Consider the following 115,343-nt stretch of genomic DNA (forward strand, 5'->3'; position numbering starts at 1 on the left):
TGTCGATATAGATTCCTTTTTGATTGGCATTTTTTTAAGGATGAAAGAATACGTTTAATATTTACCATATTGTGGCATACATATAGAAAAAGGATGCTTGGAAAGGGGAATAAAGAGAAATGGAACTCCAGTTTCAAAATGTATATCAACAGGTGGAGAATTGGTATGTGTTGGATTCGGAGCTTCCTTGGGATGTCAAAAGGCTTAGAGACGATTTATTTTCACTGATTGAAGTATGTAAAACGCCAGTTATTTTTTGTGATACGTGTGATGCGAATCATGTCCTTTTATCACTAGGAGAAGAAGAAGAGGAATTTTTATTCCCGGTAGGTGGTTTTTATCATAAAGAAAAACAATTAATTTTTGTTTGTATGTGGGAAGAGTATGAGCAAGTGCTTAAAACACTACTGCATGAATTTCGTCATGCAATGCAACATAAGAGCGAAGTATTGCATGTTGGAAGTGAATTGTACGAAGATAGATGGATTGAGAAAGATGCGAGAAAGTTCGCGGAGAGGAAGTTAGATGAATATAAAAATAGAAAGTTAATGTAAAGCATAGTGGAGAAATGACGCTGTGCTTTCTTTGGTTCTTACTAAAAATAAGTAATTGACTTTTATAAAGTTTAGTTCTAAACTAATGGTATAAAACGAGCGAGGTGATGAAATGAAAACAGAAGATAGACTAGGTTTACTCCTATGGTTTCGTTTATCACGTTTTTATAACAAAAGTATTCGTGAGACGAATCAGCATTTGAAAGAATGGAATGTATCTGCCGCTCAGTTTGATGTACTAGCTCAAGTTGGAGGGCATGATCGTTTAACGCAGCAAGAGCTTGGAAATAAGCTATTTGTTACGAAGGGAAATATTACGCAGCTTTTAAATAAAATGGAGCAGCTCGAGTGGATTCGTCGTGAACAAGAAGGTACTACAAAATATATTTCGTTAACAGAAAAGGGAAGAGCTTTATATGAAGAAATCGTCCCGCCTCAAGAAACATTCCAAGCGGAGCAGTTTCAAAATTTAAACGTAGAAGAACAACATCAATTACTACAATTACTAAAAAAGTTATAGTGAGAAAAATTTTAAAATAAATCTCGAATTCGAGATAATATGAGGTGAAGGATATGTTTAGAAAAGTTGATCATAAAAATATGGGGAGAGCAAATCACGGTTGGTTAAATACACATTTTCATTTTTCATTTGCAAATTATTATAATCCTAATAACATGAACTTTGGTGCATTACGTGTAATTAATGATGACTTAGTAGCACCGCAAACTGGTTTTGATATGCATCCCCACCGCGATATGGAAATCATTTCGTACGTTGTAGACGGTGCTTTAACACATGAAGATAGCATGGGGAACCGCGGAACAATTGAGTGTGGACATGTTCAATATATGAGTGCGGGTACGGGTGTATTTCATAGTGAGCATAATTTAGGAAATGAAACATTACGTTTACTACAAATTTGGATTTTACCAGATCGTGCGGACCATAAACCAAACTATGGTGAGTTTAAATTTGATTGGAGCAAGCGTGAAAATGAATGGTTTCATATGGTATCTCAAGTAGAAGGCGGGGCACCAATTCAAATTCACCAAGATGCGAATTTATATGCTTTATCGTTACATGCTGGAAAAGAAATTCATTTTCCAGTGAAAGAAGGCCGTCAATTGTATGTTGTACAAATTGAAGGTAGTAGTGTAATCAATGGTGAGACACTTGTTATGCGTGATGCAGCAGAAGCGATTGAAGAAGATATTCATATTGAAGCGAAAGAGCAATCACACTATTTAGCAATTGAATTGAAAAAGCAATAAAATGTTTATAAAAAAGAGGACGTCCGATAGGATGTCCTCTTTTTTTGAGTGGAATTGTCAGAAAAAACTTTCTCAAATTTTAGGTAAAGGTATCCACTTGAAAACCAAGAACTGTATAAAAGTGTCAAAAATCTTTAGGGAATGGGGAATGTTATAGTGAAAAAGCAAGTCATTTCATCAGCATTAGCGTTAACTGTTATCGCCGGGGGATTTGGAACATTTGGAGCAACGACAACGAAAGCGGAAGAACAAAAAATTCAATACCATCAAGAATTTAAAACGCCTGCATACATAGGTGAAGAATGGAAAGCACCGGAAGGACTAGATAAAAAAGAAACGGTCTTTCAATATTTAGAGAGTAAGAAAGATATGTTCAAATTAGCAGGAAATATTGATAAACACTTTAATGTCGTTGGGGAAGAAAAAGATGCTGAATCCGGTACAACACACGTGAAGCTAGTTGAGAAACATAATAACATTCCTGTGTACGGTTCAGATCAAACAGTTACACTAGATAAAGAGAATAATGTAAAAGCATTCTTCGGACAAGTTATTCCGAATTTAGAGGATAAAAATATTCCTGCATTTGCAAAGATTAGTGCAGAGCAAGCAGAAACAATTGCAAAGGCAGATATTGAAAAAGAAGTTGGTAAAGTAAAGAATTATGACGGTGTGAAAAAAGATTTATATGTGTATGAAAAAGATGGGAATTACTATCTTGCATACTTAGTGAAAGCATCGATTTCAAAGCCAGCTCCAGGGTATTGGCATTATTTTGTTGATGCGACAAATGGAAATGTGATTGAGAAATATAACGCTGTAGATCACATTACTGGATTTGGTTACGGCGTATTAGGTGCTAGACAATCATTTGAAATTGCTCAAGATACGAAAACAGGACAATTCAACTTGTTTGATGGTAAACGAGGACAAGGTATCCATACGTTTGATGCAGAAAATATGGATGAAAACTTGTTTAATTTATTCTCACAATGGCTTGGATATACAGGAGAAGAAGTTGAAAGTAAATCTAAGTTCTTCGAAGATAAAGCGGCAGTTGATGCGCATGTAAATGCAGGGAAAGTATATGATTACTACAAAAAGACATTTAATCGTAACTCTTTCGATGATAAAGGTGCGAAGCTAATTTCTACTGTTCACGTTGGAGAAAGCTGGAATAACGCAGCTTGGAACGGTGTGCAAATGATGTATGGTGATGGCGATGGTAAAACATTCATTCCATTATCTGCTGGACTAGATGTTATCGGTCACGAATTAACGCATGCTGTCACTGAGCATACAGCAAATCTTGTTTATAAAAATGAGTCAGGTGCGTTAAATGAATCGTTATCTGATATTATGGGTGTCATGGTTGAGAAGAAGAGCTGGGATTTAGGTGCTGACATTTATACACCTGGAAAACCTGGTGATGCACTTCGTTCTCTGAAAGATCCAGCATCTATTCCAAATCCATTAAAACCAGGTGAAGGTTACCCAGATCATTACAATAAGCGCTACACTGGAACAGCTGATAATGGCGGCGTTCATATTAACAGCAGTATTAACAATAAAGCTGCATACTTAGTATCTGAAGGTGGAGATCATTACGGCGTGAAAGTAACAGGGGTAGGCCGTGAAGCGACAGAGAAAATTTATTACCGTGCTCTTACGAAATATTTAACTGCAAACTCTGACTTTAAGATGATGCGTCAAGCAGCACTTCAGTCAGCTGAAGATTTATATGGTAAAAACTCTAAAGCTGTACAAGCTGTAACGAAAGCTTACGATGCAGTAGGCGTAAAATAATAAGAGAAAAAGACCTGACTAGGATGTCAGGTCTTTCTGTATTTAGTCGCGAATACCTAATGCAATTTTCGCCATACGTGACATGCGTTCTTTCGACCATGGTGGATTCCAAACGACATTTACTTCTATTTCATTGACTTCAGGTACGTTCGTTGATAATACTTTTTTTACGTCTGATACAATTTGTCCAGCCATTGGACAGCCGATAGAAGTCATCGTCATCGTAATGACAGCATTATTATTTTCATCTGCTGTAACGTCATAAACTAATCCAAGATTAATAATATCAACACCTAGTTCAGGGTCAATAACAGCTTCTAAATTGGCATATAATTTATTTTCAAATGCTTCTTGTGACATAAGTAGCACCCCCTGCATTTTAATGATATCGATTCTCATTATAACGGAAATGTGTATAATGTGCAGGAAATGAGCTCAAAAAAATATCCCTTTTGGAAGAGGGATATTTTTTAAAGGCTATTCAGTTTTGAAATGAGATACGAGTTGATCTAATTCTTCAACTGTTTGTTTCATTTGTTTAGCTGTTTGTGTCATCTCATTCATCGTAATGACTTTTTGCTCAGCAGATTGTGCTGTTGCTGCTGTTTCACTAGATACTTCAGTCGAAATAGAAGCGATGTTATTCAGTGAAGCGTTCATTTCTTCAGCACTTGCAGCCATTTCTTCAGCAGTTGCTGAGATGTCTTGCATTTGAGTAGATACTTTATTTACTTGCTCCACAATCGTTGTGAAAGAATTACCAGCTTCACGAATAACATGAATGCCTTCAAATGCCTCAGAACGACCTTGTGACATCATAGAGCTCGCAGTTTCAGTGTCTTGTTGAATTTGATGTAGTAATTGGTTAATATCTGTTGCAGCAGTTTTAGATTGTTCAGCAAGTTTTCGAACTTCGTCAGCCACGACAGCGAAACCTTTTCCTTGTTCGCCAGCACGAGCTGCTTCAATAGAGGCGTTTAAAGCAAGTAAGTTTGTTTGTTTGTTCCGCGATATTAGAAATAGATTGTACAGCTGTATCAATATATTTCGTGTGAGTGATTAGACGTTCGACCACTTCTGACGTAGCATTTACAGCGTCGTGTATTGTTGTCATTTGTGAAACGGATTTTTGAATAACCGAACTTCCGTCGTTAGCTTGTTCAGATGTAGCTACAGCAAGTTCAGTTACAGATGTGGCAGATTCAGCAATGCGCTGAACACTTACTGCCATATCGTCCATTGCAGTTGAGCTTTCTTCCATGCTAGAAGCTTGCGATTGAATACTCTCATTTAAGTTGGACATCGAGCTTTGTACTTTTAGCGTTGCCTCGCGTGATATATTCGTCTTTTCTAGCATATTTTCAGAAGCGTTTTGTACTTCCACAGATGTTTTTTGAACACGATTAATGATATGTTGTAGGTTTTCTAACATTGTATTAAATGATGTTGCAATCGTACCAATTTCATCATTACTATTTACTTGTAGGCGGGCTGTTAAGTCACCTTCTTGAGATGATAATTCTTTTAGTTTGCTATCAATTTGTTGAATTGGTTTAACAAGTTTACCAGAGAACCACCATGCAAGTGTGATAGCTACGATAATACAAATAACAAGTGATAAGAAGACAACATATTCAATTTGTAGTGAAGATTGATCAATTTTTTTAATAGATTGATCACGTAATTTAGCTTGTTCATTACTATAATTTGTGAAGTCACCAATTACTTTATAAACAGTACCATTTTCTGCATAAGCTACTTGTAAAGCTTCTTCCCACTTTTGTTCTTTTGCAAGAGGGAAAACTTTTTCTTCAATAAATTTTCTCCAAGTGGATCCTGATTCCATTGTATTTTTCATAGATTCAGAAACATTTGGATTAGAAAGAAGCTTATCTTTTGTATTCTCAAGCTCTTTACTCATCGAATTAAACTTATCAAATTCAACTTGATCGTGTTGTAATAAATACCCTCTTAAAGCAGAGAGCTGTACTTGATAAGCATCCCCGCGCTCTTTTAATTGTGTTGCAAGGGGGGAAATCTCTTTTTGTAATGCTTCAGCTTGACGAGATTGATCAATAGCAAAAAATAAAATAAAAGCTAAAGCGATTCCAAATAAAGCGCAAATCGTTCCCATCATGAACATTAGTTTTTTTCGAATGCTAATAAAACTCATATAATAAAATCCTCCTTTGTGAAATCATAGTATTAGAATTAATTAATGTAAAAAGTTGAAAGAAAGCTTTACTCCGTCTGGAATAAAGCTTTCTTCTTTCCTTTAGGAATTATAGCAGACGGAATGAGAGATAGAAAGAGATATTTTAAGGTGAAAAAAGAGAGATTGTAAATCTCTCTTTTTTCACCTTAAGCATTTGTTTTAAAATGAGAAACGAGAACTTCAAGTTCTTGTACGGTCGTTTTCATTTCAGATGCTTTTTTAGCAACGCCACTCATTTTGTTTACTTGGTCACCAGCTGAAGTTGCTGTTTGTGATGTTTCGGCGGCAACTTCATTTGAAATAGAAGCGATGTTATTTAAAGCTGCATTCATTTCTTCAGAACTTGCGGCCATTTCTTCAGCAGTTGCAGACACCTCCTGCATTTGTGTAGAAACTTTGTTAATGTGGTTAACAATTTCTGAGAATGAAGATCCAGCAGTACGAATGACTGTAATGCCTTCAGAAGCCTCTGACTGACCTTGCGTCATCATTTCATTTGCTATTTTTGTATCTGCTTGAATTTGATGAAGTAAATGGTTAATATCAGTTGCTGCTAGCTGAGATTGTTCAGCAAGCTTTCGTACTTCATCGGCAACAACAGCGAAGCCTTTTCCATGTTCACCAGCACGAGCCGCTTCAATGGAAGCATTTAAAGCGAGTAAATTCGTTTGTTCCGCGATATTAGAAATAGATTGAAGTGCAGTATCAATATGATTCGTATGTGTAATGAGTCGTTCTACTACTTGTGATGTAGCGTTCACAGCTTCATTAATGGTATGCATTTGTGTAATAGATTTCTCAATGACTTTATTCCCACTATCAGCTTTTTCTGAAGTAGTAACAGCTAGGCTAGCAACAGAAGAGGCGGATTCTGCAATACGTTGAACACTCGTTGCCATATCGTCCATTGCAGTTGAACTTTCTTCGATGCTGGAGACTTGTGAACGAATATTATGCTCAAGAGCATTCATAGTTTCCTCAGTTTTTGCTGTATTTTCCATAGAAGCAGTTGTTTCGATAAACACATTTTCAGATGCTTCTTTTACACTTGTTGATGTTTGTTGCACTTGTTTTATTATACGTTGTAAATTAGCGAGCATTTGATTAAAGGAATTGGCGATATCACCAATTTCATCTTTACTCGTTACATGCAATCTAGCAGTTAAATCACCATCTTGCGAAGCTAATTCTTTTAATTTCTCATCAATTTGTCGTATTGGTTTAACGAGCTTACCAGAGAACCACCATGCTAATAAAATAGACGTTACTGTACATGTAATGAGTGAGAAGAAGATAATATATTGAATAAGGGATGAAGAAGATTCCACGTCAGCAATTAATGCGTCACGCTTATCATTTTCTTCATTTGCATATTTCGTAAAACGACTTAAAAGGTCATTTACATAATCAGTTTGAGCTAAAGCGATTTTGGATGCTTCGTCCCATTTTCCTTCTCGAGCGAGAGGGAGGACTTCATTATCTATGATGCTTCGCCATTTTCCTCCCATTAAAATGGCTTCTTTCATTCCTTCTGAAAGTTTTTTATCACTTGTTACTTTTTCTCTCGTATCAGCTAGTTTTTTTCCTTCTCGGTTGAATTTATCCAATCCTTTTTGATCATGTGATAGTAAATATTCTTGTAGACCAGCAACTTGTGCTTGGAACCAATCACCGCGTTCTTTTAAAATCGTTGCTCTTTTGGATACGTCATTTTTTAACATTTCAATTTCGCTCGCTTGGCTCATAGCGAATGAAAGAATAACAATAAGAGCAATGCTAAATAAAGAAGAAATGCTTAAGAGTGTGAACAGTAGTTTTTTTCGAATACTAACATATTTCATCGTTACCCCTACCTTTAAAAACTATTTATTATAATTTATAAATATTAAGAACGAAATTAATAAAAACATTATTATGAAGTTATTAATCTGTTCAATGAAAATTATAGCAGATAATGGAATATGGCAGATTGATATGAGTAAATGTTCTTAAAATGTATACATTTGTATATCAAAAAATTCATCAATAAAAATGAGAAATGCTATTGTAATTTGAAATAACATCATGTATACTTCTAATTAGTTGATAACGATTATCAGTATCAACTAAAGACATTACTCTTCGTTATGTTGGTCATACCCCTTTTTGACGACGTAAGTCAGAGACGAAATGTTGAAATATCTTGTGTCCTATTCTACAGAATTATGGTAATCTCCAACCTCAACTTATATGCGTGAGCATGCAAAAAGGATCCTATCCGTGAAGGGATCCTTTTTTGCATGCTGTTGCAATTAATGTATATAGACCTGGCACACGCTCTTCAATTCTTTCCGGTGCAGTAGAAGGGAAGACCCATCTTTGATGTGACCCGTGTTCTTCAACTAGTTTTTCAATTTTAAAATGTTCTTCCGCAAGTGTTGTAATGATTTCTCCTAGCGTCCAGCGACGGATCGTTGTTTTAGGTAACAATTCTTTCTGTGCTTCTGTAAGAAGAGTACTATAAGCAACATCATCTTCAATCAATTCTTTATCGAAATAATTTCCATTGGCCTGAAATGATGGATGGTCGACTCCTAATAATTTCGTGTAAACAGGATGATAGTCACGAAGGATAAGCATTCCATCTCGCTTAAGTAAAGTAGCAATTTTTTGAAAGAGCGGTTTTAAATCTAAAAAGTAATGGAGTACACCAAGTTCCAGCAATACGATATCAAATGATTGTGAGAGCTGTACATGTAATACATCAGAAACGACATACTGGATAGAGACACCGGCTGCGTCCGCAAGTTCATTTGCATATTTTGCATTACTTGCTGAAATATCAACAACTGTTACGTCAGCTCCTAAAAGAGCGAGAGCAACAGCTTTATTTCCTTTTGACCCGAGTAAATTAATAATACGTTTTCCTTTCGGAGATTGTATGTAAGGTAAATAGTGATCTACCTCGCGCATAGGGTCTTCCATGATTTTTTTCGCATAATCAGCTGGTGCACCGTGGCGATTCGTCCAAGCTTCATAAGCAGCTGCATTCCAGCTTTTTTCATTACGTGTGCTTAGTTGTTTTTGATTCAATTATATCACTCCTTTTGTGAACGTATAGGTATTCGGCGAGAGGGTGGGATTTCCTTTTCTTTTTGGATAAAAGTTTGATTTTTCTGTTATTAAGTCGTAAAATACGTGTTATATACAAAAGCGTTGAAAAGGAAAAGTAGGATGAACACTTTCTTTCCAGAGAGCTTCGGTAGCTGAGAAGAAGCAAGAATATTCATTTGAACAATGGCCTTTGAGCTTCGTCCTGAACTTATGAAATGATAATAGTAGGCGGCGACGAGAGTTGGTACTCGTTATCAAAATCACAGTATAAGAGCATATAGCTCCGTACTTGTTAAGGCTAATTATGTGAGTAATTGGCGAAATAAGGTGGTACCGCGACTGTTTATACAGCCCCGCCCTTATCTTTTTTTAGATAAGGGCGGGGCTTTTTATATTTTAAAGGAGGAATGTAAGATGAGTATTTTTATTGGGGGCGCTTGGCCGTATGCAAATGGTTCGTTACATCTTGGACATATTGCGAGTTTGTTACCTGGAGATATTTTAGCACGTTATTACCGGGCAAAAGGTGAGAATGTGTTGTATGTTTCGGGAAGTGATTGTAATGGAACACCAATTGCAATTCGGGCAAAACAAGAAGGTGTGACGGCGAAGGAAATTGCTGATCAGTATCATGAAGAGTTCCAGCGATGTTTCCGTAGCCTTGGTTTTACGTATGATTGCTATACACGTACAGATAGTGAGCACCATCATGAAACGGTTCAAAATGTTTTTTTACGTTTATTAGAAGAGGGACATATTTATAAAAAAACAGTGGAACAAGCATATTGCGAAACGTGTACGCAATTTTTACCTGATCGTTATGTAGAAGGGATATGTCCGCATTGCCATGAAGCAGCAAGAGGAGATCAATGCGATGCGTGTTCAGCTATTTTAGATCCACTCGATTTGTTAGAAAAGAAATGTAAGTTATGTGATAGTACACCATCCGTACAGGAAACAGAGCATTTCTATTTTGCATTGCATACATTTCAGGAGCAAATCAAAACGGCTGTAGAAAACGCCAAACAAACAGGAACATGGCGCGACAATGCGATTCAGCTAACAGAAAGATATGTAAAGGAAGGGTTACAAGATAGGGCGGTTTCACGAGATTTACCAATCGGGGTACCAATTCCAGTAGAAGGGTATGAAGATAAGAAAATTTACGTATGGATTGAAGCAGTGACAGGCTATTATTCAGCGAGTAAACATTGGGCTGAAAAAACAGGGGAAGGTGATCAAGAGTTTTGGGATAACGAAGCGAAAACATATTATGTACACGGAAAGGATAATATTCCGTTTCATTCCGTCATTTGGCCAGCGGTATTGCTTGGAATAGGAGAAGGGGCAATTCCTAGTCATATCGTTTCAAATGAATATTTAACAGTGGAAAAAAGAAAATTATCTACAAGTAAAAACTGGGCGGTATGGGTGCCTGACATATTAGAACGCTATGATCCAGATTCTATTCGTTACTTTTTAACCATCAACGCACCAGAAAATCGTGACACTGACTTTTCATGGCGGGAATTTATTTACAGTCATAATAGTGAATTGTTAGGGGCATACGGAAACTTTGTAAACCGGACATTAAAATTTATTGAAAAGTATTATGGTGGTATCGTGCCGAAGGGAAGTATTGATGTAGAGCTGAAAGATAAAGTAGAAGGATTATATAAACATGTAGGAGAGGCGATTGAGCAAACTAAATTTAAGGTAGCGCTAGAATCAATATTTGATGCAGTACGTTTTGCAAATAAATACTTTGATGAGAGGCAGCCTTGGAAACAAAGGGAGGATGATCCAGTTTCATGCGAAGAAACGATTTATAATTGTGTGTATCTCATCGCTAATTTTGCAAATCTCCTGGAACCATTTTTACCATTTTCAAGTGAAAGAATTAGAAACACATTATCGATTGTGAACCGAAATTGGGAGCCTCAACATACGGTGCCAACTAGAATTGATAGCGTGCAGCCACTATTTGAACGGATTGATGTGAAACAAATTGAGCATGAGGTAGAGAAATTATATGGAGCGGTAAAGTGAGATAGAGAAAAAGACCTTTCAAATAAATGAAAGGTCTTTTGTTATGCAGTAGGATTCTCTTTCTTATCCTTTAAGAAGAACAGCACAGCAAGGATTACGAGAATAATAGCTGCAATATCATATGTTATTTTGAATGTGGTATTAAAGTTTAAGTACTCCACCAAAGGGGTTTTGACTGCTCCAGCATATATGCAAATAGGAATGATGAGCACATCGTAAAATTTCTTTTCTTTCATATATCTTATTAGGAAGAAGATACACATAATGGCAAAAAAGGCTACGCTTAAAATAGTCATTTATACCTCCAAATAGATTTGAAATTATACCACATTGTAACTTTATTTCCATATTATACGCAAGTTAATATTTTTAAGCACTATACACGCGATTACGTTTTTTTTCTTTCCTAGCTGTAAGAAGTTGAGGAGTGAAAATCCCAAGTAATATAACGATAATCCCAATCCACTGCATGAACGTTACGACTTCATGTACAAGTGTAATAGAAGCGATAATGGCTGTTGGTAATTCAGCTGCACCTAGTATTGTACCAAGTCCTGTTCCTACTTTCGGTACGCCAATCGAAAAACAAATGACAGGTACGACAACGCCGAATAATCCGAGGAAGAAAGCATATTTCCATAGGCTAGCTTGCAAAGCACCGTCTGTTAAAAAGGTTGGTGGGAAGAATAGGCATACGATAAGCGTAGCGCTTGTTGTCATAAGAAAGCTTTTCGTATAAGGCGGAACTTCTGTAGCAACACGCCCACTTGCGAAAACATAGAATGAAAAAGAGACAGCGGCTAATAGTCCAAAGATAATCCCTTTTGTAGAAAAACTTTGTCCGAGGCCTTCAAATACACCGCCTGCAAACAATGTTCCAGTAAATAAAATAATGATAGATATGACCTTTTCACGGCTTGGAAATGTTCGGTTTGCAATTGCTTCAATAACGACACCAATCCATGTGAACTGGAAAAGTAGGACGACAGCGATAGATGCTGGTAGTTCTTCTACAGAAATAGCGTAGAAGATACCGGTCATACTCATCGTTGTGCCAACTGTTAGTAAGGAAAAGAATTGCTTTTTTGTTACTTTATGACGTGAAACGAAAAGAACGAGCAGAAGAAGACCAATCCATCCGAAGACATATTGTCCTCCTAATAGTTGATGTGCTGAAAATCCATTAATGAATCCGAGTTTGAAAATAGTTGAAAGTACGCCGTAGCTACAAGCTCCGAATAAAACGAGTAATGAATACTTAAATTTCTCCATGAAAATCCTCCTTTTACATAATAAAAAACGCCCGCTATCCAAATAAGGATAACGGGCGAACGAAACAGAGTCATATACTCTACAAAATTCCGCCACTCATACGAAGTATGAATTTGGGATATGAAATTGTAGTAGGTTTTTACATTGCTTTTGGGAATACAATAGAACATTTTACACCTTGAGGCGTGTTTTGTATACCATAAGGAAATTGATGTTTATCTAGTATTTGTTTTACAATGTATAACCCAAGACCACTACCTTGTACTAAGCCGTGTTTGTCAGGGTTTGCGCGATAGAATGGCTCAAATAAATGGGCAAGTTTATCCTCATCTATTTGTGAACCTGTATTTAATACTTCTAATGCGTAACCGTTTGGCTTTTCATAAAGCTTTATATATACATGCTGATGGTCAATTGTATAATGAATTGCATTTGAAATAATGTTAAAAATGGCAGTTTGAATAAATTTAGGATCAGCTAAAACTTGTACATCTTGTTTAATGTTAGATTGAACATTTAACTGCTTTACAGATACGAAATAATCTACTTTCTTCATAACATCCTCAATAATATTAGTTAATGAGATAACTTTTAAATCAGGTTTAAATTGAGGGTTTTGTATTTTGGATAATTCCGACATTTTTTCCGTTAATATGTTAATGTCTTGCATCATTTCATAGGAACGTTTTAAATATTTATCTCTATCTTTATAAGCTCCAATTCCGTGAATCATGCCATCTAGTTGTCCCATAACGGCTGCGATTGGTGTTTTTAATTCATGGGAAACCATAGACATAAATTCTTTACGAGATTGTTCTAATTGTTGTTCCTTTTTGAGTTCATTTCTTAAATCTTGATTGCTTGCATGTAAATTCTTCACTATATTTGGTATTTGTGAAGCAGCTACTTGTAAATTAAAATCTGTTTGATCCGTATTTTTGTTGAGTAGCTTTTTATCTGAGAAATCAAGATTCATAATATCTTTTAAAGCATCACTCATATATTGAAAAGGTTTAGCAATTAGTTTTGCATAAATTAAAGATCCAAGCAGAGAGAGTGCAAGCATTGTTGCGCCAATATGTGGAGCTAATTGCTGCAGTACATCTGTTAATTTTGGATTATCTTGTGCATCATTTGCTTTACTTGCTGCATTTTGTTTATGTAAGGCATCATTAGTAGCGACTTGCTTTTCCGTTTCTGTAAGTGGAGCAGAAGCGCTATTTTTCCCCGAAATATTTTGAGTATGTTCTTTTGCTTTTGCAGTTTGGCTAGGCTGCAAAAGGTGATTGATAGCTGTAGAGAGAGAATTATAATCTATAATAGAAGATTGGAAATTAAAAATATTCCCCTGTGATACAGCTTTATTTTGATTCGTTTTACTTTGGTCGTTTTGTTTATCTGAATCCGCTTGTTCTGTAGTATGCGTTCCATTTTCTTTCGCAAAACGTTCTTTATCGTAGTTTGAAGCTAAGAAGTAAATAACTTGATAAAGACAAAGTGATAAAAGAATACAAAATAATAAGGTTTTGATGAAAATATTTTTGGTGATGTTGTCTTTGCTACGATTCGATTTTGTAGCCAATGCCTTTCACCGTTTTAATATAAGGAATTCCTAATTTTTTTCGTAAGTTTTTAATATGTGTATCTATAACTCTTACATCACCATAATGTTCATAGCCCCATACCTTATTCAACAAATCACTTCTTGATAATACTTTTCCTCGATTTTGCAGTAAAGTATAAATAATTTCAAATTCTTTTGTTGTCAATTCAATTTGATTACCATGAACATAAGCGGCGTATGCTGTAGAATTTAACATCAATTCATGGAATTGTAGTATAGTCGCAGCTTCGGCTTCCTTCGTTGCTGCCCTTCTTAATACAGCTTCTACACGTTTAATAAATACGGTGTAATGGAACGGTTTCGTAATATAGTCATCAATACCTAATTCAAATCCTTTAATTTCACTTTCTTCATTATGTAGGCCTGTTAACATAATGATTGGTACATCAGATTGTCCTCGCATAATTTTACAAATACTATAGCCATCTATATCTGGTAACATCACATCAAGGAGGACAAGATCGTATGAATTCTTTTGGAAAAGAAGTATACCTTCTGTTCCAGCACCAACGACATCAACAGTAAAGTTTTGTGCCATTAGAAATTCACGAATTAGTTCTTGTATATCTGGGTTGTCTTCAATCACCAGTATATGCGTCATAGTAACACCTCCTAAATAACGCTTTTAACTGCAATATTCGAATTCATCATTTTTTCGATGACTCAGATTGTTTATACATATAATAAGCCCCCGCCATAAAATAATCATGAAAGTAGCAAGGGGAGTTGTTTAGTGAAACTGAATATTTAAGAATTACAGTAATTCTATTATAGTATGTATTGTAAAATTTATAAAATATTATAACTGTATAATTTTAATATCCATGTTTATCAATGTTTGGATGTTACCTAACACAATCTATTCCTATTATATATGTAAATACAGTTGTTTTGCTACTGTAAATGAAGAAATAAAATAAGCCAAGACATAAAATTCTTGGCTACATGTAAATCGCGCTTTGAGGTTATTTTACAGTGACAGTAGCTTGCTGGGGAATACGCTCAAATAACCAGTGTATATCATTGTTATACATACGAATACAACCTAGTGTTGTCCACTTACCAATTGCCTGATTATTGTTCGTACCATGAATCGCATAAGTTGTTCCATAAGTTCCTGCCATGTTTAGTCCGAGCCAACGGTCACCAAGCGGATTACGTGGATCGCCGCCTTTAATTTTGCCTGTGTAATAAGGACGATTTTTAATTTTATTTACGATTTGAAAAGTACCTTTAGGTGTAGGCGTAGCTGCTTTTCCAGTAGCGACAGTAAAACTTTTTATGAATTTTCCGTTTTGATAATAATCCATTTTATTTAACTGCGTGTTTACAATCAGTTGATCTTTCGTTGTAGCTGCCTCAGCATTTGTGAATGGAATAGTTAAAACTCCTAATGATAATAGTGCGCTTAATAATAGTTTTTTCATTTTATTCTCCTTTTTACTATTGTAATAGTCTTACATACAATGAATTTGCAATCCTCGTAATACTTTATTTACATTTTCATCTAATGTTTCAAAGAAGGTAGTAATTTTGGCATTGTGTTTGTTGTTTTTATCAATAAGTAATCTTTCATTTAATAAAAGTTCGCCATGTAGTCCAAAACTTTGAACTTGAATATTTAATTCATCTTCCGTTTCAGAAATAATTGGTAAGAAGTAGTGAAAAGCTTTCGTTGGAATGATGTAGCTTTTGCCAATCATGCTTTCTTGATTTGAATTAATCCATTTTTTTGTAACAATCTTAATGTTCTTTTTTGAAACGATAAAAGACAGTGTTGTAGACTTTGTTAAACTTACGTCAAATTCATTTGTTTCACATATGTGTAAATTAAAAACGGTTTCATTTTGGTGAGATTCAACATTTGTATTAATAAAATCGTGCATTTTATAAGCTTCCATTTTTTATTCACCCTTTTTTCAATTTCGAAAAGCGATTAATATTTATTCAAATTAATGTTTAGTCATATATTGGTTAAATTTTTCAACAAATTCCGATATAATCTTACAATACTTATATGAAGCTAATATGAAGTTAGTATGAGTTTGTAGTGGTTTTTTATTAAGAACAAAATATAACGATTTTTAAGTGTTAAAAAATGGATAAAAAGTGCATATTAAGGCCCTAGTTTCTCACGTTATATACTTGTTAAGTTGTCTGAAAATGAAAGTAAATAAAGAACGTAAAAGTTTAGTGAGAGCCTTACAAAAATGTAATAAAAATGTAAGCTATTGTGATAGTTATTTCGACAATTTTTTTATACAATATTAGTAAGAAGTTGCACGTGATTGAAAGGAGAGATGACATGGAATGGATTCATGAATTATTTCAGCAATACGGGTACTATGTTGTACTTGTTGGTTTGCTGTTAGAATATATTGCACTTCCGTTTCCGGGAGAGCCAACGTTAGCATATGCGGGATTTTTAGCACATAAAGGTGATTTAAGTTTACCGATTTTAATTATCCTATCCTTCATTGGGACAAGTGTAGGAATGACGATCCAATACTTTTTAGGAAATAAATTAGGAATGCCCTTTGTTCAAAAGTATGGGAAATACGTATTTTTAACACAAAGAAAAATCGACTTAACAAGAATGTGGTTTGATAAGTATGGATATTTCCTAATCTTTATCGGTTTCTTTATTCCTGGTGTACGTCACTTTACAGGATACTTTGCAGGAATTATTAACTTACCATTCCGCCGTTTTGCAATTACAATTTACTCAGGTGCTCTATTTTGGGTATCATTCTTCTTAATTGGTGGTTACTGGTTAGGTGGAAACTTGCATGATATTTTTGGAGCGTTAGAAGGTCACATCGGTAAAATTATTTTTGGAGTGATTGCGATTGTAGCAATTACGTTAGGAGTTCGTTTCCGTAAACAGTTAAAACGAGCATTCTTACAAAACGCAAGTTAATATGGAATCCATTCTATGTCAGAATTTAGGAAGGCAGTGCAGATGCACTGCCTTTTTTATTTTATGTTCCAATCGATTTTTAACTTTCCTTTTAATTGATTTCCGCTAACTATAATGTAATAAGTGCCTGTCTTAATTGCTGCGAAATGGTACGTATTAGGGCCAGCTGGAGCTAAAAAATTTTCTTCCTCTTGAAACTCACTAGCCATTTTTATGTCCCCTATGTAGCCATTCGAATTTTCAGCTTGTGATTCAATAGTGAATTCTAATATTTCACCTCGTTTTAGTTCAATTGGGACTTTATGTTCACCACTAAAATGTTGAAAAGATGCTTCGAAAGAGTTATCGGTTTTTGTTTCGACCCATTGTTCTTTTGATGTTCCAACCCTTGCTATATCTACTAAGTGAATTGTGATAAATATAATAAACATAATGCTTGGTACGAAATACTGTATCCACTTAAATTTTGTTGCTATGACTGTGCATAAATAGAAAGAAAGAGAACATACTGCTCCGATTGATCCGAGGAACAAGAACTGTATTAGATCAGCTTCTTTAAATATTAAGAAGGGAAGAAAAAATAAATAGCCGCAAAAAATGTAAAGTAATAATGTCTTCAGTCTTGTATATGTTTTTAATTTCAATTTATCTATGCAAATAGAACAAAAAATTGCATATACCGCAAGGAAAGGAACGAAGGGAAAATATAGTAGTTCTCGTAATCCAGCTAAGAAACTATATAATGTTGGTTGACTAGTTGTTAAGAGAAGCGTGCTAATAAGTAATAATAAAAAGAAAGTCGCTGTAAGTTTAGTAAGAATATAGGAAAAAGTAGATGTTTTATTCATAGGTCACTTCCTTTGTTTAATATTTCACATTCATTATATAGGTTATTTTTATCATAATATATCTTTATTTTTGTCAATTATTAACGTCAAAATGACAATTATAATTGACAAAAATAAGGATATTATTTACAATTTTAATTAAATAAATGAAAAAGAGGGAAGATATGAAGCTTCAAAATCGGGTGAGGGAACTAAGAGCAAAGCATCGTTTATCACAAGGGGATTTAGGGAAAGCGATTGGATCATCGCGGCAAACGATTAGTTTAATTGAGCGCGGAGATTATGCACCATCTATCGTATTGTCGTTAAAAATCGCACAAATTTTCAATGTACCGGTGGAGGAAATATTTACGTTAGTGGAGGGGGAAGATGATGGTGAAGGGTAAAATGGGAGAACAATTTATTAGTTTTTGCAAACTCATATTAAGTATGGTAGGTGGCTTTTTTGCATCCTATATAGCTTTAGACTTACTCTCGGATGAACCGAGAAAATTATCACCCAATATATTAATAGGTGTATGTACTCTTTTTGGAATGATAATGATGTATTACACTTGGAAGAATACACGTATGTTAGCGGAGGCACGTGATGAAGAAGAGAGTGTACAAGGTAGAAAATTAGGGATTGTAATTATGTATTTACGTATAGGAGATATAGTTACGCAGGCCTGGTTTGTATATGCAGTTATTACATGTAGACGTGCATTCATGCAAGATGCAAATGTTTCCTTCGCAATTTGGAACATGGTAGCTGCTACTGCTTTTACGATTATTATAGTGATCATTGGGATCATGGCGAGGAATCGTTATAACAAGCTTTACCCTGAACAAGGTGTAACGTATATGGAATCGATGGAGATGTGGAAGAAAAACGCTGATGAAGGATTAAAGCATATTGTGCATGAAGCTGGATATAAAGCTTACGAATTTACGAATAAAGTATTGGCATATGTGTGGTGGGCTGCCGTTATATATACAGCTGTTAGTGATATCAATTTCGTGTTGCTTGGTTTAATCTCATTTATTTGGATATTACATATCGGAAAATTCATGTACGAAATGCATAGAAAAATGATTTATTAAGGGGAGGAAAAGGTGGATATTTTAAGAAGGCCAGCTGGTACTATGACGGTGGCGTTAGTTTTGTCCATTTTATACGGAGTAATCCGAACTGAGAAATTAGAAATAATGTTGGATATATGGGCATTATTTGGAATTTTTTTATTGGTGCTAGCTATTCATGAGCTAGGACATGTAGTGTTTGGTTTAATAGGTGGTTTAAATTTAAAATTTATGACAGTAGGGCCGATTACTTTTCAAAAAGAGAAGGGGAAAGTACGCATTCGAGAAAATAAATTGTGGATGTACTTTGGAGGCGTGGCGATGTTAGTGCCTCCTTCCATAGAGACACCAAATCTTTCGAAAAAATGGGCGTGGCTCACTTTAGGTGGACCGATTGTGAGTTTACTATTTGGTATTACTTCTGGTTACATATACATGGTGAGTTACTATCAATATCTTTTATATTTTTCTGTTTTACACTTTGTCATTTTTGCAGCTACAATCGTACCGATAAAAGGAACGTTTTTGAGTGATGGTATGCAATTTCTCATTTTAATTAAAGATGATGAAAAAGCGAGGCAGCATTTATATAACATTCAAGTATCGAGTGAGTTATTTAGTTATAAGAGGCCGAAAGTTTGGGATAAGAGATTAATAGAACTTAGTGAGGAAAAATTAAAGGAAGATAAAAGTATAAGAGATATAATGAGCGGACTTATGCTCGTTTTTTATACCAGAGCCGATCAAGAAGGAATGGAAAGAGCGATACCATATATAGAACCAATTGTTCAACTACCTGTAACGAAAGAAAATAAATATTTCGTTAGTAGTTTTCATAGTTGGTATCTTTTATATAAAGCTCTTTATCAGATGGATAGTCTTTCTCTGCAAGAAGCGAAAGAACATGGGAAGGCTATTACAAAAATAGACTTACATGGGTATTATCGTACACAAGGAATTGTGAAATATGTAGAGGGCGATATGGAAGCTTCCAACGTTTATATGAGGAAAGCGGATAAAGAATTGAAGAGCGCCGAGAAGAGTGAAATGGGATATTTACAATTAGAAAGAGAATGGTTTGAGCAGCTGAAAGAGAGGGTATCTTACGATGGGTGAGGTATCCTCTTTTTTCTATGTCGTCTTATGCCGTTCCATAAAAAGTGTGGGGCGAGTAAAATAAGATGTGAGGAGCAAAGCTTGGAGGAATTCTAGATGGAAATTTTAACGATTATTTTAATCGTCTTACTCATTTATGCTGTTTTTAAAGTAGCGTATGTAGCATTAAAAATACTCGCGATCTTATTAATTATCTTTTTAATCGTAGAGTTCGGCAGTAAATTGCTTGGGGGATAGGGTATGTTGAGCGTCTTGATTGTCGAAGAATGTCGGTAAGTCGATATCCTGTGTCGAACCGTCGATATAATGAAAAAATCGTTGATATAATCCGGTAAATACCAATCAGGGTATGCAAATCAATATAAAAAAAGCTGGAAGAATCTCTTCCAGCTTACGAGTTACTTTCAATTTGGCGACCGTTTTCTTCTTCGTTGTCTTGTAATAGGTTGAATACATCTGCTAGACAGAATGCAATGAACCAAGTCCATAGACCGTGGAAGAAAGCTGAGCTTAATTGAAGTGGTAATGTATAGTTAGTCATTGAGTAGGAAATACATCCGCCGACAATTCCGATCATTGTTAATAACATTGTTTTTTGCGCATTTTCTTCTGGATTAAAGAGGAAGAAAATGTATCCACCTAAAATTGAAGCGCTTACAAGTGTCTCGATTCCATTAAAAATGATATTCTCTCCAAGCTGAGTGTTTGTCCAGAAGCAGATTGTTCCGCCGATAATAGCAAACAGGACAGCTATTGTATATCGTATATATTGATTCATATGTTCATCTCCTTATGTAATAAGATGATTTGGAAGTCAAAAAGGTAGGTATAGTATATTGAAGTGAGTTTTAATTGTACGTATCTTTTTATAAAAAGATCATTGAAGAGTAACTAAGATGATCGGTTTTTTAAACCGTTACGTGTATGGTGTCTGAAATATACCCGACTGCTCGTTTCTTTTTGCTTGTAAAATAAGAGAAACTTCCAAGTCTATATACTCTTTTTTTGTGAGTCTGTTTTCATTATAACATATTTAGAGGCATAATAATAGAATTATCTGATTTTGTAATAAGTGTAAAAAATAAAAAACGCAAGGAAATACCGTTAACGGTGCGGTTTAGTGGAAGAAGGAGTTTCATTTATTTTGATGAAATATGTAATCAAGGTGAGATCTAAGAAGGCTTAAATACGATAAAAAGTGTTTTATGGCATGCATGTAATGTAAGGGAGGAGAGTTAACTTGGAGTTCACAACAGAAAGATTAATAATTAGACCTTTTAAGAGTACTGATTTGCAGGATGTATTTGCTATTTATAATAGTGATGATACATGTAAGTTCCTATTACATAATAAGTGGACTCATGAAGACATGCAGGAAAGATTTAATAAGAAGCTAGCAAACAATGCACTTACTAAAGACTCAATATTAAGTTTGGCGGTTATATACAAAACTAAGGTAGTTGGTGATTTATCCGTATGGTACACAAATATGAAAGACACTGTCGAGATTGGTTATAGTTTTTCAAATGAAGTAACTGGAAGAGGTTTGGCAACAGAAGCTGTAAGTCGTTTGGTATTTAAATTATTTAATGAATGTAATGTACACCGTATACAAGCTAATCTTGATGCACGAAATACAGCTTCACAAAAATTGTGTGAACGAATAGGCATGAGAAAGGAAGCACATTTCATACAAGATTTCTGGAATAAAGATGAATGGACAGATAGTATTGTATATGGAATGCTACCCTCCGATTTGTAGTAATAAACTTAATGCTTGTATTATGCTAAAGGGTACGTGAGTTGAATAACAAAGGGCATAACATATTATATGTTATGCCCTTTCATGTATTGACCTTTTTATATGCGTTTGAAACGGCCGACAATTTCAACTGTTTCAGTAATGTTCATAAATGCTTTATTATCCACTTGACGGATAATACGTTTCATTTCGCCTAACTCATAGCGAGTCACGACAGTGTAAATCATTTTTTTCTTATGGTTTGTATAGCCGCCGACAGCATCTACCATTGTCACGCCACGTATGCCGTGATGTAGTAGGGCGCTTTTTATTTCCTCGCCTTTTTCTGTAATTGTCATTATCGTTAATTTAATATGTTTCGTATGCACAGCATCGATCACTTTGCTGACTACAAATCGACTAATTAACGTATAAAGTGTAATATCCCATCCGAAAATAAATCCTGCTACAACAAGTAAGATTAAGTTGAATACAAATATGATTGCTCCAATTGAAACATCTCGATATTTCGCTACAATCAATCCAACAACATCAAAACCACCTGTTGAAGAAGCAAATCGGAATATGATTCCTGAAGCTGCTCCGCAGATTACACCGCCGAATACAGAAGATAGTAAAATATCGTCTGAAACTTGGTGTACAGGGATAATGTTCATCGCTAACGATGATACAGCTACAAAGTACGCTGTTAAAAAGGTTGTCTTCTTGCCTAAGTAAAAGTGACTTAAAATAAGAAGAGGAATGTTTAGTAAAAAGATAAGTGCACCGATATTGTAGTGCATTAAATAACCGATAATCATCCCTACTCCAGCGAATCCACCGCTAATCATGTTATGCGGGATAAAGAACATATTCATAGAAATTGCATACAAAATAGAAGCTACGAAAATAACAACCAACTGTATGATAAATTCTAAGTGAAATGTTTTAGCTGCTGGGAAGGATAAAAAGGCGGTGTCGGGAACGTAATCGGCGTCTCCTAGTTGACCCATAGTATGTTTCATCTCCATATTCATTTTTGATTACAAGAAGAGAATAAAGGTTTTTTCAAAAACTGGCAATAGTTTTATTATAATGCAAAAATTTTATAAATTTCTAATAAATCAAGCCTATTCATTGATGTGTGTGAATATACTAAAGAAAGCGAATACAATGTTTCTCAATTATTATTTTCTTGAGAAAATATGCAAAATACTTTTTTTGACGATAAAAGGAAATAGAGAATGTTTGCCGAATGTGCTAAAATGACCTTATTAAGGATGTGAAGCGATGGAATTTTTATTGCAGGATGCAATTCTATATATATCGTTTGTAACGACAGCACTTTGTTTATTAGAAGTTTTCTTCCTTGCCAACGTTTCTCGCTTTGTGCGTCAGCAAGCATCGAGCGGTAGACAAAGAGCATTTGCGTTAGTTGATACATGTGAAGATAGTGCTGGGAATGTACCGCTATTTTCTATTTTTTATAAATATGGAATGATTCGTTCTGTACGCAGACAAGAATCAAGTGAAGAGAATGACGAGGTCGGTCCGTATACACCAATGTTTCGCTAAATAATTACGAAACATTGGAGGAATGAACATGTTAAAATCATACCGAGCTGTGCTCGTTAGTTTATCATTATTACTTGTTTTTGTTTTATCTGGTTGCAGTAATGCAGCCCCAATTGATGCACATAGTACGGGAATTTGGGATCATTACTTTGTATATCCAATCTCGTTTATGATTCAATTTGTTGCTCATCATATACCGGGAGCTAGCTTCGGGATTGCTATCATTATTATGACGCTCGTTATTCGTTCAGCGATGATTCCATTAGCTGTTTCGCAATATCGTAGCCAAGCGAAAATGAAGAAAATGCAACCTGAATTGCAGAAGCTAAAGAAAAAATACGGTGATGTAAGTAAAGATCTTGAAAAACAAAAACAGTATCAAAAAGAAATGTCAGAACTAATGAAATCAGGCGGTTGGAATCCACTTGCTGGTTGTTGGCCAATCTTTATACAAATGCCGATTTTCTCTGCTTTGTATTATGCGATTAGCCGAACAGAAGAGATTCGCACATCTTCGTTTTTATGGGTGAACTTAGGACATGCAGATCCTTATCATATATTACCGATTATTGCAGCATTAACGACATTTATTCAAATGAAGGTTTTCCAATCGAATATTACACCTGGAGAACAAGTACAGATGCTAAAGATGCAGCAAATTATGATGCCGGCAATGATTTTATTTATGGGATTTGCGGCACCATCAGGTCTTGTGTTGTACTGGATAACAGGTAACTTATTTACAATGACACAAACAATTGTATTAAGAAGAATAATGGAACGTGAAGAATTACAATTACAAAAAGCATAGAATAACGCCGCTCATCATGAGCGGTGTTTTTTTGTTAAGTCGTTAAGGAAATGTTAAGAAACCAACATTACTATAGGCATTGTATACGAGAGTGTACATGCATTAGAAATATGAAGGAGGAAATTTCCTATGAAGAAGAAAACAGTTGGGTATTTAGCAATTGCAGGTGCTTTATCATTCGGAATTATTGGAGGAGTCGGTATTCCGGCATTCGCGGCAACGAATACTCCAGCAGCTGAGCAATCTACAAAAACGGCGAAAAAAGATTTAGATGACGCTACAAAACAAAAAGTAAAAACGATTATGAATGATACAAAGAAACAGTTAGAGGAGCTAGGTGTAAAGCTTCCAGAGAAAGAAAAACGTAAAGAAATGTTTGCGGGATTAGATGAACAGGCGAAGGAAAAAGCGAAATCAATTTTAGAGCAAGAAAAGTCTGGGAAATTAACACGAGAACAAGCACGAGAGGAGTTAACAAAATTAGGCGTGAAGTTGCCGGAAAAGGGTAAACACAAAGAAATGTTTGCGGGATTAGATGAAGCGACAAAAGAAAAAGCGAAATCAATTTTAGAGCAAGAGAAATCTGGAAAATTAACACGTGAACAAGCAAAAGAGGAATTAGCGAAGTTAGGCGTGAAAATGCCAGAGAAGGGTAAGCATAAAGACATACTTGCTAACTTAGATGAAGCAACAAAGGAAAAAGCAAAGTCTATTTTTGAACAGGAAAAGTCCGGGAAATTAACGCATGAGCAAGCAAAAGAAGAATTAACAAAACTAGGTGTGAAACTTCCAGAGAAAGAGAAGCATGAAGACATCTTTGCGGGATTAGATGAGGCAACAAAAACAAAAGTAAAAGCGATTTTAGACAATGAAAAGAAACAATTAGAGGCATTGAATGTGGATCTTCCGCATCACAAGTTTTTTATGAAAAAAGAAGATAAATAATCGAATTATGTATCTTTCGTGTGGGCAACCGGAAGGTATGTATGTGGGGAGACTTTCTTTTAGAAAGTCTCCCCTTACTTATTGTCGTTTTTTGTTGATAAATCGATATATCTGAAAAATCGCTGATATAATTTTTTATCGCTACACTGTTCCAAAGATACTAGGAAATTAGAGAAGTGTCGTAACTTCTGTTATAATATAAGAAGAGAAATATTTCGTATGTTATATAAAAAAATATATTGATTTTTTCTAACAATTCAATATAATGAACAATAACTACAAAATTCGACATCGAGAAGTAATGATGAGGACATGATTAATTTTTTACGATTCTCAGAGAGGGAAGCCTTTGGCTGTGAGCTTCCTAATACGAAAAAATGGATTACCACCTCTGAACTGCAGCAGTGAACGAACATCTAGTAATTGCTTGCCGGCAAAAACCGTTATTTTAGACTTGAGAAATTGGTGAAGTGTGTTACTTTGCGAATTGAAACAAGGGTGGAACCACGAATATAACACTCGTCCCTTTTTTAGGGAGGAGTGTTTTTTTATTTCATTTTTGCATCACACTAGGATTGGAAGGAGGATACGCAGCATGCATCATGATGAGAAGAACAAAATTGGTTTAACGGTAGCACTTTCTATCGTAGTAGGAACGATTATTGGGTCTGGTGTGTTTATGAAACCAGGCAGCGTATTAGATTACTCAGGGAGTTCTAATATGGCGATTCTTGCTTGGGTAATTGGTGGTCTGTTGACGCTAGCAAGTGGTTTAACAGTAGCTGAAATTGGAGCGCAAATCCCGAAAAATGGTGGGTTGTATACGTATTTAGAGGAGATTTACGGAAGTTTTTGGGGATATTTATCAGGCTGGATGCAAACGATTGTGTATGGGCCAGCTATTATTGGAACGTTAGGGTTATACTTTAGTTCTTTAATGATTAATTTTTTCTATTTAGATAAAGTATGGAATTTACTAATCGCAATTGGAACAGTTGTGTTCCTTGGCGTTGTAAATAGTATGGGAACAAAATATGGAGGTATCGTCCAAACAATCACGACAATCGGGAAGATGATTCCAATCGTATTAATTGTTGTGTTAGGTTTCTCGAAAGGGAATAGCGATATCTTTAACGTAGTTGTGCCAATATCAGAAAATCAAAGTATCGGGATGGCAATTTTAGCAACATTATTTGCTTATGACGGCTGGATTTTACTTGCTTCAATTGGCGGAGAAATGAAGAATCCCACAAAGCTATTACCTAAAGCAATGACAGTTGGGATTTTAATTGTAACAGCTGCTTACGTATTAATTAATTTGGCGTTATTGAATGTATTACCAGCAACGCAAATTGTAGACCTTGGAGAAAATGCAACAGCGACAGCTGCAGGAATGCTACTTGGAGAATATGGCGGGAAAATTATTAGTATCGGTATTATCGTTTCTATTTTCGGTTGTTTAAATGGAAAGATTTTAACGTTCCCACGTATCCCGATGTCGATGGCAGAACGTGGACAACTTCCATTTGCTAAGTTTATTGCGAAGGAAAGCCCAAGATTTAAAACACCAGCAAATGCGATTACTGTTGAAATCATTTTAGGAATTATTTTAATGATTATTAGTGATCCGAATAAGCTATCTGAGATTTCCGTATTCATTATTTATATTTTCTATGTAATGACGTTTATTGGCGTCTTCATTTTAAGAAAGCGCAATAAGAATAAAGAGCGTGCATACAGTGTACCGTTATTCCCAATCGTACCAATCGTTGCGATTTTCGGCTCGCTCTTTGTAATTGGTAGTGCCATTATCAATGATCCGGTAAGTTGTTTCTTATCAATTGGAATTGTGTTTACGGGGCTGCCGGTATATTGGTATTTAAATAAGAAGAATAAAAATGAAGTGTCATGACTGAAGGGTAGGCGTATAATGCGCCTACCTTTTTTACTGTAAAAAAATTGTACTTGTGTTCAACTTCTATTTTGGTTACTATAATCGTAGTAACCAAAATAGAAAGCGTGGGGAAAGACTTGAATTTTCGTGTGTATATTTTAGCTATCGCGGCTTTCGTAGTCGGAACGGTTGAGCTAATTATAGGAGGAACGCTCGATTTAGTTGCCAATGATTTAGGTGTATCTATTAGTGCAGCTGGTCAGCTTATCACAATATTTTCAGTAGTATTTGCTTTATCAGGTCCTGTTTTATTAGCTTTAACAGGGAAATTTGAAAGAAAAACATTGTATGTTGGGGCATTATCAATTTTCTTAATCGGAAATATTATTTCAGCATGTAGTGTGAATTACGGGATGTTAATGTTCTCAAGGGTGATTTGTGCGGCGAGTGGTTCGCTTATTATTGCACTGTCAGTAACACTTGCTTCTAGCGTTGTAGAGCCGCATTTTCGTGCGCGTGCAATTGGAATCATTTTCATGGGGATTAGTGGATCGCTCGTACTTGGAGTACCGCTTGGCCTTGTACTCGGAAATGCATACGGATGGCGTGCACCATTTGTACTCATTTCGATCTTAACAGTTATGGCAATCGCTTGTATTTCATTATTTTTAACGAAAGTACCACCGACATCGGTATTATCAATAAGAGAGCAAATTGCTACGTTAAAAAATAAAAAAATCGTCAGTGCACAGTTAACGTCATTCTTATTTTTAACGGGTCATTTAACACTATATGCATATTTAACACCATTTTTAAAAGATGTTATGCATGTGGAAGCGAATTGGATTAGTGTATTTTACTTCATCTTCGGAATCGCAGCAGTAATTGGGGGCGGCTTCGGAGGCTGGCTTGCTGATAAATGGGGATCGAAGAAAAGTATTATTTCAATTATTATCGTATTTGCGTGTGCGATTTTCCTATTGCCGATGATGACATTCTCATTCCCACTGTTCATTATTATGATGGGAATTTGGAGTATGCTGAGCTGGGCTATTTCACCAGCACAACAAAATTATTTAATTGAAATTGCACCGGAATCAGCTGGTATTCAGCAAAGTTTAAATAACTCTGCTCTTCACTTAGGGATTGCGCTCGGTTCAACAGTAGGCGGAGTTGTTATTGAGAAATCGTCTGTTATATATAATGCTTGGGTAGGAGGCGGCTTTATTATATTAGCGCTGCTTTGTGCAATTTTCTCGATTACGAGAGGACGTTCTACTCAGTTTGCAAAAGAAGAATCTATCGTTTGATAGGTTCTTTTTATTTGTGAAAAATGGAAGGGTTTGGTGGGTGGATGGAGAAATGTGTATATAGCGAGGTGACGGAAAATGATGTCTAATTTCTCGGTATTCGGCATGATAATTGCGCTACTACCGATATTGATAGTTGTTTTTGTATTAAGATGGGTTCGTTTCATCTATCAAAATTCAGAGAAACAAGTGGAGCAAAATGAGAAAATGATTGAGCTGTTGATGGAGATAAAGGAAAAAGATAAGTAATATGTATTCGTTTGAAATTTGTTTCTCGTAAGATATGAAGGCACTTATAAAGTGCCTTTTTTATTATGTTTGAAAATTGGAAACATGTAATGTTTATTTGTCAATAGCAGCATGACAACCAAACGTTTTAAAATGGCTTATTACTGTGAAACTTTCTCAACAATTCGACAAGATACTACAAAAAAACCACCTATTCTCTTTTTTTCACTATAAGTACAATGAAACAGTAAGATTGCTTCATGTAGAAATTTATATATGGTGGTGGAGAGAATGAAACGAAAGATGGTAGGAAAATGGTTTAGTTTTTTAAGTGCTCTTATTATTTTATTAGGAATTGCAATGCCACAAGTAAAGGCAGAAGTAATGAACAGAGAAACATATAAAATGGATTGGAGCTATAGTAATTCGAAACAGCGTGAAATAAAGACAGAAATAATTAAAACGGCTTCGGGTAGTATTGCGTATTGTTTAACGCCTGATTTACGTTCGCCCAATGGGGATGATTTGCCTGAGATGGGGAAAACATCCGATGCTGTATATCGTATTTTATTAAATGGATATCCTCAAAAAAGCCCATCTGAATTAGGTGTAGCGACAACGGAAGAAGCGCATTATGCTACACAATTAGCAGTATGGATTGCAGCAAATGAATTAACGGAAGAAGATTTAGTTGCAAAAAATGAACGTGTACATAATCTTATGAAGCGTTTAGTAGAGGCTTCAAAGAAAGAAACTGGATCACAAAATGTATTTTTTAAAGTTAATCCTGTAGATTCACAAACTGCTACACAAAAAGGTGATTATTTAGAAACAGGATTTTATGCAGTGCAAACAAATGCGGTTTCTGGCTCTTATACAATTCTTCCTGAAAATGCTCCTAAAGGGCTTCGAATTGTAAATGAAAATGGTGAAGAGAAAAGTACGTTATTAATTAACGAAAAATTCAAAATATTAATACCGAAAAATACGAGTAGTGGTAACTTTAAAATGAAAGTGAAGTCTACTTTAACAAATTTACAAGCAGTAGCTTTTAAAGGATCGGAAAAAGTTCAAAATACAACGGTATTGTTACAAAGAAATAGTGAGAAAATCAGTACAGATTTAGTTGTAAATTGGGAATCAGTAGGATCTTTAAAGATTATGAAATTAGGAGAAAAAAAGGAAGTATTAAAAGGAGCGGTGTTTGAAGTTTCTAATGAAAACTTTAAACAAAATGTTACGACTAATGATAAGGGGATTGCGGAGTTAGGTAATCTTCCAATCGGTATATATAGCGTCAAAGAAATTCAAGCGCCAGCTGGATATGTGTTAGACGGAAGCGTTAAAAAAATTGAAGTGAAAACTGGTGAAACAGCTGTATTAGAGCTTAAAAATGAAAATGTAAAAGGTGAATTAGAAATAACGAAAGTAGATGTAGCGGATGGGAATACGAAACTGCCGAACGCAGAATTTACAATCTACAACGAACAAGGGAAAGAAGTAGTAAAAGGAAAAACGGATGAAAAAGGTGTAGCGAAATTCAAACTACCATACGGAAAGTACACGTATAAAGAAACAATAGCGCCAAATGGATATGTAATAAATGAAGAGACATTCGCATTTGAAATAAAAGAGAATGGACAAATTATTAAACATATTGTTCAAGATAAGAAAGTAGAAGGTGAATTAGAAATAACGAAAGTAGATATAGCGGATGGGAATACAAAACTACCAAATGCAGAGTTTACAATCTACAACGAACAAGGGAAAGAAGTAGTAAAAGGGAAAACGGATGAAAAAGGTGTAGCGAAATTTAAACTACCATACGGAAAGTACATGTATAAAGAAACAATAGCGCCAAATGGATATGTAATAAATGAAGAGACATTCGCATTTGAAATAAAAGAGAATGGACAAATTATTAAACATATTGTTCAAGATAAGAAAGTAGAAGGTGAATTAGAAATAACGAAAGTAGATATAGCGGATGGGAATACAAAACTACCAAATGCAGAGTTTACAATCTACAACGAACAAGGGAAAGAAGTAGTAAAAGGAAAAACGGATGAAAAAGGTGTAGCGAAATTCAAACTACCATACGGAAAGTACACGTATAAAGAAACAATAGCGCCAAATGGATATGTAATAAATGAAGAGACATTCGCATTTGAAATAAAAGAGAATGGACAAATTATTAAACATATTGTTCAAGATAAGAAAGTAGAAGGTGAATTAGAAATAACGAAAGTAGATATAGCGGATGGGAATACAAAACTACCAAATGCAGAGTTTACAATCTACAACGAACAAGGGAAAGAAGTAGTAAAAGGGAAAACGGATGAAAAAGGTGTAGCGAAATTTAAACTACCATACGGAAAGTACATGTATAAAGAAACAATAGCGCCAAATGGATATGTAATAAATGAAGAGACATTCGCATTTGAAATAAAAGAGAATGGACAAATTATTAAACATATTGTTCAAGATAAGAAAGTAGAAGGTGAATTAGAAATAACGAAAGTAGATATAGCGGATGGGAATACAAAACTACCAAATGCAGAGTTTACAATCTACAACGAACAAGGGAAAGAAGTAGTAAAAGGGAAAACGGATGAAAAAGGTGTAGCGAAATTTAAACTACCATACGGAAAGTACATGTATAAAGAAACAATAGCGCCAAATGGATATGTAATAAATGAAGAGACATTCGCATTTGAAATAAAAGAGAATGGACAAATTATTAAACATATTGTTCAAGATAAGAAAGTAGAAGGTGAGTTAGAAATAACGAAAGTAGATATAGCGGATGGGAATACGAAATTACCAAATGCAGAATTTACAATCTACAACGAACAAGGAAAAGAAGTAGTAAAAGGAAAAACAAATGAGCAAGGTGTAGCGAAATTCAAACTACCATACGGAAAGTACAAGTATAAAGAAACGATAGCGCCAAATGGATATGTAATAAATGAAGAGACATTTACATTTGAGATAAAAGAGGATGGAGAAATTCTTAAACATATTGTGGGAAATAAGAAAGAAGAAAAGGCATCGATTCCTTCTAAGCCAAATAAGCCAACACCGAATGGAGAAGTGAAACCTTCCGCTGATGTGAAGCAGGTTCAACAACATAATACTCATAATGAAGTGCGTTTGCCAGCTACTGGCGGCATCGGCAATGAATTTACGTCTTTATTCGTTTTAGGAATTAGTTTTATTATTGCTGGTGCTTATGTGTTAAGAATGAAAAATAGAAAAGAAATGTAGAAAAAAACGCCTTGTAATAGAGGCGTTTTTTTAGTATCTCAACTTCATCAATAAACTTTTAATTTCCTCATCTTCCATAAAGAGGTCATGGTGTTTTTGGGTAATCTTTGCAAGTGCAACGTCGTGATAGAAAAATTCTGTAAAGAACTTTACGAAAGGTTGTGACATTGTTTTCATCGCTTGCCATGACTCTTGCTCTACACCAGCAAATAAAATTTCACGGTCGTCAACGATGAGCAGTAAGTATCGCTCTAGCGCGTTAGGCTCTTCGGCTGGGATTAGAAAATGCATGTTTTCTAAGTCTGTTTTTACTTTTCCAACTATAAGGGATTCGGTTTTGACGCCTTGTTTTGCTTTTTCTTCTAATAAAGGAAGATATTCTAAAAGAGTATCATTCCAAGCTGAAATGCGAATTGATTCTTTTGCACTTTCGATGAGCTCTTTACTTTGAACGCGAATAGAAGATTGCATTTTTAAGCTCCACACACGGTCATCTGTAAATGATTTTTTCGATATAGTTGTCTCTAATTCTTTAATATTGGATTGAAATTCTGTTGTTAATTTTTCAATTGCTAGCTTGAGTGGTAATGCTGTATACATCTTTTTCTTCTCCGAAACAGAATCCATTACCATTCCTTTATCGATTAGACGTGCAAGCACTTCATATATTTTTGCTTTTGGCACGCCAGAATGCTTCACAATCGTTGTAGCATCTAATGGCTCGTTGCTTGATACGACAACTTCGTAAGCTTGGCTTTCATATTGTGAGAAACCGAATTTTTGTAACATAGTTACCTCCGAACGAATGAGATTATAGTTTAAGGATAATGAACTATTTGTTTTTGCACAAGTGGTAGTCAGTTTTCTAATTGTATTAAGGTGAGAATTAATTTCAATTTTTTAATTTTATCTATTATACTTAATATAATGATTAATAAGATTTGAATTCAATACGAAGGGGATGCTTGGGGGAAGATGTTAAGAAGTTTACGTTTAAAAATTGCGGTAGTATTTTCGGTACTTATTTCTATGATGTTCGTAATATTAGGTACAGCTATGTATCAATTACAGAAAGAGAAGGAAGTGCGCTCCTTAGACCAGTATTCTCAAAATACGATGGATCTTGTGACAGAGCAGTTAACTGCATTTATGCAGCGAATTGAAGAAGATATGGGTCATTATGGGAGTCATGATGATATTCAAAACATGTTACAAGATGGAGTTACTCCAGAAGAAGAGAGCTTTATTTTAAAAGAGTTTTCAAGGTTTAAAAAGAACCATCCTGATATTTTAGACGTATACATTGGAACGAAAGATAAAAAAACGTTGAGTGCAAATCTTGCTGACGGAGGAAAAGTACCAGAAGGGTATGATCCAACGAGTCGTCAGTGGTATAAAGCATCAGAATCTGATACAAAATCGATTATTTGGGGGCAACCACAATATGAAATTGCGACAGGTAAGTTAAGTATTGGGGTTTCAAAAGCTATTGTCGGACAGGATGGCTCTGTTTTAGGGGTAGTAGCAATGGATGTATCATTAGGAACAATTCAAAAGCTACTCCACAATATCCAATATAATAACGGCGGAGAAATGTTTATCGTAAATGATAAAAATATTGCCATTGTATACCCAGAGAAAGTAGGAAAAGATGTTTCAAAGGAACCACTTTTAAAAAGTTTGAATAAAGATGAAACAAAATTTGCGGTGACGACATTAGGCGGGAAAGATGTAGTAGCCTATAGTCAACTGTTTGATAAGATGAAATGGAAAATTAGGATTGTTTACCCGAAAGAAACGATTGATGGGCTATTAAATAGTACTAGAAATACAGTCATTATAATGGCATGTATTAGCTTATTCGTTGGAATCGTAGCTTCATACTTGTTTTCACGAAGATTAGCAAGACCACTGCAATTATTAACGAATCACGTTCAAAAAGTAGCAGAAGGTGATTTAACGTTGCAAATGAAAGTGACAAGTAAGGATGAAGTTGGAGAACTGACGAACCATTTTAATCATATGGTTGAACAAATGAATGAAATGGTAAGCAAAATTAAAAATAGTGTATCAACCGTGCAACAATCAACGAATAATCTACATTATTTAACGAATGAAACTGTAGCAGCTAGTAAAGAAGTGTCAGGTGCAATGGATGACGTGAGCGGAGGAGCTTCTACGCTCGCTAATAGTGTAGATGAAGTTTCAGAGCAGCTCGAGAATATGGCGCAGTCAGTGGAACAAATGAATAACTCTGTTGGTGAAATAAAAGGAGTAGCTGGCAAAGCTGAAGAGGCATCTAAGCAAGGATTAAATACGATGCGTAATTTAGTTCGTACGAGAGAACAATCCTCTTCAATTGTTGTTCATACAGAGGAAGCATCTGGAAAGCTAGAGCAAAGGGTTGGATCGATTCAAAATGTTGTAGAGCTTATAAAAGGTATTTCGGATCAAACGAATTTACTTGCTTTAAATGCTTCAATCGAGGCGGCACGTGCGGGTGAACAAGGTAAGGGCTTTGCTGTTGTTGCGGAAGAGGTTCGGAAATTAGCGGAACAATCAAAAGAAGCAACAGTAGAAATTGCGACGATGATTGGTGATGTACAAGTAGAGGTAAGACGAGTTGTAGAAGTTGTAAGTAAATTAAAAGATATTGCGGATATACAAAATAATGTTACGACAGAAGCAGAGGCGGAATTCCGCACAATTATGTCAGTTGTTAATACCATCAGTACTTCAGTGGAACAAATTGTAGAAGAGGTACATAACATCGGTCATGAGCAAGGAGAAATTACAGCGGTCATGCATACAATTGCTGGTACGAGTCAAGAAAGTGCAGCTGTTTCTGAAGAAGTAAATGCTGCAACTGAATCACAAGTGAATCATCTAGAAAAGGTAGCTCATACGATGGAAAGCTTGACGGAGCATATGAGAGACTTAGAAAGATTAGTTGAGCAGTTTAAAATAGAGGAATAACAAATTAGTAAAATGATGCGTATTTCGGTAAAATAGACAATGGATATATAAGAAGCAAGTATAGGAGGAAGACTACTATGGCAATTGTTGACGTATCGATTATTCCAGTAGGAACAGGTAATCCAAGTGTGAGTGAATATGTAGCAGAAGTACAAAAGGTGCTAGAGAAAAACTCAGATCGTGTGAAGTATCAATTAACACCAATGAATACAATTATTGAAGGAGATCTTCCTGTCATTCTAGAAGTAATTCAACAAATGCATGAAGTTCCATATGCGAAAGGTGCGCAGCGCGTTGCGACAACAATTCGTATCGATGATCGTCGTGATAAAGTAAGCACAATGGAGAAGAAATTAAACTCTGTTCGATCAAAATTATAAAGAAAAGCAGCGATCTTCGCTGCTTTTTTCATATAGGAGGTAATAAGATGAGTGAAAAGTTTAACGAACAATTTGACGGGTTGTTAGAGAAATACACGGAACTATTACTTGGAGAGAGCAATGAAGAGAGAAAAGAACAGGTACAGAAGTGGGCACTGTATTCTTACATAGCGAAGACGATGCCGGCTTTAGTGAAGCATTGGAATGAGACGTATCCCGATGCGAAAGAAGAGATGGTGCAGTTAATTACACATATTAAAAGGCTGAATGAAGAGAAGAGAAATGAGCAATAAAAAAACTTGAGGTAAATATAATCTCAAGTTTTCTGTATTAATATCCTCATATAATTTACATGGAATATAAAGGGTTTTATAGGCATGTCGAATATTTTCGGCATGCCTATTTTGTGCCTATTAAACTCTATTTTTCTAAATGTCGAAAAATATTTCAGACATATTTATAAGCGAGAATATAGGTTTTTAAATGTTTTTATAGTATTTTATAAATTATCTAAATAATTATTTGTATCCAATAATTTTAAACAATGATATAATTTCGAAGAGGGGTAAAAAACAGATAAATTAAGTCATAGGGGTGAATTACATGGAACAATTAATGCGAAATTCGTTTCTTTTCTTATCTAAGAATAAAGCGCTAACAAAACTGGCTAAAAAGTACGGTTTACGCTTTGGCGCAGGTCGCTTTGTCGCAGGGGAGACAATTGAATTAGCGACAGCAGCTATTAAACAATTAAACAAGCAAGGACTTTGCGTAACAATCGATTATTTAGGGGAATTCGTTGATAATGAAGCGGAAGCAAATGAAATGGCTAACCAATCGATTGAAGCAATCCGTGCAATTGGAAGAGAAGGTCTTGATTCGCAACTTTCTTTAAAGATGACTTCTATGGGGCTAGATATCTCTGATGAAATCGTAATGAACAATATGCGCCGCATTTTAGAAGCTGCAAAAGAAAATGGTGTGTTCGTTACAATTGATATGGAAGATTATACACGCTGCGGAAAGACAATTGATATCTTTAAACAGTTAAAGTCTGAGTACGATAATATTGGTACTGTTATTCAAGCTTACCTATATCGTACAGAAAAAGATATTGAAGACTTAAATGCTTATAATCCTAATTTACGTCTTGTAAAAGGGGCTTATAAAGAACCTGAAGAAGTGGCGTTCCCGGACAAGAAAGATGTAGATGACAATTATAAAAAGATTATTAAAATGCACTTATTAAATGGAAATTATACTGCAATTGCTTCACATGACGAAGCGATTATTGAATATACAAAAAAACTTGCCGAAGAACACAACATTCCAAGAGACCAATTTGAATTCCAGATGTTATATGGTATTCGTAATGAGCGTCAACTTGAGCTAGTAAAAGAAGGTTACAAAATGCGTGTTTACGTACCTTATGGAAACGACTGGTATGGTTACTTCATGCGTCGTCTAGCAGAGCGTCCAGCAAACGTTGCGTTCGTATTAAAAGGTATGATTAAAAAATAACCAAGGAGAAAATACTCCTTGGTTATTTTAATTGCTGAAATGCGTAATGTGCCATTTTCTTCGTATCAGGATACAGTTGCTTGCGAGTAGAAGATAATACAACATTAATGACGCGTTTACCGTCTTTCTCATCCACTGTTACGACTGTATATTTTCCGAGTGCTGATAGACCGCTTTTACTTCCAATTGCATATGGATCGTCATATAGTTCTTCTCGTCCATAGTTTGCGATGTTTGGAGAGCGTTCTGAAGTATGTAGAGTTGTACGCGTTGAATTCATATATTCTAAAACAACTGGGTATTTTAATGCTTCTTTCGTAATCATAGCAATGTCATATGGTGATACTTTGTTTCCTAATGCATCAGCACCACTTGCGTTTTTGAAAGTCGCATGCTTTGTACCGAGTTCCTTCGCTCTAGCATTCATCATTTTTACAAATTCATTTTTTGATCCTGCAATATGTTCTGCGATGGATTCAGCTATTGGGTCTGCACTAATGATAAGCATCAGTTTTAATGCCTCATCACGTTTTAACTTTTCCCCAGCACGAAGTTTAATTTTCTTACTTTGACTTTCTGTTTTAATTGCGTTCTCTGTAACTGTAATTTCCTCATCCTCTTTTACATTCTCTAGTAAAAGAAGGGTTGTCATCATTTTGGCTATACTAGCCGGATAAGAGCGTTCGTCTTCTCGTTTGCCATACAAAATTTCACCTGTGTCTGCATCAATTGTAATGCCGTATTGCCCAGTGATACTAGGTTGATCAGCTCTTACAGCTTGTTGTCTTTGTGCGTAAGAGAAGAAAATCATCCCTGTAAATAGTGTGGCAATCATTACAATCATAACTATTGTTCGTTTCATTATAATTCCCTCATTTGTTACAAGTAAATTGGGCAGAAAAAGCAGCCATTACCCATTATGCCACGTTCTCTGCCCAAAAATATAGCGTTATTTTTCGCCCATATTATGCTTCTTATATTGTTGGTTATTACCTTGACGTCCTTTTTCCACGCCTCGATCAGTTGGGCCAGCGTTTCCTGTCACACTTGCTGCGCTAATTCCAGCCTTTGAAGGGTTCTTCTTAAGTTTTGCCATATATATTCCTCCAGTTTCGTCAGATTATAAAAAGGGAAAGTGTATTTTAGTGAAGAAAATACATATATAGCATGGGCAAATAAAAGAAAAATATTTATTTCAGAAAATTTTATCAATAAATATATTGCGAAAATTTAAACAGTATCATATATTTATTAGTAGAGGCTCACTCATTGATTGCGACTTATGTCGAAAAATTGAATGAGCATTCATTCAAGAATAGGGGGAGAATTGGATGTTCCAAATTAAAAAGGCTGCTGTTCTAGGGTCAGGCGTAATGGGTTCAGGAATTGCGGCACACTTAGCTAATATTGGTATTCCGACATTATTGCTTGATATTGTACCACCTGCGCTTACGAAAGAAGAAGAAGCGAAGGGACTTACATTAGAACATAAAAGTGTGAGAAATCGTTTTAGTAATACGGCACTGCAAAAACTATTAAAGCAAAAACCAGCTCCTCTGACAGTGAAAGGAAATTTAGCACTGATTGAAGCAGGTAACTTAGAAGATGATCTTGAGCGTCTAGCTGATGTAGATTGGATTATTGAAGTAGTAGTTGAAAACTTAGATATTAAAAAGAAACTATTTGAAAAAGTAGATGCTGTTCGTAAACCGGGTTCTATCGTAAGCTCGAATACGTCAGGCATTTCAGTTGAAAAAATGGCAGAAGGTCGTTCAGACGACTTCCAGAAACACTTCTTAGGCACACACTTTTTTAACCCACCACGATATTTAAAACTTCTAGAGGTAATACCGACGAAAGAAACTGATCCACAAGTATTAAGCTTCATGAAATTATTTGGCGAAGACGTTCTTGGAAAAGGCGTTGTTATTGCAAAAGACACACCAAACTTTATTGGAAACCGCATCGGTACGTACGGTTTATTAGTAACTCTTCAAGAGATGGTAAAACGCGGCTATAGCATTGGGGAAGTTGATTCAGTAACAGGCCCACTTATTGGTCGTCCGAAGAGTGCAACGTTCCGTACATTAGATGTTGTCGGATTAGATACATTCGTACACGTTGCAAATAACGTATATGAAAACGTACAAGAAGAAGAGCGCGATGTATTTAAAGTACCAGCTTTCATGCATGACATGCTTGATAAAAAATGGCTTGGAAGCAAAACAGGTCAAGGCTTCTTCTTAAAACAAGGAAAAGAAATTTTAGAATTAAATCCAGAAACGATGGAGTACGAAGCTCGTAAAAAATTAAAAGCTGCATCGATCGAGTTAAGTAAACAAGAAAAAGATTTATCGAATAAATTGAAAGCGCTTGTATACGCGAAAGACCGCGCAGGAGAGTTGTTATGGAACATCATTACACCAACTCTTTTATACTCTGCAAAACTTCATAAAGAAATTGCTGACGATATCGTTGCAATTGACCAAGCGATGAAGTGGGGCTTCGGCTGGGAGCAAGGACCGTTTGAAGTTTGGGATGCAATTGGCGTTGAAAAGTCCGTTCAAAAGATGGAAGAAAACGGCGTAGTTGTTCCGACTTGGGTGAAAGAAATGTTAGAGAAAGGTTTCACTACTTTCTACAAACATGATAACGGAGATAGCTACTATTACGATAATGGCGAATATAAGCTAATCGAACGTAATAAAAAGGCAATTTCTCTTAAGCAATTAAAAGCGAAAAATGGTGTATTAAAGAAAAATAGCGGAGCGAGCTTAATTGATTTAGGCGACGGCATCCTTTGCTTAGAATTCCATTCGAAGAGCAATGCAATCGGTATGGATATTACGCAAATGATTAACTACGCTGTTGATGAAGTAGAAAAGAATTATAAAGGTCTTGTTATCGGTAACCAATCGAAGAACTTCTGCGTTGGTGCGAACTTAGCAATGATCTTAATGGAAGCACAAGACGACAACTACTTTGAAATTGAGTTAGTTGTGAAAAACTTCCAAGATGCAATGATGAAAATTAAATACTCTTCTAAGCCAGTTGTAGCAGCGCCATATGGTATGACGCTTGGCGGAGGTACAGAAGTTTGCTTACCAGCAGCGAGCATTCAAGCTTCTAGTGAAACGTATATGGGCTTAGTAGAAGTTGGCGTTGGCTTAATCCCTGGCGGAGGCGGTAATAAAGAGCTATACATTAAACACTTAAATAAAATGGCAAACGGCGTAGAGTTTGACCTACAAAAAGTTGCAAATAAAGTGTTCGAAACAGTCGCAATGGCGAAAGTTTCCACTTCAGGACAAGAAGCAGTTTCTCATAACTTCTTAGGTGATAAAGATGGTATTAGTGTGAATGGTGATCACTTACTATACGATGCGAAACAGAAAGCACTTGCTTTATATGAAGCTGGTTATAAAGCGCCGATTCGTAAGAAGATACCGGTTGTTGGTGAAACAGGATATGCAACTCTTGCACTTGGTGCAGAAGCAATGCATTTATCTGGTTACATTTCAGAGTACGACCTTCATATTGCGAAGAAACTTGCATATGTCATCGCAGGCGGAAAAGTGCCGTACGGAACAGAAGTTGATGAGCAGTATTTATTAGATGTAGAACGTGAAGCATTTATTAGCTTAGTAAGTGAGATGAAATCACAAGCAAGAATGCAGCACATGCTTGTAAAAGGAAAGCCATTACGTAACTAATAACGAGGGGAGATATCGTTCATGAGAGAAGCTGTCATTGTTGCGGGAGCAAGAACACCAATTGGAAAAGCAAAGAGGGGTTCATTAAAAACAGTTCGTCCTGACGATCTAGGGGCGTTAGTAGTAAAGGAAACGTTAAAGCGTGCGAATTATGAAGGACCAATCGATGATTTAATTTTCGGTTGTGCGATGCCAGAAGCAGAGCAAGGTTTAAATATGGCTCGTAATATCGGCGGATTAGCAGGACTTTCTTACGATGTTCCAGCTATTACAATTAACCGTTACTGTTCTTCAGGTTTACAAAGTATCGCTTACGGAGCAGAGCGCATTATGCTTGGTCACTCGGAAGCGGTATTATCAGGCGGAGCGGAATCAATGAGTTTAGTTCCGATGATGGGACACGTTGTTCGTCCGAATAGTCGCCTTGTAGAAGCAGCTCCAGAATATTATATGGGTATGGGACATACAGCAGAGCAAGTTGCTGTGAAATATGGAATTTCTCGTGAAGAGCAAGATGCATTTGCAGTAAGAAGTCATCAACGTGCTGCGAAAGCATTAGCTGCAGGAAACTTTGCTGATGAAACAGTATCTGTAGATGTAACGTTACGTACTGTTGGAGCAAATAACAAACTGCAAGAAGAAACAATTACTTTTGCGCAAGACGAAGGTGTAAGAGCAGAGACGACGCTAGATATTTTAGGTAAATTACGTCCAGCATTTAACGTTCGCGGTTCTGTAACAGCTGGTAACTCTTCACAAATGAGTGACGGCGCAGCATCTGTACTATTAATGGATCGTGAAAAAGCAGTGAGCGATGGCATGAAACCACTTGCGAAATTCCGTTCATTTGCAGTAGCTGGCGTACCACCAGAAGTAATGGGAATTGGCCCAATCGCTGCAATTCCAAAGGCGTTAAAATTAGCTGGCTTAGAGCTATCTGATATTGGCTTATTCGAACTAAATGAAGCATTCGCTTCTCAATCGATCCAAGTTATTCGTGAACTTGGTTTAGATGAAGAAAAAGTAAACGTAAACGGCGGTGCAATCGCACTTGGACATCCACTTGGTTGTACAGGAGCAAAACTAACACTATCTCTTATTCACGAAATGAAACGCCGCAACGAACAATTCGGTATCGTAACAATGTGTATCGGCGGCGGAATGGGAGCAGCGGGAGTGTTTGAATTACTATAAAAAAAGTGCAGGTGGCTTGCTCAGAACAGGAGGAAGAAGCGAAGCCACCGAACATTCTAGCCGCTGGAACTGGATTATAAAAAAATGGAAGTGGCTCGCTCACAACGAGACGCCGACAATGCAAAGAATGGAAGCAACAAAGGTTTATAAAAAATAAACGGGAGAGCCAGCTTCTTTCGAAATGAAAGAAGCGGCTTATGAAAATATGAAGGAGGAAATTTTCATGGAAAAAACAGTAGGAAATGCGGTTAAAGGCGGTAGCTTTTTAGTAGATGAGATTACGATTGATCAAGTGTTTACGCCAGAAGATTTTTCATCTGAGCATAAAATGATTGCAAAAACGACAGAGGACTTTATCGTAAATGAAGTTCTTCCAGAGCTTGAATATTTAGAGCAACATGAGTTTGATCGTTCTGTTCGTCTTTTAAAAGAAGCTGGGGAACTTGGTTTATTAGGCGCTGACGTACCAGAAGAGTACGGCGGAATTGGTCTTGATAAAGTAAGCTCAGCGTTAATCGCAGAGAAATTCTCTCGTGCTGGTGGCTTTGCAATTACTCACGGTGCTCACGTAGGTATCGGATCTTTACCAATCGTGTTATTCGGTAACGAAGAGCAAAAGAAAAAGTATTTACCATTACTTGCAACTGGTGAAAAATTAGCTGCATACGCATTAACAGAGCCGGGTTCAGGATCTGATGCATTAGGCGCAAAAACAACTGCACGTTTAAATGCAGAAGGTACACATTACGTATTAAACGGTGAAAAACAGTGGATTACAAATTCTGCATTCGCTGACGTATTTATTGTATATGCAAAAATCGATGGAGAGCACTTCTCAGCATTTATCGTAGAGAAAGACTACGCTGGCGTATCTACAAGCCCAGAAGAAAAGAAAATGGGTATTAAATGTTCTTCAACTCGTACGTTAATTTTGGAAGATGCGTTAGTACCGAAAGAAAACTTACTTGGTGAAATCGGTAAAGGTCATATTATCGCATTTAACATTTTAAATATCGGTCGTTATAAATTAGGTGTTGGTACAGTTGGATCTGCGAAACGTGCAGTAGAAATTTCAGCACAATATGCAAACCAACGTCAACAGTTCAAACAACCAATTGCTCGCTTCCCATTAATTCAAGAGAAACTTGCGAATATGGCAGCAAAAACATATGCAGCTGAAAGCTCTGTATATCGTACAGTAGGCTTATTCGAAAGCCGCATGAGCACATTATCTGAAGAAGAAGTAAAAGATGGTAAAGCAGTAGCAGCTTCTATCGCTGAATATGCAATCGAGTGTTCTTTAAACAAAGTATTTGGTTCTGAAGTACTAGACTATACAGTAGATGAAGGTGTTCAAATTCACGGTGGTTACGGATTTATGGCAGAGTACGAGATTGAAAGAATGTACCGCGATTCTCGTATTAACCGTATTTTCGAAGGAACGAATGAAATTAACCGTCTAATCGTACCAGGTACGTTCTTACGTAAAGCGATGAAAGGTGAATTACCACTTCTTCAAAAAGCACAAAAATTACAAGAAGAGTTAATGATGATGATGCCAGAAGAAGTAGGCGATGAGCCATTAGCACTTCAAAAATATTTAGTAAATAACGCGAAGAAAATTGGCTTAATGGTAGCTGGATTAGCTGCTCAAAAATACGGTAAAGCATTAGATAAAGAGCAAGAAATTCTTGTGAATATCGCTGACATCGTAAGCAACCTATACGCAATGGAGTCAGCTGTTCTTCGTACAGAAAAAGCAATTAAAACAACTGGTCTTGAAAAGAATAAACAAAAAGTGTTATACACTGAAGTATTCTGCCAAGAAGCATTCAACGAAATCGAAGCACATGCGAAAGAAACACTTATCGCAGTTGAAAACGGCGACATGTTACGCATGATGTTATCATCATTACGTAAATTAACTCGCCACACACCACTTAACGTAATTCCGAAGAAACGTGAAATTGCTGCGAAAATTTTAGAAGATGAGCGTTACACAGTTTAATACCTTTAAAGAACAGTAGTCGTTTATACGGCTACTGTTCTTTTTTTCTGAAAAAATAAAATTTTTAGTGGTATAAAACTAATACCATTAGTATAATAAAACTAATAGTATTAGTTTTCGTGAAAAGGGAGATGGGAATATGAGAATGATGCATGAAAAAACGGTATATCAATTGTCATTTTTACCAAGAGTGTTTCCTGTGAATTGTTACTTTGTGGAGGAAGAAGATGGTTTAACTTTAATTGATGCTGCTTTACCATATAGCGCAAAAGGAATTTTACAGGCGGCTGAGAAAATAGGAAAACCAATTACGAATATTGTATTAACACATGCGCATGATGATCACATCGGTGCATTAGACACATTAAAGGAAGTACTTCCTTATGTTCCAGTCTACATTTCTAAGCGGGACGCAAAGCTGTTAGAAGGAGATACGACGTTACAAAAGGATGAACCAAATACGCCAATAAAAGGCGGTGTACCTAAAAAGATAAAAACGGTACCTGATATTTTATTAGAAGATGGTGACCGAGTTGGATCGCTGCTTGCTATTATGACACCGGGACATACACCGGGCTCCATGTCGTTTCTTGATATAAGAAATAAAGCTCTTATTGTTGGGGATGCATTTCAAACAAGAGGAGGTACGGCTGTTTCAGGACAAATGAAATTTTGGTTTCCGTTTCCTGCGATGGCAACGTGGAGTAAAGAAATGTCATTACAAAGTGCAGAGAAGTTAAGAGAATATGAGCCGTCCTTGCTTGCGGCAGGGCATGGGAAAATGATAAACGATCCAGGGGCTGTCATAGAGCTTGCTATTAAGGAAGCTAAGCGAAATATAGAAAGTAGAAAAGAGGGTTAATTTATGTCACCAAGAATCGGACTTACATTACAGAAAATTGTAGAAACAGCAGCAGAAATTGCAGATACAAATGGAATACAAGAAGTAACGTTAGCTTCATTAGCGCAAACATTAGGGGTACGTTCACCTTCGCTATACAATCATGTGAAAGGCTTACAAGATGTACGGAAACATCTTGGTATTTACGGAATCAAGCAGCTGTATAACAAACTGGAAGAAGCGGCCGAGGGTAAACGGATGGATGAAGCAATTCATGCTTTAGGAGAAGCATATGTAGCATTCGTACGCAAACATCCTGGACTATATGAAGCAACCTTTTTACGAGATGAAGAAGTAAGAAAAGCAGGTGACGGGATTGTAAAGCTTTGTCTTCAAGTTTTACAACAGTACGGCTTAGAAGGGGAAAATGCACTTCATGCGACACGTGGATTCAGAAGTATTTGTCATGGATTTGCGTCGATTGAACAGCAGGGCGGATTTGGTTTGCCGTTAGATTTGGATATAAGTTTACATGTATTGTTGGAAATGTTTATTAAAGGATTACGTGGAATGAGAGAGTGAATAAGAGGAGAAAAACATGAATTTGTCGCTGAGCATGCTTTTTATATAGTAGGCTTTGATTTGCTGGAGGGACAATGACAAAAGGATGTGAAGTGAAATGTTTGCAGGACATTTTGGCTTAGCGGCAGTAGTAAAAGTCAAATCACCTAAACTACCACTTTGGGCTCTTATGGTAAGCTCACAATTGTTGGATATCATTTTTTTGCCGCTGTATATTTTAGAAGTAGAGACAATTGAACCTATTAATAGGAATAGTTATGGTGAGGCAATCATTCATGCGGATTACACACATTCTTTAATAGGAGCACTGTTTATTGCTTTTGTTGCAGGAATAGTGGGGAAAAGGTTTTGGGGAAAGCGGAGTGGTTTTGTTATAGAGGCTGTAGTTTTTAGTCATTGGATTTTAGATTTACTTGTGCACCGTGCTGATTTGCCGTTACTTCCGGGCAATTACGGGGATTTACCTATGCTTGGTTTTGGATTGTGGAGATTACCGGCTATTAGTATCATATTGGAATGTATTCTTATTGCGATAGGAGGTATATTATACTTCCGTTTTATCGTTTCAAGTGCGGGCGCACAAAAGAAGTTTATAGCACGAGTGACCGGCGGATTGGTAGTTATATTATTAATTCTTTCGTTACTTATCAGTATAGTGTCTTGAATATGGATAGCCGGAAACCTTAGAAGTGATTCTAAGGTTTTTTAGTGCATATGAGTCCAAAAGAATGGCAGGTGGGGTTAGTTATCTTTTTAATTGGGAATCTATATTCGTTAACAGGCAAACAGTATAAATTAGCAAATGCATTTTTATTAGCAGGAGTACTTTGTTCTTATGCTTTAACTATCGTAATTTTGAAAAGAAGATATTAGATGAGAAAGAGCCTCTAGTGGTTTAGAGGCTCTTTCTTGTTAAAGGATATTATTTAGCAGGTTTGAAAAAGGTGTATATGGCTAAGAAAAAGCAAACGAAACTGAATGCAATAGGATCTTGATATGGACTAGGCTCAGAGCCCTTCTGGATTTCTGTCAGGAAGTCGTGAGTTTTCATGTTCATTGCTCCTTTAACTAATAAGTTTTATATGATGCGAGGGTTACGGTGGATAGAAAGTGTTTTTGGAAATTTCATATAATAATTATTGCATAGCAATCCTATTCCTAAAACTATAAAATATAAAGTTTTCATAATATGTAAAATTGCATATTATTCTTTTTGTAAATTTTGTTATATTATCTTTATATTTAAATTAAAGGATTTTAATGAGATAAATGAGAATAACTGGAGGGATACTGTGAGTAAAACAGTGTTAGAAGCGTATAGTGTGGAAAGAAAAATCGAGAATATAACATATAAAAATCTATTTGTAATGATAGCGATGATTATAGGGATTTCACTCCTAGGAGGATTATTTCTTGGTTTAGCCTTTGGGATTTATGGAGAAGAAGCATTAAGTACTAAATTAGAAGGATATTATTTACTCTTATTCGATGCAGCTGTTGTTGCTATCGTTTTATTAGCTTATAAACCGGTTCTTCATTTTATTAAATCTATTTGGGATTTATCCGTTTTGAAGAGTGGGAAGACATATTTATATCTATTAATTGGTTTTATTATCATTGCAGTATCACAATATTTAATGTTACATGTATTTAGTTTTGAAAGTGCAGTAGAACAAAAGGAACAATTAGGGAGTTTAGGGCTTCAAAATAGCATACAAAGTATTATATATGTGTTAAGTATTGCTATCATTACACCGGTTAAAGAAGAAATTCTATTTCGAGGTATTTTATATCGATTTTTAGAAAAGAGATATAATTTTTTAGTTAGTATCATGATTTCTTCCTTCGTTTTTGGAATTCTTCATGGAGGTCTTCTAATTACGGCAACGATTATGGGAATGGTATTTGCAATGTTATACAAAAAGACACAATCTATTATACCTAGTATTATTTTACATATTGTATGGAACTTACTTGTGAGTATAAGTATGATTGTATCTCTATAAAAATAAATACATAACCAGTATAAAAGATGAATGGCTTAGCTATTCATCTTTTATTTTGTATGCACGTGAAAAAGTTAATTTATGTATACAATCAAAAAATAGCTAAATACTAACAGTGAACGAATAAAGAAAGGTAGGAGTATTCTATGCAAAATTTAACAGAGCTTGAAGTAGAAAACTTACGTCATTTAATTGGTGGACACGCAACAATTATTAACAAGTTGGAGCAGTATGCACAGACATGTACAGATCCACAACTGAAACAAATGCTACAAAAAGATGCGCAAGATGCACGAAATACGAAACAACAATTAATGACTTTCTTAGGATAGGAGGAAGCGAAAGATGAATGAAAAAGATATGGTAAATGATTATTTAGCAGGATTAAATGCAAGTTTAACAAGTTATGCAAATTATATTGCTCAGTCTGATAATGAACAGTTACACCAAACGTTAATTCAAATTCGTAATCAAGATGAAATGCGCCAACGTAATATGTATGAGTACGCAAAGCAAAAGAGTTATTACAAACCGGCAGCACCTGCAAATCCGATGATTGTACAACAATTAAAAAGCCAATTAAGTGCGGAATAACAGGAAAAAGAAAACGAGCGAATCTATTCGCTCGTTTTCTTTTTGTATATGTCAATAAATACATAATAAATATTTTTCCAGTTGTAACAAATATGACGAAAATGGAATATAACAATTCACAAAAAGGACAAAACTTTGCTCAATATTTCACAAAGTATCCATGGTTTCTATCGTGGGAACCTCTATAATTAGGAGTGTAAGGAACAAAAGAAATAGATTATATGATCAATTAGGAGAGATTGCTATGAAAAGACATACAAGAAAAATTGCAATTATCGGTACTGGATTAGTTGGATCAAGTTGTGCATATTCCATTGTGAATCAAGGCATTTGCGAAGAGCTATTATTAATTGATATAAATCATGAACGTGCAGTTGGGGAAGCAATGGATTTATCACACTGCATTAACTTTACAAATACAAGAACAAAAGTATATGCAGGAAGCTATGAAGACTGCAAAGATATGGACATCGTTATTATTACAGCAGGACCAGCACCAAAACCAGGACAAAGTCGCTTAGATACTTTAGGAGCGAGTGCGAAGATTATGGAAAGTGTTGTTGGCGGCGTAATGGAAAGTGGATTTGATGGTATTTTCTTACTTGCATCAAACCCAGTTGATATTATTACATATCAAGTGTGGAAATTATCTGGATTACCTAGAAATCGTGTGATCGGTACTGGTACATCACTAGATTCTTCTCGCTTACGAACAATTTTATCTGAAATGTTACATGTAGATCCTCGTAGTATTCATGGGTATTCATTAGGAGAACATGGTGATTCTCAAATGGTTGCTTGGTCACACGTAACTGTTGGTGGAAAACCAATTCTGCAAATATTAGAAGAACAAAAAGAACGATTTGGTGAAATAGATTTAGATGAAATCGTTGAGAAGACTGCAAAAGCCGGATGGGAAATTTATAAACGAAAAGGTACTACTTATTACGGAATCGGAAATTCTCTAGCATATATTGCAAACTCAATCTTTAACGATGATCACCGTGTAATTGCTGTATCAGCCATTTTAGATGGTGAGTATGGTGAATATGATATTTGTACAGGAGTACCAGCTATTATTACTAGAGATGGTATAAGAGAAATTGTAGAACTAAATTTAACAGAGGATGAAGAATCTCGATTCGCAAAATCAAACGATATTTTACGTGATTATATGAAGACAATTGGCTACTAACTTATAGGAGAAGGTGAAACAAATGAAGGAATATATAATGTCTCGTGTATTTAAAGCATCAGCTGGAATCGCACAAGGTATTTTCGTATCCCTTGGAATTGGTTTACTAATCGAAAATATAGGAAGAATTGTTGATATTCCGTTGCTTATTACAATCGGAGTTGTTGCAAAATCACTTATGGCACCAGCAATTGGTGCCGGAATTGCTTTTATGCTTGGTGCGAACGGTCTTGTAATCTTCTCAGCTATGGTAGCTGGAGCAATTGGTGCCGGATCCATTTCAATTACTGAAGCAGGTCTAATTATTAAAACAGGTGAGCCAATCGGTGCATTATTAACAGCGACTTTAGCTGTATATATTGGTAAACGTTTAAGTGGAAAAACTGCGTTAGATATGATGCTCGTTCCATTTGCGGCAATATTAGGTTCTGGTTTAGTCGGCATTTGGTTATCTCATAATATTACTCCTGTTTTAAATGCAGTTGGAGCATTCATTAAAGATAGTTCAGCTGGTAGCCCGTTTATCGCTTCTATCGTCATTGCAGTCGTTTGGGGACTATTACTTATCTCACCAGCTTCATCAGCTGCGTTAGCGATCGCACTTAGCTTAGACGGTGTTGCAGGTGGTGCTGCTCTTGCAGGCTGCGTTGCTCAGTTTATCGGATTCTCTGTCATCTCAGCGAAAGAAAATAATTTAGGTGGCATATTAGCTCAAGCACTTTGTACTCCGAAAGTACAGTTGCCAAATATTACTAAAAATCCAATGATTCTCGTCCCAACTGTCGTCGCCAGTGCAATAGTTGGTCCAGTATCCGCATTAATTTTCCAACTGGAAGCAGGAAAAGAAATTGCAGGTCTTGGATTAAGTTCTCTTATCGCACCAATTAATTTAATTTCCAGCGAAGGATGGGAAGTTGTCCCAGCGATGGTAATCACTTATATCGTCATTCCAGTAGCTGTTTCTTATATACTTTACATTGCTCTTAAAAAAGCAGGTCGTATTCACTCTGGTGATATGACTGTACCGCAATCTTAACTTAAAAATCTCCTTTTATATAGAGAAAAGCAGACTGAGAAGCCACAGTCTGCTTTTTACATTTTATGATTTTGTTTTACTGGAACACGTACGGTTTCTTTTGCTAATAAAAGCTGAACGCCGAAGTAGAGTATGCTTGCAAGAGTCATTCCAGAAATGGCGTCTACAAATGCATGTTGCTTCGTAAATAGTGTTGATAAAATAATAAGCGTACCGAAGAAGGTAAGAATGTAATATTCAAAAGCATGCTGTTCTCTACGTTTAAAGGCAGCTAGCATAATGACAAATGTAGTAAGAACATGAATGCTAGGGAAACAATTTACTGGTTGATCGATACTATAAATATAGCGGACTAATTCGGAAAATACGTCTGTTCCAACGACTGTTGGACGTGGTACAGTTGTCTGCCAAAAGTAATAAATGGAAAAACAAGCAAGTTTTCCAAGAATGATACTACTTAAAGTGACATAATATTGTTTTCGATCTGCAAAGCAGTAATAAATAAGTGCGCCGTATAAGTAAGGAAACCAAATTAAATAAGGAATAATAAATGCTTTCACAAATGGAATCCAATCATCTACTACAGTTGTGACATCTACTGCGTGTACAGTCGATTTATTTAATACATCGTAAAGGGGACTTACGAGTACGAGTAGAAGTATATAACTTAACGGAAGAAAAGATGAAAGTTTAAATTTCTTCATGATAATCTCCTATGTTTAGTAATGTAAGTAAATTCAATTGATTATAATATAGAAACGTAATTTGGGCTATCGATTTTGCTTACATTTTCTTGAATGAACCTTACGTTTTTGTCACTTGACTGAAAAGAAGGGGAGGGTGCTGAATGAAGCGTTTATCGTATTTCTTAGTTTTTATATTCATATGCCTAGCGAGTGCTGGGTGTGCAAAGGATAAAGAAGGAGAGAAATTAGAATATAACGGAAGAGCACTCGTAATTGGAGTTGTTGGAGAAAAACCGAAAGATACGTTTAGGAATGTAAAGTTTGAGGAAATAAAGTTAGAGGAACTGGAAAAGAAATCTAAGGAAGTAGATGGTTTTCTAATAATGAAAGATCACTTTCAAGAAGCCTCAACAGAGCAATATAAAAATGTATTTTCATCACTAAAGAAACCAGTATTTTTTATCGGTTTACAAGATAAATCATATTCGATTTTTATTACAAAAGGGATAGAATATAACAGTGCCCGAAAAGATGTAAATGCGATGTATACGCAAGGGTTTGCAAATATCAGAAGTGGTGAAGGACAACAATGGGCAGTTGGTTTATCTAATGGCGGAAATACAGAAGAAAGTATTCATAATATGTATATCGTTGTATTTCAAACAATTGCAGATTATTTAAGTCGATGATGAAGGAGCCTGAAAAAGGCCCTTTTTTATTTTTAATCAAACGTTTGTTTAAGATGTATGTTCGGTAGGAAGAAATTGATGTAGCTAAAGGGTGAACAAGGGAAAATAGGAATTTAATCAAACGTTTGTTTAACATATATGTTCGGTAGAAAGAAAACGATGTAGCTAAAAGAGTGAACAAAGAAAAATAGGGAGTTAATCAAACGTTTGTTTAACATATATGTTCGATACAGAATGAGAGAAAAATCTAAAAAAATATATATTTATTTTTTCTTAACAAATGGCGGAAAAATAAGAAAAATTTGCAGGATTATTAAAAATTATCACGAAATAAGTAAAAGTTTAGCGAATAATCGTTTGAAATAATAAAACGTTTTCTATATGATAAAGGTAAAGGTTAGTAAAAAAGTAGGTGAATTTATGACAGTAACATTTTATTCATATCCAAAGTGTGGCACATGTCAAAAAGCAAAGAAATGGTTTGAGGCAAACGATGTAGCATATGAGATGATTCATATTGTTGAAAATCCACCATCAAAAGAAGATTTACGTAATTTACATGAAAAAAGTGAATTACCATTAAAAAAATTCTTTAATACAAGTGGAATGCGTTACCGTGAACTTGGTCTGAAAGATAAGTTAAAAGATGCAAGTGAAGACGAAATGTACGAGCTTTTAGCATCTGATGGCATGTTGATTAAACGTCCAATTGTAACAGATGGAACGAAGGTAACACTTGGTTTTAACGAAGAGCAGTTTGAAAGTGTGTGGAAAAAGTACCAATAAGGTATTTTTACATAATTAATACATTCACTGGAGGTACAGTCATGAGCATTCCAAATAATTTACGTTACTCTGAAGAACACGAATGGGTAAAAACTGAAGGTAATGAAGTTGTTATCGGTATTACTCACTTTGCACAAAGTGAGCTAGGCGATATCGTATTCGTTGAACTTCCAGAAGTAGGTGCAACAATCGAAGCTGACGAGCCATTCGGAAGCGTAGAATCTGTTAAAACAGTTTCTGAATTATACGCACCTGTAAGCGGTAAAGTTGTAGCAGTAAACGAAGAATTAAGTGACCAACCAGAACTTGTTAACGAATCTCCATACGAGGGTGCATGGATGGTTAAAGTTGAACTTTCTGATGCAAGCCAAGTTGAGAAGTTATTAACTGCTGAAAAATATGCAGAAATGACAAACCAAGACTAATTATAGTCGACTGAAGGACAGCCTTTGTGCTGTCCTTTTTTATTTTATGTAAAATAATGAACGTAGAATCATATACTAATTATCGTGTGGAAGAACGTTTTTTGAAAAAATTTTTTTGTTTTTTTATTGTCTAGCTCCAGTGGCTAGATTGTTCGGTGGCTGCGCTTCTTCCTGCAAGGCAAAAGGCGCCTCTAGTTCAGGAGTTCGGGTGTCCTCCTGTTCTGAACGAGCCGCTTGCGCTTCCTAGCCCTTCATGTCTAAGAACCTTCTGCACGAGAAGACAAAAAGCGTCTTCTGTGCGAAAGAACCTTAGCCAACAGGGCTAAACAGTCGGTTCCGCTTTTCTTTATTGTCTAGCTCCAACGGCTAGATTGTTCGGTGGCTTCACTTCTTCCTGCAAGGCAAAAATCGCCTTTGCGTCAGAAGCTCCATCCCCCTCACAATCTAAACGAGCCGTTTGCGCTTTTTATTATGATCCAGCTCCAGCGGCTAGAACAGTCGGTCATTTCACTCCTTCACTTGAGGCAAAAGGCGCCTCTAGTTCAGGAGTTCCAATGTCCTCCTGTTCTGAACGAGCCGCTTGCGCTTTTCTTTTGCAAAAATAAACAGGAAACAACATGAAAATAACGAATATACTATATACTAAGTTAAAGGTTGTATAGTATATGGTGATCGGGTGATGACATATGATTTATGTAGAAAAAGTCATTATTGTAGAAGGTACATCAGATAGAAGAAAGATTGAATCTATTATTCGGGAACCGGTGGAAATTGTTTGTACAAATGGTACAATTGGTTTGTCGAAAATGGATGAGCTCGTTGATCAGTTTTTTGATAAGGAAGTGTATGTGCTAGTGGATGCTGATGATGCTGGAGAAAAGTTAAGGAAACAGTTTCGAAAAGAATTTCCGCAAGCAGAGCATATTTATATTGATCGCTCGTACCGGGAAGTGGCAACAGCGCCATCTTCACACTTAGCAAATGTATTATGGGGAGCTGACATTGACGTTTATACAGAATATTTACGGTAAGGAATGATAGAAGTGATTGATTGGACAGGAGCCGAAGCTACAGCCCTAATAGAGAACGAAGAAAAAACAGTGTTATATGTATATACTCCAATGTGTGGAACATGCCAATTAGCAAAAAAGATGTTAACAGTCGTTGAGATGACAATTGAAGATTTGAAAATTGGGATGTTAGATTTAAATTATGCCCCGCATTTCGCGAAAGAGTATGGGATTGAAAGTGTACCTTGTTTACTTGTTTTTGAAAATGGGACACTCATGAAGAAGATATATGCATTTCATTCGGTTGAATATTTATATACGGAATTAAAGTAGGCGGCAAAGTTTTTGCCGCCTCGACATATTTCTTGGGAAATATGTCGAGATGCAGGGTGGTTACAGTATTTGTCGAGCGAAAGTAACAGGATTGCTCTTTAGTAAGAGGGAATGGTATGTGTAATAGAAAGTGATATGAAGGATGTGATTTAAAGTGAAATTATATTCTTTGCTTCAGTCATTTGTAAATTACGCTAATGGTCAATATCATTTAGAGCCGCTTTTAAGACAAGGAGAAAAAACTGTTAATTTCCGCTTTGGGGATGAAAGTTGTTCGTTACAAATTTCAAAAGATTATATAGAGTTGCTACATGAGGAAAGAGGAACGGAGCAAATCGTTTGTGTAGATGAAGAAGATGTAAAACAATTGGTGAATGGCAATGTACGATTGCAAACGTTAATGAACGATGGACGTATACAATATTCGGGAACGTATCGAACGATGTTATTAATTGAATCGATGTTTCATATATGTAAACCGATGTCAGTAGGTGCTTAAAATTCTGAAGTTTCGTTTTTTGCGAAAATTTCTGTTGACATGGTGTGTGGATATTGATACAATTCAATTCATAAAATATAGACAATTTCATAAATTACAAATCAGACGAAAATGTAATCTGATTTCTCTTATCAAGAGAGGTGGAGGGACTGTGCCCTGTGAAGCCCGGCAACCGTCAACTTATGTTGAAATGGTGCCAATTCCTGCAAAGCAAATGCTTTGAGAGATGAGAGAGAGGGATAATGTTGTTATATACGCATATAAACCTTTCTGCTTCTCTAAAGCGGAAAGGTTTTTTTGTTGTTTGAATGTGGAGGACATTCAAATAATAAAAGTAATGAGAACGGTGGACTACACGCATCAAAAATAAAAAATTGCGGAGTCGATCAAAAATCTAGCTCCAGCGGCTAGAACAGTCGGTCGTTTCATCCCTTCCTATGAGGCAAAAAGCGCCTCTACGTCTGGGATTCCAACGCCCTCTTGTTCTAAGCGAGCCGCTTACGCTTTTTATTAAAAAAAGGGGTGATACACCATGATTCTATTAGAGAATGTAAAGAAAATATATAAAGCAAAAAGCGGTGATGTCACTGCTGTAGATAATGCCAATTTAAAAATAGAGAAAGGTGAAATATTTGGTGTTATCGGATATAGTGGCGCTGGAAAAAGTTCTTTAATTCGATTATTCAATCAGTTGGAGAAACCAACTTCAGGTCAAATTACAATTGCAAATCGCGTCATTTCAGCGATTACAGGAAGCGAACTTCGTAAGGCAAGACAAGAGATCGGAATGATTTTTCAACACTTCAACTTACTTTGGTCACGAACTGTACGTGAAAATATTGAGTTTCCACTTGAAATTGCAGGTGTTGATAAGGCGAAGAGAAGGAAACGCGTGGATGAGTTAATTCATCTTGTTGGATTAGAAGGAAGAGGAGACGCGTATCCATCTCAGCTGAGCGGAGGACAAAAGCAACGTGTTGGAATTGCAAGAGCGTTAGCTAATAACCCACAAGTACTTTTATGTGATGAAGCAACGTCAGCTCTTGATCCAGAAACGACAGATCAAATTTTAGATTTACTATTAGATATTAATAAACGTCTCGGCTTAACAATTGTACTTATTACACATGAGATGCACGTAATTCGAAAGATTTGTAATCGCGTTGCGGTAATGGAGAAAGGAAAGATTGTAGAAACAGGTCCAGTACTTGATGTATTCCGTAATCCACAGCAAGACATTACGAAACGATTTGTACAGCAGTTAACGGATTCTGAAGATACAAATGAAACGATTGAAAGTTTAATTGAAAAATATCCAGATGGAAAAGTAATTCGTTTGCAGTTTATCGGTGAAGCGGTAGAAAGACCAGTACTTCAAAGGTTAATGCAGCGCAGTGATATAGAAGTTAGCATTTTGCAAGGAAATATTGCACAAACGAATAACGGCTCTTACGGTAGTTTAGTTGTTCATTTAAATGGTGAGGAAACAGCGATTCAGCAAGCAATAGAGGGAATACATCAAGATCAAGTAGAGCTGGAGGTGATTGCACATGGATAAGTTACTCACGAATGTTGATTGGAATCAAATGTTAGAAGCAACTGGTGAAACGTTATATATGACGGCAATCGCAGCTCTTGCCACATTTATTTTAGGACTCATTTTAGGATTGTTACTCTTTATGACAGCGAAAGATAATTTATGGGAAAACAAAGCGGTTAATACGGCGATTGGAGCGTTCGTAAACATTTTCCGCTCGATACCGTTCATTATTTTAATCATTTTATTAATCCCATTTACAAAGATTTTGCTTGGAACAATTCTTGGAGCGAGCGCTGCACTTCCAGCTTTAATTATTGGAGCGGCACCGTTTTACGCAAGAATGGTTGAAATTGCACTTCGCGAAATTGATAAAGGTGTAATTGAAGCTTCAAAAGCGATGGGAGCAAAAACAAGTACAATTATTTTAAAAGTATTGATTCCAGAATCGTTACCAGCATTAGTATCTGGTATTACGGTTACGACAATTGCTTTAGTAGGCTATACAGCAATGGCGGGAGTTGTTGGTGCTGGTGGCCTTGGAACACTTGCTTATTTAGAAGGATTCCAACGAGGAAATAACGACGTAACAATCGTTGCGACAATTTGTGTATTACTAGTTGTATTTTTCATTCAATGGATTGGTGATAGTGTAACGACTCGAATAGATAAACGATAATAAAAAACGGGAGGATGTTTCAAATGAAAAAGTTATTACTTACAGCACTGATTTCAACTTCTATTTTTGGGTTAGCTGCTTGTGGCGGCAAAGATAAAGATGAAAAGAAACTTGTTGTTGGTGCTTCTAACGTACCGCACGCTGAAATTTTAGAAAAGGCAAAACCGTTACTTGAGAAAAAAGGAATTGAATTAGAAGTGAAAAAATTCCAAGATTACGTGTTGCCAAATAAATCGTTAGCAGATAAGGATTTAGACGCAAACTATTTCCAACACATTCCATATTTAGAAAAAGAAATGAAAGATAAAAAATATGATTTTGAAGTAGCAGGAAAAATTCATTTAGAGCCAATTGGTGTATACTCTCAAAAATATAAAAGCTTAAAAGAGCTTCCAAACGGAGCAACAATTATTATGAGTAATTCTGTTGCTGATCATGGACGTGGTTTAGCAATTTTACAAAAAGAAGGCATTTTAAAAATTAAAGATGGGGTAGATCCAGTTAAAGCAACTCCAAAAGATATCGCGGATAATCCGAAAAACTTAAAATTTAAAACGGATATTGAGCCTGCTTTATTACCACAAGTGTATAACAATAAAGAAGGCGACGCGGTTTTAATTAACTCGAACTATGCAATTGATGCGAAGTTAAACCCAGAAAAAGATGCAATTGCAATTGAAAGTAATGATTCACCATACGCAAACGTAGTAGCTGTTCGTAAAGGGGATAAAGATAAGAAAGAGATTAAAGCTCTTGTAGAAGTATTACATTCTAAAGAAATTGAAGACTTCATTAATAAAGAATATAAAGGGGCAGTTGTTCCTGTAAAAGAATAATTGCTGTAAAAGGGCTGGTGTATGCCAGCCTTTTTTATAACTACATAATTATACGGGAGAAGGGGACATCATATGAAAAAGATTCTATTGTCAGTTGTTACAGCGCTGTCTGTATTTACATTAGCTGCTTGCGGAGGAAAAGAGGAGAATAAGCTTGTTGTGGGAGCTTCTAACGTGCCGCACGCTGTTATTTTAGAAAAGGCACAGCCAATATTAGAGAAAAAGGGTATTAAATTAGAAATTAAAAAATTCCAAGATTATGTGTTGCCAAATAAAGCGTTAGCGGATAAGGAAATTGATGCGAACTACTTCCAACACATTCCTTATTTAGATAAAGAAATCCAAGAAAAAGGATATAAAATTGTAAACGCGGGAAAAATTCATTTAGAGCCAATGGGTATTTATTCGAAGAAATATAAAAGCTTAAAAGACTTACCAGATGGCGGGACAGTGATTATGAGTAATAACGTAGCAGAGCGTGGCCGTATGCTAGCACTGTTACAAAAAGGCGGCGTTATTAAACTAAAAGACGGAGTAGATGTTGTGAAAGCAACAGTAAAAGATGTTGTAGAAAATCCGAAAAACTTAAAGTTTAAAACAGATGTAGAGCCTGGTCTTTCACCGAAGTTATATGAAAATAATGAAGGTGATGCATTATTTATTAATTCAAACTATGCAATTGACGCAAAATTAAATCCAACAAAGGATGCGATTGCGATTGAAGGATCAGACTCTCCGTATGCAAATATTATTGCAGTTCGTAAAGGTGACGAGAAGAAAAAAGAAATTAAGGAGCTAGTAGAAGTACTGCATTCAAAAGAAATTCAAGATTTTATTAATAAAGAATATAAAGGTGCTGTACTTCCGGTAAGTGAATAAATATAAGGAAAGGGCTGGAAATTTACCAGTCCTTTTTTCTTTATATAAATAAGAAGAAAGGTGTATCATATAAGGATGCAAGTGAAATACTTATATACATTTGTGAAAAAATTGTTACTTTTTTTCATCGTTTGCGATATCATTTTATTTGATATAAAATTAGAATGAGAATAAAATGAGAATATGAACGTTTTAGGAATTTTTAAAATGTATATATAGGATTAATGGAGGTATTGAGATGGCTGGTTCTACATTAACGGTTAAAGACTTACACGTATCAATTGATGGCAAAGAAATTTTAAAAGGTGTAAACCTTGAAGTAAAGGGTGGAGAAATCCACGCAATTATGGGACCTAACGGAACAGGTAAATCAACTTTATCTTCTGCAATTATGGGTCACCCAAAGTATGAAGTAACAGAAGGTAGCATCATCATCGACGGTGAAGATGTATTAGAAATGGAAGTAGACGAGCGCGCACAAGCAGGTCTATTCCTAGCAATGCAATATCCAAGTGAAATTAGCGGAGTAACAAACGCTGACTTCTTACGTTCTGCAATTAACGCACGTCGTGAAGAAGGCGATGAAATTTCTCTTATGAAATTTATCCGTAAATTAGATAAAAACATGGAATTCCTAGAAATGGATCCAGAAATGGCACAACGTTACTTAAACGAAGGTTTCTCTGGCGGTGAGAAAAAACGTAACGAAATTCTTCAATTAATGATGATTGAGCCAAAAATCGCAATCTTAGACGAAATTGACTCAGGTCTTGATATCGATGCATTAAAAGTTGTATCTAAAGGTATTAACGAAATGCGCGGCGAAGAGTTCGGTTGCCTAATGATTACGCATTACCAACGTTTATTAAACTACATCACTCCAGACTTCGTTCACGTTATGATGAACGGTCGTATCGTTAAATCTGGTGGACCTGAGCTTGCACAACGTCTAGAAGCTGAAGGTTACGACTGGATTAAAAAAGAATTAGGTATTGAAGACGAAACAACAGAGCAAGAAGCGTAAGAGAGGAGCATAAACATGACAATCGGTACATTACCTTTCGATCAAGAAACAATCCGTCAACGCGCAAGCGAAGTAAACGAAGCAGCTTGGTTGACTGAGTTCCGCTTACAAGCTCTTGCACAAGCAACTGAACTTCCAATGCCAACGCCTGATAAAACGAAAATTGAAAAATGGGACTTTATCGGAAAAGGCGACGCTGCTAAGCAAGAGCCTGTAAGTTCTTTAACAGAGCTTCCAGAAGCAGTGAAAAACTTAATCGATGAAAATAACAGTGTATTAGTGCAACGTACTGGTACAACTGCATTCGTTTCTTTAGCAGACGAAGCAAAAGAAAAAGGTGTTATTTTCACAGACATCGTAACAGCTGCAACTGAGCATGCTGAACTAGTACAAAAGTACTTAATGAAAGACGGCGTGAAGGTAGACGAGCATCGTCTAACTGCACTTCATGCTGCATTAATCAACGGCGGTGCATTCGTATATGTTCCGAAAAACGTTGTTCTTGAAACTCCACTTCAAGCTGTATTCTTAGTAGACGGCGAAGAAGCTAACGTATATAACCACGTATTATTCGTAGCTGATGCGAACAGTACTGCAACTTATGTAGAAAACTACGTTGCAAATGAAAATGTTAAAGGTATTGCAAATATCGTAGCAGAAGTAATCGTGGAACAAGGCGCACAAGTGAAATTCGGTGCGGTTGATCTATTAGCAAAAGACGTAACAACTTACGTTAACCGCCGCGGGGTTGTAGGACGCGACGGCCGTATTGATTGGGCTCTAGGCCTTATGAACGACGGAAACACAATTTCAGAGAACGTTACGAACTTAATGGGCGACGGTTCATATGCTGATACGAAAACAGTAACAATTGGCCGTGGTAACCAAACACAAAACTTTACAACTAAAGTTGTTCACTTCGGTAAACACTCTGAAGGTTGGATTTTAAAACACGGTGTACAAAAAGATAGCGCAACATCTATCTTTAACGGAATTGGTAAGATTGAACACGGTGCATCTAAATCAAATGCACAACAATCTTCTCGCGTTCTTATGTTAGATGAAAAAGCTCGCGGTGATGCAAACCCAATTCTTTTAATCGACGAAGATGATGTAATGGCAGGTCACGCAGCTTCAGTAGGTCGCGTAGACCCAGTCCAACTATACTACTTGATGAGCCGTGGTATTCCAAAACGCGAAGCAGAACGTTTAGTCATCCATGGATTCTTAGCACCTGTAGTGAATGAGCTTCCAATTGAAGGAGTAAAAGCACAGCTTGTTGAGGTAATTGAAAGGAAAGTTCGCTAATGAATATTCATGAAATACGCAAACAGTTTCCAATTCTTGATCAAAAAGTGAACGGCAAACAACTTGTTTATTTCGATAGTGCAGCAACTTCTCAAAAACCAATTCAAGTCATTGAAACGTTAGAACGTTACTATAAAGAATATAACTCTAACGTGCATCGCGGTGTTCATACGCTCGGTACGAAAGCTACCGATGCGTATGAAGGTGCACGCGAGAAAGTTCGCAAGTTTATTAATGCGAAATCAATGGAAGAGATTATTTTCACGCGCGGAACGACAACTGCATTAAATACAGTAGCGGCTAGCTATGGTCTTGAAAATGTAAAAGAAGGCGATGAAATCGTTATTTCTTACATGGAGCACCATAGTAACATCATTCCGTGGCAGCAAGTTGCGAAGAAAACTGGTGCAACTTTGAAATATCTTCTGCTTCAACCAGATGGGACAATTTCAATAGAAGATGCTCGTCAAACAATTACACCGAATACAAAAATCGTTTCTATCATGTATGTTTCTAACGTACTTGGAACGATTAACCCTGTAAAGGAAATCGGAGCAATTGCACACGAAAATGGGGCAATTATGGTCGTTGACGGTGCACAAAGTACACCCCATATGAAAGTGGATGTACAAGATTTAAATTGTGATTTCTACGCATTATCTGCTCATAAGATGTGTGGACCTACAGGTATCGGCGTATTATATGGTAAGAAAGAATTGCTAAACAATATGGAGCCAATTGAATTTGGCGGTGAAATGATTGATTTCGTAGATTTACAAGAATCTACTTGGAAAGAGCTTCCGTGGAAGTTTGAAGCAGGTACACCGATTATCGGTAATGCAATCGGACTTGGTGCGGCAATTGATTTCCTAGAAGAAATCGGTCTTGATAATATTGAAAAGCATGAGCATGAATTAGCGCAATACGCTTTAGAAAGACTATCAGAAGTAGATGGCGTTACAATTTATGGTCCAAAGCATCGCGCTGGTCTTGTTACATTTAATATTGAAGACGTACATCCTCACGATGTAGCGACAGTATTAGATGTAGAAGGTATTGCGGTTCGCGCAGGACACCACTGTGCACAACCGCTTATGAAGTGGCTGAAAGCTTCTTCAACAGCACGTGCGAGCTTCTATTTATATAATACAAAAGAAGAAATTGATACATTTGTTGAATCGCTAATCAAGACAAAGGAGTATTTCACAAATGTCATTTAATAATTTAGATACGTTATATCGTCAAGTTATTATGGATCATTACAAAAATCCTCGTAACCATGGCGTGTTAGAAGATAGTGTTACAGTGAACTTGAACAATCCAACTTGCGGCGATCGTATTCAACTTACGATGAAAGTAGAAGAAGGTATTGTGCAAGAAGCGAAGTTTGAAGGAGAAGGATGTTCTATCTCAATGTCTTCAGCTTCAATGATGACACAAGCAGTAAAAGGTAAGAAAATTGAAGAGGCACTTCAGCTTTCTAAAATTTTCTCTGACATGATGCTAGGAAAAGAGTACGATGACAGCATCGATTTAGGAGATATTGAAGCATTACAAGGCGTATGCAAGTTCCCTGCACGTATTAAATGTGCAACATTAGCGTGGAAAGCGTTAGAAAAGGGCTTAAACGAAGATAAGTAATGTTAAAGGTTCCTAAAAACGAGGTTATCTAAGGAGGGACACACCAACATGGCGAAGCAACTGCCAGATATCGGCGATTATAAATATGGTTTCAAAGACAAAGACGTTTCGATTTTCCGTGCTGGACGCGGTTTAACAAAAGAGATCGTTGAAGAGATTTCACGTATGAAAGAAGAACCACAGTGGATGTTAGACTTCCGTTTAAAATCACTGGATAAGTTCTACGAAATGCCAATGCCACAATGGGGCGGCGACTTAAACGACTTAGATTTCGATGAAATTACGTACTACGTAAAACCATCTGAGAAATCTGAGAAGTCTTGGGATGAAGTACCTGATGAAATTAAAGCAACATTTGATAAATTAGGTATTCCAGAAGCTGAGCAAAAATATTTAGCTGGTGTATCTGCACAGTACGAATCTGAAGTTGTATACCACAACATGAAAGAAGACCTAGAAGCTCTAGGAATCGTCTTCAAAGATACAGATAGCGCATTAAAAGAGAACGAAGATATTTTCCGTGAGCATTTCGGAAAAGTAATCCCACCAACAGACAACAAATTCTCTGCATTAAACTCTGCAGTTTGGTCTGGTGGATCATTCATCTACGTTCCAAAAGGTGTGAAAGTTGATACACCACTTCAAGCGTATTTCCGTATTAACTCTGAAAATATGGGACAGTTCGAGCGTACGCTTATCATCGTAGACGAAGGCGCACACGTACACTACGTAGAAGGTTGTACAGCACCTGTTTATACAACTAACTCACTTCACAGTGCGGTAGTAGAAATCATCATTAAGAAAGATGCATATTGCCGTTATACAACAATCCAAAACTGGGCGAACAACGTATACAACCTAGTTACAAAACGTGCGGTTTGTGAAGAAAACGCAACGATGGAATGGATTGACGGTAACATCGGATCTAAATTAACGATGAAATACCCAGCAGTTATCTTAAAAGGCGAAGGCGCTCGTGGTTTAACATTATCTATCGCAATTGCTGGTAAAGGCCAACACCAAGATGCTGGTGCGAAAATGATTCACTTAGCACCAAACACGTCTTCAACAATCGTTTCTAAATCGATTGCGAAGCATGGTGGTAAAGTAACTTACCGTGGTATCGTACACTTCGGACCAAAAGCGAAAAACTCTCGCTCTAACATCGAGTGTGACACGTTAATCATGGATAACCAATCTACATCTGATACAATTCCTTACAACGAAATCAAAAACGATTACGTTTCACTTGAGCACGAAGCGAAAGTATCAAAAGTATCAGAAGAACAATTATTCTACCTAATGAGCCGCGGTATTTCTGAGCAAGAAGCTACAGAAATGATCGTAATGGGCTTCATCGAGCCATTCACTCGCGAACTTCCAATGGAATACGCAGTTGAAATGAACCGCCTAATCAAGTTTGAGATGGAAGGTTCTATTGGTTAATATTTAAAGTGGAGGCGGCTCGTCCAGAATGTGAGGGGGATGGAGCTTCTGACGTAGAGGCGCTTTTTGCCTCATAGGAAGAAGTGAAGCCACCGAACATTCTAGCCGCTGGAACTGGATAATATATAAAGAAAGCGCCCTGCTGTGCAGGGCGCTTTTTTATTGTGTGAGTTGGGCTTGGGGTGGGGTTAGCCGAGATACCCAGGTGGGTTTCTGACTAAATATATCAGCGATTTTTCAAATATATCGATGATAACTCCGAATATATCAGCGATTATTTCAATATATCGACGATTCGACAAGGAATATCGACTTATCAACAAATTACGACATAGCAGAGCGGGCATATACCCCTCAATATTTAGAGGAAAGAGGAGCACCTATTCATAAAGCGCCGAATTGAAGTAATTGATGCTAAGATACTGACAAACCCATGGGGGAAATCCACCAAAATACTTGCAAAACCACTCAAAAAAAATTCTCACAAATCCCCGTTTTATCAACTAATCCACAAACTAGAAAAATAAAGTTTTCATATTAAAAAGGGCAATCTTTTGCTTTTTCCCATAATGCGAGTACAATGTAAAATAGCAAGAAAAGACGAAAAGTATTTACAGGATTATTGCATACGCATAGCGTAAATGGCAGTAAGGAACTGAGAGGAGGTTTTTTCTCTGAATATAAATAAAGAAACAATTATCCACCTTTATCATACAAACGATATACATAGTCATTTTGAAAATTGGCCGCAAATTTCTCGGTTTGTACAAGGGGAGAAAAAGCGAAGACAGGAAGCGGGAGAGACCGTTTTGACTGTAGATATCGGCGATCATGTGGATCGTTTTCATAGTATTTCGGAAGCGACGAATGGGCTTGGCAATACGAAGCTTTTAAATGAGGCGTTATATGATTATGTAACGATCGGAAACAATGAAGGAATTACGTTAGCGAAGGAGCATTTGAATCGTCTATATGATGATGCTGGATTTGAGGTGCTTGTCGCGAATTTATTTGAAAAAGAAGGTGTACGTCCGGAGTGGGCAAAGCCTTATAAATTACATACAACGACAGATGGGATTACGATTGCTTTTATCGGATTAACGGTTGCGTATCCAGAGTTTTATCAAATGTTAGATTGGCATATTGAAGATCCAATCGAGCATTTAGAGTCTATTTTAGAAGAAGTGAGAGATGAGGCTCATATAACGGTTGTCCTTTCTCACCTTGGAAAAAGCATGGATGAGCATATGGCGGAGCAGTATGATATAGATGTTATTTTAGGGGCACATACGCATCATTTATTTGAGCGTGGTGTTCTTATGAATAATACGTTACTTTGCTGTTGTGAAAAGTGGGGACGTTACGTTGGGCACGTTCAGCTTACTGTGGATAAAGAGACGAAGAAGCTGTTGAAAAAGGATGGTAGAGCGATTAAGACTGAACGTTTAGGTGCTTATAACAAACCATTATCCACAATTGAAGCGCTGCAGGAAGAAAGTAAACATATTATGGAAGAGCCTGTCGTTCATTTAAAGGAATCATTACCGGTTGATTGGTTTCATGAGACAGCATTTTCGCACATGTTAGCAAATGCGCTGAAAAACTGGTGCGATGCAGAAATTGGCATGGTAAACGCCGGTGTACTGCTTGAAGGATTAGAAGAAGGCGTTGTGACGCGCGGAGATATTCACAGAATTTGTCCACATCCAATTAATCCATGCCTATTAAAAGTGCCGGGGAAAACGTTAAGAGAAGTGATCTTGAAAGCACGTCGCCCGAATATGGAGAACCTTGAGGTAAAAGGGTTTGGATTTCGGGGGAAAGTAATGGGGAAAATGATTTACGCTGGTGTAGAAGTCATTCCAGATACGATTCCCGGGAATAAAATTTTACTCGAAGATGTATTAATTAACGGAGAATCGCTTGAATTAGATCGTATATATACAGTAGGAACGATTGATATGTTTACATTTGGGTACTTATACCCAGAGCTATCCACACTTTCTAACAAACAATATTATATGCCAGAACTACTTCGAGATGTGTTAACAGACATGTTAATAACTTATACATCTTCTGTCAAACTATAGGCTAGTTAACTTGTAACACTCATTTTTCTCTTGTCATACAGATAAGAAAGAGAGGAGTGTGAACTATGGTTAATGTAGAGCCGATTATAATCGATAATTATACGTTTATTGCGGTTAGCGTCAAACTTCCAAAGACAAATTTGCTAGCTGTAATGAGCGATAAAGGATATATTATGTGCGGTGCATTAGATGTAGGTCTTTTAAATGAGAAGTTAGGAGATCGTGGTATTATTGCTGGCCGCGCGGTTGGTGTAAGAACGATTGAACAACTTCTTGAAGCACCGCTAGAATCAGTAACGATTGAAGCCGAATCGTTAGGTATTACGGCTGGCACAATCGGAAAAGAAGCATTATTAAAAATGAGATAAGCATATATCGTCCCTCCTTCTTGCATAGAAATAATATAAGAAGGAGGGTTTTGTATGAGTATATTTCGTTCGAAAAATTCGCGGTTTCGAAGGGGACCTATTTCTTTTCGGCACATACTGCTTATGTCGTGTATTCTTTTTATTATATTACTCGTGCAAGGATTATGGATTGTGAATAGCAGCATTCAGCCGACGTTAATGAAATATGGAGAAGTAGAGACACATAAAATGGCGACAGCGGTTATGACGAAGGCGGTAAAAGATAGAATTGATGAGGGATTCGATGTCGATTCATTAATGAAAGTACAAAATGATAAAAACGGGAAAGTATCCACAATTAATTTAAATACGAAGCAAGTAAATGAAATCGTAACGTCAACGACCACATACATAGAAAAGTATTTACAGCAAGTAGAACAAGGGAATTTGAAGGGACTAGGTATTTCTGAAAAAAATGGGGCAACGATGGCAGTTCCGTTTGGCCGTGTAACAAATAATGCGCTTCTTGGAAATATCGGACCCGACATTCCAATTGATTTCACAACGATTGGTCATGTAAATACGGATATTAAACAAAAAATTGAGCCGCACGGAATCAATACGACAGCGATTCAAATTATTATGGAGATGGAAGTAACGTTGCAAGTCATTATTCCATTTCATACGAAAGAAATAAAAGTGAAACAAAATGTTCCAATTGCGACGCGCATTGTTCAAGGAGAAGTGCCTACGTATTATGGAAGCGGAAGTGTTGTTGTACCTGATAAAAAGAAAACGGATAGTTAGTCGAATATAAAAAATAACCGTAGCAATGTGCTACGGTTATCGTTTTGTATTCGCGCGTTCTTTTCGCTCCCAAAGACTTAAGTGCATGTAGGGGTCGAAAGCCCATTCTGTATAACCATTGTCTTTATACATGCCGAAATGTAGGTGGGGCGGGAATTTTCCAGCTGTGCCGGGAGGGCCGTAACCGGTGCTACCAACAAATCCGATTACTTTTCCAGGCTCGACAATTTGTCCAAGCTGTATTTCTTTTGAGAATCCGCCTAAGTGAGCGTAATAATGATAATTGTTATGAAGGTCACGAATACCGATGCGCCATCCGCCAAGGCGGTTCCAGCCTTTTGTTTCAATAATGCCATAGCAAGTGGATCTTACTGGTACGCCATAGCCTGCGAATATATCGGTTCCTTCATGAACCCTTCTTCCCCCAAAACTTCTTCCAGCGCCAAAAGTACTACGGTAGCTATGGTCACTGCGAATCGGAAGAGGGAACGCATTTCCTTCTAAATTAATACGTCCGTAATGTTTATAAATTTGGGCGTATTCGGTAATTAAATCAACTGTTTTTGCACGTCTATAATATTCCCAGAGCATGATTTTAATACGTTCTTCTGACGTTCCTTGTTTCTTTAAAATCGTTGCTGCTGTATGCAAAAGATCACGGTCGTTATTTGCATTTGCAAATCCATCTTTGTCACCATCTAAACCTAACCCGCCAAATAGAGCAATTGTATGGGGGAGAGTGTCGTTACCATTAACAGGTCCAGCCCATATTTCTCGTTTGAAATAAAGGGAAATGATGGCATCTGGTTTTTTCGGAATATCTTTTCTTACGCTCCGTATATTTCTTTCGTATTGATCCATTGCAGCTAAGTAATACCACGGAATGCCTGAAGATTGCTCGGTTTCTTTATATAGTGCCATGCGCTTTTCGTATATGCTTTGCTGATTATCTTCACCGTAAGCGATGTTTTGGTGGAGAAGAAAGCAAATCGAAAGCAAAAGAGAAATTTTTCGAAGCATGAAATAGACTCCTTTCACATCATCACTCTTTTTAGTGTGGGATATACGGAGTATTTCATTATAGGGAACGATTGGAAAAAATCTTAGAATCTTCATTTGAGCAAATCGCTTTCATACGTTAGAATAGATATGTTACATTGAAAGAAGCGAACACGGTAAACTATTTCATATTGTGCGGAGTTGATAACCATGACAAAACAAACAGAATATAAGCGCAAGCCCGAATGGTTGAAAATTAAGTTAAACACGAATGAAAACTATACAGGCTTAAAGAAAATGATGCGTTCTAAAAATCTTCATACAGTTTGTGAGGAAGCAAAATGTCCGAATATTCATGAATGCTGGGCTGTAAGAAAAACAGCAACATTTATGATTTTAGGTGCGGTTTGTACACGTGCTTGTCGTTTTTGTGCGGTTAAAACAGGCTTACCAACTGAGCTTGATTTACAAGAGCCAGAACGCGTAGCAGATTCTGTAGTACAAATGGGCTTAAAACACGTTGTTATAACAGCGGTTGCACGTGATGATTTAAAAGATGGTGGAGCAGCTGTTTTTGCTGAAACAGTACGCGCTGTACGTCGTAAAAATCCATTTACGTCAATCGAAGTATTACCATCTGATATGGGTGGAGTAGAAGAAAACTTAAAAATGTTAATGGATGCAAAACCAGATATTTTAAACCATAACATTGAAACAGTACGTCGATTATCTGACCGAGTTCGCGCTAGAGCAAAATATGATCGTTCATTAGAGTTTTTACGTCGAGCAAAAGAAATGCAGCCTGATATTCCAACTAAATCGAGCATTATGGTGGGCTTAGGTGAAACGAGAGAAGATTTAATTGAAGCAATGGATGACTTACGTGCAAACAATGTGGATATTTTAACTCTTGGACAATACCTACAACCATCTAAGAAGCATTTACCAGTTCTTAAATATTACCCACCAGCGGAATTTGCAGAGCTAAAAGAAATTGCACTTAGCAAAGGCTTTAGCCACTGTGAAGCTGGCCCACTTGTGCGTTCTTCTTACCATGCGGACGAGCAAGTTCGTTCTGCAAAAGAAAACACAGCAGAAGCAAAATAATGAAAAAAGGGAGCTAATGATTAGCTCTCTTTTTGTTTGTACTCCAAAACAGTATTTGAACATGTTAATAAAATCTTTTTTAATTCTTCTGTGGATAATTCAATTGTAAATTCAGGTACACCAGGTGTAATTAAAATTTTATCGTACGTATAAATAGCGTTATCCACAATAATTGTTACATCGTGTGAATACCCGAAAGGAGCTACACATCCTGGCGTACAACCAGTTTTGTCTCGCAGTTCATCAGCGGAACAGAGAGATAAGCGTTCTCCTGTTAGTTCTTTCATCTCTCCGCGGTTAAGCCTTGTGCCCTCTAACGTGAAAAATACGTAATAATCTCCAGCCTTTGATTTTAAAAATAAGCTTTTACTTGGAGTACCTTGTAAGCCAAGCCTCTCGCGTACGATCCGATCTGTCTCATAATCGAGTACCGGTTCGTGTTCGAATTTTTCATAAGAAACATTTGTTTTATGTAGTAAAGCAAGTACATCTTCGTACATATGGAGTGATACCCCTTTCTATTATTAGTACAGTTTCTTCTCGTGGCGTCAACTGAATGTGTTGGAAAGAGATATTACTTGGACGGTGCTTTCCATAATCGTTTTAGGCTACATTGTTCATCAATTGTAATTTCGTACATATCAGGATTCGTTAAAGCTCTCCATTCATGAAAGCCGATCGTATGATCAAAGTGCTTTAAAATGAGCGTAAGTAAGTTTCCATGTGTAACGAGTAATATTGTAGTATGGTTTAATTTTAAAACGTCTTCGATAAGCGATATAGCACGGTCCGTTGCTTGTTTTGTTGACTCTCCGCCTGAAAAGGCAATATCTATATTTGTAAAAGTAGATTCTAGTTTTTGCATCCAATCGTCCATTGAAACGTCGCTTAATATGCGTTCAGCTAATCGTTCATCTTCTTGGATAGACAAATTAGCTTGGAGTGCATAGGGCCGAATAGAATCGATAGCTCGCACAAATGGGCTTGAAATAATATGATCTATTTGTAGTTGGTTTTCTAAAAGGAATGTAGCAAGGGTGTTTGCTTGTTTTTTTCCATCGGTCGTTAATTCGGCATGACGTTCTTGGCCAGTTGCTGAACAATGTCGTATTACAATGATTTTCTTCATAATTCATCCCCATCTTTCAAGTTGACGCTATATACTTCGACGAATGCGGAAAAAATTCCTTTTTATCCCGCTTTAATGGGCAGTAAGACCCCACCTCAAAATTCAGCGCAAGCAAAGAAGTTAGGTGGGGGTCGGGCTGCCCATTAAAGTCCGATTGGTGAGGGCTGATTAAAGTTTCACTTTATTGGAAACGGCATATTGATCTAAATATGTGGAAAAGTAATGTGGATAATAGAAAATTGAGGTGCCATTATGAAAAGAATGATATGTATCGTATTCATGATTTGTTTTCTTACGCAACTGTCCACAACATATGCACAATCCAATCAAAAGTTAGATTATCCAAGTAATCGAAATAAGCCATTTGTGAGCGAAGATGTGTTTTACGAACAGTTAGATAAGAAAATGTATAAAGAATACAATAATGCAGCGTATAGTGTTCGAAAAAAGATTTTATTTAAAGAAGTACCCGACGAAGAATTTTCCTTTCTACAAAAAACAGCCGCGGGTTGTCGGGGTGAAGTGGTGCTTCAAGATTCTTTTATTCACCCTGATTGCCAAGTTTATTTTTTCGCTTCCTTTTCTCAAAATGAAGTAGAAGAGTTACACAAGTACATCGTTATAGATGCAGAAACAAAGAAGGAGCTGCAAAGCGGTAAAAGTTATCATCGCTATGATAATCTTTATAAAAAATAACCCACCAACAGGCGGGTTATTTTTACTTTGGCACACTCATTAATTTCTCTTTCATTTTACGAATAAGAATGATAGCGCCAATTGTGAAGAGAAGGGTGATTCCTTCTGCAACAAAGATGTTGATTGTTTTCGTTTGGTAAAGTGCCGCGAAGAAGTCTACAAGTGCGTGGAATAGTATAGCGTACACAAGGAAGATATACTTCTTCTGTTTTACTGCGTATAAAACAAGCATTGTAAAGGCGATTTGCAGCACGAGTGCCATAATTCTTTCTAAGCTGCCAAGGAAGTATAAGTAGGCAGGTTGCTGAATTAACATGTCTTGTAGGCGGCTTAGTTCTGGCATTTTTTCGACCATCTGGGCGAAGCTACCGTTGTTAATTGAATTCGCAAATATAAGTGCTTGGAATGCAGAGAATCCGCCAACTAAAATGGATTCAATTCCGCCGTGACCGATTCCGTAAGCGAAGCCATCTTTATATTCTTGATATTTTTTTAGTAGGAAGAAGAAGGCAACGAAGCGTCCTAATTCTTCAAAAATACCAGCAGTGAGTCCGCCATAAAGTGCGAAAACAAATGGATTTTCTAAAATTGGAGCGATTGCTGGATTACCGCGCATAAATAGGTGGAATGGTGTTTCGAGAATTTGGGTAAATCCGATAAAGATAAGAACACCAACACCGACTACTTTCCAATTTATATTATATTTTTTACGGAAATAAACGAGTACAATAATTGGGACCAGAATCGAGACAATGAGTTGAAAGATGATGCTGGCAATTACAGTATTTGAAACCATATTTTCACCGCTTTCTAATATATGTACATATCTATTATGCATGAAATATTTTATAAAGAAAATGAATTTACTTATTGACTCTAACGTTGCGTCATACTTTATCGTATGTATTAAGGGGGAGATACACATGGCAATGAAGGTAAAAGAAGTAGCTAATTTAGTTGGAATTAGTGTGCGCACACTGCATCATTACGATGAAATTGGGTTGTTAACCCCAGATGAGACGACAGAGTCTGGATATCGTCTGTATTCCAATGAAAATTTAGAGACATTGCAGCAAATTTTATTTTTTAAAGAATTAGGCTTCCCTTTGAAGAAAATTAAAGAAATTATCATGAGTCCATCATTTGACCGGGAAGAAGCATTGCAGCTTCATAAGAAAATGCTTCTTGAAAAGCGGGCTAGGTTAGATAAAGTGATTGCGACGATTGATAAAACAATTCAGCATACAAAAGGAGAGATTGAAATGACGAATAAAGAGAAATTTGAAGGCTTCGATTTCAGCCATAATCCGTACGAAGAAGAAGCGCGTGAAAGATGGGGAGACGCAGCTGTAGATAAAGCGAATGAATATGCGAAAGGCATGTCTAAAGAAAACCAAGAAGAGTTTAATACGATTTACAGAAACTTAGCGGCGCTTAGACACGGAGCACCAGATTCTAAAGAGGCACAAGAAGCAATTGGAGTATGGTACAATTACTTGCAAAAATTCGGTGAATATTCATTAGATGCTTTTAAAGGACTTGGTCAAATGTACGTCGCTGATGAGCGCTTTACGAAAAATATCGATAAGTTTGGTGAAGGATTAGCTCAGTTTATGTGTGATGCGATGGAGGTTTACGCAAATCGTAAGAAATAGTAAAAAATAAAGAAGATGGAGGTTTTTAAAATGTACCCTATAGAATAGACACTTAAAAAAAAGTCTATTCTATAGGGTCTTTCTTGTATAATGAGAGAAAAATGAGAATCGGAGAAATTTCAAAATGACGAAAAAACTGTTCACAGAAAAAGAAGTTCAAGCACTATCAAAGAATCGATACGTAAAATCAGTCAGTCAGAAAGGGATTACTTATACAGATGAATTCAAACGTATTTTTATTGAAGAAAATGAAAAAGGAAAACCACCTCGTATTATTTTTGAAGAATGTGGATTTGATATAGATGTCATCGGTCTACAACGTGTTGTATCATCAGGAAATCGATGGCGTACTTCCTATAAGGAAAGGGGGGTATTTGGTTTAAGAGATACACGTAAGGATAACTCCGGAAGAAAGTCAGAGAAAGAACTTACATTAGAAGAGAAATATGCACGTTTAGAAGCGGAACGAAACTTATTAAAAGCTGAAAATGAATTATTAAAAAAGATCAAGCTTATGGAAGGGAGGATGGGAAAGAAATAAGGTTACACCCCAGTCAGAAATACATCTTAATTCGTACTATTATTGAAAGGTATAACCTGAAAAATATGGTGAGATATTTGTGTGAGATCGCTGGTGTTTCGCGCTCTGGATACTATCATTATTTTTCCGCTACTGCTCAAAGTCAGCGAGAGAAAAGAATGCATCAAGATGAAATGGCGAAAGAGCTCATAGTAAAGGCATTTCAATTTAAAAACCGAAAGAAAGGGGCTCGTCAAATTAAAATGACATTGGCGGGTCAATTTCAAGTTGTTTACAATTTAAAACGCATCCGAAGAATCATGAAAAAATATGGAATTGTCTGTCCCATTCGGAAAGCGAATCCCTATAAAAGAATGTTGAAAGCGACGAAAGAACACTTTGTAGTACCTAATCAATTAAAACGAGAATTCAGGCAAGGTATACCTGGAAAGGTACTTCTTACAGATATCACATACCTGTTTTATGGCAAAAATCAGAAAGGATACTTATCTACCATTCTAGACGGGTCTACGAATGAAGTTTTGGCTTATCATGTTTCAGAACGGCTTACTCTAGATATCGCAACGACAACTCTTCGTAAACTAAAGAGGAATAAGAAAGTGGAATTAACACCAGATGCATATATTCATTCAGATCAAGGAGCTCATTACACAAGCCCTACCTATCAAAAGTTGGTCAAAAAATTAAAGCTAGGACAATCCATGTCAAGACGAGGAAACTGTTGGGATAATGCCCCTCAAGAATCCTTTTTTGGGCACTTTAAAGATGAAGCACACATAAAAACTTGTACATCTTTCACTCAGTTAAAACAAGAAATTAAAGACTATATGAAATACTATAATCAACACCGCTATCAGTGGAATTTAAAGAAGATGACCCCTGTTGAATACAGAAATCATCTTCTTGATGCCGCCTAACTTTTTTTAAAATGTCCTTTACAAAGGGTACGGATTATTTCTCCACCTTCTTTATTTTTTTATCATATCATTCAAAGTCTGATCCCCCGTATTGTTCAAATGAGGATTTTTACTCATTTCACGTTTTAACATATCGAGGCTTTGCGTATATTCTGTATCATTTAATGCGCCAGATTGAAGCCCTTGAATTTGAGAAATCAACTTTTGGTCTGTTGATACATATGCTTTATAATAGCGAGGGACGATGGACAAAGCAGCTCTATATACTTGATCCGCTACGAGTTTCGGATCTGTTGTGTTTGCACGGTATACAACAAATACTTCATCGTCTGTAACGAGCGTAGCAGCGTTTGTAACGTCAGGAAGTTTGACTGTCATGCTTGTAATCATTTCAGCAACTTTCTCACGGTTAATGGCTCCTACTTGTTTATTAGATACTTCATGCTTTTGTTTAGATGAATAGCCGACTCTCGTTAATCGTGTATTTGTATTTTCCGTATGATACATGTCGTTTTTGTTGGAAACAAGAACACGACTTCCTTCTTCACGTTCCATTTCGGCTTTATTCGTTGATTGGCATCCTGCAAATAAGGAAAGAGTGAGAAGAGAAAGTATAATTTGTTTTTTCACGATGTATCACCTCCTTCTCCATAGCATGCACTAATTTTCAATTTTTTGTATTTGAAATTGTTGGTTGGTATGCTTTGTGATACGATAAAAAGAAGAATGCTTAGAGAGGAAGTTAATGATGGAGCAAAAGCAAGAGATTCATGCTACGGTGAGCATTAATAATGTGCAGTACGAAGTAATTAAAAACTTTCGTGACGGTTTTAGTGAAGAAGCATTTAAAGAGCGCTATGCAGAAATTTTAAATAAATATGATTACATCGTTGGGGACTGGGGTTATGAGCAACTTAGATTGCGCGGCTTCTTTGATGATAGTAACCAGCGTGCGACATATGATACGAAAATTAGTACGTTATCGGAGTATTTATACGAGTACTGTAACTTCGGTTGTGCACATTTCGTATTACGAAAAGTGAAGAAATAAAAAAATCCTCTTACAATCGTAAGAGGATTTTTTGCATTATAAACAAATCGAGATATGATCGCCTTCAGAAAGTATTGTATTTGGTTTCATTTGTTGCCCGTTCAATTGAATATCCCCGTTTTTAATTTTATCCACAATGAGTGTACGGCTCCAATCTGAAATATATGTGGATAAAGCTTTATCCATCCGGTGGGAACCGAAAACGAGGTCTAATACAATCGTAATTTCAGCTATGCCACTTTCTTTATGCTGTGTAATGGAAATAGTAGTAGTTGTTTCCGTTTGATCTTGCTGCGTCATATCAACTGTTTCAACGTGGTCAGTAAATGATTTATAAATCCGAAGTTTTTGATTCCACGTATGATCTTTCGGACATTTATAAATAGCAAAGCGATATATGTTTTTTCCGTTGGCGTTATGCCTACGAATATTTGTGTCGGTAAATAGGGTAGTGCGTCTGCAATTTTTACAATACTTTTCGATTGTGTTTTGCTCGTTTTCATATAAACTCCAAGAAAGTTGTACTTTCTGCATTTTCCTTCACCTCTTATAGTAGTGGTAAAGGAACGTAATACAGCTATTTGGATGTCTTGTAGTATGAAGACAGGAGAAATAGATAAAAATAAAAGGAGGTTCCCCAAAGAGGAACCTCCGTAAACATCATACTACAGATGCGTTACGCTCCTTTGTAATGGGAATGGGCAGACTACTCCCTTGAAAAAGCGTGGTGCTTTTTTGAGAGTAATGCTATCCAATTGCTGGTCCATTACAAAGTAAATGTTGGCATACGTAGATAACGTCCTTTCTATCCAAATAGATTTATTCTTCATTATAACATAAAGAATTGAAAATTCAAAATACTTAAAGCGAAAAAACACCAGCTAAAAAGCTGGTGCCTAAGATAAATTATATAAGTTCAAATAAAAATGAGCGTAGTTCTTCTGCAATTTCTTCAGTCATAGAAAATGCGTGCTCTAAGTAGCCTGGTTCGTTTAAATCGTCGGCGCCGATGATTGCAAATTTATTACGCTGCATATCAAGGACAATTGTTTTACCGTAATGACGATCGGAGTATAGTAGCGCTAAATCATGACGCTCATTTTCTCCCATAAAGCTAACGAAACGAGTTTTTGTAGCGACAGTGTCGTCGTACAGAAAGAAACGTTCTTCCATACACATGGCTCCTTTTATTAAATATCTAAGTTTAAGTGTGGCTTATGATCTAAATGGTGATGCGTTTTAATGAATCGTACTGTTCTTGTTTTGTAACGCATTACGATAGAATATGTTTCAGCTAAATCTCCGCCTAGGAATTTCACGCCGTCTAATAACTCACCAGCAGATACACCAGTTGCTGAGAAGATTGCATCATCACCAGATACTAAATCGTCTAACATAAGAAGTTGACGAGGATCTTCTAATCCCATTTCACGACAACGAGCTTCTTCTTCTTCGTTCATTGGAACTAAGCGAGCTTGCATTTCACCTTCAAGGCATTTTAATGCTGCTGCAGAAATAACGCCTTCTGGAGCTCCGCCAATACCTACGAATAAATCAATACCAGTTCCAGGTAGTGCTGTTGCGATTGACGCACCAACATCACCGTCACCAAATAATTTTACGCGTGCACCTTTTGCACGAACACGGTCGATAATATCTTGATGACGTTCACGTTCTTGAACGATAACTGTTAGATCGCGAATCTTTTTATTGTTAGCTTCCGCTACAATTTCAATTGTTTTTTCAATTGGATCATCTAAGCTAATTTTACCAGCTGCTTTTGGACCAACCGCGATTTTTTCCATGTACATATCAGGAGCATGAAGAAGGTTTCCTTTATCTGCGATTGCGATAACTGCCATTGCATTTGCAAGACCTTTTGCAACGATGTTTGTACCTTCTAATGGGTCAACGGCGATATCTACTTCTGGACCGTTACCTGTTCCTAGTTCTTCACCAATATATAACATCGGTGCTTCATCAAGTTCTCCTTCACCAATTACAACTGTACCTGCCATGTTTACTGAATCGAACATATTACGCATTGCTGTAGTTGCTGCATCATCTGCTTCGTTTTTCTTTCCGCGGCCCATCCACTGTGCGGATGCTAATGCTGCTGCTTCTGTTACACGGACAATTTCTAGTGCGAGTTCACGTTCCAAGATTCCATTCCTCCAATTTCAAAAATCATACAAATATAACTATAACAAATAACGGGGAAAAGGTGAATTCGAAAAATTGTCGATTTTTTCAGAAGAAAGCGTTACAATTAAAATGTAAATGCTTTAATTTCCAGGTAGGTGACATTCATGTATTTTGTAGACAGAAAGAAAATAGAACAAATGCTAGTATGTTTAGAACGAGCAACAAGTACATTTCAAGAGAAAAAGATATATGAAACCGAGTTTGAATTTTACGCATTAGAACGCATAGCGCATCTAATGATTGATTCTGTATTAGATGTAGGTAATGCGATGATTGATGGATTTATTATGCGCGATCCAGGAAGTTATGAAGATATTATCGATATTTTAATGGACGAGCGAGTGATAAGTGCAGAAGAAGGACAAGGAATGAAAGAAGTGATTCTTCTTCGAAAAATGCTTACGCAAGATTATATTCAAATGAATCATGATGAATTATATAAGACGATTCAAAAACATATTGCGGTGGTAGGGAAATACCCAGCAAATATTCGCAGTTATTTAGAAAAGGAATTAGGACCTGTATCTGCATTTGTACCAGAATAATTATGCTTATAAGATCCCCAGAGAATGCCTTTTGGGGGTCTTATATTGTATGTGAGGGAGAAGGGTGAAGCATGGGGGAAGCACGTACGACGAAAGATGAAATTGTGCAGTTGTTGAAAGTAAAGGGAGAGCACACCGTAGCGGAACTAGCTGAAGTTTTAGAGATTACAGAAATGGCGATTCGAAGACATTTAAGTAATCTTGAGAAAGATGGTTTCATCTATTCCAAGATGGTAAGGCAACATGTCGGAAGACCAACTTATTTGTATGGATTAAGCGAAAAGGGAGAAGATACATTCCCGAAAGAGTATAAGCAATTTGCGATTGATATGCTAGAAGATTTAGCGCGAATGGGCGATGAAAAAATACTTCGTTACGTTTTAAAAGAGAGAACGAAGCGAATGGAAGAACAGTTACAAAAGCGCGTGAGTAATCAAAAGAATTTAGCATATAAAGTGCAAGAGATAGCAGCTATGCAAGAGAAAAATGGTTATATGGTTCAAATTAAGAGAGACGGAGAGAACTCTTTCGTAATTGAAAAACAAAACTGTCCGTTAAAGGAAATCGCTGAGAGATTCCCGCAAGTGTGTGAAGATGAAAAAGAGATGTATAATCGTTTATTTGCGGGCGCAGATGTGAAGACGCTAGCAAACATGTGCGAGGGCGATTGTAGTTGTTCTTACCAAATAAAAGAGAAAAAATGAACGTTATGGGGCGCTTTAAGGTAAAGCGTTTTTTTCTTTTGGAAAAGCGGGTAATATAAGAGTGGTATGATAAGGTGAGAACGTTAGCATAGAAGGAGAGACATAATCGATGTATAAAGGTTACTTAATTGACTTAGACGGTACAATGTATCGCGGAGAAGAACAAATTGAAGAAGCGAGCGACTTCGTAAAAGCATTAGGAGAGCGCGGCATTCCATATTTATTCGTTACGAATAACTCAACTCGTAAACCAGAACAAGTGGCAGAAAAACTTGTTCGTTTCGATATTCCAGCGAAAGCAGAGCAAGTATTCACAACGAGTATGGCAACAGCAAACTTCATTTACGAACGTAAACAAGACGCAACTGTATATATGATTGGTGAAGAAGGCTTACATGATGCACTTGTGGAAAAAGGATTTGAACTTGTGGATGAAAATCCTGATTTCGTTGTTGTTGGTTTAGATCGTGACATCACATATGAAAAATTAGCGAAAGCTTGTCTTGCTGTGCGTAACGGCGCAACGTTTATTTCTACAAATGGTGACATTGCCATTCCGACTGAGCGCGGATTATTACCAGGTAACGGTTCATTAACATCAGTTGTAGCAGTATCAACAGGTGTGGATCCGATCTTTATCGGAAAACCAGAATCAATCATTATGGAACAAGCTTTGAAAGTGCTTGGCATAGAAAAGAATGAAGCATTAATGGTTGGGGATAACTACGATACAGACATTTTAGCAGGAATAAATGCTGGCATGCATACGCTTCTTGTCCACACTGGAGTAACAACTGTGGAAAAGTTAACAGAATACGAAGTTCAACCGACGCAAGTTGTGCATAACTTGACGGAGTGGATTGAGAAGATGTAAGGAAACGCAGGTAACCGAAAGAGGTTACCTGTTTTTTTATGCATAATTGCATATTCGCTGTTGTTATATAAAATGTAAAATTTAAATGTAATGATGTAAGGGGAGAATAAGAATGTACTGGATGTCATGTATTATGTTTGTTTTTACATTATGTGTTTTGTTTTTTGTTCTATGGAAAATATATAAAATAAATGAAATGAAAAAAAGCGCAGGAAAACTGATTTCAATGTATCCTCGGGTGAAAAGACGTTGGATTGCGTTACTTGGACCAGCGTATTTCATTGGACAATGTATGTATATATATGCTCGGTATGTAAGTGGCGATATTGATACAGTTGAACAGTTTTTCATTCAGCTAGGCATTCATGCTGTAGCAAGTTGTTTTATGACTTTAATAGCCATCCATCTTATTAAAAGTGTACAAATATATGAAAAAGGTGTAGTAGACGGATTAAACTTTTATTCATACGAAGAATTAAAAGGCTATAAAACATCAACATGGGAAAATCCAAAAGAAAATATATTTTTATATCGTGGGCGAGAAAAAATGAATGATAATGTGAATTTACTTATTAGACAGGAAGATATGAATGAATTAGAAAGCATTCTTCAAAGGTATATTCCGAAATTAATGATGAAATGAAAAACTCCGGTTGTTAAAGCCGGAGTTTTTTTATTAAAATGCACGATTCACAACATCTTTAACCTCTTCAAGATATTGTTTACGCACACTGTCATCCACAGAAGGGACACTCGTATAGAATGTATGCTCAATTGTTTCAATGCCTGTAAATTCAAAGATACCAACATCTGCTGTTTTTTTCATTGCGTCAAACATACCGCCTGCTGTGTATGCCTCTTTCGTATTTCCCATTGTAGATAATAATAATCCTTTTTTACCGCTTAATAACTTTTCAATACCATTTTCACCGTAAGCATAAGCGAAGCCGTGGCTAAACACACGGTCAACGTATCCTTTTAAAATAGCAGGAAGTCCCGCCCACCAAACTGGATAAATGAATGTAATGCTATCAGCCCAAGAGATATGCTCTTGCTCTTCTTTAATATCTGCTGGTGTGTTTCCTTGAGAAAATGAGATGAAATCGGAAGCGCCTAATACTGGATTGAAGTTTAATTCATATAGATCGCGAACGCGTACTTCATGACCTTTTTCTTCTAATTCACTTTTTACCGTTTCTAAAATCGCATGGTTGAAGCTTTCTGTATTTGGGTGTGCATAAACGATTACATGTTTCATTCTTCTTCCTCCTATTTGTGGATATGTGAATAGTTTTACCTGTAACCATTATTGTTACTTCTTTTACGAAAGTCAAGTAATACATATGTATAAAAAGACGCCCGAAAATCGCCTTTCTATACTCCGCTCATACAAAGAACAAAGAAAACAAATAAAATGATGACAATACCAATGCCAAAGTTAAATACGAGAGTACTATCCATATTATGTAACCTCCTAATTTGAAAGTAAAAAGCACTCTAGCCAAGAGTGCTTCTTTATTTTGAGTCTACTTCGCAACTTTTAGAAAGGGATTCATGTGTGTAAAGAGTTACATTATTTTATGTGTTTATGCTTTGAAATGAGTAAGTCCTTGTAAGGTATAGAAAAAAAGACACTCTTTCGAGTGTCTTTCAAGATGACAAAATGTGCCAATTGCTTGAGTTTGATAAGGCGCTAATATCCGTTTTAACGCCTTTTCTTTGATCAAGAAGTGTAGCAACAGCGATTCGAATACATTGTACCATTTGTTTCATAGGTGCGCGTATGCAATTGTGCATATTTTAATTATGAGGTAGGTAATGAACTATGAATGATTTGAAGTGATTTACTTACGATTTCTTCTGCGGCATATATGCCGATTGCATCTGTTTTTACAATATGGGGTTGTAAATGATTATATGTTGCCCCTAATTCACCATGAAGTGGTGCGAAGGCATAGTTCGCCTTTTCAAGCATGCATAAATCAAGTAAAGAATCCCCAGCTGTAATAATAGTATCCATTTGTAGTATTTCTTGTATATATTGCACGGCGTCCCATTTGTTAATTGGTTTTGGTACAAAGTATAGTTTCCTACCTTGAAGTGAATGATTCCAGCCCTGTTTGTCTAACCAGGAAGTGAAGGATGATAATTCATCATAAGGAATGTTCTCTCGTTTAATGATGCAATAGTGGAATAAATCATCAGCCGTTTTTTGTGATATAACCCAATCTTTATGAGCGATTTGTTCAAATTCCTTTAGTATATCGTTCCTCTCTATACATTCTACTGAAATTCTTTTTTTTATTTCTTTGTTCCAAGTAACATCTTGCTTACCGTTATGAAGGATATTACCGCCGTTACTTGTAATGGCATATTTAGGAATGATTTCATTTTGGAATAAAGTAATACGTTGAAATTGTTCAATCGTTCTTGTTGTAACTGGGATAAAATATGAATGCAGTTGCAATTTTATTAGTAGTGAAATGGTTTTATGTGTTATGAAAGAAATTTCTTTTCCATCTAAAGTTTCAATGAGCTGAATTGAATTATCTTCTATATGAGCACGAAATGATTTACGGGAATAAATAAGTGTCTGATCAAGATCACTGGCGAAAATCATATCGTATTCCCCCTAAGAGGCTTAATGAGTCCGCAACATGAATAAGTCATATTCTCATATATTTCAACAGGGACATTCTTTTCTTTAGCGAGAAGTAAAATATGCCTTAAATCAGGAGTGTCTTGCTTTCGTATTAAAATTTTCCACGGTATTCTCCGGAGTAATACGCGAGTTGTTTCACCGACTCCTGGTTTAATTAGATTAATATCATCAATTTCAAAGTGAGTTTGGATAGATTGTATATCTTTTAATCCTTGCCAAGATGGATCGGTGTATGTTGAAGCAATATAATGTAATTGATTATCTATATGAGAATGAACAGAAGGGAATAAATCTGTTATCTCATCGATAAAGAAATTTGATAAATCTTCTTGTTCTAGCTCTTTATAATATTTAACACCATGAAAATCATTTGGGCCAATATAGGTGTCATTTAGTACAGTGCGGCTAATTAGTCCAGAGACGGTCGCATTTAAGCAAGCACTAGGGATAAGAAAATCTTCGCGTGTACCGTAAATTGAAGTACAGTAACCGGGATCAGCAAGTACAGCCATACAATGAGAAAGGAGTGTATTATTTCTCTCGTTAAATGTATGTACTGCCTGTTCCAATTCCTTTTTTATTGCACCCTTTCCAGTCCAGCCATCAATGAATTGAATTGTTTCTTTAGGATGATGTTCTAAAATATAGTGAAGTGCATTTTCATCGATGCCGCGTCCACGAACAATAGAAATACAATAGTGAGGTACATCAAGGTTATATTGATAGCGTATGTAGCGTTTTATAAGAATACCAATAGGTGTACCAGCACGCGCTAATGAGACGAGGACGAGATTCGTTCCTTTAGTCTGTATAATTTGTTCAGCGACAACTCCGACAGCGATGGCTAGTTTGTGTTTGTAATGTTGCAGGGAAGAAAAGAATAAATCCATATATGCTTTAGATGGTTTATATTCCGTTGGTAACATTTCAGAATAATGTATGCCAGCTTGAATGGCTTGTTCTCTCGTTTCTGTGGAACTTTCTTTCATTAAATCGCTAATATCTTTTAATAGAAAAATAGCATCATTTGGATCGTAACTACTAATATGGGAATTTACCTTTACCATAATTATCAACCTTCCTTTTCTATGCTATTTGAAAATGAGACGATATGAATACAAGGAATAACTGTTTGTAACTGATGTAGAAGAGGCGATAAGGCTTCTTCTCCTACATCACGTTCCATAAATACAAATACTTCATCGTATTCATGGGGTGAAATATTATAAAAGTAATTTGTAATAGTAGAATCTTCGGGATTTGGATACGAGAAATGATTATGAATGGCGTAGTTCACATCATTTGAAACAGGATGGATAGGGCTTCGTGTTGTAGATTGATATAAAATATTTTCACCCATTTCAGCAGCAATTTTCATTGGAATATACATAAACTCACCCGTTCCGAGGCAGAGTGTTCGTTTTCCAATTCTTTTTCTTTGTAACATTTTTCCTGCTTCTTGAGCAAAAGAATGAATGTGCTTTTGTTCATATGATGAAATGCCAAAGCGTCCAGTATATTTTATATAATTTGATGTATAGGATAATGACGGACAAATAATCGTATGTTTTTTGAAATAAGGTTTTGTTTTTTCAATATGAGTATCTGTTTTTGTAATATTCAATGGCTGGCCAGTTGTGTGAATGCGGCCTTCTAATAAAGAAATAACATGAATTTTTATTTGAAGTTCTTCTTCTAGTTGTTTAAATTGTCTTCTATTAGTATTAGAACGCCAGTCTAATAACGAAGCGATGGTATACTCTTCTCGTGGAAATTGCTGTTGAATAGACCTGATAATATTTAGTGCGGTTTTCCCAGTTGTCATCTCATCATCTACGAGAACAATTGGATTGTTGTTTTGAAAAAAGCTTTTATCTACATAACAACGGTGTGAGGTTGCATGGGAATGTTCTTCCTCAAATGTAATGACAGATTCGAGATTGGGTATCGATTCCCTAGTTGTATGTACATACTTTGCATTTTGAAAGCATTGAAACATAGAATGGCCAAGTGCTGTTGCTGTTTCAGCGAATCCAATAAATAACACTTCTTCTTGTAAGGGATATTGATAACGAAATACTTCTTCTGGAATTTTATCAACTTCTAATGAAATAAGATTTAAAATTTCTTTTTGAAATGGATGAAAAGTATTATGTAGTATTTCCATATATCTTGCAGCGAGAGCAAATCCACTTGCTAGAGAGACTATAGGTTTAATAGGAAGATGCTTTCCAAGAATTGTACTTACAAATAAAAAACTCCGCTTTTTATTGATCCTCGCAGCCATTTGAAAAAGATTGTCTAATTCTAAGTTATATGGATTATCACGTACTTCTACATGAACCTTTATATTATTCAAAACGTTATACGTGTTGTTTTGCGTTTGTAATAAGGAGATCGGTGAATTGTTTGTTTTCATGTAGCACCCCGTAAATATTAGATTTTAAAATGGTTTTGCGAGCCCAGTTATAATGGGGCTTTACTTCATTCATTTTGTTAGCAAAACTGCTTTTTAGCACTCCGTTATACGTATTTGCATGTTGTAAAATTGACCTTGCGTCTAAATAATCTTCTATTGTAACAATGTGCATTGCTTGTACAACTTTAATATGAGATGGGTGAATGACTGTCTTTCCGATTAATCCATTTGCATGGTCAAGCGATACCTCTTGAATGAGCCCTTCTTCGTAATCATTAGAAAAATATTCCCATACACATCCTGAAATAACATATCCATTTGTTGCTCTGGAGAAAATATTAATAATGTCGGAAATACAATCACGAACAACAGTAATATGATAGATAGGGGTGTATTTATTACGCCGAATACCAAATATGCTTGAAAAATCAGTAGCACCAATGCGTACATTTAAGATGTAATCACGATAGGAATCTAGTAGATCTTTTATTTGTAACAATGATTCTACACGTGTTTCTCTATACATAATTTCTGGTGATTCTAAAATCGGCATTCCATAAAGGGATAATGAATATAGCTTGTTTATATAGGCAAGCTCATCGATATAAGACTTTCCATTAACGGGTGTGAATTTTGGCAAGACAAAACCACATAAGCAATGAACCGCACTACCTAATTCAGTAACAATTATCCTCATTTGACTTGGCTGTCGAACTCTAATAAAAAGAAGGGGGATGTCTGCTTGATTTAGTATGTTAGCACTGACCAAGTTGGCGATTTGCTGTATTTGAAAGACGATATTTTGCTCTGCAAACTTTACTTCCTTATCGCTGATAGAGTCTTCTAGACAAAAAATAATCGAGGTAGCTTCCACATGTTTTTTTCTAATTATATCTTCCGCGATCGTTTCTTTCGTGCCAGGAGTATATAGTGTAGCACCTAATGCGTACGCTAATTGCTCTTTCTCTATATTTTTTGAAAAACTAAGAGGTTCTTTATAGAAAAAATTTTGACGTTCTTCTAAGGAGAGATAAGAAAAATAATTCAAATTGTCACCACCTTATTTCAAATGATTCTGTTTAATCGTAACATAATAAGAAAAATCTTCCATAAAAATAAAGCGAGAAATTAAAAAAACATATTGAGAAAGATGAATTATAAGATGAGTATCGAATATTGTTAGTAGAAATATAATAGGGGGAAGAGAAAGGTGGATATACATAAGTTAACGATAGAAGAAGCAAATGAGATAAATACGTGGACGTACGAAGAACACTATAATTTATATAGCTTTTCAGGCGAGGAAGAAGTAATAGAAGAATTATTAGATGGGACGTATTATGGCTGCTGTGACGATAATGGGGAGTTTATCGGCTATTTTTGTTTTGGAGAAAATGCACAAGTGCCAGGGGGACGAGATGCTCATTTATATGGTGGAGAAGATGTAATGGATATCGGACTTGGCATGAAGCCAGCGTTAACGGGGAAAGGGCTGGGAAAAATGTTTTTTCAAGCTGGCATAGCCTTTGCTGTTAAAGAATTTAGGCCGAAAACGTTTCGACTTAGCGTAGCGACATTTAATACAAGAGCGATTACGCTATATAAAAACATAGGTTTTCAGCAAGGTCCTATTTTTTTGAGTCGCGGAAAAGAATTTATGCTTATGGAATACGAAAGACCGTCAGTATGAAACTGACGGTCTTTCATATTTTATTATTCCGAATGCTCAGCTCTGTGCGCTAAACGGCTTGAAGCAGCGGCAGCGATTCCGCCAACGATATCATCAAGGAATGTATGCACCTTTCCAGTTGATTTATCATTTAAGTATTCTAAAATACCAGGTTTTAATTTATCGATATATCCAAAGTTTGTGAAACCGATAGAGCCGTACACATTAACGATAGAAAGTGCGATCACTTCATCAATTCCGTATAAGCCTTCATCACGTTTTACGATATCTTGTAACGGCTCACTTAACATTCCTTTTTCAGCGAGAACATCGAGTTCGATACCTGTAATCAGTGCGTTTTGTACTTCACGTTTTGATAATACACGCTCAACGTTATAACGGCATTCTGAAATCTCTAAATTTGGATGATATTTTTTTTGAAGAAAATGAACAAGTTCAGCAATATCGTCAATTGTTACACCGCGTTCTTGTAATAGTTGTAATGCTCTTTCTTGTAGTTGATTTGATTCTTTCATGTTTATCACCTTTTTTTCTTTTTAGTATTTGTATACGTTTCGTTGCTTTATCATGTGCATAGGAATGAAAGGCGAGCACAAGCTCATATATATAAAGAAAAACCATAGGTGGCGACTGCGATGATTCATCATATTTATGAGCATTATCATATGCATGTTAAAGAATTAATCCCCCTTGGCCCCTATAAAAGCTTTTGGATTCGCAACAAAATTTATGTACTTGTTCCAATTGGAGAAATGGAGGAAGAAGTACTTGTAGAGATGAAAAAGCTCAGTGACTATATGAACCAGCAAGGGGATATAACTGTAGCGACTTTCGTTCCGACTATACACGGCTACTATGTAAGTGAGATAGAAGAACAAAATTACTGCTTATTAAAAGGTATGCGCGCGTTAGAACGACATGCTACGTCATTAGGAAGTGAGCTTTCTATATTCCATAAACGAGGTGCATTCTTTCCAGAAGAAATTGAGCAATTAAGCCGCATTGGCGAATGGAAAGCGTTATGGGAAAAAAGGCTCGATCAGTTAGAAAAGTTTTGGCAATCACAAGTGATGAACCACCCTACAGACGTATTCGATCAATTGTTTATTGAATCCTTCCCGTATTACTTAGGAGTTGCGGAAAATGCCATTCAATATGTTGTTGATACAGAAATGGATGACACACCGCAACTAACGGATGCAGCAACAATTTGCCAAGAACGATTCACACCTTTATTATGGCATCAAACGAAGCGTCTCAAACTTCCTTTTGACTGGGTGTATGATCACCCGACTCGAGATATAGCAGAATTAATCCGCTATATGATGATTGAAAAAAAGAAAGACTGGGAGCAAACAATCGTTCAATTTGTTACAGATTATGAACGGAATTATTCGCTATCCTCATTTGGGTGGCGCCTATTATTTGCAAGACTGCTGTTCCCACTTCACTATTTTGAAACAGTCGAACGATATTACCAAACTGGAAACGAAGAACAAAAAAGCATATATAGAGATCGCTTAGAAGCCATTCTACACGATGTGAACCGCTCTGAGCAATTTATGAAGCATTTTTATGGCTCACTCCGTTTACCAGTTGATAAGCTTGGGATTAGAAAATTAGATTGGCTGTCTTAAAAATATAAAAAAGAGACCGATTGAGGTCTCTTTTTTATATACCACAATTGTATGTAATACATTATGCCCCTACTTGTTGATCTGCACATATATTTAAAATGAATTGATGTTGTTCAATTTTTTCATTTACTTTACTCAATAATTCTTGCTGGATTTCTTTAAATAAAAATTGATAGCTCGCATTCCATGTTGGTATAACGGATGAAAGGTCTAATAAATACTCTTTTTTCTTTTCTAGTTCTTGAATTGTTAAAAACGTGTTCCCCATTTTTGGCATGTGTCGTCCCCCTATGTTTTTTACTTTATATGTGTGAACGATTCACTATATAGTATCAATTATCGCATTTTTTGAGAAGGATTTCCAATTTTGTTTTATGATGTTAACGGATAAATGTGATTTGTATAAAAAAAGGAGACCAAATTTGGTCTCCTTTTAGCAAGTGGCTTTGAACGAGCCGCTTCCGCTTTTAGATTAATATCTAGCTCCAGCGGCTAAAATGTTCGGTGGCTTCGCTTCTTCCGCCGAGGCAAAAAGCGCCTCTATGTCAGAAGATCCATCCCCCTCACATTTTGAACGAGCCGCTTCCGCTTTTAGATTATATCCAGCTCCAGCGGCTAGAACAGTCGGCCATTTCGCTTTTAATTAAAATACTTGTTCTACTTCAATAACGCCTGGTACTTCTTCAAGTAATGCGCGTTCGATACCAGCTTTTAGTGTGATTGTAGAACTTGGGCAGCTTCCGCATGCACCCATAAGGCGTAATTTTACGATACCTTCTTCAATGTCTACTAATTCAACGTCTCCGCCATCGCGAAGTAAGAATGGACGTAATTTATCTAATACTTCTAGTACTTGTTCTTGCATATGTGGGTTTTCCATTTTTATCGACTCCTTTCATCAGTTTTATTATAATCAAGATAGAGGGGAAAATCTATTTTTTCTGTTCTTGTTTTATTGCCGAAATTTTTTATCATGTTTACAACGTGTTTTTTCAGTATAGGGGTATGGAATCAGTTTGTAAAATGATGTGCTTATGTAATAAGGTATCTGAATATATTGTTAGAACAAGAAGTGGGGGAGAAGAAATGGTTAATGTGCAAGTGTATGGGACGAAAGTAATTTGTGCGAGCTGCGTTGGAATGCCATCTTCAACAGAAACGTTTGAGTGGTTACAAGCGGCGATTGGTCGTAAATATGAAGGACAAGAAAATAAATTTAATTTCGAGTATATTGATTTTCAAGAAGAACAAGAAGATGAAGATAAAAAAGCATTCGCAGAGCGCGTAGTGGAGGAAGATTTATTTTATCCGGTCGTTCTTGTAAATGGAGAAATTGTTGGAGAAGGAAATCCTCGTTTGAAGGATGTTTACGAAGAAATCGAGAAATATTTATAAAGCAGGAAGTCTTTGCAAATTTGCAAAGGCTTTTTTTATTGGAGGGATAGATGTGGAGAATGTAGTAAAGTATGCGTTACCGAAAGAAGTAGAGCAGTTGATGGAGCAGTACATAGTAGGGTTAAAAGAAATTTTTTTAGATGAAAAAATAGTCGGGGTATATATTTATGGCTCCATCGCACTCGGTGCATTTCATGTAGAAACGAGCGATGTTGATTTTGTTACGGTAATAAATGATTCTGTCAATGAAGCTGAAAAACAGCAACTTGTAGAACTTCATAAGAAACTTAGTAATAGTACGTTAGGTAAAAGAATGGATGGCATGTATATTCCGCTTGCTGATTTAGGGAAATACAATGATGAAATGAATGAGTACGTGTATTGTGCAGATGGTAAAGCGAATGTAGGTCATTGGGATATTAATGCGGTCACATGGTGGACATTGAAAAATCAAGGTATTACAGTTATCGGGAAAGAAGCGGAAGACCTTTCGTTTCAAATAGGGTGGGATGATGTAGTCAATACGATGAAATACAACGTAGAACGATACTGGAGTGAAAAAGCGAAGCAGCCATATTTATTTTTTATAGAAGAGTGGGTAGAATCAGCTGTCGTTACGATGGGCCGCATTTTATATACTCTAGATCATAAAACAATCGTTTCAAAAGATAGAGGATTGCAATACTTGTCAGAACGTTCAGGGGAAGAATGGGAGATTTTATTAAAAGAAGTAGCAAGAATACGGCAGAATCCAAAAGAAAAGCGAATGCTCTCAAGGTGGAGAAGGGCAGATATGACGAAGAGGTACTTACTGCATTTAATTGAAACATGCAGAGAGAAATGGTAGGGAAGAAAATGGACAATACAGTTGAATGTATTGTCTTTTTTTACGTTTAATTTGGTATATAATGGTTGAAAAGGTTTAATTATACTGGAGGGGATATAGTGGACACGGAATTAGTTACATATAAAGAAAAGAATGTACAAATGAGTATGCTCGAAGTAATCAGTATGATAGTAATTATTTTTGGGGTAATGTATGGAATTGGTTATTTGAACTTTTTATATGAATTCTCATTATATCCGTGGTATGTAAATCATCTCATTTCACCCTTCACGTTTTGTATGATTATTGTAATGTATGCACCGGCAAGAAATTACTGTGTGCATTTACTAAAATCAATACAATTCAACAACTCAAAACATTATGTAACAATAATAATGACGATGATCGTACTGCTTATATATCTTGCGGTATTAAATTTAGTTTTACCACATGGGCTTCGTGTGGATGAAACTAATCTAGTAATAGAACCTACTAAAAGTGAAATCATTGTATATGTAGTTGTACTCACGATTTTCGCACCGATTTGGGAAGAGCTTGTATTCCGAGGTATGCTTTTTATGAAATTATCTCAGCGTTTCTCTACACTTAGTAGTGCCGTTATAAGTGCTTTCATATTTACTTTAGGTCATCCCCTTACAGTAGGGAGTGTTTTATATATTTTGGGTATAGGGATATGTTTAGCCTACACATATAAGAAAACGAAGAATTTACTCGTTCCAATTGGAATTCATGTATTAAACAATGTATTTTTTATATTAGTAAATTTTCAACTGTAAAAAAGACGCCTTTTTGAAAGGGCGTCTTTCGTATTATGTAGAGGAAAGATAATAGAAAAAATATGTGTGTGGAGGAAGACGATGAGTAAATATAAATTACATATAGATAGAGAACAATTATGGAAAGGCTGCATCTTAAATTCAATTGCAAATGCAATCTTTGTAGCACATGCTCCTGATTTCTCGCATGAAAGTTCATGGGATGGATGTAACTATAGTATGCAAGATAGTCAAGGTGGAAGAGGGACAATTACGTTTCATCCGGATTATACGATTGTATGTCTTCAAGATGTGAATAGTGAGAGAATTGATGAGTGGATTGATGCGAAAAGTTATTTTGAAGGGGCACCTTCGGAAGTAATAGATATTGCGAAAGAAGAAGCACTTCAATATGTATTAGAAGAAGTAGAAGGTGAAACAGTTCCTTTTATTACAACTGCATTTTGGATTGAGGATAGCGGTGCGTATTCAATTGATTCATTTGAAGAGATGGAAGAGCACGGCGGATTCTTATTAGAAATTCCATTACTTGATACAGAATCAGCAATGGAAAGACTAGAAGAAGAGTATGAGCTGACAGAGGAACAAATAGAGCTTGTACAACTTGTATATGAGAGAAAAATCAAAAATCCAAACGAAGAAATTATGTTGTCTAAAGAAGAAGTAGCAATGATCGGAATGGATGATAGTGAAGGATTGAAAGTTAGTAAAGAGTCGTTTGAAGAAATGAATATTACTTGGGCGTTGTAGGAGAAGGATATAAAAGTGTGATAAAGCACTAGTAGAAAGCACAATATGAAATCACATTGCGTTTTCTACTAGTTTTTTCATATACATGTCAACTTCGTGAAAGAATACGGGCTCTTTTTCCTCGGTATTCAGATGTACAGCACATTGCAAATATTGCTGTAAGTAGTGATTAGCTTGCTCGTACTGTTTTAAATTGTAGAAAGAGAAACAAGTAAGAAGCAAAAACGCTTTTTCCTGTAATATTGGAACGACGGCTAGTACCGGAGTAACGGAATGTATATTTGTTTTTACTAAATTCTCATAAGATGCCCACACTTGAAACCAGTCGAAAATAGTAGAAAGATAATTCAGAATGTCGATAGTTTCATGTGAAACATTATGTAATAACTGGTTCTGTTTCATATGTATAGGCTCTATTCTCGTTCGCAGAATGCAATCGAATATTGAGATGTTTTCTTTAATTAGTAATTGGTCCGTGATAAGCTGCGGGAGACCGATAGGATGAACTCCTATATGTATATAGAAGTCATCTCCAAATTGACTTTTTTGTATGTTAATGAGTTTATAAAATCCGTTTTCAGCTTTGCAAAATGTATGTCTTTTTTTCTTAAATCCAAGCGGTTTTAAAGCAGCATGTAAACTGGCAATGGAATTTTGTACCGCTTTAGAATAAGGCTTACTCTTCGTCATATTCATATGTAGTTAAGTTTTGTAAGAAACTTTCAAAGTTAGGTGCTAATTCAATTATTTGCTCAACTTCATTATCAATAAATATAACTGGAGGATTTTCAGCTACATTTCGATAGTCTAATGCAATCCACGTATGCCCGTCCCCCGATAAAAGTACGAGATTCTCAGGCATTTCCCATTCCTGAATGAAATAACGGCTCTCTAAAATACTAGATTCATTTTCATCAAAAGAAATGCCATATAAGCCAGAAACATTAACGTGATCGTCTGCCCAAGAATTCGGCTCTGAAGTAGGATGAGCATCAAGGCGAAGCGTTCCTCCATTTTGTTCTTTTAGAAGGTTTATGTACGATTCTGGAAGCTTTACGTTCAGTATTTCTTCTGCTTTTTTGATTAGTTCGTCGTTAATAGGTGCTAGTTTTAAATAATCATCTTCTGTCCAAATTGTAGTCTTCATATTGGATCACCTCAAATAATAGTTTTAAGAATCTTATGTCATATATTATAGTTAGTTTGAATAACGAGCAATAGAGGGAGGAAATAATGAAAAAGTTTCAAATCGAACTAAATAAACTGCCGACAGAAAATACCGGAGAAATAGTAATTAGTATAGATGAGAGTATTGTGTTGCAAGAAAAAACAGACATAGTCGACCCGATTTGTCAGTTGTTTGACGCATGGGGTGAATGTTTTAAAGATGATGGTGCTGTGATTTTTTTAGATGGATATGAAAAAAAGGTAGAGTTTAAGAAGAAGGATGGGGACTTTCTTATTATTAATTAGAGAGGAAAAAAGTTAGCTAGTGTTGATAGCGAGCAATTTTTACGAGTAATCTTTTCGTTTCTTAAAAAGGAGATAGAGCAGATTTACATAAGTGGAGTTGATTCTTTCCGAATAAAAGATACGTATCATAGAATTTTAGAAATTGAGCCATTTCTTTCTGAGCTTGTAAATGGAAATAACGCAATTATGTACCGAACATATCATTCTACAAGTGGTAAGTATGAATTAAACTGGAATTATTTAAAGGGGATAGAGGTTGAACCGATATTTACTCCGGTACTATCTCATGATGAGAAGAGTATCTTTTATGTAGAGGAAAATAACCACAAAATTCGTAAACTCGATAGTGAAACGAAAGAAGAGATTTGGCAGTGTCATATTCCACTAGTAGAAGATTGTAATTGCATAACTGTGAATGATGTCATAATTATTTGGCATGCAAATAAATTTGGAGAAAGTATTACGAAATTGTCCGTAATTTCTTCAAGTTGTGGAGAGCTTCTATGGGATTTAGAAATAGAAGGGCATGTCATACAAGAAATAAAAACTACGAGGGAAGAATTACCACGTTTATTAGTTATTACACAGGAAGGCTACAATGTTTTATTAGAGCTTGAAAGTGGAGTAAAAGTATGGGAAAAGAATGTTCGAGTCGGAGGAGAAAAATTGCAGTGCCATCTGGGCCCAGGTTACTATGTATTAGCAGGGAATCCTTCTGATGAAGATGGGGAAATGGATGTATATAGTAACGCTACAATTGCCATTCAATTATTAGACGCTTCTACACGATGGAAACAAACAATTGAAGAATGTAATCCAAATGAACCAGTTGCTTTAACTAATGAACATTTTATATGTGTAGCAATGGAGGTATTACAAAAGTGGGAATACGGAAAAGAGGGGTGTAACTTAATTTTTGAAAAAGCTCTTGATGAGGCCTTGTATTCTCACATTGCGTCAGATGAATCAAAAATAATATTAACAAGAACAGAGTATGGATATGAAGATATAAGTAGACAAATACAATGTTATGATCATAAGAATAGTCAAAAATTATATGAAGTAAATATGCCGTCTGAAATTGAATTGCCTCCATTTCTTATCGGAGAGATGATGGTATTGTCCTTAGGAGAAGGAAGAATTTGTGGTATTAATATTCAAACAGGTAAAGTGATTTGGAACAATACGACTCTACATGATATTACAGAGGTTCTGTTATATAAAGATCGAGAAATTTATATTGCAACTTCAAATTTAGAATTGATAATACTTGATGCTGCATGTGGCGAGGTAAAAGATATAATTAAACTGCCTAAAAATGTTGTAGCAATAGATTTTATTGTATCAATTGAGGAAGTTAATAATGCATTATTCATTAGTTGCGTAAGTGGAAATATGTTTGAAATAGTAGAAAGCTAATTTGTGAGTTCTCTTAAATCGAGATGTTTGTTTTAAAATAGTAGTATATATTCACTAAAAAAGATATATAAAATGATTTTGATGCATCCTTTTTAGTGAATATATAAAATAATTAACTTAGTGTATTAAAGATATCATTCATAAGTATTCTAATATATTTAAAAGTAAAATGGAATAATAAACGGTAAATTGTAGGAATATATTCGATTTCTGTTCATTTTTATGAAATATATGTCCTTTTTGTTAGATTCCTTCTTTTTATTTCTATAAAATACACGTATGTAGATATGAGAAAAGGATGATGTACGTGAAGGAAACTGTTTTACAAGAAAAAATTTCTCCGCAAGAGTTGCATAAAGTTGTTCAAAAGAATACAGCTTATTATGACTTTAAGTGGGGCAAAGTAGAAAATCCAGCGCAAGGGAATACGTGGAATTGGGTAGCCTTTTTCTTCCCAACTTTTTGGTTAGCTTATCGTAAAATGTATAAGTTGTTTATTATACTTACGTTATTAGCGGTACCTAGTATCATTGTAACTCCTTTTATAGATATTCCAGATGGGATTTATTTAACATGTAGTTTAGTTCTTCAGTTAGGAACGATGATATTTACTGGATGGCAAGGAAACCGTTTATATTATAAGCATGCTGTTCGTGTATTACATAAGGGAGAAGATATGCCAGATCATGAGAAGGCGTATTACTTACAATCAAAGGGTGGCGCTAGTTTTGCTGGTATGGTTGGTTTCCAGGTTATAGTTGGAATCGTGTTTGGTGGAGCTATGTTCGGACTCTCACTTTTACCAACTGAGCCAAATATTAAAAATGTCGTTCGTTCAAGTAGTGAAGGTGTGACTTTAGAGATTATGACGGATAATCCAACTTGGAAGTTTGTGAAGAAAGAACAAGATTATGATGTAGTAGAATTTACTGGTTATGATTATGCAGAGAAGAAGAACGTGAAAATTAAATTTGCTGTTTATTTTAGTGAAGACTATTTTGAATGGCAAGAAGTACATGAAAATAATAAGAAGTTAAGTGAAGAAGAGTTAGAAGAATATCAATTTTACATTGAAGAAAATGGTTGGGGGTTCTAGTGAGAACTCGTTCATTTTGAAAAGGGGAATCTTGTGAAGGTTCTTCTTTTTTACTTGGAAACACCATACGAATTGAAATTTTGTAAAATACAATAAAAAATGAGAATTTGAGGTAGGCTTGTCAATAACGTGAGACTATGGCACTATATAGAAATGCTATACAAATTTTATTTATCGAGATGTAAACATCAATTTTGATTTTTACGTATAAATAATGAACGGAGGAAATAAATTTATGGCTACTTTACCAAATTGTCCAAAATGTAATTCAGAATATACGTATGAGAGGATGGCGTTCTTTTCGTATGTCCAGAATGTGCTCATGAGTGGGGCCAAGAAGCAGAAGCTGAAAATAATGATGGTGCAAAAGTTGTAAAAGATGCGAACGGAAACGTTCTTCAAGACGGCGATGCTGTTACTGTCATTAAAGATTTAAAAGTAAAAGGAACTTCTTCAGTTGTGAAGATCGGTACGAAAGTAAAGAGTATCCGTCTAGTTGATGGCGATCACGATATTGATTGCAAAATCGACGGTTTCGGAGCTATGAAGTTAAAATCACAATTTGTTAAGAAGGCGTAAGTAAATAAAAAGAGGAGGCGTATAGGCCTCCTCTTTTTATTATGTCATTTTTTGTCGGTAAGTCGATATTCCTTGTCGAATCGTCGATATATTTCAAAAATCGTTGATATATTTTGAGTTATGATAGATATATTCGAAAAATCGTCGATATAATTTCACTCACCGAGAAAGGTGCATCATTTACCGAGCAAAAAGCCAGATTACCGTCCACCATAGTCAATATCCTTCAACTGACACCTCTTATTAAAGAATGTTTTATAGCCAAGCTGTAAAAAGATAATAACAGCAAAAGCGGTACTTCCTGAAATACCGAGTATAATTGCGATTTGATATTGAATGGCTGTAAATGGTGATACACCAGATAAGATTTGTCCTGTCATCATGCCTGGTAAGCTTATAATTCCCATTCCGACCATAGAATTGATCGTTGGTAAAATAGCGGAGTCAAAAGCGTCGCGTATGAGCGGGGCAGCGGCCTCTTTCGGTGTTGCACCGAGCATAAGTGCTCCTTCAATTTGACCTCTTTGCGATTTCATATTGTTTAAGAACGTATTTGCACCGAGAGAAACACCTGTCATCGCATTCCCAACTAACATTCCGGTAATCGGAACGATATATTGCGGGGCGTACCACGGATCATGTCCGATAATAACAAAGATAAATAGTAGAAGTGGCCCAATTGATCCGGCTACCATGGAAAGGGCGGCTACTCGTTTTAATTCTTTAGACATTGGGATATTAACTCGTTTATAAATATTAAAAATTGCAAAGGTAGTAATAGAAGTAATAAGAGCAATTGTATAAAATGGATTACTGTTTTCAAATACGTATGTAAGGACATATGCAACGAGTACGAGCTGAATCGTCATACGGAACGTTGCGAGCGCGATTTGTTTTTCGCGAGGTATCCCTTTTAATTTCACGAGCCCGATTAAAATAAGAATGAAAATATATGCAGCGGCAAGTTGCCAAATTTGGAGTTCAATCACGCCCTTCAACTGAGAGCACTTCCTTTCTAGTTGCACCGTTTGCTTTACTAATCTCAATAATATCGTCTGCAATTTCTTCTGGAAGCTGTTGTGAGTGTGTGATGAAGATGACTGTTTTTTTCTTTTCTTTTGCTAGCATAGTGAATTGCTTCATAACGCGTCGTTCTGTATCGCTATCTAACGCCGAAGTTGGTTCATCTAATAAATAGACAGGTGGATCCATAAGTACGATACGTGCAAAAGCAAGTCGTTGTTTTTCGCCACCTGATAATGAATCAGCGTTGTCTTCTAATTTTTTTTCCAAGCTAACAGTCGTTAATGCACTTCGCAAGGCAGCATCATTTGGAAATGGTTTTTCAGAAAGACGAAGTCCCATTAATAGATTGTTTTTAATGGTTCCATCGAAAATAGGTGGCGTTTGCCCAAGCATGACTACGTCACGTCGTAATTGAATAGGGGGATAGCCAGAAATCAATTTTCCGTTATATTCAATTGTTCCAGATGTTGGAGATTGTAGATCATTTAACATACGGAGCAATGTGCTTTTTCCGCTCCCACTCTCGCCGATAATACATGTGATTTTTTCTTTTTGAATCTGTAAATAAGGAATGTGCAGTATATCTTTATATGTAACGTCTTTTAATATAAACATAGATGGCTCCTTTCTGATTCTAGTTCTATCGTATCAAAAAAGAGAAGGTAACGGTTATAAAGAGCAACGTTTTTTCTTCGTCTTGATTTCTATTAATAAGTTAAGTAAACGATCTAATTCTTGGCTGAAAGAAATTACTTTATGATGAGTGAATCCGTACTTTTCAACGAGATAGATCAATTCTTTCTTCTTCGCTTCTATGCGATCATTTAGTTTCGTTACGTTCATAAGTGAAATGAAATGCCTCCTGTAAAAGTATTTACAACACAAAAAATAAGACCGAATGAATTCGGCCTTAAAGGAAATAAAACAACTTATCAATAGCATACACTGTTTATTGGTAGTTTTTAATATGAAAATGAAAAATAAATCATGATTCATATTGAGAAAGATGTGTCTGATAATTATATTTTAACGAATAAGAGAGGCTGCCTAATTAGGAGACAGCCTGTAAAGTATTAACCGTTATGATATTTGTACATCCAGAGGATACCGGATTTTAGTAACCTTGGTACACGTCCCATTAATGGTTGGTTTGCTAGCAAACCAAAGCCATGCTTCTTACCAAGAGAGCCGAGAACACCTTTTAATTTAATGACAGGTAGTTCGTCAGGAAGTGGTTCATTATTCCAACGTTTTAATAATATTTGGACAATTTGTTCCCCTTGACCTTCAGCAAGTTGTGCAGATGGTGCGTGTGGAAGTGCTGCACAATCTCCTACAACATATACGTGCTCGTTATTTGGAATATTGTGATATTTTGTTAAAACAACCCGTCCGCCACCATCTTGTTCAACTGGAAGGTTTCGAACAACTTCATTTGCTTGAATACCAGCTGTCCAGACGATTGCATCACATTCAAGTGGTTCATCGTGGTTGTACACAATATTTGGCTCTACTTTTGTAATGTTAGAGTTTCGTATAATAGTAACTTTATGTTTTACGAACCATTCTTCTACATATCTACTTAATTTCTCTGGATATGGGAATAGAATTCTATCTTTTCGATCAAATAAGTAGATTTTTAAATCAGAACGACTTTCGCGAAGTTCACTTGCGACCTCAACGCCACTTAATCCAGCACCAACGACTGCTACTGTTGCATTTGGTTCTAGACTATTTAATTGTTCATATGTCTTACGTGTTTGTTCAATCGATTGTAGGCTATGTGTATATTCCTTCGCCCCAGGAACGTTATGATATTTATCCTCACAGCCAAGTCCAATAATTAAATCATCATATTGAATTGCTTCGCCGCCATCGAGATGAACAGCTTTTTCTTTAAGATCAATATTTGTTACTGTACCGTATTGAATATTGAGGCGTGGGTGTTCAGGAAACGGTATACGAATATGCGTTTCTGAAATAGTACCCGCAACTAATGCATAATATTCAGTTTTGAAGCAATGATATGGTACTTTGTCGATTAATGTCACTTGTACATCATCCGGAAGTTGGTTGCTTGGAAGTAGCCGTTGCAGAATTCTCATTCCACCGTAGCCGCCACCTAATATTACGAGGTGTTTCATGATGGATTACCCCTTTTCTGTTGAAATATCCCCTAATCATAAAATTTTATATTAATAAAATATTTTGACTTTACTCAATCAAATTATATCGAATTTGTGAACAAATAACAATGCATGAATGAATACTCTGTTGTACAATAAGAAGAAAAGTAGAGTAAACGATCTGCATTATTTAGTTACCATTTCATCGTAAATAGCATGTTATATAGAAGGAATCATCTATTTTGAAGTGAAATAATGAAGTAACTAAATAGTTTAGAAGGTGTAATGAAAACAACAAGAAACAGCTTAGTTTTTTTCTTATAGATGAAGTCAGAAAGTAATTTGTTTTGTAGTACAGGGGGGAGAATTTTGATTAAACCATTAATTGAATTTTGTGTAGGTAACCTTGCAAGTGGTTCACAAGCAGCTTTAGAGAAATTAGAAAAAGATCCGAATTTAGATGTAATGGAGTATGGTTGTTTAGGATATTGTGGCATTTGTTTTGAAGGACCGTTTGCACTTGTAAATGGTGAAGTAGTACAAGGTGCTACAGTAGAAGAACTTGTTAATAATGTATATGAGTATTTGGATGAAAATCCAATGTTTTAAGGTGTTGCAATCGGCAGCACCTTTTTCTTATGAGATAAAATCTTCTTTTGCAGGGAGATAATATTGTATATAAATAAAAAAAGGCCCTTTTAGAAGGGCTTTTTTCTTACACAATTTGCGCAAGACTGGCTCATCGCCAAATGTTGTCAAATATGAGAAACGGGGGACATTCATATTGTGTTCTAAAAGCGTGCATTTTATACTTAACATAACAAATTATTTTTGGAGTGAATACAAATGAGCCAATTTTCTTTTACAAAAATGCATGGTCTTGGCAATAGTTATATATATGTAAATATGTTTGAAGAACAAATTCCTGAAGAAGATTTAGCTCTTGTGGCGGAAAAGGTTTCAAATATTAATACTGGTATTGGAGCAGATGGAATGATTTTAATTTGTCCATCTGACGTAGCGCCGGTGAAAATGCGCATGTTTAATAATGATGGATCAGAAGGAAAGAGCTGTGGTAACGGTTTACGCTGCGTAGCGAAATATGCGTATGAGCATAAACTAGTAGAAGATACAGTTTTCACAATTGAAACGTTAGCTGGCATTGTAACGGCGGAAGTAACGGTAGAAGAAGGGAAAGTTACATTAGCGAAAATCGATATGGGAGCACCTCGTTTAACCCGTGCAGAAATACCGATGCTTGGTGAAGGTGAAACACCATTTATTCGTGAAAACTTCTTATACAATAACCATCGTTATGCATTTACAGCTGTTTCAATGGGAAATCCGCATGCAGTTATTTTTGTTGATGATGTAGAACAAGCACCTCTTACAACACTTGGACCAGTTCTTGAGACACATGAAATGTTCCCAGAACGAGTAAATGTTGAATTCATTGAGATTTTGAATGAGGAAGAGATGAACTTCCGCGTTTGGGAACGTGGATCTGGTGTAACACAAGCTTGCGGAACAGGGGCGTGTGCTGCAGTTGTAGCCTCTATTTTAAATGGAAAAATGGAACGTGGTAAGGAAATTACAGTTCATTTAGCTGGCGGCGATTTAATGATTGCATGGACAGAAGAAGGCAACGTGTTAATGAAAGGACCAGCAGAAGTAATTTGCCGCGGAGTGTATGAGTACAAGATAGAAGCGTAAAGATGTATAATAGAACGAGAACAGAAAGGATGGTGTATTTCATGATTGAAGTTACAGAACAAGCAGCTTTTCAAATTAAAGATATGTTAAAAGATGCTGAAGATGGAGAGAAGTACGTGCGCCTTGCTGTACACGGCGGCGGATGTAGTGGTCTTTCTTACGGCTTAGGATTTGAAGTAGAACCAAAAGAAGACGACACAGTTCTTGAGTTTTTCGGTGTCGAATTTGTTATCGATAAAGAAAGTGCTCCGATTGTTAAAGGAGTAAAAATTGATTATAAACAATCTATGCTTGGCGGCGGATTCACAATCGACAATCCGAACGCAATCGCATCATGCGGATGTGGATCATCTTTCCGTACAGCGACGAATGCCGGTAAGCCAGAAGAGTGCTAAGTTTTTAGTTGAAATAGAGAAAGACCTTTTTAGCGATGGAGTGCAATCGTTAAGGAGGTCTTTTCTTTTGGCGTAAAAGTCCAAAATGAAACTTATGTAAAAAACTTTCGCTCAAAAGTTAGAAAACAATATATAGTCACTTCATCATTTAGAAATTTCTTTTCACATATTGAAAACGAAACTGCTAAAGTAGCTTTAGGTTGTTCAATTCATTCATTGCTAGTTATTTGAGCTTCTTTTAAAGTTCTCTTTTTTCGAGTTATAATTGAGGGGCAGAAAGAGAGGATATATGCTGGAAAATATTTTTGAATTTATATTGAAGTACATTATAGGTCCTATTCTTAGATTTATAAGATACATTGTGATAGATATTATAATAGAATGCATAATAGAAGGTGTAATAAACGGTATAAGGAAATTACGTGATAAAGCCCATGATAAGTGGCGAAAGTGGCGTGAAAGACGTTATTGGCGGTAATCGGTACATAAAAAATTGGCAGTAAAGAGATAGAGGATAAAAAGCCTTAAGGGAGATGATTCATTCATTTCCCTTAAGGCTTTTTATAATGAAGTAGTAGCAGCTCATCCAAATTTAGAATCTGTACTCATGCCAATTGGTGACGGGATGACGGTTTCTAAAGTGAAGAAATAATTATTATCTTACAAAAGTGTAATGTTCATGTCATGTTTTTGAATTTCTTCTTTAAGCTTTGGGCTTTAAGATAACAATATAAGAAAAAACATATGAGGTGAAGGAAATGAAAAGATATATTGCACTGTTTAGTATTTTAGTTGTATTCGCAAGCCTGTTAGTTGGTTGTGATATTAACCGTATGGGGAAAGATCAGTACTATGTTCAAATCACAGCTGATGGAATTGAAAAAAATGAGAAATCTGATAGCGGAGAGCCATACAAATATTTTGAGTATAAATTAAAAGGATTCGATAAAGATGGAAAAGAAAAAGAATTAGAATTCACAGCTCAAAAAAACTTACGTAAAGATGCATTCCTACGCGTATATCATTCAGATAAAAAAGGTGTTTCGGCTTGGGAAGAAGTAAAGAAAGACGAGCTTCCTGCGAAAGTGAAAGAAAAATTAGGTGCAAAATAAGAAAGAAAAAAGGAATTGACGAACAGGGTCAATTCCTTTTTATATTTTCAAAATCATCTTCTGAAATGACTGTAAATCCGTGTCTTTTAAATAAAGCAGTTGTTACCCCGTAACCAGTTTGTTTATTCCCGTTAAATTCTCCCGTGTAAATGGTAGAACTACCACAAGATGGACTACGTTCTTTCAAAATAATATATTCTGGGTGTAAATTTTTGATTTGTTCTAGCGCTTTATAAGCACCGCTCACGAAAGATTCCGTGACATCTTCACCATCTTTTGTCATCACTTTCGCTTTTCCATCCAAAACGTCATCGCCATTCCCGCCAATAATTTCAGCTGAGGGACGAGGCGTTGGCAATCCACCTAATACTTCAGGACAAATGAGGACTGTATCTTCTTTTTGCAGGAGTTCCTCTATTTTTGAAACGAGATTGTCATTTCCATCATACCGACAAGCGATACCACCTAAACAAGCGCTAATTACGATCATATTTTCATCTCCACTAAAAAAATATTAAATAGTACGCCAAATTCCCTTTCTGCCTCTTACTTATAAATGAGGTGATAAAAATGGGAAGCTTATATAACTTAATGAAACCATATAGTGAATTTCGAAATAAAGAAGAATTTAATACATATCAAAAACAAGCTTTGAAATATTATCGATTTCAATTAAATAAAACGGATGCTACCATTATTCATTTTTTAGGAAAGTATGCAGTGAATGAGAAACAGAAAACAGTAGGAGTTGCTTGTCCGTTAATGGAGACAATTGCTACAAATGTTGGAAAGAGTATTCGTACAGTACGCCGCTCTATTGTAAAGTTAGAGGAATTAGGAATTATAAAGCGTGTCGCAACAAAAGAAAGATATAAGCGCGGCGGGTATAGTGCGAATTTATATGTTTTTCTTATATCTGCAATTGACCGTATGGATGACCGTATGAAAATGTCCGCATGTCAAAGTGAGAATGATGCAGCTGGCTGTAGTAAAAATGAGCAAAAATATACGGGGGAAACAATTCTTTCTAAAAACATTCCACAAATAAAAGAGAAAAGAAAAGGAACGTACGAGCTTGATGAGACGTATTGCCGTCACGATATACCGAAGCCTTTTATATATGCAATTCTGCCGATGACGAGTAATCCGAAGAAGATTAATATATTTTGGAGTAAGGTGGAACTTGCGTATAAAAAGAGTGGGTTACTAGAACAAGGTGTTTTACTGGAGCAAATATTAGCTGATGAAGAAGTGTATGGAAATTTCATTTGGCGAGTAAAGAGTGTTGTGAGAGCGTATAAATACGGAGAAATCCGTAAAAATGTGAAGGCACTTTTATATAGTACAGTGCGGGATTTATTTTTAGAAGTTGGATTAGAATGGGGAGCAGCCGTGAGAAGAAGTAAGGGAATACCGTTATTTGATCCATTTAAAAAGGAGCCATGCGTATAATACATGACTCCAAATAGTTAATCAAACTTTCTTACAACTGGAACGCGAATCGCTACAAATAGTACGAAGACGATGACGGCGATTGCACCGCTCTTCATAACGGTTACGATTGGAATTCCTATTGCAAGCGCGATTGATGTGAATGCATATGAAAGCGGGATAAAGCCCATTGATGATAGCATAAGCAAACTCATTACGCGTCCCATCATTTCTTCTTTTACTGTCGATTGAATCATCGCCATCAGTGGAACGATAGCCATTGCAATTGTAATACCATAAAACATGCCAGCTAATAATGCTTGCCATAGTACAGTGCTAAAGTTGATGGATAAGAAGAAGACACCAGACAGTAGCATCATGATAATGCAAAATAGACCGCGTCTACGATTAATATTTTTTAAACCGACAATGACAGCGCCTATTGCCATGCCGCCGCCTACAGACGCTTCTAAGTAACTAAACTGAAGCGAATCACCGTGCAGAACATTTTTAATGAAAAGCGGGAAACCGACTTGCATCGGACCGATTAAAAATAAGTTTAGAAAGGCGCTACAAATAAGGAAAGTTGAAAGGAATGGAGATTCCTTTACATATAAAATTCCTTCTTTAATAGAAGTGAACATGCTTTTGTCTGTATTTTGCTGCTCTGGCATCGTAAATTGTATTTTTTGAACGAGTATAGCTGCGACAATGAGTAATAAAATTGTAATCGAGAAAATCGTTTCATAGTTCGTAAATTTAATAAGAATGCCGCCAAGTACAGGCCCTAAAATAACCGATGCTTGGTTCGTCATTTGTGTAAGTGAGTTTGCTTGTGTTAAACGGCTTTTTTCGACAAGTTCAGGCAAGATAGATCCATCAGCTGACCAGAAAAAAGCATCAGCAAGTCCAAAGAATAAAGCGAATAAAGCAAATGTATATAGTGTTACATCACCTACGATGAACCATGTAAGGATAGTTGCGACAAGAATAGCACGAACAATATTAGAATAAAACATAATGTTTTTTTTCGGGAATTTATCAGCTACAGCGCCGCCGATAATCATAAAAATAAGCCTTGGAACACTAAGAGCTACGAAAACCACACCGAGTGATGCCTCAAGGTTTAATGTTTTTGCTATGTACCACGTTTGTGAAAAAGTAAAAAAGGCTAAAGCGAAACTTGAAAAAAGAGTAGCTGCCCAAAGAAAAAGGAAATTCGTATTTTTTAATAACGGTTTTCCGCTTCCTTCTAAAGCAGATTTATTTTGTTGTAGTTCCTCCATATTGCTTCCTTTCTATGCGACAAATTTAAACTAAAAAACTTGTTAACAATCACTTTATCCCGCGTTAACGGGCAGTAAAACTCCCACCTCAAAATTTGGCTCGAGCAAAGAAGTTAGGTGGGAGACTAACTGCCCGTAAACGTCCGATTGGTTCAACTAATACTCAGTGGTGGGGGATGAATCCCCCCCCACCACTGAGTATAGTTTCACTTTATACAGTTTCTAATATTTCTATACTGCACTTTCTCATTGTAGACAATTATGTTGGATTTGCACAGTGGCTATTTAACGACAAAAAAGAAGATACCATTTGGTATCTTCTTTTTTGTCGTTTAGGCTAATGCAATATAAATATCCAATTGTACGTTAGTTGGATCTAACGCTCTTTCATCATAAAGCTCAAAGTCTGTTGTAAAAGCACGTTTGTTTTCCTTTGACCATTTCCAAATATATTCCCAAGCCTCGCAAACGACTTCAGCAATTGGTCCCTTTCTCGTTGTAAATACCGCATACGTAGCGGCAGGTATTGTTAAAGTTGTCATATTTTCAGGAACGTCTTCTAATGAAGAAACGGGCATGCCAATCGTAAAGGTATATGTACTCGTTTCATCTGATTCGTAGTTTGAGTAAAAAGCGAATGTTTCTTTCGTTTGTTGATTTGGAATGTGGTGCATGATTTGTTCTTGGAAGTACCGGTTCCAAAGCCCGGGAATTTTTCCTTCAGTAGATGCCTCTTTTTCGTTGGTCGTCGTAATCGAAATGCCCATTGCTTGGAAAGCTTCTTTTTTTACGATAATAGGTTCTTTCATTTTAAAATATCCCCCTTATTATATAGAACGTTTGTTCTTGTTTAATATAACATATTTTTACATATAACGGTTACTATTTTTAAAAAATTTCAATGATACATAACAAACTGAAATAAGTAAAAAATGGTAAAATTATCATTGTATGTATAAATAGATTATGGAGTATGTTAAGATTTTTATGTATCCTTTAACTGTTATATAAACCTATACAATTAGATGCTTTTTGCCATATTAAAAAGTAGTAAAGGTTTGTATAAGTATCCGGTATATATATTATTTTTGATAAATTAAAATAGTAATATTTTATGAAGTTAGTATTGTTGAAATAGGGATTTCAATAATGAATCTTCGTAGAGCCGGATTGTTGCGAGTGGATATATATTGTTATGTTTTCGTCTATAAGTAGACGGATAGCAAATATATAGGAAGGAGAAAGGTACAAGATATGAAGAAATCGTTGAAGTGTTTTAATGTCGTAACAATAATCGCACTTCTCCTATCCATCACCTTGCCTTCACCTAGTGCTTTTGCAGAGATACATAAGAAGAGCTGGGATGAGTTACAAGGAAATGATGTGAGAATTAAGGCAGAGCAAGTAAATGCTGAGATATATAGGGGAGAAGTAGCTGAGAGGGAGCACGTATTTCAATATACGATTGAAAATACGGGAGATACACCAATTCAAGAATTGGTACTTAAACAAAATAATGAAAATGAAATTACGTTCCTCTCGCAATCTATGAAAGTAAACGGAGAGAAGTTACCTGAAAATAAAGTAGCGGATTTCTATGTAGAGGAAAAAGATAAGGGAGGAAAGCTTCTTTCTTCTAATCTTAAAATTCGAGATTTAAAATCACACGAAAAAATGACGATGTTAATAAAAGCTAGTCGCACGCAGCATTTTAATAAAGAATACAAACAAAAGATTAGTGTACAAAAAGATCAAGTACAAATAGGGAGCATGTCCTTTGATGTGGAAGGGATTCCCTCTGAAGAAAAGGTAGAAGCTAATGCTGATGATGAGGCTGACAGTCGTAAGAAAGAAGTAGGTCCATCAGCTGATAGTACAACTAAAAAAGTTGATGAAAAGCTAAAAGTATCTGTAGAAGATAAAAATAAATCTACATCAAAAACAGAACTGCCAAAACAACTAGTAGCTGAAGATGAGAAACAGTCAGAAAAAGAGGCAGCAAAGCAGAGTAATGCAGAAGTACAAGCTGCGTCAGAGAATGCTTCAAAGGTTCAAATTCAGGTAGGGGATAAGCAAGGGTTTGGAGATCCGTTGTATTCTACAATTGCTCCTGGAAATTTAGTACAGACTGGTAATGTGACGCTTGGTTTGACCACAGATCACTATGGAAGACAAAGTTTGGGGTATAAGACGAATAAAATGACTGTGGACGTTGATAACGATGATAGTACCTTTAATTCGTCAACAGGAGCTTTTCCTACTATTCCCGCTGGAAGTAAAGTGAAAAAGGCCTACCTATTTTGGACAGCAGCAATGGGGGTACCAGGAAATATTACTGATAGAAAAGTTACTGAGGATCAAGTAAGGCAACCAGTCAAAATGAAAATGGGAAATAAGCAATACGCTGAAGTAAGTGCTGATAGCATACGCAAAGCGGATTATTTACCTTATATTTCTAATTACTCAGGTAGTGGTGCTGGTTATGTCTCATATGCAGATGTAACAAATGTAATTGCACAGCAAGGTATTTCTCAAACGTTGACAGTTGCGAATGTACCACAAATTAAAGATGTAACAGGTGGCGGCTATTACTGGGGCAATTGGAATCTTATATTAGTTTATGAAAACTATAAAGAAACCGTAAAAGATATGAAAATTTGGGAAGGGTTAGTTTCTCAAAAAAGTACAGCTTGGACGGATGTTAGTGTTAATAAAATAAACACACCAAAAGAAGGTGCTTTTAAGGCGAAATTTAGTTATTTTTCATCACAGGGTGATCCAGCTGAGAAAGATGGATATGCATATGATTATGGAGAATATGATTTTGGTGCTGGATATATAAAGATAAAAAATATTAATGGTAAAGACAATGACGCGAATGATTCATCTATGACAGAAGTTCAAGTAGACGGCACGAATGAATTTGTTACAAAAAAATATCCAGGATATAATCCGGATTGGACAAATTCATTTAGTACAGATATTCATACGTACCATTTCGAAGGACCTACTCAAGTGAAAAATGATTTAAAAGAAGCAAAAATGCGTTTTAGAGCAAATGGTGCTACTGGCGATATTTACGTACTAAACAACGCCACATTCGTTACAGAACATAATGCTCCAAACTTACAAGTAGATAAAAAGGCGTTAGATAGTGCCGGAAAAGAAATTAAGGAAGTTAAAGCTGGCGAAGAGATTACGTACAAAATTGAAGTGAAAAATGATACGAAGAACAATCAAGCGCCGGTATCTAATGTAAAAGGCTTTGATAAATTAGATGATCGATTAGAGTATGTCCCGGGATCAATTCAATATGTTACTGGTAGCAATGCAGGACAAAAAACAGATGATGCAAGCGATGATGAAGCAGAGTTTGTAAATAATCAAATTGATTTCCGTATTGGTGAAGGGGCAGATGCTAAAGACGGTGGCGTTTTAAAGCCTGGTGAAAGTGCCGTTCTTACATTTAAGGTGAAAGTGAAAGAATCTATAAAATCAAATACAACAGTAAAAAACGTCGTTGCTGTAAAGGGACAAGATAGTGCCGAGATACAGTATAAGAGTGAAGATGATGCAAATGTTACGGTTACGATTCCAAAAGAGGTTCCTGGAGAAATAGAAGCGAGAAAAATAGCTTCTAATAAATCACCGAAGTTAGGTGATGAGGTAGAGTATCGTATTACATTTAAAAATAAAGTCAAAGATGGACGTCTAGATGTATTGACAATTGAAGACGAGTTACCAGGTAGTCTTGAGTATGTGAAAGATAGTTTGAAAGCAGAAGGTGAAAAACCAGAGCCAGTAGAACTGAAATTTGAAAATGGAAAAATCATTGCAAAGTATCCAGCAATTACGGATATGGAAGAAAGAAGTATTGTTTTTAAAACAAAAGTAAAAGAAACTGCAAAAATTGGTGAAGAAATTGTTAATAAAGCAATTGTTAGTGATAAAACAAATCCACCAAAGAATATAGAAGAAAAGATTACACCACAGCATAAGGCTGGCAAGATTGATGCAAAGAAAAAAGCAACAAATAAGCATCCGAAGCTAGGAGAAGAATTTGAATATCAAATTAGCTTCAACAATACAGTAGAAAATGGAAAACTAGAGGCCGTTACAATAGAAGATGAAATTCCAGCTAACTTGGAATTTGTTCAAGGCAGTGAGAGGGCTGAAGGTGCTGGACCAAGTCCAGTAGAGTTAAAAGTAGAAAATGGTAAGGTAATCGCAAAATATCCAGAAATTACGGATACGAAAGAGCGAAGCATCATTTTTAAAGTGAAAGTAAAAGAAGAAGCAAAAGCAGGAGAAACAATTGTTAATAAAGCAGTTGTGAGCGATCCGAATGGTCAGTCTGAGCATCCAGAAGAAAAGGTTACGCCAGATTATAAAGACGGTAAAGTAGATGTAGATAAAAGTGTAACGAATCAAACACCAAAACTAGGAGAAGAAGTGGAGTACCGCATTACATTTCATAATACGGTAGAAAACGGAAAGCTAGAAAAGGTATTGGTAGAAGATACATTGCCTGCAGGTGTTGAATACGTAAAAGATAGTTTGAAAGCTGAAGGCATCAAACCAGAGCCAGTAGAACTAAAAATGGAAAATGGCAAAGTAATTGCAAAGTATCCAGAAATTACGGATATGGAAAAAAGAAGTATTGTTTTTAAAGTGAAAGTAAAAGATGCGGCGAAAGTAGGGGAGGCGATTGTAAATAAAGCAATTGCAAAAGATCCGAAACATGATCCTGTGGATGCAAAAGTTGTTATTACACCGCAAAGTAAAAAAGGTGAAATTGCTGCTACAAAGGTAGTTAATAATGAAAAGCCAAAGCTAGGAGAAGAAATCGAATATCGAATTAGTTTTCATAATACGGTAGAGAACGGAAAACTAGCAGAGGTGCGAGTAGAAGATACAATTCCAAAAGGTCTTGAATATGTAGAAAATAGTATTAAGGCTGAAGGGGAAGCTCCGGGACCAGTGGAATTAGCAGTTGAAGCTGGGGTAGTTAAAGCTAAGTATATCGATATTACGGATACGAAAGAACGCAGTATTGTCTTTAAAGTAAAAGTGAAGGAAGAAGCAGAAGTAGGCAAAGAAATTGTGAATAAAGCAATTGTTGATGATACGAAACATCAACCAATTGAGCCGGAAGAAAGAATTACTCCACAACATAAAGATGGGATCATTGATGCGACTAAGATAGTAGATAATCCAACACCGAAACTAGGGGAAGAAGTGGAATACCGAATTAGCTTTAAGAATACGGTAGAAAACGGAAAACTAGAAAAGGTAACGATAGAAGATACAATCCCTAACGGTTTAGAGTATGTAAAAGGTAGTGAAAAGGCGGAAGGCGATAAACCAACTCCAGTAAAGTTACATGTGAAAGATGGAAAAGTTATCGCTGAATACGAAAATATTACAGATACGAAAGAAAGAAGTATCGTCTTTAAAGTAAAGGTGAAAGAAGAAGCGGAAGTAGGCAAGGAGATCGTCAATAAGGCAATTGTTGATGATACGAAAGATTCGAAAAAGCCAGAAGCAAAAATTACGCCATTACACAAAGACGGAAAAATGAAAGCAAAGAAAAGCGTAAATAATGAAACGCCGAAGTTAGGAGAAGAAGTAGAATACCGAATTAGCTTTAAAAATACGGTAGAGCATGGAAAACTAGCAGAGGTGAAAATCGAAGATACTTTACCAGAAGGTTTAGAGTATGTAGAAAATAGTTTGAAAGCAGAAGGTGCCGGACCAAATCCAGTAGAGTTGAAAGTGGAAAATGGTAAGGTAATAGCGAAGTATCCAGCAATTACGGATACAGAAGAAAGAAGTATTACTTTTAAAGTAAAAGTAAAAGAAGAAGTAAAAGTCGGTGAGAAAATCGTCAATAAAGCAATTGTTGATGATACGAAACATGATCCAATTAACCCAAAAGCAGAAATTACTCCTCAGTATAAAGATGGGAAAATTGAAGCGGAAAAGGTTGTAAATAATCCATCACCGAAGTTAGAAGAAGAAGTAGAATACCGAATTAGCTTTAAGAATACGGTAGAGCATGGAAAGCTAGCGGAGGTAATAATAGAAGATGATTTACCAAATGGATTAGAGTACGTGAAAGGTAGTTTACAAGCGGAAGGTTCTAAGCCGAATCCGGTGGAATTGAAGTTTGAAAACGGTAAGGTACTGGCGAAGTATCCAGAGATTACGGATACAAAAGAGAGAAGTATTACCTTTAAAGTGAAAGTAAAAGGTAACGTGAGCGATACAATTGTCAATGAAGCAATTGTGAGCGACACGAAACATCCGCCAGAGACACCGAAAGCAGAAATTATTCCGCAGCATAAAGACGGAAAACTTGAAGCGAAAAAAGTAGTAAATAATCTATTGCCGAAGTTAGGAGAAGAAGTAGAATACCGAATTAGCTTTAAAAATACGGTAGAAAACGGAAAACTAGCAGAGATAAAAATAGAAGATACTTTACCAGAAGGTGTAGAGTATGTAGAAAACAGTGTGAAAGCAGAAGGTTCTAAGCCGGATCCAGTAGAATTGAAAGTGGAAAATGGTAAGGTACTGGCGAAGTATCCAGAGATTACAGATACAGAAGAAAGAAGTATCACTTTTAAAGTGAAAGTAAAAGATGAAGTGAAAGTCGGTAAAAAAATCGTCAATAAAGCAATTATTGATGATACGAAAAATGAGCCGGAAACACCGACGGCAGAAATTACACCACAGCATAAAGACGGAAAAGTGGAAGCGAAGAAGACGGTAAATAATCCATCACCGAAGTTAGGAGAAGAAATAGAATACCGAATTAGTTTTAAAAATACGGTAGAAAACGGGAAACTAGCAGAGGTGAAAATAGAAGATAATTTACCAAATGGCTTAGAGTATGTGAAAGACAGTGTGAAAGCAGAAGGATCTAAGCCAGAGCCGGTAGAACTGAAAGTGAAAGATGGAAAAGTAATCGCAAAATATCCAGAGATTACGGATATAGAAGAAAGAAGTATCGTCTTTAAAGCGAAAGTAAAAGAAGACTTCAAAGTTGGTGAAGGTATTGTCAATAAAGTAGTTGTTGATGATACGAAAGATCCAAAGACTAGAGAAGTAACGGTTACACCAGAATATAAAGACGGTAAGCTGAAAGCTGAGAAATTTGTAAATAATAAGAAGCCGAAATTAGGAGAAGAAGTAGAATACCGAATTAACTTTAAAAATACGGTAGAAAACGGAAAACTAGTAGAGGTTAAAGTAGAAGATGAAATTCCAGCTGGATTAGAGTATGTGGAGAACAGTGTGAAAGCAGAAGGTTCTAAACCGGATCCAGTAGAACTGAAAGTGGAAAACGGCAAGGTAATGGCAAAGTATCTAGAAATTACGGATACGAAAGAAAGAAGCATTGTCTTTAAAGCGAAAGTAAAAGAAGAGGCAGAAATAGGTAAGGAAATTGTCAATAAGGCAATCGTAGTAGATACAAAAAATGAGCCAGAAGAACCTTATGTGGAAATTACTCCGCAATATAAAGACGGTAAAGTTGTTGCTCAGAAAGTGGCGAATAATCATAAGCCAAAACTAGGAGAAGAAGTAGAATACCGAATTCGTTTTAAAAACACGGTAGAAAACGGGAAACTAGCAGAGGTAAACATAAAGGATACATTACCAAAAGGTTTAGAGTATGTAGAAGGCAGCATCACGGCAGAAGGTTCTAAACCGAAACCAGTAGAACTTAAAGTTGAGAATGGAAAAGTAACAGCAAAGTATCCAGCAATTACAGATACAGAGGAAAGAAGCATTGTCTTTAAAGCGAAGGTAAAAGAAAGCGTAAAAGTGGGAGAAGAAATCGTAAATGAGGCGATTGTGGATGATACAAAGAATGTACCAGAAGAGCCTTATGTACCGATTACACCGCAATATAAAGATGGGAAAATTGAGGCAAGAAAAGAAGTAAGTAATCACGAACCGAAGCTAGGAGAGGAAATCGAATATCGAATTATTTTTAATAATACGGTGAAGGATGGAAAGCTAGCAGAGGTGAAGATAGAAGATGAAATTCCAGCTGGTTTAGAGTTTGTACAAGGCAGTGAAAAGGCGGAAGGTGACGAGCCGAAACCAGTAGAGTTGAAAGTAGAAAATGGCAAGGTAATCGCAACATATTCAGAGATTATTGATACGAAAGAAAGAAGTATTGCTTTTAAAGTAAAGGTGAAAGATTCAGTTGCAATAGGTAAGGGGATTACAAATAAAGCGATTATTCATGTGGATGATCCAAATCACCCTATAATTGAACCGACAGCTAAAATTACACCTCAATATAAAGATGGTAAAGTTAAAGCTGATAAAAAGGTAAGTAAAAAAGATCCAAAGCTGGAAGAAGAAATTGAATACCGCATTTCATTTAGTAATACGGTGAAAGATGGAAAGCTGGCAGAGGTGAAGATAGAAGATGAAATTCCGTCTGGTTTAGAATACGTGAAAGATAGTCTAAAAGCAGAAGGTGATGAGCCGGCGCCAGTAGAGTTGAAAGAAGAAGCTGGTATGGTTACCGCGAAGTATGAAAATATTACTGACACGAAAGAAAGAAGTATTATCTTTAAAGTGAAGGTGAAAGATTCAGTTGAAGTGGACAAAGCAATTGTAAATAAAGCAATTGTTGATGATACAAAAAATCCACCAGAGCGACCAGAAGTAGATATTACACCGCAGCATAAAGACGGTAAAGTTAAAGCCGATAAAAAGGTAAGTAAAAAGGATCCAAAGCTAGGAGAAGAAGTAGAGTATCAAATTCGTTTTAAAAATACGGTAGAAAACGGAAAGCTAGCAGAGGTGAAAATTGAGGATCAATTACCAACTGGTTTAGAGTATGTGAAGGATAGTTTAAAATCAGAAGGTAATGAACCAAATCCAGTAGAGTTAAAAGAAGAAGCTGGGAAAATTACAGCGAAGTATGAGAATATCACTGATACAGCTGAGCGTAGTATTATCTTTAAAGTGAAAGTAACAGAAGTAGCAAAAGTCGGTAAGAAAATCGTGAATACGGCAATTGTGGATGATGATAATCCGAAGAACCCTCCGCAAAAACCAGAAGCGATTATTACGCCGGAGTATAAGGATGGAAAACTAAAAGCTGATAAAACAGTAAATAATCTAGCTCCAAAATTAGGAGAAGAAGTAGAGTATCGAATTACTTTCCGTAACGTAGTAGAGCATGGAAAAGTAGCGAAGGTGAAGATTAAGGATGAATTACCAAATGGCTTAGAGTTTGTGGAAGGTAGTGAAAGAGCCGAGGGAGAGAATCCGAAACCGTTGCATGTGAAAGTGAAAAACGGAATCGTCCTTGCGGAATATCCAGCAATTACGGATACGAAAGAAAGAAGTATCGTCTTTAAAGTGAAAGTGAAAGAAAAAGCTAAAGTAGGCGAAGAGATTGTGAACAAGGCGATTGTGGAAGATACAATAAATCCACCAGAGCAACCGAATATCTCTATTCAGCCTCAATATAAAGATGGTGCATTACAAGCAGAAAAAACAGTAAGTAATCATGAACCGAAGTTAGGAGAAGAAGTAGAATATCGAATTAGCTTTGAAAATACGGTAGAGAACGGAAAACTAACTGAGGTAAAGGTAGAAGATGAAATTCCAGCCGGTTTAGAATACGTACAAGATAGTATAAAGTCTGATGGGCCGGAACCAAATCCAGTGGAACTTAAAGTAGAGAATGGAAAAGTAACAGCAAAGTATTCAGAAATTACGGATACGAAAAAAAGAAGTATCATCTTTAAAGTGAGAGTACAAGAGACGGTACAAGTAGGAAAAGAGATTGTAAATAAGGCGATTGTTGATGATCATAATCCGACGACTCCGCCAGTTGAGTCACTTATACCAATCACACCGCAATATAAAGACGGGAAACTAGAGGCAAGGAAAGAAGTAAGTAATCATAAACCGAAGCTAGGCGAAGAAATTGAATATCGAATTACTTTTAACGGCACAGTAGATGGCGGGAAATTAGTTGATGTGAAAATTGAAGATGAAATTCCAGCCGGTTTAGAATATGTGAAAGATAGTTTGGAGGCTGTAGGTGATAAACCTGCACCAACAGAGCTTAAAGTAGAGAATGGAAAAGTAACAGCAAAGTATCCAGACATCATGGATACGAAAGAAAGAAGTATCATCTTTAAAGTGAAGGTAAAAGAAACAGTAAAGGTTGGAGGGGAAATAACAAATAAAGCGATTATTCATGTGGATGATCCGAACCATCCAGTTATGGAACCGACAGCGACAATAAAGCCAGAATATAAAGATGGTAAGTTAAAAGCAACGAAGACGGTAAGTAATAAAGAGCCGAAGCTAGGAGAAGAAGTAGAATATCGAATTAGCTTTAAAAATACGGTAGAAAATGGAAAAATAGCCGTGGTTAA

General features: G+C 36.1%; 117 protein-coding genes, 3 pseudogenes, 1 riboswitch and 2 other annotated features (1 of these 123 running past the window's edge). Of the genes and pseudogenes, 78 read left to right on the forward strand and 42 right to left on the reverse strand.

Annotated elements, in window-relative coordinates:
- The first annotated feature begins 119 nt into the window (after positions 1-119).
- From QCI73_RS02260 to nprB, 4 genes are all read left to right on the forward strand, one after another.
- Positions 120-554 (forward strand): DUF3920 family protein, encoded by a 435-nt coding sequence (locus QCI73_RS02260; protein ID WP_000422823.1) that lies wholly within the window; start codon positions 120-122, stop codon positions 552-554.
- Positions 555-666: 112 nt separating this feature from the next.
- On the forward strand, positions 667-1,074 hold the full coding sequence (locus QCI73_RS02265) for a MarR family winged helix-turn-helix transcriptional regulator (RefSeq protein ID WP_242262100.1): 408 nt from the start codon (positions 667-669) through the stop codon (positions 1,072-1,074).
- A 53-nt stretch (positions 1,075-1,127) separates the two neighbouring features.
- A complete protein-coding gene (locus QCI73_RS02270; protein ID WP_353822431.1) occupies positions 1,128-1,826 on the forward strand; it encodes a pirin family protein in 699 nt (232 codons plus the stop codon).
- Positions 1,827-1,982: 156 nt separating this feature from the next.
- The gene (gene nprB / locus QCI73_RS02275) at positions 1,983-3,632 is read left to right on the forward strand and encodes a neutral protease NprB (RefSeq protein WP_353822433.1); all 1,650 of its coding nucleotides are present in this window, start codon (positions 1,983-1,985) and stop codon (positions 3,630-3,632) included.
- Positions 3,633-3,674: 42 nt separating this feature from the next.
- Here the strand turns inward: nprB and QCI73_RS02280 are convergent, their stop codons facing one another.
- The 4 genes and pseudogenes from QCI73_RS02280 to QCI73_RS02295 all read right to left on the reverse strand — a co-directional run bounded on the left by QCI73_RS02280 (position 3,675) and on the right by QCI73_RS02295 (position 8,919).
- A complete protein-coding gene (locus QCI73_RS02280; RefSeq protein ID WP_000076425.1) occupies positions 3,675-3,992 on the reverse strand; it encodes a metal-sulfur cluster assembly factor in 318 nt (105 codons plus the stop codon).
- A 117-nt stretch (positions 3,993-4,109) separates the two neighbouring features.
- Positions 4,110-5,805 (reverse strand): annotated as a pseudogene (locus QCI73_RS02285) (methyl-accepting chemotaxis protein).
- Between the two features lie 188 nt (positions 5,806-5,993).
- Complete coding sequence (locus QCI73_RS02290) at positions 5,994-7,688, reverse strand: methyl-accepting chemotaxis protein (RefSeq protein ID WP_353822435.1); 1,695 nt, start codon at positions 7,686-7,688, stop codon at positions 5,994-5,996.
- 412 nt (positions 7,689-8,100) lie between these two features.
- Positions 8,101-8,919, reverse strand: a complete 819-nt coding sequence (locus QCI73_RS02295; RefSeq protein ID WP_353822436.1) for a class I SAM-dependent methyltransferase — start codon at positions 8,917-8,919, stop codon at positions 8,101-8,103.
- A 114-nt stretch (positions 8,920-9,033) separates the two neighbouring features.
- Positions 9,034-9,304: a binding site (T-box leader), on the forward strand.
- 50 nt (positions 9,305-9,354) lie between these two features.
- On the opposite strand from QCI73_RS02295, the gene metG reads away from it, so the two are divergent.
- Positions 9,355-10,989, forward strand: a complete 1,635-nt coding sequence (metG, locus tag QCI73_RS02300) for a methionine--tRNA ligase (RefSeq protein ID WP_353822437.1) — start codon at positions 9,355-9,357, stop codon at positions 10,987-10,989.
- 41 nt (positions 10,990-11,030) lie between these two features.
- Here the strand turns inward: metG and QCI73_RS02305 are convergent, their stop codons facing one another.
- From QCI73_RS02305 to QCI73_RS02330, 6 genes are all read right to left on the reverse strand, one after another.
- On the reverse strand, positions 11,031-11,285 hold the full coding sequence (locus QCI73_RS02305; protein ID WP_000154152.1) for a hypothetical protein: 255 nt from the start codon (positions 11,283-11,285) through the stop codon (positions 11,031-11,033).
- A gap of 73 nt (positions 11,286-11,358) precedes the next feature.
- Positions 11,359-12,261 carry an EamA family transporter gene (locus tag QCI73_RS02310; RefSeq protein ID WP_353822438.1) on the reverse strand — a complete coding sequence of 301 codons (903 nt, stop codon included), beginning with the start codon at positions 12,259-12,261 and terminating at the stop codon, positions 11,359-11,361.
- 139 nt (positions 12,262-12,400) lie between these two features.
- Complete coding sequence (locus QCI73_RS02315) at positions 12,401-13,843, reverse strand: sensor histidine kinase (RefSeq protein ID WP_353822439.1); 1,443 nt, start codon at positions 13,841-13,843, stop codon at positions 12,401-12,403.
- The gene (locus QCI73_RS02320; RefSeq protein ID WP_000148833.1) at positions 13,821-14,486 is read right to left on the reverse strand and encodes a response regulator transcription factor; all 666 of its coding nucleotides are present in this window, start codon (positions 14,484-14,486) and stop codon (positions 13,821-13,823) included. The genes QCI73_RS02315 and QCI73_RS02320 overlap by 23 nt, the downstream gene beginning before the upstream one ends.
- Before the next feature lie 364 nt (positions 14,487-14,850).
- Positions 14,851-15,312, reverse strand: coding sequence for a L,D-transpeptidase (locus QCI73_RS02325; RefSeq protein WP_048553142.1), 462 nt, complete (start codon positions 15,310-15,312; stop codon positions 14,851-14,853).
- Positions 15,313-15,342: 30 nt separating this feature from the next.
- Positions 15,343-15,786, reverse strand: coding sequence for a DUF3978 domain-containing protein (locus QCI73_RS02330; protein ID WP_000388752.1), 444 nt, complete (start codon positions 15,784-15,786; stop codon positions 15,343-15,345).
- A gap of 404 nt (positions 15,787-16,190) precedes the next feature.
- Here QCI73_RS02330 and QCI73_RS02335 point away from each other — a divergent pair, with 404 nt between their 5' ends.
- A complete protein-coding gene (locus QCI73_RS02335; protein WP_000454756.1) occupies positions 16,191-16,805 on the forward strand; it encodes a DedA family protein in 615 nt (204 codons plus the stop codon).
- A 56-nt stretch (positions 16,806-16,861) separates the two neighbouring features.
- Here the strand turns inward: QCI73_RS02335 and QCI73_RS02340 are convergent, their stop codons facing one another.
- Positions 16,862-17,653, reverse strand: a complete 792-nt coding sequence (locus QCI73_RS02340) for a hypothetical protein (protein WP_353822440.1) — start codon at positions 17,651-17,653, stop codon at positions 16,862-16,864.
- Between the two features lie 164 nt (positions 17,654-17,817).
- Between QCI73_RS02340 and QCI73_RS02345 the strand changes: the two genes are divergently transcribed.
- The 4 genes from QCI73_RS02345 (at position 17,818) to QCI73_RS02360 (ending at position 20,068) form a co-directional block, all read left to right on the forward strand.
- Positions 17,818-18,039: a helix-turn-helix transcriptional regulator gene (locus QCI73_RS02345; RefSeq protein WP_000776167.1), complete on the forward strand. Its 222-nt coding sequence runs from the start codon at positions 17,818-17,820 to the stop codon at positions 18,037-18,039.
- Positions 18,026-18,736: a DUF3169 family protein gene (locus QCI73_RS02350; RefSeq protein WP_353822441.1), complete on the forward strand. Its 711-nt coding sequence runs from the start codon at positions 18,026-18,028 to the stop codon at positions 18,734-18,736. Before QCI73_RS02345 ends, QCI73_RS02350 begins: the two co-directional genes overlap by 14 nt.
- A 42-nt stretch (positions 18,737-18,778) precedes the next feature.
- Entirely contained in the window at positions 18,779-19,831 is a 1,053-nt protein-coding gene (locus QCI73_RS02355; protein ID WP_353824084.1) for a M50 family metallopeptidase, read from the forward strand.
- A 96-nt stretch (positions 19,832-19,927) separates the two neighbouring features.
- Positions 19,928-20,068: a DUF3985 family protein gene (locus tag QCI73_RS02360; protein ID WP_000404782.1), complete on the forward strand. Its 141-nt coding sequence runs from the start codon at positions 19,928-19,930 to the stop codon at positions 20,066-20,068.
- Positions 20,069-20,222: 154 nt separating this feature from the next.
- Here the strand turns inward: QCI73_RS02360 and QCI73_RS02365 are convergent, their stop codons facing one another.
- Positions 20,223-20,609, reverse strand: a complete 387-nt coding sequence (locus QCI73_RS02365; protein ID WP_001077770.1) for a DUF3938 domain-containing protein — start codon at positions 20,607-20,609, stop codon at positions 20,223-20,225.
- A 462-nt stretch (positions 20,610-21,071) separates the two neighbouring features.
- Here QCI73_RS02365 and QCI73_RS02370 point away from each other — a divergent pair, with 462 nt between their 5' ends.
- Complete coding sequence (locus QCI73_RS02370; RefSeq protein ID WP_046198716.1) at positions 21,072-21,593, forward strand: GNAT family N-acetyltransferase; 522 nt, start codon at positions 21,072-21,074, stop codon at positions 21,591-21,593.
- A 98-nt stretch (positions 21,594-21,691) separates the two neighbouring features.
- On the opposite strand, the gene QCI73_RS02375 is transcribed toward QCI73_RS02370, so the two are convergent.
- Positions 21,692-22,585, reverse strand: coding sequence for a YitT family protein (locus QCI73_RS02375; protein ID WP_000530037.1), 894 nt, complete (start codon positions 22,583-22,585; stop codon positions 21,692-21,694).
- Between the two features lie 277 nt (positions 22,586-22,862).
- Here QCI73_RS02375 and QCI73_RS02380 point away from each other — a divergent pair, with 277 nt between their 5' ends.
- The 7 genes from QCI73_RS02380 to QCI73_RS02410 all read left to right on the forward strand — a co-directional run bounded on the left by QCI73_RS02380 (position 22,863) and on the right by QCI73_RS02410 (position 31,602).
- Positions 22,863-23,147: a hypothetical protein gene (locus QCI73_RS02380; protein WP_000394930.1), complete on the forward strand. Its 285-nt coding sequence runs from the start codon at positions 22,863-22,865 to the stop codon at positions 23,145-23,147.
- 28 nt (positions 23,148-23,175) lie between these two features.
- Positions 23,176-23,958, forward strand: a complete 783-nt coding sequence (gene yidC, locus QCI73_RS02385; RefSeq protein WP_044791216.1) for a membrane protein insertase YidC — start codon at positions 23,176-23,178, stop codon at positions 23,956-23,958.
- Positions 23,959-24,087: 129 nt separating this feature from the next.
- On the forward strand, positions 24,088-24,903 hold the full coding sequence (locus tag QCI73_RS02390; RefSeq protein ID WP_353822442.1) for a hypothetical protein: 816 nt from the start codon (positions 24,088-24,090) through the stop codon (positions 24,901-24,903).
- A 292-nt stretch (positions 24,904-25,195) separates the two neighbouring features.
- Positions 25,196-25,433: a binding site (T-box leader), on the forward strand.
- Between the two features lie 65 nt (positions 25,434-25,498).
- Entirely contained in the window at positions 25,499-26,815 is a 1,317-nt protein-coding gene (locus QCI73_RS02395) for an APC family permease (protein ID WP_353822443.1), read from the forward strand.
- A 107-nt stretch (positions 26,816-26,922) separates the two neighbouring features.
- Positions 26,923-28,107, forward strand: coding sequence for an MFS transporter (locus QCI73_RS02400; RefSeq protein WP_483299575.1), 1,185 nt, complete (start codon positions 26,923-26,925; stop codon positions 28,105-28,107).
- 81 nt (positions 28,108-28,188) lie between these two features.
- Complete coding sequence (locus tag QCI73_RS02405; protein ID WP_327922729.1) at positions 28,189-28,356, forward strand: hypothetical protein; 168 nt, start codon at positions 28,189-28,191, stop codon at positions 28,354-28,356.
- A gap of 270 nt (positions 28,357-28,626) precedes the next feature.
- A complete protein-coding gene (locus QCI73_RS02410) occupies positions 28,627-31,602 on the forward strand; it encodes a SpaA isopeptide-forming pilin-related protein (protein ID WP_353822446.1) in 2,976 nt (991 codons plus the stop codon).
- Positions 31,603-31,632: 30 nt separating this feature from the next.
- Here QCI73_RS02410 and QCI73_RS02415 read toward each other — a convergent pair whose 3' ends face one another.
- Complete coding sequence (locus QCI73_RS02415) at positions 31,633-32,391, reverse strand: TrmB family transcriptional regulator (protein ID WP_000939492.1); 759 nt, start codon at positions 32,389-32,391, stop codon at positions 31,633-31,635.
- 186 nt (positions 32,392-32,577) lie between these two features.
- Here QCI73_RS02415 and QCI73_RS02420 point away from each other — a divergent pair, with 186 nt between their 5' ends.
- From QCI73_RS02420 to QCI73_RS02435, 4 genes are all read left to right on the forward strand, one after another.
- Positions 32,578-34,578 (forward strand): methyl-accepting chemotaxis protein, encoded by a 2,001-nt coding sequence (locus QCI73_RS02420; protein ID WP_353822447.1) that lies wholly within the window; start codon positions 32,578-32,580, stop codon positions 34,576-34,578.
- Between the two features lie 77 nt (positions 34,579-34,655).
- The gene (locus QCI73_RS02425; protein ID WP_001018866.1) at positions 34,656-34,958 is read left to right on the forward strand and encodes an MTH1187 family thiamine-binding protein; all 303 of its coding nucleotides are present in this window, start codon (positions 34,656-34,658) and stop codon (positions 34,956-34,958) included.
- Between the two features lie 47 nt (positions 34,959-35,005).
- A complete protein-coding gene (locus tag QCI73_RS02430; protein ID WP_001290596.1) occupies positions 35,006-35,251 on the forward strand; it encodes a YusU family protein in 246 nt (81 codons plus the stop codon).
- A gap of 310 nt (positions 35,252-35,561) precedes the next feature.
- The gene (locus QCI73_RS02435) at positions 35,562-36,479 is read left to right on the forward strand and encodes a proline dehydrogenase family protein (RefSeq protein WP_049110960.1); all 918 of its coding nucleotides are present in this window, start codon (positions 35,562-35,564) and stop codon (positions 36,477-36,479) included.
- 22 nt (positions 36,480-36,501) lie between these two features.
- On the opposite strand, the gene QCI73_RS02440 is transcribed toward QCI73_RS02435, so the two are convergent.
- Together QCI73_RS02440 and QCI73_RS02445 are read right to left on the reverse strand one after the other, a co-directional pair.
- Positions 36,502-37,341 (reverse strand): D-alanyl-D-alanine carboxypeptidase family protein, encoded by an 840-nt coding sequence (locus QCI73_RS02440; protein ID WP_000831474.1) that lies wholly within the window; start codon positions 37,339-37,341, stop codon positions 36,502-36,504.
- Between the two features lie 87 nt (positions 37,342-37,428).
- Positions 37,429-37,575 carry a YuzL family protein gene (locus tag QCI73_RS02445; RefSeq protein ID WP_001096347.1) on the reverse strand — a complete coding sequence of 49 codons (147 nt, stop codon included), beginning with the start codon at positions 37,573-37,575 and terminating at the stop codon, positions 37,429-37,431.
- Positions 37,576-37,810: 235 nt separating this feature from the next.
- On the opposite strand from QCI73_RS02445, the gene QCI73_RS02450 reads away from it, so the two are divergent.
- From QCI73_RS02450 to QCI73_RS02505, 12 genes are all read left to right on the forward strand, one after another.
- Entirely contained in the window at positions 37,811-40,192 is a 2,382-nt protein-coding gene (locus tag QCI73_RS02450) for a 3-hydroxyacyl-CoA dehydrogenase/enoyl-CoA hydratase family protein (RefSeq protein ID WP_353822448.1), read from the forward strand.
- A gap of 21 nt (positions 40,193-40,213) precedes the next feature.
- Positions 40,214-41,386 carry an acetyl-CoA C-acetyltransferase gene (locus tag QCI73_RS02455; RefSeq protein WP_001206335.1) on the forward strand — a complete coding sequence of 391 codons (1,173 nt, stop codon included), beginning with the start codon at positions 40,214-40,216 and terminating at the stop codon, positions 41,384-41,386.
- The gene (locus tag QCI73_RS02460) at positions 41,373-41,543 is read left to right on the forward strand and encodes a hypothetical protein (RefSeq protein WP_353822449.1); all 171 of its coding nucleotides are present in this window, start codon (positions 41,373-41,375) and stop codon (positions 41,541-41,543) included. Before QCI73_RS02455 ends, QCI73_RS02460 begins: the two co-directional genes overlap by 14 nt.
- Positions 41,544-41,609: 66 nt before the next feature.
- A complete protein-coding gene (locus QCI73_RS02465) occupies positions 41,610-43,394 on the forward strand; it encodes an acyl-CoA dehydrogenase family protein (protein ID WP_000416279.1) in 1,785 nt (594 codons plus the stop codon).
- A 139-nt stretch (positions 43,395-43,533) separates the two neighbouring features.
- On the forward strand, positions 43,534-44,256 hold the full coding sequence (locus tag QCI73_RS02470; protein WP_327922687.1) for an MBL fold metallo-hydrolase: 723 nt from the start codon (positions 43,534-43,536) through the stop codon (positions 44,254-44,256).
- A gap of 3 nt (positions 44,257-44,259) precedes the next feature.
- Positions 44,260-44,817, forward strand: a complete 558-nt coding sequence (locus tag QCI73_RS02475; protein WP_049110970.1) for a TetR/AcrR family transcriptional regulator — start codon at positions 44,260-44,262, stop codon at positions 44,815-44,817.
- 97 nt (positions 44,818-44,914) lie between these two features.
- The gene (locus QCI73_RS02480; protein ID WP_353822451.1) at positions 44,915-45,481 is read left to right on the forward strand and encodes a permease; all 567 of its coding nucleotides are present in this window, start codon (positions 44,915-44,917) and stop codon (positions 45,479-45,481) included.
- 628 nt (positions 45,482-46,109) lie between these two features.
- Entirely contained in the window at positions 46,110-46,823 is a 714-nt protein-coding gene (locus tag QCI73_RS02485; protein ID WP_353822452.1) for a CPBP family intramembrane glutamic endopeptidase, read from the forward strand.
- 146 nt (positions 46,824-46,969) lie between these two features.
- Positions 46,970-47,155, forward strand: coding sequence for a hypothetical protein (locus QCI73_RS02490; RefSeq protein WP_001180555.1), 186 nt, complete (start codon positions 46,970-46,972; stop codon positions 47,153-47,155).
- Positions 47,156-47,168: 13 nt separating this feature from the next.
- Entirely contained in the window at positions 47,169-47,417 is a 249-nt protein-coding gene (locus tag QCI73_RS02495) for a spore coat protein (protein ID WP_001002987.1), read from the forward strand.
- A gap of 244 nt (positions 47,418-47,661) precedes the next feature.
- Positions 47,662-48,612, forward strand: coding sequence for an L-lactate dehydrogenase (locus tag QCI73_RS02500; RefSeq protein WP_000820657.1), 951 nt, complete (start codon positions 47,662-47,664; stop codon positions 48,610-48,612).
- Between the two features lie 22 nt (positions 48,613-48,634).
- Positions 48,635-49,648: a PTS sugar transporter subunit IIC gene (locus QCI73_RS02505; protein ID WP_000666170.1), complete on the forward strand. Its 1,014-nt coding sequence runs from the start codon at positions 48,635-48,637 to the stop codon at positions 49,646-49,648.
- Between the two features lie 56 nt (positions 49,649-49,704).
- Here QCI73_RS02505 and QCI73_RS02510 read toward each other — a convergent pair whose 3' ends face one another.
- Positions 49,705-50,352 carry a phosphatase PAP2 family protein gene (locus tag QCI73_RS02510; protein WP_000713755.1) on the reverse strand — a complete coding sequence of 216 codons (648 nt, stop codon included), beginning with the start codon at positions 50,350-50,352 and terminating at the stop codon, positions 49,705-49,707.
- 143 nt (positions 50,353-50,495) lie between these two features.
- Between QCI73_RS02510 and QCI73_RS02515 the strand changes: the two genes are divergently transcribed.
- The 18 genes from QCI73_RS02515 (at position 50,496) to yunB (ending at position 66,670) form a co-directional block, all read left to right on the forward strand.
- Positions 50,496-51,023: a hypothetical protein gene (locus tag QCI73_RS02515; protein WP_353822453.1), complete on the forward strand. Its 528-nt coding sequence runs from the start codon at positions 50,496-50,498 to the stop codon at positions 51,021-51,023.
- Between the two features lie 420 nt (positions 51,024-51,443).
- The gene (locus QCI73_RS02520; protein ID WP_000218967.1) at positions 51,444-51,809 is read left to right on the forward strand and encodes an arsenate reductase family protein; all 366 of its coding nucleotides are present in this window, start codon (positions 51,444-51,446) and stop codon (positions 51,807-51,809) included.
- A 41-nt stretch (positions 51,810-51,850) separates the two neighbouring features.
- Positions 51,851-52,234, forward strand: coding sequence for a glycine cleavage system protein GcvH (gene gcvH / locus QCI73_RS02525; protein WP_000026900.1), 384 nt, complete (start codon positions 51,851-51,853; stop codon positions 52,232-52,234).
- A 686-nt stretch (positions 52,235-52,920) separates the two neighbouring features.
- Positions 52,921-53,265, forward strand: coding sequence for a toprim domain-containing protein (locus tag QCI73_RS02530; protein WP_000640869.1), 345 nt, complete (start codon positions 52,921-52,923; stop codon positions 53,263-53,265).
- Between the two features lie 3 nt (positions 53,266-53,268).
- Complete coding sequence (locus QCI73_RS02535; protein ID WP_001998544.1) at positions 53,269-53,577, forward strand: thioredoxin family protein; 309 nt, start codon at positions 53,269-53,271, stop codon at positions 53,575-53,577.
- A gap of 154 nt (positions 53,578-53,731) precedes the next feature.
- The gene (locus QCI73_RS02540; RefSeq protein WP_000781212.1) at positions 53,732-54,076 is read left to right on the forward strand and encodes a hypothetical protein; all 345 of its coding nucleotides are present in this window, start codon (positions 53,732-53,734) and stop codon (positions 54,074-54,076) included.
- 125 nt (positions 54,077-54,201) lie between these two features.
- A riboswitch (SAM riboswitch) is annotated at positions 54,202-54,309 on the forward strand.
- A 299-nt stretch (positions 54,310-54,608) separates the two neighbouring features.
- Positions 54,609-55,634, forward strand: a complete 1,026-nt coding sequence (locus tag QCI73_RS02545) for a methionine ABC transporter ATP-binding protein (protein WP_000601776.1) — start codon at positions 54,609-54,611, stop codon at positions 55,632-55,634.
- Positions 55,627-56,292, forward strand: a complete 666-nt coding sequence (locus QCI73_RS02550; RefSeq protein WP_353822454.1) for a methionine ABC transporter permease — start codon at positions 55,627-55,629, stop codon at positions 56,290-56,292. Before QCI73_RS02545 ends, QCI73_RS02550 begins: the two co-directional genes overlap by 8 nt.
- A gap of 23 nt (positions 56,293-56,315) precedes the next feature.
- Positions 56,316-57,128 (forward strand): methionine ABC transporter substrate-binding lipoprotein MetQ, encoded by an 813-nt coding sequence (gene metQ / locus QCI73_RS02555; RefSeq protein WP_353822455.1) that lies wholly within the window; start codon positions 56,316-56,318, stop codon positions 57,126-57,128.
- A 72-nt stretch (positions 57,129-57,200) separates the two neighbouring features.
- Positions 57,201-58,007 (forward strand): methionine ABC transporter substrate-binding lipoprotein MetQ, encoded by an 807-nt coding sequence (gene metQ / locus QCI73_RS02560; RefSeq protein ID WP_000722401.1) that lies wholly within the window; start codon positions 57,201-57,203, stop codon positions 58,005-58,007.
- A gap of 238 nt (positions 58,008-58,245) precedes the next feature.
- Positions 58,246-59,031 (forward strand): Fe-S cluster assembly ATPase SufC, encoded by a 786-nt coding sequence (gene sufC, locus QCI73_RS02565; RefSeq protein WP_000929158.1) that lies wholly within the window; start codon positions 58,246-58,248, stop codon positions 59,029-59,031.
- 15 nt (positions 59,032-59,046) lie between these two features.
- Positions 59,047-60,339 (forward strand): Fe-S cluster assembly protein SufD, encoded by a 1,293-nt coding sequence (gene sufD, locus QCI73_RS02570; protein ID WP_070807091.1) that lies wholly within the window; start codon positions 59,047-59,049, stop codon positions 60,337-60,339.
- Positions 60,339-61,559, forward strand: a complete 1,221-nt coding sequence (sufS, locus tag QCI73_RS02575) for a cysteine desulfurase SufS (protein ID WP_353822456.1) — start codon at positions 60,339-60,341, stop codon at positions 61,557-61,559. Before sufD ends, sufS begins: the two co-directional genes overlap by 1 nt.
- Positions 61,549-61,980, forward strand: coding sequence for a Fe-S cluster assembly sulfur transfer protein SufU (gene sufU, locus QCI73_RS02580; RefSeq protein ID WP_000009523.1), 432 nt, complete (start codon positions 61,549-61,551; stop codon positions 61,978-61,980). The genes sufS and sufU overlap by 11 nt, the downstream gene beginning before the upstream one ends.
- Before the next feature lie 48 nt (positions 61,981-62,028).
- On the forward strand, positions 62,029-63,426 hold the full coding sequence (gene sufB / locus QCI73_RS02585; RefSeq protein ID WP_001118827.1) for a Fe-S cluster assembly protein SufB: 1,398 nt from the start codon (positions 62,029-62,031) through the stop codon (positions 63,424-63,426).
- Between the two features lie 698 nt (positions 63,427-64,124).
- On the forward strand, positions 64,125-65,516 hold the full coding sequence (locus tag QCI73_RS02590; RefSeq protein WP_353824085.1) for a bifunctional metallophosphatase/5'-nucleotidase: 1,392 nt from the start codon (positions 64,125-64,127) through the stop codon (positions 65,514-65,516).
- A gap of 65 nt (positions 65,517-65,581) precedes the next feature.
- Complete coding sequence (locus tag QCI73_RS02595) at positions 65,582-65,884, forward strand: YunC family protein (protein ID WP_000248464.1); 303 nt, start codon at positions 65,582-65,584, stop codon at positions 65,882-65,884.
- Between the two features lie 54 nt (positions 65,885-65,938).
- Positions 65,939-66,670, forward strand: coding sequence for a sporulation protein YunB (yunB, locus tag QCI73_RS02600; RefSeq protein WP_353822457.1), 732 nt, complete (start codon positions 65,939-65,941; stop codon positions 66,668-66,670).
- A 36-nt stretch (positions 66,671-66,706) separates the two neighbouring features.
- Here the strand turns inward: yunB and QCI73_RS02605 are convergent, their stop codons facing one another.
- The gene (locus QCI73_RS02605; RefSeq protein WP_046198697.1) at positions 66,707-67,690 is read right to left on the reverse strand and encodes a M23 family metallopeptidase; all 984 of its coding nucleotides are present in this window, start codon (positions 67,688-67,690) and stop codon (positions 66,707-66,709) included.
- Positions 67,691-67,879: 189 nt separating this feature from the next.
- Here QCI73_RS02605 and lipA point away from each other — a divergent pair, with 189 nt between their 5' ends.
- A complete protein-coding gene (gene lipA / locus QCI73_RS02610) occupies positions 67,880-68,776 on the forward strand; it encodes a lipoyl synthase (protein WP_000166370.1) in 897 nt (298 codons plus the stop codon).
- A 20-nt stretch (positions 68,777-68,796) separates the two neighbouring features.
- Here lipA and QCI73_RS02615 read toward each other — a convergent pair whose 3' ends face one another.
- Both QCI73_RS02615 and QCI73_RS02620 read right to left on the reverse strand, forming a co-directional pair.
- A complete protein-coding gene (locus QCI73_RS02615; protein ID WP_000272743.1) occupies positions 68,797-69,276 on the reverse strand; it encodes a YbaK/EbsC family protein in 480 nt (159 codons plus the stop codon).
- A 74-nt stretch (positions 69,277-69,350) separates the two neighbouring features.
- Entirely contained in the window at positions 69,351-69,905 is a 555-nt protein-coding gene (locus QCI73_RS02620; RefSeq protein ID WP_327922679.1) for a histidine phosphatase family protein, read from the reverse strand.
- A gap of 252 nt (positions 69,906-70,157) precedes the next feature.
- Between QCI73_RS02620 and QCI73_RS02625 the strand changes: the two genes are divergently transcribed.
- Positions 70,158-70,601 carry a hypothetical protein gene (locus tag QCI73_RS02625; RefSeq protein WP_353822458.1) on the forward strand — a complete coding sequence of 148 codons (444 nt, stop codon included), beginning with the start codon at positions 70,158-70,160 and terminating at the stop codon, positions 70,599-70,601.
- A 22-nt stretch (positions 70,602-70,623) separates the two neighbouring features.
- Here the strand turns inward: QCI73_RS02625 and QCI73_RS02630 are convergent, their stop codons facing one another.
- Complete coding sequence (locus QCI73_RS02630; protein WP_002163480.1) at positions 70,624-71,439, reverse strand: YhfC family intramembrane metalloprotease; 816 nt, start codon at positions 71,437-71,439, stop codon at positions 70,624-70,626.
- Between the two features lie 85 nt (positions 71,440-71,524).
- On the opposite strand from QCI73_RS02630, the gene QCI73_RS02635 reads away from it, so the two are divergent.
- Positions 71,525-72,256, forward strand: coding sequence for a MerR family transcriptional regulator (locus tag QCI73_RS02635; protein ID WP_001241001.1), 732 nt, complete (start codon positions 71,525-71,527; stop codon positions 72,254-72,256).
- A gap of 124 nt (positions 72,257-72,380) precedes the next feature.
- Positions 72,381-73,714, forward strand: a protein-coding gene (locus QCI73_RS02640; protein WP_416274065.1) for an IS3 family transposase whose coding sequence is annotated in 2 segments (ribosomal slippage) — positions 72,381-72,765 and positions 72,765-73,714 — 1,335 coding nt in all. Because the reading frame shifts where the segments join, the coding sequence is not laid out codon by codon here.
- Positions 73,715-73,765: 51 nt separating this feature from the next.
- Here the strand turns inward: QCI73_RS02640 and QCI73_RS02645 are convergent.
- The gene (locus QCI73_RS02645) at positions 73,766-74,344 is read right to left on the reverse strand and encodes a YhcN/YlaJ family sporulation lipoprotein (protein WP_000744038.1); all 579 of its coding nucleotides are present in this window, start codon (positions 74,342-74,344) and stop codon (positions 73,766-73,768) included.
- A gap of 118 nt (positions 74,345-74,462) precedes the next feature.
- Here QCI73_RS02645 and QCI73_RS02650 point away from each other — a divergent pair, with 118 nt between their 5' ends.
- Positions 74,463-74,765, forward strand: coding sequence for a YutD family protein (locus tag QCI73_RS02650; RefSeq protein WP_000435941.1), 303 nt, complete (start codon positions 74,463-74,465; stop codon positions 74,763-74,765).
- A gap of 36 nt (positions 74,766-74,801) precedes the next feature.
- On the opposite strand, the gene QCI73_RS02655 is transcribed toward QCI73_RS02650, so the two are convergent.
- From QCI73_RS02655 to glpX, 3 genes are all read right to left on the reverse strand, one after another.
- The gene (locus tag QCI73_RS02655; RefSeq protein WP_353822459.1) at positions 74,802-75,299 is read right to left on the reverse strand and encodes a cytoplasmic protein; all 498 of its coding nucleotides are present in this window, start codon (positions 75,297-75,299) and stop codon (positions 74,802-74,804) included.
- Positions 75,300-75,671: 372 nt separating this feature from the next.
- Positions 75,672-75,938, reverse strand: a complete 267-nt coding sequence (locus QCI73_RS02660) for a DUF3055 domain-containing protein (RefSeq protein WP_000392606.1) — start codon at positions 75,936-75,938, stop codon at positions 75,672-75,674.
- 17 nt (positions 75,939-75,955) lie between these two features.
- A complete protein-coding gene (gene glpX / locus QCI73_RS02665) occupies positions 75,956-76,927 on the reverse strand; it encodes a class II fructose-bisphosphatase (protein WP_353822460.1) in 972 nt (323 codons plus the stop codon).
- 147 nt (positions 76,928-77,074) lie between these two features.
- Here glpX and QCI73_RS02670 point away from each other — a divergent pair, with 147 nt between their 5' ends.
- From QCI73_RS02670 to QCI73_RS02685, 4 genes are all read left to right on the forward strand, one after another.
- Positions 77,075-77,515 carry a DUF86 domain-containing protein gene (locus QCI73_RS02670; protein ID WP_000274014.1) on the forward strand — a complete coding sequence of 147 codons (441 nt, stop codon included), beginning with the start codon at positions 77,075-77,077 and terminating at the stop codon, positions 77,513-77,515.
- 71 nt (positions 77,516-77,586) lie between these two features.
- The gene (locus QCI73_RS02675) at positions 77,587-78,219 is read left to right on the forward strand and encodes a helix-turn-helix transcriptional regulator (protein WP_070807083.1); all 633 of its coding nucleotides are present in this window, start codon (positions 77,587-77,589) and stop codon (positions 78,217-78,219) included.
- A 109-nt stretch (positions 78,220-78,328) separates the two neighbouring features.
- Positions 78,329-79,093: a TIGR01457 family HAD-type hydrolase gene (locus QCI73_RS02680; protein ID WP_000276467.1), complete on the forward strand. Its 765-nt coding sequence runs from the start codon at positions 78,329-78,331 to the stop codon at positions 79,091-79,093.
- 112 nt (positions 79,094-79,205) lie between these two features.
- Entirely contained in the window at positions 79,206-79,736 is a 531-nt protein-coding gene (locus tag QCI73_RS02685) for an iron ABC transporter substrate-binding protein (protein ID WP_087954991.1), read from the forward strand.
- A 33-nt stretch (positions 79,737-79,769) separates the two neighbouring features.
- Here the strand turns inward: QCI73_RS02685 and QCI73_RS02690 are convergent, their stop codons facing one another.
- The 5 genes from QCI73_RS02690 to QCI73_RS02710 all read right to left on the reverse strand — a co-directional run bounded on the left by QCI73_RS02690 (position 79,770) and on the right by QCI73_RS02710 (position 85,222).
- Positions 79,770-80,351 carry an NAD(P)H-dependent oxidoreductase gene (locus QCI73_RS02690; RefSeq protein WP_000683422.1) on the reverse strand — a complete coding sequence of 194 codons (582 nt, stop codon included), beginning with the start codon at positions 80,349-80,351 and terminating at the stop codon, positions 79,770-79,772.
- 546 nt (positions 80,352-80,897) lie between these two features.
- Positions 80,898-81,713 (reverse strand): HAD family hydrolase, encoded by an 816-nt coding sequence (locus QCI73_RS02695; RefSeq protein WP_087954989.1) that lies wholly within the window; start codon positions 81,711-81,713, stop codon positions 80,898-80,900.
- Positions 81,710-82,822 (reverse strand): cysteine protease StiP family protein, encoded by a 1,113-nt coding sequence (locus QCI73_RS02700; RefSeq protein ID WP_353822461.1) that lies wholly within the window; start codon positions 82,820-82,822, stop codon positions 81,710-81,712. The genes QCI73_RS02695 and QCI73_RS02700 overlap by 4 nt, the downstream gene beginning before the upstream one ends.
- Before the next feature lie 5 nt (positions 82,823-82,827).
- Complete coding sequence (locus tag QCI73_RS02705) at positions 82,828-84,174, reverse strand: phosphoribosyltransferase family protein (protein WP_353822462.1); 1,347 nt, start codon at positions 84,172-84,174, stop codon at positions 82,828-82,830.
- Complete coding sequence (locus QCI73_RS02710) at positions 84,119-85,222, reverse strand: HpcH/HpaI aldolase/citrate lyase family protein (RefSeq protein ID WP_353822463.1); 1,104 nt, start codon at positions 85,220-85,222, stop codon at positions 84,119-84,121. Before QCI73_RS02710 ends, QCI73_RS02705 begins: the two co-directional genes overlap by 56 nt.
- A 162-nt stretch (positions 85,223-85,384) precedes the next feature.
- On the opposite strand from QCI73_RS02710, the gene QCI73_RS02715 reads away from it, so the two are divergent.
- Complete coding sequence (locus QCI73_RS02715; RefSeq protein ID WP_353822464.1) at positions 85,385-85,864, forward strand: GNAT family N-acetyltransferase; 480 nt, start codon at positions 85,385-85,387, stop codon at positions 85,862-85,864.
- Between the two features lie 23 nt (positions 85,865-85,887).
- Here the strand turns inward: QCI73_RS02715 and QCI73_RS02720 are convergent, their stop codons facing one another.
- Positions 85,888-86,379, reverse strand: coding sequence for a phosphatidylglycerophosphatase A family protein (locus tag QCI73_RS02720; protein ID WP_353822465.1), 492 nt, complete (start codon positions 86,377-86,379; stop codon positions 85,888-85,890).
- 120 nt (positions 86,380-86,499) lie between these two features.
- Here QCI73_RS02720 and yutH point away from each other — a divergent pair, with 120 nt between their 5' ends.
- On the forward strand, positions 86,500-87,501 hold the full coding sequence (gene yutH / locus QCI73_RS02725; protein WP_000581272.1) for a spore coat putative kinase YutH: 1,002 nt from the start codon (positions 86,500-86,502) through the stop codon (positions 87,499-87,501).
- A gap of 61 nt (positions 87,502-87,562) precedes the next feature.
- Here the strand turns inward: yutH and QCI73_RS02730 are convergent, their stop codons facing one another.
- Positions 87,563-87,778, reverse strand: coding sequence for a hypothetical protein (locus QCI73_RS02730; protein WP_001125488.1), 216 nt, complete (start codon positions 87,776-87,778; stop codon positions 87,563-87,565).
- A 366-nt stretch (positions 87,779-88,144) separates the two neighbouring features.
- Complete coding sequence (locus QCI73_RS02735; RefSeq protein WP_000431159.1) at positions 88,145-88,381, reverse strand: NifU family protein; 237 nt, start codon at positions 88,379-88,381, stop codon at positions 88,145-88,147.
- A gap of 206 nt (positions 88,382-88,587) precedes the next feature.
- On the opposite strand from QCI73_RS02735, the gene QCI73_RS02740 reads away from it, so the two are divergent.
- The 4 genes from QCI73_RS02740 (at position 88,588) to QCI73_RS02755 (ending at position 91,269) form a co-directional block, all read left to right on the forward strand.
- Complete coding sequence (locus QCI73_RS02740; RefSeq protein ID WP_000248590.1) at positions 88,588-88,896, forward strand: YuzD family protein; 309 nt, start codon at positions 88,588-88,590, stop codon at positions 88,894-88,896.
- Between the two features lie 52 nt (positions 88,897-88,948).
- Complete coding sequence (locus tag QCI73_RS02745) at positions 88,949-89,743, forward strand: nucleotidyltransferase domain-containing protein (protein WP_353822467.1); 795 nt, start codon at positions 88,949-88,951, stop codon at positions 89,741-89,743.
- A gap of 98 nt (positions 89,744-89,841) precedes the next feature.
- The gene (locus tag QCI73_RS02750) at positions 89,842-90,519 is read left to right on the forward strand and encodes a CPBP family intramembrane glutamic endopeptidase (protein WP_353822468.1); all 678 of its coding nucleotides are present in this window, start codon (positions 89,842-89,844) and stop codon (positions 90,517-90,519) included.
- An 81-nt stretch (positions 90,520-90,600) separates the two neighbouring features.
- The gene (locus tag QCI73_RS02755) at positions 90,601-91,269 is read left to right on the forward strand and encodes a hypothetical protein (RefSeq protein WP_353822469.1); all 669 of its coding nucleotides are present in this window, start codon (positions 90,601-90,603) and stop codon (positions 91,267-91,269) included.
- A gap of 51 nt (positions 91,270-91,320) precedes the next feature.
- On the opposite strand, the gene QCI73_RS02760 is transcribed toward QCI73_RS02755, so the two are convergent.
- Positions 91,321-91,959: a DUF4304 domain-containing protein gene (locus QCI73_RS02760; protein ID WP_353824086.1), complete on the reverse strand. Its 639-nt coding sequence runs from the start codon at positions 91,957-91,959 to the stop codon at positions 91,321-91,323.
- Entirely contained in the window at positions 91,946-92,416 is a 471-nt protein-coding gene (locus QCI73_RS02765; RefSeq protein WP_353822470.1) for an SMI1/KNR4 family protein, read from the reverse strand. Before QCI73_RS02765 ends, QCI73_RS02760 begins: the two co-directional genes overlap by 14 nt.
- An 86-nt stretch (positions 92,417-92,502) precedes the next feature.
- Between QCI73_RS02765 and QCI73_RS02770 the strand changes: the two are divergent.
- The 3 genes and pseudogenes from QCI73_RS02770 (at position 92,503) to phnA (ending at position 95,836) form a co-directional block, all read left to right on the forward strand.
- A pseudogene (locus QCI73_RS02770) lies at positions 92,503-94,161 on the forward strand (outer membrane protein assembly factor BamB family protein).
- Between the two features lie 301 nt (positions 94,162-94,462).
- A complete protein-coding gene (locus QCI73_RS02775) occupies positions 94,463-95,257 on the forward strand; it encodes a DUF2628 domain-containing protein (protein WP_070807080.1) in 795 nt (264 codons plus the stop codon).
- Between the two features lie 235 nt (positions 95,258-95,492).
- Positions 95,493-95,836: pseudogene (phnA, locus tag QCI73_RS02780) on the forward strand (alkylphosphonate utilization operon protein PhnA).
- A 200-nt stretch (positions 95,837-96,036) separates the two neighbouring features.
- On the opposite strand, the gene QCI73_RS02785 reads toward phnA, so the two are convergent.
- The 4 genes from QCI73_RS02785 to QCI73_RS02800 form a co-directional block, all read right to left on the reverse strand.
- Positions 96,037-96,834 (reverse strand): ABC transporter permease, encoded by a 798-nt coding sequence (locus tag QCI73_RS02785; RefSeq protein WP_000679250.1) that lies wholly within the window; start codon positions 96,832-96,834, stop codon positions 96,037-96,039.
- Complete coding sequence (locus QCI73_RS02790; RefSeq protein ID WP_353822471.1) at positions 96,818-97,477, reverse strand: ABC transporter ATP-binding protein; 660 nt, start codon at positions 97,475-97,477, stop codon at positions 96,818-96,820. Before QCI73_RS02790 ends, QCI73_RS02785 begins: the two co-directional genes overlap by 17 nt.
- Positions 97,478-97,531: 54 nt before the next feature.
- Complete coding sequence (locus QCI73_RS02795; RefSeq protein ID WP_001103328.1) at positions 97,532-97,705, reverse strand: aspartyl-phosphate phosphatase Spo0E family protein; 174 nt, start codon at positions 97,703-97,705, stop codon at positions 97,532-97,534.
- 230 nt (positions 97,706-97,935) lie between these two features.
- Positions 97,936-99,006 carry an NAD(P)/FAD-dependent oxidoreductase gene (locus QCI73_RS02800; RefSeq protein ID WP_327922664.1) on the reverse strand — a complete coding sequence of 357 codons (1,071 nt, stop codon included), beginning with the start codon at positions 99,004-99,006 and terminating at the stop codon, positions 97,936-97,938.
- A 351-nt stretch (positions 99,007-99,357) separates the two neighbouring features.
- Between QCI73_RS02800 and QCI73_RS02805 the strand changes: the two genes are divergently transcribed.
- The 6 genes from QCI73_RS02805 (at position 99,358) to QCI73_RS02830 (ending at position 102,208) form a co-directional block, all read left to right on the forward strand.
- Positions 99,358-99,597, forward strand: coding sequence for a YuzB family protein (locus tag QCI73_RS02805; RefSeq protein ID WP_000595026.1), 240 nt, complete (start codon positions 99,358-99,360; stop codon positions 99,595-99,597).
- A gap of 237 nt (positions 99,598-99,834) precedes the next feature.
- Entirely contained in the window at positions 99,835-100,701 is an 867-nt protein-coding gene (gene dapF, locus QCI73_RS02810) for a diaminopimelate epimerase (protein ID WP_000077386.1), read from the forward strand.
- A 41-nt stretch (positions 100,702-100,742) separates the two neighbouring features.
- Positions 100,743-101,096: a HesB/IscA family protein gene (locus QCI73_RS02815; protein WP_000573822.1), complete on the forward strand. Its 354-nt coding sequence runs from the start codon at positions 100,743-100,745 to the stop codon at positions 101,094-101,096.
- 289 nt (positions 101,097-101,385) lie between these two features.
- Positions 101,386-101,574 (forward strand): hypothetical protein, encoded by a 189-nt coding sequence (locus QCI73_RS02820; RefSeq protein ID WP_353822472.1) that lies wholly within the window; start codon positions 101,386-101,388, stop codon positions 101,572-101,574.
- A 66-nt stretch (positions 101,575-101,640) separates the two neighbouring features.
- Positions 101,641-101,748 (forward strand): methyltransferase, encoded by a 108-nt coding sequence (locus QCI73_RS02825; protein ID WP_353824087.1) that lies wholly within the window; start codon positions 101,641-101,643, stop codon positions 101,746-101,748.
- 106 nt (positions 101,749-101,854) lie between these two features.
- Entirely contained in the window at positions 101,855-102,208 is a 354-nt protein-coding gene (locus QCI73_RS02830) for a YxeA family protein (protein ID WP_000833137.1), read from the forward strand.
- 28 nt (positions 102,209-102,236) lie between these two features.
- Here the strand turns inward: QCI73_RS02830 and QCI73_RS02835 are convergent, their stop codons facing one another.
- Positions 102,237-102,698 carry a 2-thiouracil desulfurase family protein gene (locus QCI73_RS02835; protein ID WP_353822473.1) on the reverse strand — a complete coding sequence of 154 codons (462 nt, stop codon included), beginning with the start codon at positions 102,696-102,698 and terminating at the stop codon, positions 102,237-102,239.
- Between the two features lie 80 nt (positions 102,699-102,778).
- Here QCI73_RS02835 and QCI73_RS02840 point away from each other — a divergent pair, with 80 nt between their 5' ends.
- A complete protein-coding gene (locus QCI73_RS02840; RefSeq protein WP_353822474.1) occupies positions 102,779-103,660 on the forward strand; it encodes a helix-turn-helix domain-containing protein in 882 nt (293 codons plus the stop codon).
- A gap of 17 nt (positions 103,661-103,677) precedes the next feature.
- Here QCI73_RS02840 and QCI73_RS02845 read toward each other — a convergent pair whose 3' ends face one another.
- Both QCI73_RS02845 and QCI73_RS02850 read right to left on the reverse strand, forming a co-directional pair.
- Positions 103,678-104,925, reverse strand: a complete 1,248-nt coding sequence (locus QCI73_RS02845) for an MFS transporter (protein ID WP_000391922.1) — start codon at positions 104,923-104,925, stop codon at positions 103,678-103,680.
- A 332-nt stretch (positions 104,926-105,257) separates the two neighbouring features.
- Positions 105,258-105,734 (reverse strand): GyrI-like domain-containing protein, encoded by a 477-nt coding sequence (locus tag QCI73_RS02850; protein WP_353822475.1) that lies wholly within the window; start codon positions 105,732-105,734, stop codon positions 105,258-105,260.
- 445 nt (positions 105,735-106,179) lie between these two features.
- Here QCI73_RS02850 and QCI73_RS02855 point away from each other — a divergent pair, with 445 nt between their 5' ends.
- Positions 106,180-115,343: the 5' portion of an isopeptide-forming domain-containing fimbrial protein gene (locus tag QCI73_RS02855; protein ID WP_353822476.1), read on the forward strand. The gene runs 901 nt beyond the window's last position; 9,164 of the gene's 10,065 nt are visible here — the first part of the coding sequence; the start codon lies at positions 106,180-106,182; its stop codon lies off the right edge, out of view.

The sequence above is a fragment of the Bacillus cereus group sp. MG16 genome, from assembly GCF_040459875.1.
In the GTDB taxonomy this organism is placed as follows: Bacteria; Bacillota; Bacilli; order Bacillales; family Bacillaceae_G; genus Bacillus_A; species Bacillus_A paranthracis.

Bases quoted from the DNA above. Each gene is read 5' to 3' on its own strand.
- QCI73_RS02260 (WP_000422823.1), top strand. From the start codon at position 120: ATGGAACTCCAGTTTCAAAATGTATATCAACAGGTGGAGAATTGGTAT.
- QCI73_RS02265 (WP_242262100.1), top strand. From the start codon at position 667: ATGAAAACAGAAGATAGACTAGGTTTACTCCTATGGTTTCGTTTATCA.
- QCI73_RS02270 (WP_353822431.1), top strand. From the start codon at position 1,128: ATGTTTAGAAAAGTTGATCATAAAAATATGGGGAGAGCAAATCACGGT.
- QCI73_RS02280 (WP_000076425.1), bottom strand. From the start codon at position 3,992: ATGTCACAAGAAGCATTTGAAAATAAATTATATGCCAATTTAGAAGCT.
- QCI73_RS02290 (WP_353822435.1), bottom strand. From the start codon at position 7,688: ATGAAATATGTTAGTATTCGAAAAAAACTACTGTTCACACTCTTAAGC.
- metG (WP_353822437.1), top strand. From the start codon at position 9,355: ATGAGTATTTTTATTGGGGGCGCTTGGCCGTATGCAAATGGTTCGTTA.
- QCI73_RS02305 (WP_000154152.1), bottom strand. From the start codon at position 11,285: ATGACTATTTTAAGCGTAGCCTTTTTTGCCATTATGTGTATCTTCTTC.
- QCI73_RS02310 (WP_353822438.1), bottom strand. From the start codon at position 12,261: ATGGAGAAATTTAAGTATTCATTACTCGTTTTATTCGGAGCTTGTAGC.
- QCI73_RS02320 (WP_000148833.1), bottom strand. From the start codon at position 14,486: ATGACGCATATACTGGTGATTGAAGACAACCCAGATATACAAGAACTA.
- QCI73_RS02325 (WP_048553142.1), bottom strand. From the start codon at position 15,312: ATGAAAAAACTATTATTAAGCGCACTATTATCATTAGGAGTTTTAACT.
- QCI73_RS02330 (WP_000388752.1), bottom strand. From the start codon at position 15,786: ATGGAAGCTTATAAAATGCACGATTTTATTAATACAAATGTTGAATCT.
- QCI73_RS02335 (WP_000454756.1), top strand. From the start codon at position 16,191: ATGGAATGGATTCATGAATTATTTCAGCAATACGGGTACTATGTTGTA.
- QCI73_RS02340 (WP_353822440.1), bottom strand. From the start codon at position 17,653: ATGAATAAAACATCTACTTTTTCCTATATTCTTACTAAACTTACAGCG.
- QCI73_RS02345 (WP_000776167.1), top strand. From the start codon at position 17,818: ATGAAGCTTCAAAATCGGGTGAGGGAACTAAGAGCAAAGCATCGTTTA.
- QCI73_RS02350 (WP_353822441.1), top strand. From the start codon at position 18,026: ATGGTGAAGGGTAAAATGGGAGAACAATTTATTAGTTTTTGCAAACTC.
- QCI73_RS02355 (WP_353824084.1), top strand. From the start codon at position 18,779: ATGACGGTGGCGTTAGTTTTGTCCATTTTATACGGAGTAATCCGAACT.
- QCI73_RS02360 (WP_000404782.1), top strand. From the start codon at position 19,928: ATGGAAATTTTAACGATTATTTTAATCGTCTTACTCATTTATGCTGTT.
- QCI73_RS02365 (WP_001077770.1), bottom strand. From the start codon at position 20,609: ATGAATCAATATATACGATATACAATAGCTGTCCTGTTTGCTATTATC.
- QCI73_RS02375 (WP_000530037.1), bottom strand. From the start codon at position 22,585: ATGGGTCAACTAGGAGACGCCGATTACGTTCCCGACACCGCCTTTTTA.
- QCI73_RS02380 (WP_000394930.1), top strand. From the start codon at position 22,863: ATGGAATTTTTATTGCAGGATGCAATTCTATATATATCGTTTGTAACG.
- yidC (WP_044791216.1), top strand. From the start codon at position 23,176: ATGTTAAAATCATACCGAGCTGTGCTCGTTAGTTTATCATTATTACTT.
- QCI73_RS02390 (WP_353822442.1), top strand. From the start codon at position 24,088: ATGAAGAAGAAAACAGTTGGGTATTTAGCAATTGCAGGTGCTTTATCA.
- QCI73_RS02395 (WP_353822443.1), top strand. From the start codon at position 25,499: ATGCATCATGATGAGAAGAACAAAATTGGTTTAACGGTAGCACTTTCT.
- QCI73_RS02405 (WP_327922729.1), top strand. From the start codon at position 28,189: ATGTCTAATTTCTCGGTATTCGGCATGATAATTGCGCTACTACCGATA.
- QCI73_RS02410 (WP_353822446.1), top strand. From the start codon at position 28,627: ATGAAACGAAAGATGGTAGGAAAATGGTTTAGTTTTTTAAGTGCTCTT.
- QCI73_RS02415 (WP_000939492.1), bottom strand. From the start codon at position 32,391: ATGTTACAAAAATTCGGTTTCTCACAATATGAAAGCCAAGCTTACGAA.
- QCI73_RS02420 (WP_353822447.1), top strand. From the start codon at position 32,578: ATGTTAAGAAGTTTACGTTTAAAAATTGCGGTAGTATTTTCGGTACTT.
- QCI73_RS02425 (WP_001018866.1), top strand. From the start codon at position 34,656: ATGGCAATTGTTGACGTATCGATTATTCCAGTAGGAACAGGTAATCCA.
- QCI73_RS02430 (WP_001290596.1), top strand. From the start codon at position 35,006: ATGAGTGAAAAGTTTAACGAACAATTTGACGGGTTGTTAGAGAAATAC.
- QCI73_RS02435 (WP_049110960.1), top strand. From the start codon at position 35,562: ATGGAACAATTAATGCGAAATTCGTTTCTTTTCTTATCTAAGAATAAA.
- QCI73_RS02440 (WP_000831474.1), bottom strand. From the start codon at position 37,341: ATGAAACGAACAATAGTTATGATTGTAATGATTGCCACACTATTTACA.
- QCI73_RS02445 (WP_001096347.1), bottom strand. From the start codon at position 37,575: ATGGCAAAACTTAAGAAGAACCCTTCAAAGGCTGGAATTAGCGCAGCA.
- QCI73_RS02450 (WP_353822448.1), top strand. From the start codon at position 37,811: ATGTTCCAAATTAAAAAGGCTGCTGTTCTAGGGTCAGGCGTAATGGGT.
- QCI73_RS02455 (WP_001206335.1), top strand. From the start codon at position 40,214: ATGAGAGAAGCTGTCATTGTTGCGGGAGCAAGAACACCAATTGGAAAA.
- QCI73_RS02465 (WP_000416279.1), top strand. From the start codon at position 41,610: ATGGAAAAAACAGTAGGAAATGCGGTTAAAGGCGGTAGCTTTTTAGTA.
- QCI73_RS02470 (WP_327922687.1), top strand. From the start codon at position 43,534: ATGAGAATGATGCATGAAAAAACGGTATATCAATTGTCATTTTTACCA.
- QCI73_RS02475 (WP_049110970.1), top strand. From the start codon at position 44,260: ATGTCACCAAGAATCGGACTTACATTACAGAAAATTGTAGAAACAGCA.
- QCI73_RS02480 (WP_353822451.1), top strand. From the start codon at position 44,915: ATGTTTGCAGGACATTTTGGCTTAGCGGCAGTAGTAAAAGTCAAATCA.
- QCI73_RS02490 (WP_001180555.1), top strand. From the start codon at position 46,970: ATGCAAAATTTAACAGAGCTTGAAGTAGAAAACTTACGTCATTTAATT.
- QCI73_RS02495 (WP_001002987.1), top strand. From the start codon at position 47,169: ATGAATGAAAAAGATATGGTAAATGATTATTTAGCAGGATTAAATGCA.
- QCI73_RS02500 (WP_000820657.1), top strand. From the start codon at position 47,662: ATGAAAAGACATACAAGAAAAATTGCAATTATCGGTACTGGATTAGTT.
- QCI73_RS02505 (WP_000666170.1), top strand. From the start codon at position 48,635: ATGAAGGAATATATAATGTCTCGTGTATTTAAAGCATCAGCTGGAATC.
- QCI73_RS02510 (WP_000713755.1), bottom strand. From the start codon at position 50,352: ATGAAGAAATTTAAACTTTCATCTTTTCTTCCGTTAAGTTATATACTT.
- QCI73_RS02515 (WP_353822453.1), top strand. From the start codon at position 50,496: ATGAAGCGTTTATCGTATTTCTTAGTTTTTATATTCATATGCCTAGCG.
- QCI73_RS02520 (WP_000218967.1), top strand. From the start codon at position 51,444: ATGACAGTAACATTTTATTCATATCCAAAGTGTGGCACATGTCAAAAA.
- gcvH (WP_000026900.1), top strand. From the start codon at position 51,851: ATGAGCATTCCAAATAATTTACGTTACTCTGAAGAACACGAATGGGTA.
- QCI73_RS02530 (WP_000640869.1), top strand. From the start codon at position 52,921: ATGATTTATGTAGAAAAAGTCATTATTGTAGAAGGTACATCAGATAGA.
- QCI73_RS02535 (WP_001998544.1), top strand. From the start codon at position 53,269: ATGATAGAAGTGATTGATTGGACAGGAGCCGAAGCTACAGCCCTAATA.
- QCI73_RS02545 (WP_000601776.1), top strand. From the start codon at position 54,609: ATGATTCTATTAGAGAATGTAAAGAAAATATATAAAGCAAAAAGCGGT.
- QCI73_RS02550 (WP_353822454.1), top strand. From the start codon at position 55,627: ATGGATAAGTTACTCACGAATGTTGATTGGAATCAAATGTTAGAAGCA.
- metQ (WP_353822455.1), top strand. From the start codon at position 56,316: ATGAAAAAGTTATTACTTACAGCACTGATTTCAACTTCTATTTTTGGG.
- metQ (WP_000722401.1), top strand. From the start codon at position 57,201: ATGAAAAAGATTCTATTGTCAGTTGTTACAGCGCTGTCTGTATTTACA.
- sufC (WP_000929158.1), top strand. From the start codon at position 58,246: ATGGCTGGTTCTACATTAACGGTTAAAGACTTACACGTATCAATTGAT.
- sufD (WP_070807091.1), top strand. From the start codon at position 59,047: ATGACAATCGGTACATTACCTTTCGATCAAGAAACAATCCGTCAACGC.
- sufS (WP_353822456.1), top strand. From the start codon at position 60,339: ATGAATATTCATGAAATACGCAAACAGTTTCCAATTCTTGATCAAAAA.
- sufU (WP_000009523.1), top strand. From the start codon at position 61,549: ATGTCATTTAATAATTTAGATACGTTATATCGTCAAGTTATTATGGAT.
- sufB (WP_001118827.1), top strand. From the start codon at position 62,029: ATGGCGAAGCAACTGCCAGATATCGGCGATTATAAATATGGTTTCAAA.
- QCI73_RS02595 (WP_000248464.1), top strand. From the start codon at position 65,582: ATGGTTAATGTAGAGCCGATTATAATCGATAATTATACGTTTATTGCG.
- yunB (WP_353822457.1), top strand. From the start codon at position 65,939: ATGAGTATATTTCGTTCGAAAAATTCGCGGTTTCGAAGGGGACCTATT.
- QCI73_RS02605 (WP_046198697.1), bottom strand. From the start codon at position 67,690: ATGCTTCGAAAAATTTCTCTTTTGCTTTCGATTTGCTTTCTTCTCCAC.
- lipA (WP_000166370.1), top strand. From the start codon at position 67,880: ATGACAAAACAAACAGAATATAAGCGCAAGCCCGAATGGTTGAAAATT.
- QCI73_RS02615 (WP_000272743.1), bottom strand. From the start codon at position 69,276: ATGTACGAAGATGTACTTGCTTTACTACATAAAACAAATGTTTCTTAT.
- QCI73_RS02620 (WP_327922679.1), bottom strand. From the start codon at position 69,905: ATGAAGAAAATCATTGTAATACGACATTGTTCAGCAACTGGCCAAGAA.
- QCI73_RS02625 (WP_353822458.1), top strand. From the start codon at position 70,158: ATGAAAAGAATGATATGTATCGTATTCATGATTTGTTTTCTTACGCAA.
- QCI73_RS02630 (WP_002163480.1), bottom strand. From the start codon at position 71,439: ATGCATAATAGATATGTACATATATTAGAAAGCGGTGAAAATATGGTT.
- QCI73_RS02635 (WP_001241001.1), top strand. From the start codon at position 71,525: ATGGCAATGAAGGTAAAAGAAGTAGCTAATTTAGTTGGAATTAGTGTG.
- QCI73_RS02650 (WP_000435941.1), top strand. From the start codon at position 74,463: ATGGAGCAAAAGCAAGAGATTCATGCTACGGTGAGCATTAATAATGTG.
- QCI73_RS02655 (WP_353822459.1), bottom strand. From the start codon at position 75,299: ATGCAGAAAGTACAACTTTCTTGGAGTTTATATGAAAACGAGCAAAAC.
- QCI73_RS02660 (WP_000392606.1), bottom strand. From the start codon at position 75,938: ATGGAAGAACGTTTCTTTCTGTACGACGACACTGTCGCTACAAAAACT.
- QCI73_RS02670 (WP_000274014.1), top strand. From the start codon at position 77,075: ATGTATTTTGTAGACAGAAAGAAAATAGAACAAATGCTAGTATGTTTA.
- QCI73_RS02675 (WP_070807083.1), top strand. From the start codon at position 77,587: ATGGGGGAAGCACGTACGACGAAAGATGAAATTGTGCAGTTGTTGAAA.
- QCI73_RS02680 (WP_000276467.1), top strand. From the start codon at position 78,329: ATGTATAAAGGTTACTTAATTGACTTAGACGGTACAATGTATCGCGGA.
- QCI73_RS02685 (WP_087954991.1), top strand. From the start codon at position 79,206: ATGTACTGGATGTCATGTATTATGTTTGTTTTTACATTATGTGTTTTG.
- QCI73_RS02690 (WP_000683422.1), bottom strand. From the start codon at position 80,351: ATGAAACATGTAATCGTTTATGCACACCCAAATACAGAAAGCTTCAAC.
- QCI73_RS02695 (WP_087954989.1), bottom strand. From the start codon at position 81,713: ATGATTTTCGCCAGTGATCTTGATCAGACACTTATTTATTCCCGTAAA.
- QCI73_RS02700 (WP_353822461.1), bottom strand. From the start codon at position 82,822: ATGGTAAAGGTAAATTCCCATATTAGTAGTTACGATCCAAATGATGCT.
- QCI73_RS02705 (WP_353822462.1), bottom strand. From the start codon at position 84,174: ATGAAAACAAACAATTCACCGATCTCCTTATTACAAACGCAAAACAAC.
- QCI73_RS02720 (WP_353822465.1), bottom strand. From the start codon at position 86,379: ATGAAAGAATCAAATCAACTACAAGAAAGAGCATTACAACTATTACAA.
- yutH (WP_000581272.1), top strand. From the start codon at position 86,500: ATGATTCATCATATTTATGAGCATTATCATATGCATGTTAAAGAATTA.
- QCI73_RS02730 (WP_001125488.1), bottom strand. From the start codon at position 87,778: ATGCCAAAAATGGGGAACACGTTTTTAACAATTCAAGAACTAGAAAAG.
- QCI73_RS02735 (WP_000431159.1), bottom strand. From the start codon at position 88,381: ATGGAAAACCCACATATGCAAGAACAAGTACTAGAAGTATTAGATAAA.
- QCI73_RS02740 (WP_000248590.1), top strand. From the start codon at position 88,588: ATGGTTAATGTGCAAGTGTATGGGACGAAAGTAATTTGTGCGAGCTGC.
- QCI73_RS02755 (WP_353822469.1), top strand. From the start codon at position 90,601: ATGAGTAAATATAAATTACATATAGATAGAGAACAATTATGGAAAGGC.
- QCI73_RS02760 (WP_353824086.1), bottom strand. From the start codon at position 91,959: ATGACGAAGAGTAAGCCTTATTCTAAAGCGGTACAAAATTCCATTGCC.
- QCI73_RS02765 (WP_353822470.1), bottom strand. From the start codon at position 92,416: ATGAAGACTACAATTTGGACAGAAGATGATTATTTAAAACTAGCACCT.
- QCI73_RS02775 (WP_070807080.1), top strand. From the start codon at position 94,463: ATGTACGTGAAGGAAACTGTTTTACAAGAAAAAATTTCTCCGCAAGAG.
- QCI73_RS02790 (WP_353822471.1), bottom strand. From the start codon at position 97,477: ATGTTTATATTAAAAGACGTTACATATAAAGATATACTGCACATTCCT.
- QCI73_RS02795 (WP_001103328.1), bottom strand. From the start codon at position 97,705: ATGAACGTAACGAAACTAAATGATCGCATAGAAGCGAAGAAGAAAGAA.
- QCI73_RS02800 (WP_327922664.1), bottom strand. From the start codon at position 99,006: ATGAAACACCTCGTAATATTAGGTGGCGGCTACGGTGGAATGAGAATT.
- dapF (WP_000077386.1), top strand. From the start codon at position 99,835: ATGAGCCAATTTTCTTTTACAAAAATGCATGGTCTTGGCAATAGTTAT.
- QCI73_RS02815 (WP_000573822.1), top strand. From the start codon at position 100,743: ATGATTGAAGTTACAGAACAAGCAGCTTTTCAAATTAAAGATATGTTA.
- QCI73_RS02820 (WP_353822472.1), top strand. From the start codon at position 101,386: ATGCTGGAAAATATTTTTGAATTTATATTGAAGTACATTATAGGTCCT.
- QCI73_RS02830 (WP_000833137.1), top strand. From the start codon at position 101,855: ATGAAAAGATATATTGCACTGTTTAGTATTTTAGTTGTATTCGCAAGC.
- QCI73_RS02835 (WP_353822473.1), bottom strand. From the start codon at position 102,698: ATGATCGTAATTAGCGCTTGTTTAGGTGGTATCGCTTGTCGGTATGAT.
- QCI73_RS02840 (WP_353822474.1), top strand. From the start codon at position 102,779: ATGGGAAGCTTATATAACTTAATGAAACCATATAGTGAATTTCGAAAT.
- QCI73_RS02845 (WP_000391922.1), bottom strand. From the start codon at position 104,925: ATGGAGGAACTACAACAAAATAAATCTGCTTTAGAAGGAAGCGGAAAA.
- QCI73_RS02850 (WP_353822475.1), bottom strand. From the start codon at position 105,734: ATGAAAGAACCTATTATCGTAAAAAAAGAAGCTTTCCAAGCAATGGGC.